This is a genomic window from Devosia sp. (assembly GCF_025809055.1).
GTDB lineage: Bacteria > Pseudomonadota > Alphaproteobacteria > Rhizobiales > Devosiaceae > Devosia.
The window spans coordinates 1,022,487-1,130,525 of the sequence record NZ_CP075529.1; the positions used below are offsets into that span (position 1 = coordinate 1,022,487).

The 108,039-nt window shown below is 61.8% G+C and carries 128 protein-coding genes and 1 tRNA gene (2 of these 129 running past the window's edge); 73 read left to right on the top strand and 56 right to left on the bottom strand.

The window, feature by feature from the left end; all coding sequences use genetic code 11:
- The 6 genes from KIT02_RS04965 to KIT02_RS04990 form a co-directional block, all read right to left on the bottom strand.
- Positions 1-20, bottom strand: partial view of a UDP-glucose/GDP-mannose dehydrogenase family protein gene (locus KIT02_RS04965; protein ID WP_297582982.1) — the 5' portion only. The gene continues 1,324 nt to the left of window position 1, outside the view; the window shows 20 of its 1,344 coding nt (coding positions 1-20); its start codon is at positions 18-20; the stop codon falls past the left edge of the window.
- 126 nt (positions 21-146) lie between these two features.
- Positions 147-578: an alternative ribosome rescue aminoacyl-tRNA hydrolase ArfB gene (gene arfB, locus KIT02_RS04970; protein ID WP_297582985.1), complete on the bottom strand. Its 432-nt coding sequence runs from the start codon at positions 576-578 to the stop codon at positions 147-149.
- A gap of 13 nt (positions 579-591) precedes the next feature.
- Complete coding sequence (locus tag KIT02_RS04975; RefSeq protein WP_297582988.1) at positions 592-816, bottom strand: hypothetical protein; 225 nt, start codon at positions 814-816, stop codon at positions 592-594.
- Complete coding sequence (gene thrS, locus KIT02_RS04980) at positions 816-2,810, bottom strand: threonine--tRNA ligase (protein ID WP_297582990.1); 1,995 nt, start codon at positions 2,808-2,810, stop codon at positions 816-818. The genes KIT02_RS04975 and thrS overlap by 1 nt, the downstream gene beginning before the upstream one ends.
- A 72-nt stretch (positions 2,811-2,882) precedes the next feature.
- A complete protein-coding gene (yidD, locus tag KIT02_RS04985) occupies positions 2,883-3,197 on the bottom strand; it encodes a membrane protein insertion efficiency factor YidD (protein WP_366520584.1) in 315 nt (104 codons plus the stop codon).
- Positions 3,194-3,646 carry an iron-sulfur cluster assembly scaffold protein gene (locus tag KIT02_RS04990; protein ID WP_297582992.1) on the bottom strand — a complete coding sequence of 151 codons (453 nt, stop codon included), beginning with the start codon at positions 3,644-3,646 and terminating at the stop codon, positions 3,194-3,196. Before KIT02_RS04990 ends, yidD begins: the two co-directional genes overlap by 4 nt.
- Positions 3,647-3,796: 150 nt before the next feature.
- Here KIT02_RS04990 and folE point away from each other — a divergent pair, with 150 nt between their 5' ends.
- The 3 genes from folE to hisI all read left to right on the top strand — a co-directional run bounded on the left by folE (position 3,797) and on the right by hisI (position 6,029).
- Positions 3,797-4,420, top strand: coding sequence for a GTP cyclohydrolase I FolE (gene folE, locus KIT02_RS04995; protein ID WP_297582994.1), 624 nt, complete (start codon positions 3,797-3,799; stop codon positions 4,418-4,420).
- Between the two features lie 157 nt (positions 4,421-4,577).
- Positions 4,578-5,564: a magnesium/cobalt transporter CorA gene (gene corA, locus KIT02_RS05000; RefSeq protein WP_297582997.1), complete on the top strand. Its 987-nt coding sequence runs from the start codon at positions 4,578-4,580 to the stop codon at positions 5,562-5,564.
- 18 nt (positions 5,565-5,582) lie between these two features.
- On the top strand, positions 5,583-6,029 hold the full coding sequence (hisI, locus tag KIT02_RS05005) for a phosphoribosyl-AMP cyclohydrolase (protein WP_297583000.1): 447 nt from the start codon (positions 5,583-5,585) through the stop codon (positions 6,027-6,029).
- On the opposite strand, the gene KIT02_RS05010 is transcribed toward hisI, so the two are convergent.
- Positions 6,026-6,760, bottom strand: coding sequence for a rhomboid family intramembrane serine protease (locus KIT02_RS05010; protein WP_297583003.1), 735 nt, complete (start codon positions 6,758-6,760; stop codon positions 6,026-6,028). The genes hisI and KIT02_RS05010 overlap by 4 nt on opposite strands.
- A 185-nt stretch (positions 6,761-6,945) precedes the next feature.
- On the opposite strand from KIT02_RS05010, the gene KIT02_RS05015 reads away from it, so the two are divergent.
- The 3 genes from KIT02_RS05015 to KIT02_RS05025 all read left to right on the top strand — a co-directional run bounded on the left by KIT02_RS05015 (position 6,946) and on the right by KIT02_RS05025 (position 9,121).
- Positions 6,946-7,602: a PAS domain-containing protein gene (locus KIT02_RS05015; protein ID WP_297583006.1), complete on the top strand. Its 657-nt coding sequence runs from the start codon at positions 6,946-6,948 to the stop codon at positions 7,600-7,602.
- A 103-nt stretch (positions 7,603-7,705) separates the two neighbouring features.
- The gene (locus tag KIT02_RS05020) at positions 7,706-8,338 is read left to right on the top strand and encodes a PilZ domain-containing protein (RefSeq protein WP_297583010.1); all 633 of its coding nucleotides are present in this window, start codon (positions 7,706-7,708) and stop codon (positions 8,336-8,338) included.
- 159 nt (positions 8,339-8,497) lie between these two features.
- A complete protein-coding gene (locus KIT02_RS05025; RefSeq protein WP_297583014.1) occupies positions 8,498-9,121 on the top strand; it encodes a transglutaminase-like cysteine peptidase in 624 nt (207 codons plus the stop codon).
- A 107-nt stretch (positions 9,122-9,228) separates the two neighbouring features.
- Here KIT02_RS05025 and KIT02_RS05030 read toward each other — a convergent pair whose 3' ends face one another.
- Positions 9,229-9,549: a hypothetical protein gene (locus KIT02_RS05030; protein WP_297583017.1), complete on the bottom strand. Its 321-nt coding sequence runs from the start codon at positions 9,547-9,549 to the stop codon at positions 9,229-9,231.
- 107 nt (positions 9,550-9,656) lie between these two features.
- Here KIT02_RS05030 and KIT02_RS05035 point away from each other — a divergent pair, with 107 nt between their 5' ends.
- Positions 9,657-10,334, top strand: a complete 678-nt coding sequence (locus tag KIT02_RS05035) for a hypothetical protein (protein ID WP_297583020.1) — start codon at positions 9,657-9,659, stop codon at positions 10,332-10,334.
- Positions 10,335-10,461: 127 nt separating this feature from the next.
- On the opposite strand, the gene KIT02_RS05040 is transcribed toward KIT02_RS05035, so the two are convergent.
- The 3 genes from KIT02_RS05040 to KIT02_RS05050 all read right to left on the bottom strand — a co-directional run bounded on the left by KIT02_RS05040 (position 10,462) and on the right by KIT02_RS05050 (position 12,468).
- The gene (locus tag KIT02_RS05040; protein ID WP_046104514.1) at positions 10,462-10,680 is read right to left on the bottom strand and encodes a DUF3126 family protein; all 219 of its coding nucleotides are present in this window, start codon (positions 10,678-10,680) and stop codon (positions 10,462-10,464) included.
- A 111-nt stretch (positions 10,681-10,791) separates the two neighbouring features.
- Positions 10,792-11,616, bottom strand: coding sequence for a serine O-acetyltransferase (gene cysE, locus KIT02_RS05045; protein ID WP_297583023.1), 825 nt, complete (start codon positions 11,614-11,616; stop codon positions 10,792-10,794).
- A gap of 81 nt (positions 11,617-11,697) precedes the next feature.
- Complete coding sequence (locus KIT02_RS05050; RefSeq protein ID WP_297583026.1) at positions 11,698-12,468, bottom strand: alpha/beta hydrolase; 771 nt, start codon at positions 12,466-12,468, stop codon at positions 11,698-11,700.
- Positions 12,469-12,610: 142 nt separating this feature from the next.
- Between KIT02_RS05050 and KIT02_RS05055 the strand changes: the two genes are divergently transcribed.
- The 4 genes from KIT02_RS05055 to KIT02_RS05070 all read left to right on the top strand — a co-directional run bounded on the left by KIT02_RS05055 (position 12,611) and on the right by KIT02_RS05070 (position 15,943).
- A complete protein-coding gene (locus KIT02_RS05055) occupies positions 12,611-12,856 on the top strand; it encodes a zinc-finger domain-containing protein (RefSeq protein ID WP_297583028.1) in 246 nt (81 codons plus the stop codon).
- A 2-nt stretch (positions 12,857-12,858) separates the two neighbouring features.
- Complete coding sequence (locus KIT02_RS05060; RefSeq protein ID WP_297583032.1) at positions 12,859-14,058, top strand: FAD-dependent monooxygenase; 1,200 nt, start codon at positions 12,859-12,861, stop codon at positions 14,056-14,058.
- Between the two features lie 90 nt (positions 14,059-14,148).
- Entirely contained in the window at positions 14,149-15,483 is a 1,335-nt protein-coding gene (locus tag KIT02_RS05065) for an MFS transporter (protein WP_297583034.1), read from the top strand.
- The gene (locus KIT02_RS05070; RefSeq protein ID WP_297583037.1) at positions 15,452-15,943 is read left to right on the top strand and encodes an N-acetyltransferase; all 492 of its coding nucleotides are present in this window, start codon (positions 15,452-15,454) and stop codon (positions 15,941-15,943) included. The genes KIT02_RS05065 and KIT02_RS05070 overlap by 32 nt, the downstream gene beginning before the upstream one ends.
- Before the next feature lie 45 nt (positions 15,944-15,988).
- On the opposite strand, the gene gndA is transcribed toward KIT02_RS05070, so the two are convergent.
- Positions 15,989-17,407, bottom strand: coding sequence for an NADP-dependent phosphogluconate dehydrogenase (gene gndA / locus KIT02_RS05075; RefSeq protein WP_297583039.1), 1,419 nt, complete (start codon positions 17,405-17,407; stop codon positions 15,989-15,991).
- A 143-nt stretch (positions 17,408-17,550) separates the two neighbouring features.
- Entirely contained in the window at positions 17,551-18,021 is a 471-nt protein-coding gene (locus KIT02_RS05080) for an SRPBCC family protein (protein ID WP_297583041.1), read from the bottom strand.
- A 77-nt stretch (positions 18,022-18,098) separates the two neighbouring features.
- Between KIT02_RS05080 and KIT02_RS05085 the strand changes: the two genes are divergently transcribed.
- Together KIT02_RS05085 and KIT02_RS05090 are read left to right on the top strand one after the other, a co-directional pair.
- Positions 18,099-18,866: an SDR family oxidoreductase gene (locus tag KIT02_RS05085; protein WP_297583043.1), complete on the top strand. Its 768-nt coding sequence runs from the start codon at positions 18,099-18,101 to the stop codon at positions 18,864-18,866.
- Complete coding sequence (locus KIT02_RS05090) at positions 18,835-19,398, top strand: gluconokinase (protein ID WP_297583046.1); 564 nt, start codon at positions 18,835-18,837, stop codon at positions 19,396-19,398. The genes KIT02_RS05085 and KIT02_RS05090 overlap by 32 nt, the downstream gene beginning before the upstream one ends.
- Positions 19,399-19,436: 38 nt before the next feature.
- Here KIT02_RS05090 and KIT02_RS05095 read toward each other — a convergent pair whose 3' ends face one another.
- The 5 genes from KIT02_RS05095 to KIT02_RS05115 all read right to left on the bottom strand — a co-directional run bounded on the left by KIT02_RS05095 (position 19,437) and on the right by KIT02_RS05115 (position 22,595).
- Positions 19,437-20,210: a MerR family transcriptional regulator gene (locus KIT02_RS05095; RefSeq protein ID WP_297583049.1), complete on the bottom strand. Its 774-nt coding sequence runs from the start codon at positions 20,208-20,210 to the stop codon at positions 19,437-19,439.
- 34 nt (positions 20,211-20,244) lie between these two features.
- Positions 20,245-20,730, bottom strand: a complete 486-nt coding sequence (locus KIT02_RS05100; RefSeq protein WP_297583052.1) for a CYTH domain-containing protein — start codon at positions 20,728-20,730, stop codon at positions 20,245-20,247.
- A 2-nt stretch (positions 20,731-20,732) separates the two neighbouring features.
- Complete coding sequence (locus tag KIT02_RS05105) at positions 20,733-21,269, bottom strand: methylated-DNA--[protein]-cysteine S-methyltransferase (RefSeq protein ID WP_297583056.1); 537 nt, start codon at positions 21,267-21,269, stop codon at positions 20,733-20,735.
- A 98-nt stretch (positions 21,270-21,367) separates the two neighbouring features.
- Entirely contained in the window at positions 21,368-21,550 is a 183-nt protein-coding gene (locus KIT02_RS05110) for a CsbD family protein (protein WP_297583059.1), read from the bottom strand.
- Positions 21,551-21,620: 70 nt separating this feature from the next.
- Positions 21,621-22,595, bottom strand: coding sequence for a hypothetical protein (locus tag KIT02_RS05115; protein ID WP_297583062.1), 975 nt, complete (start codon positions 22,593-22,595; stop codon positions 21,621-21,623).
- A gap of 29 nt (positions 22,596-22,624) precedes the next feature.
- Here KIT02_RS05115 and KIT02_RS05120 point away from each other — a divergent pair, with 29 nt between their 5' ends.
- Both KIT02_RS05120 and KIT02_RS05125 read left to right on the top strand, forming a co-directional pair.
- Entirely contained in the window at positions 22,625-23,323 is a 699-nt protein-coding gene (locus tag KIT02_RS05120; protein ID WP_297583065.1) for an RluA family pseudouridine synthase, read from the top strand.
- A 58-nt stretch (positions 23,324-23,381) separates the two neighbouring features.
- Positions 23,382-24,449 carry a hypothetical protein gene (locus KIT02_RS05125; RefSeq protein ID WP_297583068.1) on the top strand — a complete coding sequence of 356 codons (1,068 nt, stop codon included), beginning with the start codon at positions 23,382-23,384 and terminating at the stop codon, positions 24,447-24,449.
- Here KIT02_RS05125 and KIT02_RS05130 read toward each other — a convergent pair.
- Together KIT02_RS05130 and KIT02_RS05135 are read right to left on the bottom strand one after the other, a co-directional pair.
- Positions 24,446-24,733, bottom strand: coding sequence for a hypothetical protein (locus tag KIT02_RS05130; RefSeq protein WP_297583071.1), 288 nt, complete (start codon positions 24,731-24,733; stop codon positions 24,446-24,448). The two genes, KIT02_RS05125 and KIT02_RS05130, sit on opposite strands and share 4 nt — an antisense overlap.
- Positions 24,733-25,113, bottom strand: a complete 381-nt coding sequence (locus KIT02_RS05135; protein ID WP_297583074.1) for a RidA family protein — start codon at positions 25,111-25,113, stop codon at positions 24,733-24,735. The genes KIT02_RS05130 and KIT02_RS05135 overlap by 1 nt, the downstream gene beginning before the upstream one ends.
- A gap of 75 nt (positions 25,114-25,188) precedes the next feature.
- On the opposite strand from KIT02_RS05135, the gene KIT02_RS05140 reads away from it, so the two are divergent.
- A tRNA-Leu gene (locus KIT02_RS05140) sits at positions 25,189-25,273 on the top strand.
- Between the two features lie 109 nt (positions 25,274-25,382).
- Positions 25,383-25,955: a chemotaxis protein CheW gene (locus KIT02_RS05145; protein WP_297583076.1), complete on the top strand. Its 573-nt coding sequence runs from the start codon at positions 25,383-25,385 to the stop codon at positions 25,953-25,955.
- Between the two features lie 3 nt (positions 25,956-25,958).
- On the opposite strand, the gene gpt is transcribed toward KIT02_RS05145, so the two are convergent.
- Positions 25,959-26,456 (bottom strand): xanthine phosphoribosyltransferase, encoded by a 498-nt coding sequence (gene gpt, locus KIT02_RS05150; RefSeq protein ID WP_297583081.1) that lies wholly within the window; start codon positions 26,454-26,456, stop codon positions 25,959-25,961.
- A gap of 68 nt (positions 26,457-26,524) precedes the next feature.
- Positions 26,525-27,298: a molybdopterin-binding protein gene (locus KIT02_RS05155; RefSeq protein ID WP_297583085.1), complete on the bottom strand. Its 774-nt coding sequence runs from the start codon at positions 27,296-27,298 to the stop codon at positions 26,525-26,527.
- A gap of 108 nt (positions 27,299-27,406) precedes the next feature.
- Between KIT02_RS05155 and map the strand changes: the two genes are divergently transcribed.
- Both map and radC read left to right on the top strand, forming a co-directional pair.
- Positions 27,407-28,240, top strand: a complete 834-nt coding sequence (gene map / locus KIT02_RS05160; protein WP_297583087.1) for a type I methionyl aminopeptidase — start codon at positions 27,407-27,409, stop codon at positions 28,238-28,240.
- Positions 28,240-28,965 (top strand): DNA repair protein RadC, encoded by a 726-nt coding sequence (radC, locus tag KIT02_RS05165; RefSeq protein WP_297583088.1) that lies wholly within the window; start codon positions 28,240-28,242, stop codon positions 28,963-28,965. The genes map and radC overlap by 1 nt, the downstream gene beginning before the upstream one ends.
- Here the strand turns inward: radC and KIT02_RS05170 are convergent.
- Positions 28,951-30,192 (bottom strand): GNAT family N-acetyltransferase, encoded by a 1,242-nt coding sequence (locus tag KIT02_RS05170; protein WP_297583090.1) that lies wholly within the window; start codon positions 30,190-30,192, stop codon positions 28,951-28,953. The two genes, radC and KIT02_RS05170, sit on opposite strands and share 15 nt — an antisense overlap.
- A 116-nt stretch (positions 30,193-30,308) precedes the next feature.
- Positions 30,309-31,046 (bottom strand): cytochrome c biogenesis protein CcdA, encoded by a 738-nt coding sequence (locus KIT02_RS05175; protein WP_297583092.1) that lies wholly within the window; start codon positions 31,044-31,046, stop codon positions 30,309-30,311.
- Positions 31,047-31,214: 168 nt separating this feature from the next.
- Between KIT02_RS05175 and KIT02_RS05180 the strand changes: the two genes are divergently transcribed.
- The 8 genes from KIT02_RS05180 to KIT02_RS05215 all read left to right on the top strand — a co-directional run bounded on the left by KIT02_RS05180 (position 31,215) and on the right by KIT02_RS05215 (position 36,107).
- Positions 31,215-31,616, top strand: coding sequence for a DUF1801 domain-containing protein (locus KIT02_RS05180; protein ID WP_297583095.1), 402 nt, complete (start codon positions 31,215-31,217; stop codon positions 31,614-31,616).
- 70 nt (positions 31,617-31,686) lie between these two features.
- On the top strand, positions 31,687-32,028 hold the full coding sequence (locus tag KIT02_RS05185; protein ID WP_297583097.1) for a YciI family protein: 342 nt from the start codon (positions 31,687-31,689) through the stop codon (positions 32,026-32,028).
- 108 nt (positions 32,029-32,136) lie between these two features.
- Entirely contained in the window at positions 32,137-32,820 is a 684-nt protein-coding gene (gene rpe / locus KIT02_RS05190; protein ID WP_297583100.1) for a ribulose-phosphate 3-epimerase, read from the top strand.
- A complete protein-coding gene (gene fosX / locus KIT02_RS05195; RefSeq protein ID WP_297583103.1) occupies positions 32,813-33,274 on the top strand; it encodes a FosX/FosE/FosI family fosfomycin resistance hydrolase in 462 nt (153 codons plus the stop codon). Before rpe ends, fosX begins: the two co-directional genes overlap by 8 nt.
- Positions 33,271-34,602: an adenylosuccinate lyase gene (gene purB / locus KIT02_RS05200; RefSeq protein ID WP_297583114.1), complete on the top strand. Its 1,332-nt coding sequence runs from the start codon at positions 33,271-33,273 to the stop codon at positions 34,600-34,602. The genes fosX and purB overlap by 4 nt, the downstream gene beginning before the upstream one ends.
- On the top strand, positions 34,599-35,150 hold the full coding sequence (locus tag KIT02_RS05205) for an alpha/beta fold hydrolase (protein WP_297583116.1): 552 nt from the start codon (positions 34,599-34,601) through the stop codon (positions 35,148-35,150). The genes purB and KIT02_RS05205 overlap by 4 nt, the downstream gene beginning before the upstream one ends.
- Positions 35,150-35,566, top strand: coding sequence for a GNAT family N-acetyltransferase (locus KIT02_RS05210; protein ID WP_297583118.1), 417 nt, complete (start codon positions 35,150-35,152; stop codon positions 35,564-35,566). Before KIT02_RS05205 ends, KIT02_RS05210 begins: the two co-directional genes overlap by 1 nt.
- A gap of 244 nt (positions 35,567-35,810) precedes the next feature.
- Positions 35,811-36,107, top strand: a complete 297-nt coding sequence (locus KIT02_RS05215) for a hypothetical protein (protein WP_297583121.1) — start codon at positions 35,811-35,813, stop codon at positions 36,105-36,107.
- 66 nt (positions 36,108-36,173) lie between these two features.
- On the opposite strand, the gene KIT02_RS05220 is transcribed toward KIT02_RS05215, so the two are convergent.
- The gene (locus KIT02_RS05220; RefSeq protein WP_297583125.1) at positions 36,174-36,497 is read right to left on the bottom strand and encodes a DUF1476 domain-containing protein; all 324 of its coding nucleotides are present in this window, start codon (positions 36,495-36,497) and stop codon (positions 36,174-36,176) included.
- A gap of 207 nt (positions 36,498-36,704) precedes the next feature.
- Between KIT02_RS05220 and purC the strand changes: the two genes are divergently transcribed.
- The 14 genes from purC (at position 36,705) to KIT02_RS05290 (ending at position 48,385) form a co-directional block, all read left to right on the top strand.
- Entirely contained in the window at positions 36,705-37,469 is a 765-nt protein-coding gene (purC, locus tag KIT02_RS05225) for a phosphoribosylaminoimidazolesuccinocarboxamide synthase (protein WP_297583136.1), read from the top strand.
- An 18-nt stretch (positions 37,470-37,487) separates the two neighbouring features.
- Positions 37,488-37,730 carry a phosphoribosylformylglycinamidine synthase subunit PurS gene (gene purS / locus KIT02_RS05230; protein WP_297583138.1) on the top strand — a complete coding sequence of 81 codons (243 nt, stop codon included), beginning with the start codon at positions 37,488-37,490 and terminating at the stop codon, positions 37,728-37,730.
- Between the two features lie 255 nt (positions 37,731-37,985).
- The gene (locus KIT02_RS05235) at positions 37,986-39,056 is read left to right on the top strand and encodes an acyltransferase family protein (RefSeq protein ID WP_297583140.1); all 1,071 of its coding nucleotides are present in this window, start codon (positions 37,986-37,988) and stop codon (positions 39,054-39,056) included.
- A 271-nt stretch (positions 39,057-39,327) separates the two neighbouring features.
- A complete protein-coding gene (gene purQ / locus KIT02_RS05240; protein ID WP_297583142.1) occupies positions 39,328-39,996 on the top strand; it encodes a phosphoribosylformylglycinamidine synthase subunit PurQ in 669 nt (222 codons plus the stop codon).
- The gene (locus tag KIT02_RS05245) at positions 39,996-40,637 is read left to right on the top strand and encodes a Pr6Pr family membrane protein (protein WP_297583144.1); all 642 of its coding nucleotides are present in this window, start codon (positions 39,996-39,998) and stop codon (positions 40,635-40,637) included. Before purQ ends, KIT02_RS05245 begins: the two co-directional genes overlap by 1 nt.
- Entirely contained in the window at positions 40,634-42,859 is a 2,226-nt protein-coding gene (gene purL, locus KIT02_RS05250; protein ID WP_297583146.1) for a phosphoribosylformylglycinamidine synthase subunit PurL, read from the top strand. Before KIT02_RS05245 ends, purL begins: the two co-directional genes overlap by 4 nt.
- 90 nt (positions 42,860-42,949) lie before the next feature.
- Positions 42,950-43,543, top strand: a complete 594-nt coding sequence (locus KIT02_RS05255) for a hypothetical protein (RefSeq protein WP_297583149.1) — start codon at positions 42,950-42,952, stop codon at positions 43,541-43,543.
- Positions 43,544-43,636: 93 nt separating this feature from the next.
- Positions 43,637-43,870 (top strand): BolA family transcriptional regulator, encoded by a 234-nt coding sequence (locus tag KIT02_RS05260; RefSeq protein ID WP_297583151.1) that lies wholly within the window; start codon positions 43,637-43,639, stop codon positions 43,868-43,870.
- A gap of 6 nt (positions 43,871-43,876) precedes the next feature.
- Positions 43,877-44,197 (top strand): DUF6665 family protein, encoded by a 321-nt coding sequence (locus KIT02_RS05265; protein WP_366520586.1) that lies wholly within the window; start codon positions 43,877-43,879, stop codon positions 44,195-44,197.
- Positions 44,194-44,583 (top strand): HIT family protein, encoded by a 390-nt coding sequence (locus KIT02_RS05270; RefSeq protein WP_297583154.1) that lies wholly within the window; start codon positions 44,194-44,196, stop codon positions 44,581-44,583. Before KIT02_RS05265 ends, KIT02_RS05270 begins: the two co-directional genes overlap by 4 nt.
- The gene (locus KIT02_RS05275) at positions 44,580-45,206 is read left to right on the top strand and encodes an HAD-IA family hydrolase (protein WP_297583157.1); all 627 of its coding nucleotides are present in this window, start codon (positions 44,580-44,582) and stop codon (positions 45,204-45,206) included. Before KIT02_RS05270 ends, KIT02_RS05275 begins: the two co-directional genes overlap by 4 nt.
- A 95-nt stretch (positions 45,207-45,301) precedes the next feature.
- On the top strand, positions 45,302-45,637 hold the full coding sequence (gene grxD, locus KIT02_RS05280; RefSeq protein WP_297583160.1) for a Grx4 family monothiol glutaredoxin: 336 nt from the start codon (positions 45,302-45,304) through the stop codon (positions 45,635-45,637).
- A gap of 173 nt (positions 45,638-45,810) precedes the next feature.
- Entirely contained in the window at positions 45,811-47,028 is a 1,218-nt protein-coding gene (locus KIT02_RS05285) for an MFS transporter (protein WP_297583163.1), read from the top strand.
- 106 nt (positions 47,029-47,134) lie between these two features.
- Positions 47,135-48,385, top strand: coding sequence for a multidrug effflux MFS transporter (locus tag KIT02_RS05290; RefSeq protein WP_297583165.1), 1,251 nt, complete (start codon positions 47,135-47,137; stop codon positions 48,383-48,385).
- On the opposite strand, the gene KIT02_RS05295 is transcribed toward KIT02_RS05290, so the two are convergent.
- The 3 genes from KIT02_RS05295 to KIT02_RS05305 are packed head-to-tail and all read right to left on the bottom strand — an operon-like array spanning position 48,386 to position 49,670.
- Positions 48,386-49,012 carry an ATP-dependent Clp protease proteolytic subunit gene (locus tag KIT02_RS05295; RefSeq protein ID WP_297583167.1) on the bottom strand — a complete coding sequence of 209 codons (627 nt, stop codon included), beginning with the start codon at positions 49,010-49,012 and terminating at the stop codon, positions 48,386-48,388.
- A gap of 38 nt (positions 49,013-49,050) precedes the next feature.
- Entirely contained in the window at positions 49,051-49,359 is a 309-nt protein-coding gene (locus KIT02_RS05300; RefSeq protein WP_297583169.1) for an SRPBCC domain-containing protein, read from the bottom strand.
- The gene (locus KIT02_RS05305; protein ID WP_297583171.1) at positions 49,356-49,670 is read right to left on the bottom strand and encodes a metalloregulator ArsR/SmtB family transcription factor; all 315 of its coding nucleotides are present in this window, start codon (positions 49,668-49,670) and stop codon (positions 49,356-49,358) included. The genes KIT02_RS05300 and KIT02_RS05305 overlap by 4 nt, the downstream gene beginning before the upstream one ends.
- A 114-nt stretch (positions 49,671-49,784) precedes the next feature.
- Between KIT02_RS05305 and KIT02_RS05310 the strand changes: the two genes are divergently transcribed.
- Complete coding sequence (locus KIT02_RS05310; RefSeq protein ID WP_297583174.1) at positions 49,785-50,987, top strand: aminotransferase class V-fold PLP-dependent enzyme; 1,203 nt, start codon at positions 49,785-49,787, stop codon at positions 50,985-50,987.
- Between the two features lie 87 nt (positions 50,988-51,074).
- On the opposite strand, the gene KIT02_RS05315 is transcribed toward KIT02_RS05310, so the two are convergent.
- On the bottom strand, positions 51,075-51,887 hold the full coding sequence (locus tag KIT02_RS05315; protein WP_297583176.1) for an inositol monophosphatase: 813 nt from the start codon (positions 51,885-51,887) through the stop codon (positions 51,075-51,077).
- A 4-nt stretch (positions 51,888-51,891) separates the two neighbouring features.
- The gene (gene ttcA / locus KIT02_RS05320) at positions 51,892-52,758 is read right to left on the bottom strand and encodes a tRNA 2-thiocytidine(32) synthetase TtcA (protein ID WP_297583179.1); all 867 of its coding nucleotides are present in this window, start codon (positions 52,756-52,758) and stop codon (positions 51,892-51,894) included.
- Positions 52,759-52,924: 166 nt separating this feature from the next.
- Between ttcA and KIT02_RS05325 the strand changes: the two genes are divergently transcribed.
- Positions 52,925-54,316 (top strand): SbmA/BacA-like family transporter, encoded by a 1,392-nt coding sequence (locus KIT02_RS05325; protein WP_297583181.1) that lies wholly within the window; start codon positions 52,925-52,927, stop codon positions 54,314-54,316.
- A 191-nt stretch (positions 54,317-54,507) separates the two neighbouring features.
- Here KIT02_RS05325 and rpsD read toward each other — a convergent pair whose 3' ends face one another.
- From rpsD to KIT02_RS05350, 5 genes are all read right to left on the bottom strand, one after another.
- On the bottom strand, positions 54,508-55,125 hold the full coding sequence (gene rpsD / locus KIT02_RS05330) for a 30S ribosomal protein S4 (RefSeq protein ID WP_297583183.1): 618 nt from the start codon (positions 55,123-55,125) through the stop codon (positions 54,508-54,510).
- A 174-nt stretch (positions 55,126-55,299) separates the two neighbouring features.
- Positions 55,300-56,538, bottom strand: coding sequence for an MFS transporter (locus KIT02_RS05335; protein ID WP_297583186.1), 1,239 nt, complete (start codon positions 56,536-56,538; stop codon positions 55,300-55,302).
- Between the two features lie 62 nt (positions 56,539-56,600).
- Positions 56,601-57,416: an RNA methyltransferase gene (locus KIT02_RS05340; RefSeq protein WP_297583188.1), complete on the bottom strand. Its 816-nt coding sequence runs from the start codon at positions 57,414-57,416 to the stop codon at positions 56,601-56,603.
- A 125-nt stretch (positions 57,417-57,541) separates the two neighbouring features.
- Entirely contained in the window at positions 57,542-58,141 is a 600-nt protein-coding gene (locus KIT02_RS05345; RefSeq protein ID WP_297583190.1) for a GNAT family protein, read from the bottom strand.
- A gap of 110 nt (positions 58,142-58,251) precedes the next feature.
- Entirely contained in the window at positions 58,252-58,830 is a 579-nt protein-coding gene (locus KIT02_RS05350) for a GNAT family protein (RefSeq protein ID WP_297583192.1), read from the bottom strand.
- A 77-nt stretch (positions 58,831-58,907) separates the two neighbouring features.
- On the opposite strand from KIT02_RS05350, the gene KIT02_RS05355 reads away from it, so the two are divergent.
- From KIT02_RS05355 to KIT02_RS05365, 3 genes are all read left to right on the top strand, one after another.
- On the top strand, positions 58,908-59,345 hold the full coding sequence (locus tag KIT02_RS05355; protein WP_297583194.1) for a GFA family protein: 438 nt from the start codon (positions 58,908-58,910) through the stop codon (positions 59,343-59,345).
- Positions 59,342-59,677 carry a TfoX/Sxy family protein gene (locus tag KIT02_RS05360; RefSeq protein WP_297583199.1) on the top strand — a complete coding sequence of 112 codons (336 nt, stop codon included), beginning with the start codon at positions 59,342-59,344 and terminating at the stop codon, positions 59,675-59,677. The genes KIT02_RS05355 and KIT02_RS05360 overlap by 4 nt, the downstream gene beginning before the upstream one ends.
- A 121-nt stretch (positions 59,678-59,798) precedes the next feature.
- Positions 59,799-61,010 (top strand): NADP-dependent isocitrate dehydrogenase, encoded by a 1,212-nt coding sequence (locus KIT02_RS05365; protein WP_297583202.1) that lies wholly within the window; start codon positions 59,799-59,801, stop codon positions 61,008-61,010.
- Between the two features lie 74 nt (positions 61,011-61,084).
- Here the strand turns inward: KIT02_RS05365 and KIT02_RS05370 are convergent, their stop codons facing one another.
- Positions 61,085-62,764: a VWA domain-containing protein gene (locus KIT02_RS05370; RefSeq protein ID WP_297583204.1), complete on the bottom strand. Its 1,680-nt coding sequence runs from the start codon at positions 62,762-62,764 to the stop codon at positions 61,085-61,087.
- A 159-nt stretch (positions 62,765-62,923) separates the two neighbouring features.
- Between KIT02_RS05370 and KIT02_RS05375 the strand changes: the two genes are divergently transcribed.
- The 3 genes from KIT02_RS05375 (at position 62,924) to KIT02_RS05385 (ending at position 65,878) form a co-directional block, all read left to right on the top strand.
- Positions 62,924-63,901 carry a glycerophosphodiester phosphodiesterase family protein gene (locus KIT02_RS05375; protein ID WP_297583206.1) on the top strand — a complete coding sequence of 326 codons (978 nt, stop codon included), beginning with the start codon at positions 62,924-62,926 and terminating at the stop codon, positions 63,899-63,901.
- A gap of 74 nt (positions 63,902-63,975) precedes the next feature.
- On the top strand, positions 63,976-64,908 hold the full coding sequence (locus tag KIT02_RS05380; RefSeq protein ID WP_297583209.1) for a DMT family transporter: 933 nt from the start codon (positions 63,976-63,978) through the stop codon (positions 64,906-64,908).
- Between the two features lie 85 nt (positions 64,909-64,993).
- Positions 64,994-65,878 (top strand): DMT family transporter, encoded by an 885-nt coding sequence (locus KIT02_RS05385; protein ID WP_297583211.1) that lies wholly within the window; start codon positions 64,994-64,996, stop codon positions 65,876-65,878.
- Between the two features lie 8 nt (positions 65,879-65,886).
- Here KIT02_RS05385 and KIT02_RS05390 read toward each other — a convergent pair whose 3' ends face one another.
- The 3 genes from KIT02_RS05390 to recA form a co-directional block, all read right to left on the bottom strand.
- Complete coding sequence (locus tag KIT02_RS05390) at positions 65,887-66,222, bottom strand: hypothetical protein (RefSeq protein ID WP_297583214.1); 336 nt, start codon at positions 66,220-66,222, stop codon at positions 65,887-65,889.
- 369 nt (positions 66,223-66,591) lie between these two features.
- On the bottom strand, positions 66,592-69,231 hold the full coding sequence (alaS, locus tag KIT02_RS05395) for an alanine--tRNA ligase (RefSeq protein WP_297583216.1): 2,640 nt from the start codon (positions 69,229-69,231) through the stop codon (positions 66,592-66,594).
- A gap of 178 nt (positions 69,232-69,409) precedes the next feature.
- Entirely contained in the window at positions 69,410-70,486 is a 1,077-nt protein-coding gene (recA, locus tag KIT02_RS05400) for a recombinase RecA (RefSeq protein ID WP_297583219.1), read from the bottom strand.
- A 281-nt stretch (positions 70,487-70,767) separates the two neighbouring features.
- On the opposite strand from recA, the gene araD1 reads away from it, so the two are divergent.
- The 4 genes from araD1 to KIT02_RS05420 all read left to right on the top strand — a co-directional run bounded on the left by araD1 (position 70,768) and on the right by KIT02_RS05420 (position 73,782).
- Positions 70,768-71,760 carry an AraD1 family protein gene (gene araD1 / locus KIT02_RS05405; protein ID WP_297583222.1) on the top strand — a complete coding sequence of 331 codons (993 nt, stop codon included), beginning with the start codon at positions 70,768-70,770 and terminating at the stop codon, positions 71,758-71,760.
- 94 nt (positions 71,761-71,854) lie between these two features.
- Positions 71,855-72,874, top strand: coding sequence for an aldo/keto reductase (locus tag KIT02_RS05410; protein ID WP_297583225.1), 1,020 nt, complete (start codon positions 71,855-71,857; stop codon positions 72,872-72,874).
- Positions 72,875-72,934: 60 nt separating this feature from the next.
- Positions 72,935-73,285: a metalloregulator ArsR/SmtB family transcription factor gene (locus KIT02_RS05415; RefSeq protein WP_297583227.1), complete on the top strand. Its 351-nt coding sequence runs from the start codon at positions 72,935-72,937 to the stop codon at positions 73,283-73,285.
- A gap of 8 nt (positions 73,286-73,293) precedes the next feature.
- Positions 73,294-73,782, top strand: coding sequence for an SRPBCC domain-containing protein (locus tag KIT02_RS05420; protein WP_297583230.1), 489 nt, complete (start codon positions 73,294-73,296; stop codon positions 73,780-73,782).
- A gap of 39 nt (positions 73,783-73,821) precedes the next feature.
- Here KIT02_RS05420 and KIT02_RS05425 read toward each other — a convergent pair whose 3' ends face one another.
- The 8 genes from KIT02_RS05425 to flgB all read right to left on the bottom strand — a co-directional run bounded on the left by KIT02_RS05425 (position 73,822) and on the right by flgB (position 80,305).
- Entirely contained in the window at positions 73,822-74,217 is a 396-nt protein-coding gene (locus KIT02_RS05425; RefSeq protein ID WP_297583233.1) for a DUF2237 domain-containing protein, read from the bottom strand.
- Positions 74,218-74,229: 12 nt separating this feature from the next.
- A complete protein-coding gene (gene cckA, locus KIT02_RS05430) occupies positions 74,230-76,800 on the bottom strand; it encodes a cell cycle histidine kinase CckA (RefSeq protein ID WP_297583236.1) in 2,571 nt (856 codons plus the stop codon).
- Positions 76,801-76,914: 114 nt separating this feature from the next.
- Positions 76,915-78,006 carry a flagellar biosynthesis protein FlhB gene (gene flhB / locus KIT02_RS05435; protein WP_297583239.1) on the bottom strand — a complete coding sequence of 364 codons (1,092 nt, stop codon included), beginning with the start codon at positions 78,004-78,006 and terminating at the stop codon, positions 76,915-76,917.
- A 3-nt stretch (positions 78,007-78,009) separates the two neighbouring features.
- Entirely contained in the window at positions 78,010-78,777 is a 768-nt protein-coding gene (gene fliR, locus KIT02_RS05440; protein ID WP_297583241.1) for a flagellar biosynthetic protein FliR, read from the bottom strand.
- Between the two features lie 2 nt (positions 78,778-78,779).
- Positions 78,780-79,046, bottom strand: coding sequence for a flagellar biosynthesis protein FliQ (gene fliQ, locus KIT02_RS05445; protein WP_297583244.1), 267 nt, complete (start codon positions 79,044-79,046; stop codon positions 78,780-78,782).
- 75 nt (positions 79,047-79,121) lie between these two features.
- Positions 79,122-79,451, bottom strand: coding sequence for a flagellar hook-basal body complex protein FliE (locus KIT02_RS05450; RefSeq protein WP_297583247.1), 330 nt, complete (start codon positions 79,449-79,451; stop codon positions 79,122-79,124).
- Between the two features lie 20 nt (positions 79,452-79,471).
- Positions 79,472-79,882 (bottom strand): flagellar basal body rod protein FlgC, encoded by a 411-nt coding sequence (gene flgC / locus KIT02_RS05455; RefSeq protein ID WP_297583249.1) that lies wholly within the window; start codon positions 79,880-79,882, stop codon positions 79,472-79,474.
- A 15-nt stretch (positions 79,883-79,897) separates the two neighbouring features.
- Complete coding sequence (flgB, locus tag KIT02_RS05460) at positions 79,898-80,305, bottom strand: flagellar basal body rod protein FlgB (protein WP_297583253.1); 408 nt, start codon at positions 80,303-80,305, stop codon at positions 79,898-79,900.
- A 222-nt stretch (positions 80,306-80,527) separates the two neighbouring features.
- Between flgB and KIT02_RS05465 the strand changes: the two genes are divergently transcribed.
- Positions 80,528-81,208: a flagellar biosynthetic protein FliO gene (locus KIT02_RS05465; protein WP_297583256.1), complete on the top strand. Its 681-nt coding sequence runs from the start codon at positions 80,528-80,530 to the stop codon at positions 81,206-81,208.
- Between the two features lie 37 nt (positions 81,209-81,245).
- Entirely contained in the window at positions 81,246-81,965 is a 720-nt protein-coding gene (fliP, locus tag KIT02_RS05470; protein WP_297585119.1) for a flagellar type III secretion system pore protein FliP, read from the top strand.
- Here fliP and KIT02_RS05475 read toward each other — a convergent pair.
- The 5 genes from KIT02_RS05475 to KIT02_RS05495 all read right to left on the bottom strand — a co-directional run bounded on the left by KIT02_RS05475 (position 81,962) and on the right by KIT02_RS05495 (position 88,548).
- Positions 81,962-85,246, bottom strand: coding sequence for a hypothetical protein (locus KIT02_RS05475; protein ID WP_297583257.1), 3,285 nt, complete (start codon positions 85,244-85,246; stop codon positions 81,962-81,964). The genes fliP and KIT02_RS05475 overlap by 4 nt on opposite strands.
- 200 nt (positions 85,247-85,446) lie before the next feature.
- Complete coding sequence (locus KIT02_RS05480; RefSeq protein ID WP_297583259.1) at positions 85,447-86,433, bottom strand: hypothetical protein; 987 nt, start codon at positions 86,431-86,433, stop codon at positions 85,447-85,449.
- Complete coding sequence (locus tag KIT02_RS05485; protein WP_297583261.1) at positions 86,430-86,861, bottom strand: DUF6468 domain-containing protein; 432 nt, start codon at positions 86,859-86,861, stop codon at positions 86,430-86,432. Before KIT02_RS05485 ends, KIT02_RS05480 begins: the two co-directional genes overlap by 4 nt.
- Positions 86,858-88,048: a flagellar motor switch protein FliM gene (fliM, locus tag KIT02_RS05490; RefSeq protein WP_297583263.1), complete on the bottom strand. Its 1,191-nt coding sequence runs from the start codon at positions 88,046-88,048 to the stop codon at positions 86,858-86,860. Before fliM ends, KIT02_RS05485 begins: the two co-directional genes overlap by 4 nt.
- Positions 88,048-88,548 (bottom strand): flagellar basal body-associated FliL family protein, encoded by a 501-nt coding sequence (locus tag KIT02_RS05495; RefSeq protein ID WP_297583266.1) that lies wholly within the window; start codon positions 88,546-88,548, stop codon positions 88,048-88,050. Before KIT02_RS05495 ends, fliM begins: the two co-directional genes overlap by 1 nt.
- A gap of 275 nt (positions 88,549-88,823) precedes the next feature.
- On the opposite strand from KIT02_RS05495, the gene flgF reads away from it, so the two are divergent.
- The 10 genes from flgF (at position 88,824) to KIT02_RS05545 (ending at position 96,260) form a co-directional block, all read left to right on the top strand.
- Positions 88,824-89,561 carry a flagellar basal-body rod protein FlgF gene (gene flgF / locus KIT02_RS05500; RefSeq protein WP_297585121.1) on the top strand — a complete coding sequence of 246 codons (738 nt, stop codon included), beginning with the start codon at positions 88,824-88,826 and terminating at the stop codon, positions 89,559-89,561.
- A 14-nt stretch (positions 89,562-89,575) separates the two neighbouring features.
- Positions 89,576-90,361 carry a flagellar basal-body rod protein FlgG gene (gene flgG, locus KIT02_RS05505; protein WP_297583269.1) on the top strand — a complete coding sequence of 262 codons (786 nt, stop codon included), beginning with the start codon at positions 89,576-89,578 and terminating at the stop codon, positions 90,359-90,361.
- A gap of 13 nt (positions 90,362-90,374) precedes the next feature.
- A complete protein-coding gene (gene flgA / locus KIT02_RS05510; protein ID WP_297583272.1) occupies positions 90,375-91,322 on the top strand; it encodes a flagellar basal body P-ring formation chaperone FlgA in 948 nt (315 codons plus the stop codon).
- Between the two features lie 14 nt (positions 91,323-91,336).
- Positions 91,337-92,074 (top strand): flagellar basal body L-ring protein FlgH, encoded by a 738-nt coding sequence (gene flgH / locus KIT02_RS05515; RefSeq protein WP_297583274.1) that lies wholly within the window; start codon positions 91,337-91,339, stop codon positions 92,072-92,074.
- A gap of 198 nt (positions 92,075-92,272) precedes the next feature.
- On the top strand, positions 92,273-92,455 hold the full coding sequence (locus KIT02_RS05520) for a hypothetical protein (protein WP_297583277.1): 183 nt from the start codon (positions 92,273-92,275) through the stop codon (positions 92,453-92,455).
- Between the two features lie 50 nt (positions 92,456-92,505).
- Positions 92,506-94,005, top strand: a complete 1,500-nt coding sequence (locus KIT02_RS05525) for a carboxypeptidase M32 (RefSeq protein ID WP_297583279.1) — start codon at positions 92,506-92,508, stop codon at positions 94,003-94,005.
- Between the two features lie 193 nt (positions 94,006-94,198).
- On the top strand, positions 94,199-94,633 hold the full coding sequence (locus KIT02_RS05530) for a curlin (RefSeq protein ID WP_297583281.1): 435 nt from the start codon (positions 94,199-94,201) through the stop codon (positions 94,631-94,633).
- Between the two features lie 57 nt (positions 94,634-94,690).
- The gene (csgH, locus tag KIT02_RS05535; protein ID WP_297583283.1) at positions 94,691-95,074 is read left to right on the top strand and encodes a curli-like amyloid fiber formation chaperone CsgH; all 384 of its coding nucleotides are present in this window, start codon (positions 94,691-94,693) and stop codon (positions 95,072-95,074) included.
- A 194-nt stretch (positions 95,075-95,268) separates the two neighbouring features.
- Entirely contained in the window at positions 95,269-95,682 is a 414-nt protein-coding gene (locus KIT02_RS05540; protein WP_297583285.1) for a curlin, read from the top strand.
- A gap of 158 nt (positions 95,683-95,840) precedes the next feature.
- Positions 95,841-96,260 carry a YciI family protein gene (locus KIT02_RS05545; protein ID WP_297583287.1) on the top strand — a complete coding sequence of 140 codons (420 nt, stop codon included), beginning with the start codon at positions 95,841-95,843 and terminating at the stop codon, positions 96,258-96,260.
- A 55-nt stretch (positions 96,261-96,315) separates the two neighbouring features.
- On the opposite strand, the gene dksA is transcribed toward KIT02_RS05545, so the two are convergent.
- Together dksA and KIT02_RS05555 are read right to left on the bottom strand one after the other, a co-directional pair.
- A complete protein-coding gene (gene dksA, locus KIT02_RS05550) occupies positions 96,316-96,732 on the bottom strand; it encodes an RNA polymerase-binding protein DksA (RefSeq protein ID WP_297583289.1) in 417 nt (138 codons plus the stop codon).
- A gap of 173 nt (positions 96,733-96,905) precedes the next feature.
- Entirely contained in the window at positions 96,906-97,322 is a 417-nt protein-coding gene (locus tag KIT02_RS05555) for a flagellar assembly protein FliX (RefSeq protein ID WP_297583291.1), read from the bottom strand.
- Positions 97,323-97,568: 246 nt separating this feature from the next.
- Between KIT02_RS05555 and KIT02_RS05560 the strand changes: the two genes are divergently transcribed.
- The 8 genes from KIT02_RS05560 (at position 97,569) to flaF (ending at position 104,278) form a co-directional block, all read left to right on the top strand.
- Positions 97,569-98,693 (top strand): flagellar basal body P-ring protein FlgI, encoded by a 1,125-nt coding sequence (locus KIT02_RS05560; protein WP_297583294.1) that lies wholly within the window; start codon positions 97,569-97,571, stop codon positions 98,691-98,693.
- A complete protein-coding gene (locus KIT02_RS05565; protein ID WP_297583296.1) occupies positions 98,693-99,019 on the top strand; it encodes a rod-binding protein in 327 nt (108 codons plus the stop codon). Before KIT02_RS05560 ends, KIT02_RS05565 begins: the two co-directional genes overlap by 1 nt.
- Positions 99,016-99,483, top strand: a complete 468-nt coding sequence (locus KIT02_RS05570) for a hypothetical protein (RefSeq protein ID WP_297583298.1) — start codon at positions 99,016-99,018, stop codon at positions 99,481-99,483. The genes KIT02_RS05565 and KIT02_RS05570 overlap by 4 nt, the downstream gene beginning before the upstream one ends.
- A 98-nt stretch (positions 99,484-99,581) precedes the next feature.
- Positions 99,582-99,935 (top strand): hypothetical protein, encoded by a 354-nt coding sequence (locus tag KIT02_RS05575; protein ID WP_297583301.1) that lies wholly within the window; start codon positions 99,582-99,584, stop codon positions 99,933-99,935.
- Positions 99,936-100,147: 212 nt separating this feature from the next.
- The gene (locus KIT02_RS05580) at positions 100,148-101,620 is read left to right on the top strand and encodes a flagellin (protein ID WP_297583303.1); all 1,473 of its coding nucleotides are present in this window, start codon (positions 100,148-100,150) and stop codon (positions 101,618-101,620) included.
- A 185-nt stretch (positions 101,621-101,805) separates the two neighbouring features.
- Positions 101,806-103,413 (top strand): flagellin, encoded by a 1,608-nt coding sequence (locus KIT02_RS05585; RefSeq protein ID WP_297583305.1) that lies wholly within the window; start codon positions 101,806-101,808, stop codon positions 103,411-103,413.
- A 114-nt stretch (positions 103,414-103,527) separates the two neighbouring features.
- A complete protein-coding gene (gene flbT, locus KIT02_RS05590) occupies positions 103,528-103,953 on the top strand; it encodes a flagellar biosynthesis repressor FlbT (protein ID WP_297583307.1) in 426 nt (141 codons plus the stop codon).
- A complete protein-coding gene (gene flaF, locus KIT02_RS05595) occupies positions 103,904-104,278 on the top strand; it encodes a flagellar biosynthesis regulator FlaF (protein ID WP_297583309.1) in 375 nt (124 codons plus the stop codon). The genes flbT and flaF overlap by 50 nt, the downstream gene beginning before the upstream one ends.
- A 73-nt stretch (positions 104,279-104,351) precedes the next feature.
- On the opposite strand, the gene KIT02_RS05600 is transcribed toward flaF, so the two are convergent.
- Positions 104,352-106,310 carry a hypothetical protein gene (locus KIT02_RS05600; protein WP_297583311.1) on the bottom strand — a complete coding sequence of 653 codons (1,959 nt, stop codon included), beginning with the start codon at positions 106,308-106,310 and terminating at the stop codon, positions 104,352-104,354.
- Positions 106,311-106,324: 14 nt separating this feature from the next.
- Positions 106,325-108,039: the 3' portion of a flagellar hook-associated protein FlgK gene (flgK, locus tag KIT02_RS05605; protein ID WP_297583313.1), read on the bottom strand. The gene runs 124 nt beyond the window's last position; only the last 1,715 of its 1,839 coding nucleotides appear in the window; its start codon lies beyond the right edge, outside the window; the stop codon is at positions 106,325-106,327.

Below are 108,039 nucleotides of genomic sequence, written 5' to 3' on the forward strand. Positions count from 1 at the left end.
CCGACGACCGCAATTCTCACAACCGTTCTCCTGCAATCAGAGCCGATGGCCGTGCCATCTGACGCTGCCAATCGGGACTTAGCCTGCTTACCTCGTCACTGGCCATCGATATGACAGTGTTGCATGACGCTTGGTAAAGATTGGAATTATTCCTCCACGCCCGGCCGGCCACGAAGTTGTTTCGTGCTGCCGCGGCGTACCTTGCCCTCTACCCGTCTCTTCTTGGAGGCCAGGGTCGGCCGGGTCGCAATGCGCGGCTTTGGCGGATAGGCGCCCTCCCGCACCAAAGCCACCAGTCGTGCCAGGGCCTCGGCACGGTTGAGCGGCTGGTCGCGATGGGAATTCGACGTGATGACGATCACACCATCCTTGGTCAGCCGGCTGCCGGCCAGCGCCGCTACACGCCGCTTTACCGGCTCGCTGAGGCTTGACGAGTTCGTCAGGTCGAACCGCAACTGAACAGCGCTCGCGACCTTGTTGACGTTCTGACCGCCGGGGCCGGAGGCACGCACGAATGTTTCCTCGATCTCGCCTGGATCGATGGAAATGGTGCGGGTGATCATGATCGGATCGGCCATGTCACCCGCTCCCCTAGCGCTTCCAGCGGCCTGTGAAGAACACTTCCTCGTCGTGGATGATGCGACCCTTTTCGGTCGTGCGGAACTTGCCTGGCTCGACTTCCTCGACCCAGAGCTTCTTCAGCATGCCGGCAAAGGTCTTCTCGCCGATATCCTTGAAGTCATCCGGGCCCAGGACCTTGTCCTCGCCCAGATGGTAGAGCGCCTTCATCTCACGATTGGACGGCCGCTGCGGCATCAGGCGACCTTTGCCGCCGCAGCGTCCTTCAGGTCGGGTGGTGTTGCCTCGGCCATCAGCGACACAAGCGCATCCATGAACGGCTGAACCTGCTGGCCCTCGGTGCCGAGACGGCGGACCGACACGGTGCCTTCCTCAGCCTCGCGCTTGCCCACCACGAACATCAGCGGCACCCTCTGCACCGAGTGCTCGCGGACCTTGTAGTTGATTTTCTCGTTGCGTGCGTCGATCTCCGCTCGAATTCCGGCATCGCGCAGCTGGCGCACCAGCTTTTCGGCATAGCCGTCGGCTTCCGACACGATGGTGGCGACGACGACCTGAGTCGGTGCCAGCCACAGAGGCATCCTGCCGGCATAGTTCTCGATGAGAATCCCGATGAATCGCTCGAGCGAACCAAGGATCGCCCGGTGCAGCATGACCGCATATTGCCGCGAGCCATCCTCGGCGACATAGGTCGCGTCCAGCCGCTCCGGCAACACGTAGTCGAGTTGCAGCGTTCCCACCTGCCAGGACCGACCGATGGCATCTTTCAGGTGGAATTCGAGCTTTGGCGCATAAAACGCACCCTCGCCTTCAGCGATCTCGAAGTCATATCCCGTGGCGCGCAGCGCGTCGCCCAAGGCCTTCTCCGCCGCATCCCAACGCTCGATGGTGCCGCCGAACTTTTCGGGTCGCGTGGCAAGCTTGATCACCACGTTTTCGAAGCCCATATGGCCATAGACCGAGTAGAGCAGATGCACGAAGTGCTCCGTCTCGGACTGGATCTGGTCCTCACGGCAGAAGATGTGCGCGTCGTCCTGCGTCATCTGCCGCACACGCATGAGACCATGCAGGGCGCCATGCGCTTCATTTCGGTGACAACAGCCGAATTCTGCCATGCGCAGAGGCAGATCGCGATAGGACTTGATGCCCTGGTTGAAGATCTGCACATGGGCAGGGCAGTTCATGGGCTTGAGCGCCAGCAGGTCGCCGACCTCTTCAAAGACCGGCTTGTCATCCTCGGTATTGGGAACCTGATCCGGCACCACGAACATGTTCTCACGGTACTTGCCCCAGTGGCCGGACTGCTCCCAGAACTTGGCGTGCATCAACTGGGGAGTCTTGACCTCGACATAGCCGGATTTGCTGAGGCGCCTGCGGATATAGGCTTCCATCTGATTATAGATGACGAAGCCGCGCGGGTGCCAGAACACCGAGCCCTGCGCCTCTTCCTGCAGGTGGAACAGGTCAAGATCGCGACCGATCTTGCGATGATCGCGCTTTTCGGCCTCCTCCATCATGTGGAGATAGGCGTCCAGTTCTTCCCTGCTGGGAAAAGCCGTCCCGTAGATGCGCGACAGCACCTCGCGATTACTGTCGCCGCGCCAATAGGCACCTGCCACCTTCGTCAGCTTGAAGGCCTGGCCAATGTCCTTGACCGTCCGCATATGCGGGCCGCGGCACAGGTCCATCCACTGGCCCTGCTTGTACATCTTGATCGATTGGTCGGCGGCAATCGCGTCGACGAGTTCGACCTTGAACGCCTCGCCCTTGGCGGCAAACCAGTCCTTTGCCTGATCGCGCGACCAGACTTCCTTGGTAAAAGCAGCGCCTCGGTCGATGATTTCGCCCATCTTCTTTTCGATGACGCGCAGCTCCTCTTCCGTGAAAGGACCCTGCGGGCGATAGAAATCGTAATAGAATCCGTTCTCGATCACCGGACCGATTGTCACCTGGGTATCTGGCCAGAGCTCCTGCACGGCTTCGGCAAGCACGTGCGCAGCGTCGTGCCGGATCAGTTCGAGAACATCAGCCGATCCACTGTCACGCGTCACAAACTCGATCTTGCCGTCAGCTTCCAGCGCGTCTGACAGGTCCGACAAAACGCCATTCCAGCGCATTGCCACCGTTTTCTTGGCCAGGCTCTTGGAGATGCCTTCCACGATCTCGGTGCCGGTAGTGCCGCGCGAATAGTCGCGAGCAGCACCATCGGGGAAAGTCACCTTGATCGACATTTTGTATCTCCAGAAAATTCTGTTCCTTGCGCGACTATCGCGGCAAGGCGGCCTGAATAGCACGATTGTCCGCTATTTCCAGCGCCCATATCGCCATGGCTGATACCAACGGCCACCTGGCGGAAGAGTTTCCGGTACCGGATCATAGCCGTGCGTTCCGCCGGGGCGGCAGCGCCAGAACCGCGCCAGCCCCATCCATCCGCCGGGCCAGAAGCCGAACTGCCAGATCGCGTCGCGGGTAAACTCCGAACATGTCGGCAGGTGCCGGCAGCTTCGACCCGTAAAGGCCGAGAGCGTATATCGGTAAATGGTGATGAGCAGCACAGCCGAGATTTTGAAGGGCAAATCAATCACCCTCCAGAACTGCTGACTAAGTCGCTGCATCATCGCCCGGCCGCAACTGCCTGTTTCGACTCAACTTCTGCCAGCGCCGCAGCAACAGCGTCGAACACCAGCAGGGTCGAAACATGCCTGTTGGGATAGTCTCTCACGGGCTGGAGATATTTCAGGTCATCCCACTTCCCGGTTGGCGGCGGCCCGCCTGCCTTCAGCATGTCGTGCATGGCGGTGCGAACGGCGAGAAATTCGGTGACAGGCGTACCCACGATTTCTCGCGCGACGACTGCCGCTGATGTTTGCCCGAGCGCGCACGCCGAAATGTCATGTCCGTAACCGGAGATGACCCCGTCTCGCATGATGAGATCGACTTCGATGCTCGAGCCACAGACGCGGCTCACCTTTCGGGCGCTCGCATCCGGATGATCCAGCCGAGCCGGCGAAACGGCATTGCCGGCCAGATCCAGGATTCTCTCCGAATAAAGATCGCTGAGCTCCATGACGTGGACGATTCTGTTTCTTGTTCTGGTCTCGTTCGACTTCTATATAGGGGGTCCACGCGGAAGTGTCAGGGGCCGAGGCATCCTGACATGATCCGACGCGTCGCTTGCGGCGTATTGAGAGCGGTCGCAACGCAAGGAGCACGACCCATGGATGCCCAAGTCAAGCCGCTCAAGCAGGCGTCAGAATCTCTTGGCGCCACGTCACGTCCTACTCAGGCAGAGGCTGAGGCAGCCGTCCGGACGTTGATCGCCTGGGCGGGCGACGATCCTTCGCGTGAAGGCCTTCTCGAAACCCCTGCCCGCGTGGCCAAGGCCTATGGCGAGTTGTTTGCAGGTTACGACCAGAATGCGCGGGACGTGCTGTCCAAGACCTTCAAGGAGGTCGGAGGCTACGATGATCTCGTTCTGGTCCGCGACATCCCATTCTACGCCCATTGCGAGCACCACATGGTGCCCTTCTATGGCAAAGCGCATATAGCCTATCTGCCGCACGACGGGGTGGTTGGGTTGTCAAAGCTGGCCCGTCTGGTTGAGGTCTTTGCCCGCCGCCTGCAGACGCAGGAAACCATGACCGCCCAAATCATCGACGCGATCAACGAAAACCTCGGCCCGCGCGGCGCGGCCGTCATGCTGGAGGCCGAGCACATGTGCATGACGATGCGCGGCGTGAAGGCCCATGACGTCAAGACCGTGACCCATCGGTTCACGGGTGTCTTTGCCGAAGATCGGGTCGAGCAGGATCGGTTCTTTGCCATGGTCGGGCATCGCTGATTCCGCACGATGGCACGGTGCAAATAGTGCTGGCTCTCATCAGGCTTCGGCGCTAGAGCAACGGCGCAATGATGGATCATTTAAACCACTACCACAGCAGCGTAGCGCCCTAGAACCGGCTCGCCGGCCCTGAGGGGCGGCAATCATGGAGCCAGCCATGCTGAAGGCATTTACCTGCGATAGCGAACTGCTGACCGAGAAAGACTGGAACGGCAACTCAGAAGGCCTGGTCTGGATCGATCTGGAAAATCCGGCTCCCGAGGAGGATCACTCTGTCGAGCAGGCGCTGGGCGTCACCATCCCCTCTCAGGCGGACATGGCCGAAATCGAGCTGTCATCCCGCCTCTACCATGAGAACGGCGCTGAGTTTCTGACCCTTACGGCTCTGGCGAACCTCGACAGCGACGACCCCATCAAGATGCCGGTCACCTTCATTCTCAAGGGCACGACGCTGGTGACGGTGCGGTGGTGCAATCCGCGCCCGTTTGCGGCCTATCGCAGCCGCGCGGCCCGGCAGAAGGACACGCCGTCGCGGACCGGCGAGCACGTCATGCTGGGACTGCTGGAGGCGCTCGTCGATCGGCTTGCCGACGCGCTGGAGCGTGTAGGCACCGACGTCGACCACATCTCGCGGGAGATATTTCGCAACAAGGCCCGCAATATCAGCAAGAAGACGCGTGGTCTGCAGGCCCTCATCGAGAAAATCGGCGCCAAGGCTGAGCTCCTCAACCTGATACAGGAAAGCCTGGTCAGTATCGGCCGGCTGACGGCATACCATGCGGCAATGGACGAAACGCCCAAGAGCAAGAGTGCAATAACGCGCGAAAATCGCGTCCTGCTCAAGGTTATCCAGCGCGACGCCCTGTCCTTGTCGGATCACGCACGAGCATTGAACGGGCGGGCTAGCTTCCTTTTGGATGCGACGCTGGGCCTGATCAATCTCGAGCAGAACCAGATCATCAAGATCTTCTCGGTGGCCGCCGTCGTGTTTCTCCCGCCCACCCTGGTGGCCTCGATCTATGGCATGAACTTTGATTTCATGCCGGAATTGCACTGGCCCTTCGGCTATCCATTTGCGATCGGGCTGATGATTGTGTTTGCCATTCTGCCCTACCTCTTCTTCAAGCGAAAAGGGTGGCTATAAACCCTTGGGAGATGACCGTTGAAATTCTCAGACCCTGCATCGCTCGACCATGCAGAACGCGAAGAAGGCACCACCTTTGCGCCACGCTTTGACGCCCACGGGCTCATCACCGTGGTCACCACCGAAGCCGATAGCGGCACTATTCTCATGGTAGCCCACATGAATGCCGAAACCTTGGCGCTAACGCTGGAGTCGGGCATCGCCCACTACTGGTCGCGCTCGCGCAAGGCGATCTGGAAGAAAGGCGAAACCTCGGGGGAATTGCAGGAGGTCGTTGAGTTGCGCACTGACTGCGATCAGGATTGTATCGTCATGCTTGTGCGGCAGACCGGTCGCGGCGCAGCCTGCCACACGGGGCGAAAGAGTTGTTTCTATCGGCGGGTGGAAATGGCTGGTGACAAGGCCTCGCTGGCCGACATTGGCCTGCCGCGCCTGTTCGACCCCGCGACAGTGTACAAACGCTAGTTGCGTCTCTCGAAAAGGCCGACGAGAAGCAGCCCGGCGACGAAGCCACCGATATGGGCCTGCCAGGCTATGCCCAGCGACGTTCCCGTCAGCAGCGGCAACAGCGGCACAGCGGCGTTCAGGACCAGCCAGATCAGCGTAAAATAGCGCGAGCGGGGATTGGTGAAAACCTCTCCCAAGCTTGCCAGACGCCTGCCAAGCGCGATGGTTTCTCCGGTCTCAGGGTGCCGGCCCACCAGCACAGGCTGGAAGATAAAGCGCGTAGCAGCGCCCGTGAGTCCGGCCACACCGCCCGACGCGCCGATCAGATAGACACCCGAGTACAGCGTACTGACAGCAAAAAGAGCCGCGCCTGCGGCGGCCGAAATCAGGAACAGCAAAAGCATGGGAACAGCGCCGTAGCGCCGCGCGAGCGGCGTCGCGAAGATCACCAGCCAGGCGACGTTGATCAGAAGATGATCCCAGCCTCCATGCAGGAATGCGTGGGTGAATGGCGTCCATAGCAAGGGGACCAGAAAACTCGGGTCCTGCGCGCCGACCACGATTCGGATCGGCTGAAAGGCGAACCAGACGAGAAACTGCTCCTGCCCTTCCAGGTTAAGCACCATGGTTGACGCGGCATGAATCGCAATGAGAAGCCCAGCCAGCACCGTCACCGCGCCGGGCAGAAGGAAGATCGGCTCTGAACCCTGATTGCCCTCGCCTGGCTTGTCCGGCTGTTGTTCACTCATGCTGTTTTCCCAAAAGCCCAAGGGCGGCGCGGCGTGCCATTAACTTTTCCACATCAGTCCCGCCACGTTAACCTTAACCATTGTTTAAGCGGGCGTTTCACACCGCATTTTGCGATTGTCAGCGGACACGGGACGCGGACTCAGGGGGAGTTGGCGACCCTGGCCTGGAACAGCGGAAATCAGCCATGCAGATGCCGAGCACCAAGACGCTCTATAGCTATTGGAACACGATTCGCGGATCGCGAAGCGCACCAGATCGCCGCGACATCGACCCCACCCGCATTCGCGAGGCACTCGCCAACACTTTTATTCTCGAATTGGACGAAGCCGACCGCTTCTCCTTCCGGCTGGCGGGCTCCCACCTGTGCACCAGCTATTGCCGCGAACTCAAGAACCGCTCATTCACCGGCCTGTGGCACGAGCGCGACATGGATGCGGTGGATACCCTCATCCGCGCCGTCACGGAAGATCATGCCGTTGCCCTGGTGACTTTCCAGGGCAGCACTGCCCTGCAGACCAAGGTGTCGTTTGAAACCATCCTGATGCCGCTTCGGCACAACGGATCCACTCATACCCGCGTCCTTGGGGCCATGACCGCCCTCGAAACACCTTATTGGCTGGGCGTGCAGCCAATCATGGAACAAAGGATCATCGGCCTCCGGCTGATCTGGCCCGACGAGGCCCAGTCGGAAGAACCCCTGCGCCAGGCAGTGTCCAATATTGGCAGCGACCTCGACTTCACCTCGCACCTGGGCGCACCCACGGCAATGCCCGCAACGGTCTTCGGTCGTTCAGCACGCCGTTATGCGCATCTCGCGGTCATCGATGGCGGCCGGAACTAATCCAGGCGCTTTTATGCGTCTCAGCGGGTGACATCTCACTTTGCGTTAACCAAGACCGGATAGCGTGCAGGCATAACTTCGGGCAAACCGGGTAACCTTGCGCATGCTCAGCGACGACATTACCGCCCCGCATCCTGCATCGCTTCTGCGGCCCAAGGCCGCCGAGGCCAGATTCCAGCGCGTGAATGTCTCAATTCTCGGCCGCTACATGCTCGCCGACAGGCGCGAGTTTCCCTGTCAGGTCCTCTCCATGTCGCCGGGCGACGCCGTGGTAATTGCGCCGGCAATGGGCATCGTGGGCGAAAAGGTCATTGCCTATCTCGACCACCTTGGCCGGGTCGAAGGCACCATCCTCAATGCCGTCGATGGCGGTTTTGTCATGGATATCGCCGCGTCCACGCGCAAGCGCGACAAGATGGCGGCGCAGCTCACCTGGCTGGCCAACAAGGACATCCTGAACCTGCCGGAAGACCGCCGTCACGAACGCATGGTCCCCGACATTCGCCATTCCACCGTCGTGCTCGACGACGGCCGGCGCTATAACTGCAAGATCATCGACATTTCCCTGTCCGGTGCCGCCATTGAACTCGATGTCCGCCCGGCCATGGGCACCCCGGTGACACTGGGGCGCATGCGGGCGCGCGTCGTCCGGCACTTCCAGAATGGCGTCGCGGTCGAGTTCGCCGCCGCTCAGGAAATGCTGACTGTCGTTCAACAGAATTTGCGCATCAACTAAGCCGCAGGCGTTCCCGCTGTCTGGTCCCGTTGCCGCACACCCTTCATGGTGAACAAATCCTTCCAAACTCCTGTAAAACACGCATAAAAACTGCGTTGTAGTTTTCGGATCGGCGCAATTCGCCCCGCCTAACGTGGTCTCCATCAGGGAGATCACACTATGGCTTTCAACACAAAGAACTGGCTGGGCCCGCTACTCGCCGCTCTGACCATCATGGCCGTTGCGCCGGCGATGGCGCAGGACTTCACCAACGTTGCCTTTATTCAGGCCCGCGAGGGGACCACCTCGATCCCGGTTGGGCACATGGAATTCTGCCAGGCTCGCCCGTCCGAATGTCGCGCCTATGACAAGGTGGTGCCGGCGGTTTCGCTGAACGATGCAAACTGGCAGCAGCTCGTGGCCGTCAACACCCACTACAACACGAATGTAGTGCCGGTCACCGATCGCGACCTCTATCAGGTTGAAGAGTTCTGGACCTACCCGAACGGCTACGGCGATTGCGAAGACTTTGCCTTGGCCAAGCGCCGTGATCTCATCAACGCCGGCTGGCACCCGTCCACACTGATGATCGCGGTCGTGCGCCAGGCAAATGGCGACGGGCACGCCGTGCTCATGGTTCGCACCGACCGTGGCGATCTCGTTCTCGACAATCAGGACGGCATGATCCGCGTCTGGAACGAAACACCCTACAAATTCATCAAGCGCCAGTCCCAGGCTAATGCAGGCCAGTGGGTCGACATGATCGACGACCGCGTCACCGTGGTTGCCGCGCGCTCCAACTGACGAGTTTCCGGACCCCGCCCCAAGCCTATCCCTGATAGGGGTCTGAAGAGTAAGGCCGGCCTCGCGCAAGCGACGCCGGCCTTACTGATTCCGTTAGGGCGTTGTCGCTAGTGGATGACTGCCACATAGACACTCATGAACATGAGCCCGGTGATGAAGGCCCACCCGAAGGCGACCAGCGCAGACACCAGCATGGATGTCATCGACAGCGCCCCGCCCTCTTCATGCCGCCATCCAAACTGCAACATTATGTATGGGCCGCAGACAAAGCTCATCACCAGGTGACCCAGGGCACCCAAGGCGTTGCGCCCGTCAAGCCGAAGCATGGCCTGCTGACGGAACACCCATTGATACAGATGCGTCGCCATGCCCGACATGCACAGGCCGACGCCCATGATGAAAGCCGCCAGCACGAATTCCCTAATCATCCCGGCTGTCCCCGCTTCAAGCCCAGCAATATCTTTACGATTTGTTAATCATATTGAAGCTCCTAATATCTGTCATCCCCGCCAAACAGACTTGGTTAACGCTGGTCATGATTTCCACCGGCACCGAACAGGCTCAAACCCGATCCAGCGGCACCATCGCCTATAATCTGGCGGCCATCGCGGTGATGATTTCACTTATTGCCGTGGGTGGCGCCTATCTCATCGACAGGGCAGTGCGGGCAGACGGCATAGTCGGGCCCGAGCTTTCCGATGTCGATCCGATCAGCCAGACCATCGGCGGACGCGAATTGAGCATTCCGGCCAACTGGTATCGGCATGGGGAACAGTTGAAGCCCGGCTTTGCCGCGCAGGCAGATATCATCGTGCGCCTGGGCCTTTCAGAAGGCGCGGCGCCGGTTCCCGTAGAGGTCACCTTGCTCCCGCGCACCCGCGCACGCGCCAGCAGCGGACTGCTGGACGCAGTCTATTTGCATCAGTTCGAAGATGGCACAATCGGCGGTGTGCCAGGCCTTGTGGGCAAACGCCTCATCTCGCGCGATGGTTATGCGGGAGAGAGCGTGTGGTACGACGCCCTGTCCCCGGATCCCTTCGTCGCAAAATGCCTTGATCCGATCTCGGATACGACCGTGGCGCGATGCGTTCGCACGGTCCAATTACCCAGCGGGCTGGCGGCGATCTATACGTTCGACGCCACCGCCCTGCCCTTTTGGCGCCAATTCGACACTGCCATGGCCAATTGGTTGGAACGCGCCGGCGCCCTCTAGACCTGCGAGTGGCGCCAAAACGATAGACCGTGGCTCCATGCCCCGATGAGACTCAAGACATCAGGGGATCAAACCGGACGCTCCCGCTTTCGCGGGAATGTGCCGGTGACAATGCGATCCCACTCGGTCAGTCGATATCTTCCAGGTCGATGTCCAGGATCGACATCGAGAACATGTACGATTTATCGCCGTCTTCATCGTCGAGATGGATCAGACCAATCGACTCTTCGCCGATAAAGACTTCCACCGAGTCATTGAGCTTGGCGCGCGGACGCACATCGATATTGCGGTTGTTGAAGGTGCGCTGCAGGAATTTTTGCAGCTTGATGATCTCGGGATGGTTCACGTCGGATGTCCTGCTGTTTCTGTTGAGGCGCAATCTAGTGTCTGCCGACACGGTGGCAACCCCTGCAGTCAGCAATTTAGCGGGCACAAGAGCCGCGGTGGCCTTGCACTCTCAAACGGACTGATCAGCGTCCAGCAGGACATGGTCCATGACCAAAGCCGGCTGTTCACAGGCACCACCGATCACCTTGGCCGGAACACCAGCGACCGTCGTGCGGGGCGGAACAGCCTTCAAGACCACCGAGCCTGCGCCAATGCGCGAGCATTCGCCGATCAAAATGTTGCCCAGAACCTTGGCTCCGGCGCCGATAAGCACGCCGTTGGCAATCTTGGGATGCCGATCTTCCTCAGCCTTGCCGGTGCCGCCCAGCGTCACGTTCTGCAACATGGAGACATTGTCGCCCACGACAGCCGTCTCCCCGATCACAAGGCCCGTACCGTGGTCGAGCATGATGCCCTTGCCCATCGGGACGGCCGGATTGATGTCGGTCTGGAACACCTGGCTGGACCGGCTCTGGAGGTAAAGGGCAAAATCGCGGCGCCCGGCCTTGTGAAGGGCGTGGGCGAAACGATGCGTCTGGATGGCCTGGTAACCCTTGAAAAACAGCAGCGGCTCAATGGCCCGGTGGCAGGCAGGGTCGCGCTCGAGGGTTGCTGCCAGGTCGGCGCGCGCCGCATTGCCGATGGAGGGGTCGTCCCGGATGATCTCGGCAAACGACTGCCGGATCATATCGGCGGAAACTTCCTCGTGATCGAGGCGGGCGGCCAGCCGGTGTGACAGCGCGGCTTCGAAGGAATCATGATTGAGAACATTGGACAGAACCAGGTTGGCCAATGCCGGCTCGGCATCGAGAATCTGTCTGGCGCCCGCCCGTACGGCTTCCCAAACCGGGTCCACCGCCTGCAGGTGCACTGATTTCTTGGCACTGCCACTCATCGCTAGGCTCCTGGCTTCATCGACAAACACCGATATAAGGGAGATTGTTCCAAATCACAAAGCCTGTCCGCTTCGATTGGTTCACGATTCAGCGCTGATGGGAAAATGCTGTGCAAGAAATGCGAGAGCCGCTGCCTTGAATGCCTTGTCGCCGGTGGCGCGCATGTGATCGCGCCGCGGAATGACGAAGGCTTCCCCCTGCGGCAGCAATTCCGCCAGAGGCGCGGGCGGGCCGGCCATGGCGTCTTCCTCTCCCACCGCCACCAGGACCGGAACGGCGATGCGGCGAACATCAGCACGGGCCATGGGCTGACGAGACGTCTCCATGCAGGCGGCGAGCGCTTCACGATCGGAACCGGTATGATCTGCAAAAATGCGGAACTGGCGGGCTGTCGGATGCGTGAGCGACGCAAGGTCGGGCGCGCGCAGGCCGGCAATGATGTCGTTGCCATCCGTCAGTCCGTTGATCAGGTTCATCCCCATGCCACCAAAGATGGCCGCAGCGACTCGCTCGGGATGTGCAAATGCCATGAAAGCAGCGATGCGGGCGCCCATGGAATAGCCAAGCACGGCCGCCCGGGAAACGTTGAGATGGTCAAGCAGGGCAATGGCGTCATCGGCCATTTGAGCGGGATAGTATGCCTCGGGATCGTGAGGCTTGTCCGAGAGTCCGTGGCCGCGATTGTCTAGCGTCACGGCACGGTAGCCCGCCTCGACCAGGGTCTCCACCCAACCGGTATCGATCCAGTTCACCTTCCCGCTCGACGCAAAACCGTGAACACACAGGATGGTCGGACCTTCACCGGCGATCTCGTAGGAGAGGTTGATATAAGACGACTGAAACCGCGGCATGGGCCCTCCTTGAAATGGCTACCCCGGTTTTGCGGGACCGAAAAGGAAATGCAAGGGCAAACCGGCGCCGCCTTTCCCCTTTTCTTGAAAGGGGTGTTTGGCTATGGTCGCGCCAAATCAAACACCTTCCAGGTTTTCCACCATGGCCCACGGCGCAACCCCGCATTTCCACAATACCCAAGGTCTGCGCAGCATCGAGATCGGTTCGAAGGAATTCCAGTGTGTCGGCGCCCTGCCGCCGTTTGACCACCCGCATGTCTTTCTCGACATGGGCAAAGACAATGAGGTTGTCTGCCCCTATTGCTCGACGCTCTATGTCCATAAGGCCGATCTGGGCCCCGGACATGCAAACCCGTCTTCTGCGATTTTCAAGGCAGACGCCGCCTGATCATGCCCGGTACGGGCCAGACCTACGTCATTGCCGGGGCGGGAATCTCAGGCCTGGCGCTGGCTCTTGCGCTCGCCAAGTTCGGCGCGACCGTGGTTGTGCTCGAGCGGCAACCCGCGTTGCAGGAATTCGGAGCCGGTCTGCAGATCAGTCCGAACGCCCGGCATGTTCTCAATCAACTCGGCCTGGACGCAGCATTGTCAGGCGTCAGTTTTGAACCCGCGGCTCTCGATGTCTATCGGCAACGGGCCATGGCGCCCCTTGTAAGTCTCGATCTTGGGCGCGCGGTCACCGAGCGATTCGATGCCCCCTATGCGGTGATGCACCGGGCCGACCTCGCCAACATTCTATACAAGGCCTGCCGACGCTTCGCCAATGTCGACATCCTTTTCGGCATCCGCCAATGGGACGTTGTATCCCATGCGCGCGGTGTGACCGTATCCGTGGACGAGGCGAGCGGGCAGAGCAGAACCATTCGCGCCCGCGCCTTCATTGGTGCTGACGGCGTTCATTCCCAAACCCGCCAGGGGGTGCTGGATGGCGGCGCGCCACAGTTTGGCGACAGGCTGGCCTGGCGCACTCTGATCTCGATGGATAGCGCTGCCGGCCAGATTGCGACCGACCGTGTTTCGGTGTTTCTGGGCCGCGGCTTTCACCTGGTTTGTTACCCCTTGCCGCATCGGCGGCAGGTTAATCTGGCGCTGTTCCAGCCGAGTCGCCTGCCTGAATCGGCGGGCCAACCCCGGCTGGGCCGTGTCGGGCCGCGAGTCCGCACGCTTTTGGCTGCAGCCGGCTCGAGCTGGTCCGCGTGGCCGCTGTACACAGTCAGGCAACGAGCCTGGAGCAAGGGCAATATCGGGATCATCGGTGATGCCGCCCACGCCATGGTGCCGTTTCAGGCGCAGGGTGCTGCGATGGGCATCGAGGATGCTGCGGTCCTTGCGCCCTTGCTGGTCGGGACTGGTCACGCGGAACAGGCGCTTGCCGACTTCGCCAATATCCGCCAGAGTCGCGTTTCCAAGGTGGCTGCACTTTCGGTCAGCAATGGCCGCATCTTTCATCTGGGCTGGCCTGCCAGCATGGCGCGCGACCTGGTCATGCGCCTTCAGGGCAGGCAGGCGCACTTGCGTCGGCTGGGTTGGATATATGGACACCGTGCCAACCTCGAATGGCCAGCGAAGCGGGATCAGGCCGATCCCTGATCTGCCATTGACGCTTGCATCGCGACCGCCGCCCGTGTCAATTGCAGCGTCTGGAAACGGGGCAGATAAGAAGAAGGGTCACAAGACCGCATGCAAGCTGCGACGCGCTCCCGCCTGACACTCACCTGCATTCTCGTCACCATTCTCATCGATATGATCGGCGTCGGCATTATCGTGCCCGTCCTGCCGGAGTTGCTCGAAGAGTTGACGGGCGGCAGTGTTGCAGAGGCAGCCGTCATCGGCGGCTATCTGGTCTTTGCCTATGCTTTCATGCAGTTCGTGTTTTCGCCGGTCCTGGGAAATCTGTCGGACCGGTTTGGGCGAAGGCCGGTTCTGCTGCTGTCGCTGCTGGGGCTGACATTCGACTACCTGATGATGTCGATAGCGCCGTTCGTCTGGTACCTGTTCATCGGCCGGATCATTGCCGGTATCGCCGGAGCCGCCCTGGCAACCGCGACAGCCTACATGGCCGATATCACGCCCCCTCACAAGCGCACCCACCGCTTCGGGCTCATCGGCGCCGCCTTCGGGCTTGGATTTATTATTGGCCCGGTCATAGGCGGCGAACTGGGTGAGATCGGGCCGCGCGTCCCGTTCTTCGCCGCTGCGGGCCTGGCCTTTGCCAACTTCCTCTTCGGTCTCTTCGTCCTGCCGGAGAGCCTGCCCAAGAGCTCGCGTCGCAAGTTCAACATCAAGCGCGCCAATCCCCTGGGCGCGGTTCTGGCGCTAAAACAGTACCCTTCGGTCCTCTGGCTGCTGGCCGTGTTGTTTTTCCTGCAGCTCGCCACCCAGGCCCTGCCGACGATCTTCAGCTATTTCACCGTTGAAGTGTTTAACTTCAGCTCGTCCACGATCGGCCGAACGCTTGGGGCATTCGGCGTAGGCTTTGCTTTCAGCCAGGCAGTCCTGGCTGGCCCCTTCTCGCGCGGCATCGGCGAGCCGGCCGTGGGTATTATCGGGCTGTTGGCGGCCGCGGCGGCCTTTGCCGGCATTGCGATTTCCGTAGATGTCTATCAGCTCTACCTGTTCATCGCCGTCGGCACTGTGAGCGGGCTGGCACCCCCGGCCATCAACGGCGTGCTGTCGCGACAGGTGCCCGACAACAGTCAGGGCGAGTTGCAGGGTGCGGTCAACGCTGCAAGTTCGCTGGCGACCATTATCGGCCCGCTGGCAGCCACGCAGATCTTTTCCTATTACACGGCAGCTCCAGACACGGGGCACTACTTCCCCGGCGCCCCTTTCATTGCCTGCAGCATCGCGGTGGCGATAGCCCTGCTTCTGTTTGGCTTCGCGGCCTGGCGCTATGAACTGGGTAGTCGACCGAGCGTTGCCGACCACCCGCACGCCCCCGAAATGCCGCCGCCAGGACAGGTGCGTGTAGCGCCGATTGAAGATGACCCAGACGACGATACGCGCCGCGACTGACGCGGACTGGCCCGCCATTCACGCCATAATCGGTCCGATTCTTCGGGCCGGGGAAACCTATGCCATAAGGACCGATCTTGATGAGGCGGGGCTGTGGGCTTACTGGCTCATGCCGTCCCATGAAGTCTTCGTGGCGGAGGGAGATGGGCGCGTTCTTGGCACCTACTATCTGATGGCCAATCAGGCTGGAAACGGCGCCCACGTGGCCAATTGCGGATACATGACGGCCCCGGAGGCGCGTGGTCGAGGAATTGCCCGCTCAATGTGCCTGCATTCGCTGGAGCGGGCGCGCGAACGGGGATTCCGGGCCATGCAGTTCAATCACGTCGTCTCGACCAATATCGGCGCGGTAGCGCTTTGGCAGAAGCTGGGCTTCGATATCGTTGGCACCCTGCCCGAGGCCTTCCACCATCCTGCCCATGGTTACGTGGACGCCTATGTGATGTTCCAGACCCTCTAAAGAAAAGGCCCCGCCGAAGCGGGGCCCTTTCATTTGGGAGGCGGCTTACTTGCCCAGGGTCGAGGGCCAGGTGCCGTGCAGGTCGGTGCCACGGCCTTCGATCTCGAAACCATGAGCCCCGAAGAAGTCGCGCTGGCCCTGGGTCAGGTTTGCCGTGCCCTGAGCCTGGCGATAGCTGTCGAAATAACTGAGCGAGGCAGACAGACAGATCATCGGGAATTCGCCGATGGCCGCGGCCGCAATCACCTTGCGCAGGCTCGGATGGCTTTCCTTCATGATGGTCACGAAGTCGGGAACCACCAGCAGGTTCACCGCTTCGCCCTTGGCATAGGCACTCGACATCTGATCAAGGAAGCGCGAGCGGATAATGCAGCCGGCCCGCCAGATCTTGGCAATCGTTGCCAGCGGCAGCGACCAGCCGAACTCTTCCGAAGCCTTGTTGATGACGGCAAAGCCCTGCGCATAGGAAACGATCTTGCCTGCGAGCAGCGCCTTTTCGAGATCGGCCAGCGTCACGTCGGTCTTGGCACGGTTCGGCTTGCCATAGATGGCTTCGGCGGCAACGCGCTCGGACTTGCGCGAAGACAGCGAACGCGCGGCAACGGCGCCTTCAATGGCGGTCGCGGGCACGCCCATCTGCTGCGCGACGACCGCAGACCACATGCCGGTGCCCTTCTGGCCGGCCTTGTCGAGGATCAGGTCAACCAGTGGCTTGCCCGTCTCGGCGTCAACCGCGTCCAGCACATGGCCGGTGATTTCGATCAGGTAGGAATTGAGCGGCCCCTTGTTCCATTCCTTGAACACACCGGCACATTCCTTGGCCGACATGCCCAGGCCATCGCGCATCACACCATAGATTTCGGCGATCATCTGCATGTCGCCATATTCGATGCCATTATGGATCATCTTGACGAAGTGACCGGCGCCGCCTTCGCCGAGGTAGGCACAGCAGCTCTCGCCGTTGAACTGGGCAGCAATCGCGGTCAGCACTGCCTCGGCGTTGTGCCACTGTTCTTTGGAACCGCCGACCATGATGGACGGACCATGGCGAGCCCCCTCTTCGCCGCCGGACACACCGACGCCGAGATAACCGATATTCTTGGGCTTGAGATAATCAAAGCGGCGCTGCGTGTCGGTATAGAGCGAGTTGCCACATTCAATGATGGCGTCGCCCGCCTCCAGATGGGGCAACAGCTGCTCGATCATGTCATCGACCGGCTGGCCGGCCTTGACCATGATGATGATTGAGCGCGGAGCCTTCACGGTCTGCACGAAGTCGGCGAGATCGTATTTGGGAATGGTCTTGCCATCGAGCCCCTGCGCCTTGGCGTCTGCCATGTGCTCGTCAACACGGCCCGCCGAGCGATTGTGAACGGCAACAGTGTAGCCCTTCTCGGCAATGTTCAGGGCCAGATTTGAACCCATCACCGCAAGACCAATAAGGCCGATATCCGCTGTCGACATACCAAACGTCCTTCTCATGCTTTTCCGTGTTCATCCGATGCATACTGGGGCACGGCACGCGGCGCGAAATGACCACAAACCGCCGCCCGAAGGAAGGGCGGTTTGCACATTTTCCGGCCAGATCGCATAACTTGTATGGAAGATCAAGCGTCCGCGCCGGACCGGACATCTATGCCGCGCTCGGCAAAGGCCTTGAAGTCCTCGGCATATTTCTGGCTTTGCTTCTTGAACATGCCGGGCATGAGCCAACCCATCACCGACATCATGAAGCCCTTCATCTCGAAGATATTGCGGGTTTCCCAAAGGGTCTTGTTTGACCCGAGCTCGGAAAAGCGGTTCTCGACGACATTGTGGACACCCTCGACATCATAAGTGCCATCGAAGGCATCGGGCAGATCGCGGCGGGTGACTGTCTCGATCATCTCCATCCGTCGCTTGCCCATCTGGAACACCAGCCTGGATTTGGCGCCCGGCGTCCCGGGTTCTCCAGAAATATGGTCGAAACTCTGCAGGCCGCGCTGCCACTTGTAGAGGTTGTCGACATTGTCGAACAATTCGACCACCCGCTCACGCGGCAGGTCAATGGTAATCGAAGTCGTGTAATCCAGTTTCATGAAGCCCTCCGCCTTGCATAGACGCCCCTGCTCTTCTAACACCGAGACGGTGCCATAGGGAGAAGGTCGCGCCAAGGATGAACCTCGACACATCACCGTTCGACCTGACGGGCCGGCTTGCCCTGATCACCGGGTCCAGCCGGGGACTTGGCCTGGCCATGGCAAGGGCCCTCGCCAAGGCTGGTGCCGCAGTTGTGCTCAATGCGCGGGACACGCTTGGAGCGGCTGCAGCCGATCTGGCCCAATCGGGCGCCAAGGTCAGTGCCGTCGCATTCGACGTCACCAGTCGGGAAAGCGTGAACGACGCCATCAATCACATCGAGGGCGAGATTGGTCCCATCGACATTCTGGTCAACAATGCAGGAATGCAGTTCCGGAGCGCGCTGGAAGCCTTTCCCCCGGAGAAGTTCGACCAGGTCATCACCACCAATGTCACGTCGGTGTTCAATGTGGCCCAACCGGTTGCCCGGCACATGATCGCGCGCGGGCGCGGCAAGATCATCAATGTGTGCTCACTTCTGGCGGAACTGTCCCGCCCATCCATCGCCCCCTATGCAGCAAGCAAGGCGGCAGTGGCGAACCTGACGCGCGGTATGGCCGTGGACTGGGCCCGCCATGGTCTCAACGTCAACGGCATTGCGCCTGGCTACTTCGCCACAGAGATGAACGAAGCCCTTCTTTCCGACGACAAGTTCAATGCCTGGATCGAGACCCGGACCCCGATGGGCCGCTGGGGTCAGCCGGAAGAACTCGGCGGCGCGGCGGTCTTTCTGGCATCGAACGCCTCAAACTTCGTGAACGGACACATCCTCTATGTCGACGGCGCCTTCACAGCAACGGTTTGACCCGGCCCGCATCATCATCGTGATGGGCGTCAGTTCCTCGGGAAAGTCCACAATTGGCGCCGCTTTGGGCAGGGCCCTGCATGCGCCCTTTCTGGATGGCGACCAGTACCATCCAACAGCCAATGTCGAGAAGATGCGCGCGGGCACACCGCTGACCGACGAGGACCGCTGGCCATGGCTGGAAGCGCTCACGGTTGCCTTGAAACAGGCCGCAGAAAAGAAGGGGGTGGCGGTTGGCGCCTGCTCGGCCCTCCGAAAGTCATATCGGGATTTCATCACCAGGCAGGCCGGGGAGCCGGTGCTGTTCGTTTATCTCGGCGGCAGTCGCGAGGTCATTGGTGAACGCATGGCAAAGCGTAGCCATGAATACATGCCCACCAGCCTGCTCGACAGCCAGTTCGCCACGCTGGAAGTGCCAGATCCGGCAAGGGAAAATGTGCAGGTGGTTCCGGTAACCGATAGCGTCGACAAGATCGTCAAGTCCGTCACCTCTGCCCAGGCACACCTCAAGTCATTCCGGCGCTGGCAGTAGCGGTCGGCGAGAGGCATGTCCGCCTCCCGCCGTTGCTTCTACCCTTGTCGCCGGGCCCACGACTTCATCGCCGTAGCAAGGTATTCGGCAAAGCCCTTTTCGATGCTTTCGTAGCGCGCCACGAAATCGGGATGCGCGAGATAGGTATCGGCAAGTCCTGCATAGGCTTCGATCGGCGCCGGCTGGTTCCACATGGCCGACACCCAGTCGCGGTGACGGGCAATGGCCGGATCGAGGCTCGTCGACTGGGGCGGGATCCCCTTGCGCAACCCCTCGGCCAGATCGTTCTCGATCTGCTTGAGTTCATCCATGAGTTCCGACCGCTCGGCATCGCTCAGCGCATCGAGTTTTCGGCGGCTGACCGCGATATGATCGTCAATGCCCGGGCCGTACTTTTTTCTTAGCCAGGCCTCGTACTCGGCCTGCTTTTCAGGGGATACGATCCCCGAATAGAGGTCTGCATCCGACATTTTCTTCTCTCCTTTCAGGCGGGCGATCGTGCGGTCGATCGTCCGGACCATGCCGGCGTAACGCTTCGCCTGTTCCTCGAGCCGTTCTCTCTGCTGTTGCAGAGAGCTCAGCCGGTCGAAACCGGGAGCATCAAGGATGGCGCCGATTTCTGCGAGAGGAATATCCAGTTCGCGATGGATCAGAATCTGCTGCAGGCGCAGCAACTCGTCCTCGCCATAGTAGCGATAGCGGTTCTCGCCGGTGAATGCGGGCCGCAGAATACCGATCTCGTCATAATGGTGCAGGGTTCGCACCGAGACTCCGGCTAGCCGGGCCAGTTGATTGACGGTGTAGGTTTTCATGCTCGCATCCTCCGCGAGACGAGGAAATAGTCCCTCACGCGGCGTGAGGGTCAACACCCGGGATGCCGGACTGGCGAGACAGGCTGGCATTGGCGTATCGGTCATCGTGGCTGACCTCTGGCCCGACCCAGTCCGGCAACGCGACATGCTCGTCTGCACTGGCCAGTTCGACTTCCGCCAGTACAAGTCCCTCATGAGCGCCTTCGAAAACGTCGATCTCCCAGACATGACCGCCAAAGGGAACAATGTGCCGACGTTTCTCGACCACATGAGGGCGGGCCATGTCGAGGAGCGCCCTGCCCTCATCAAGGGGCACGTCGTATTCGAACTCGGAGCGAACGAGCCCCTCCGTGGGACCCTTGAGTGTAAGCACGGCCCTTGTGTCGTCCAGGAGACGGATACGCACCGTCGCCTTGGCGCTGGTGGACAAATAGCCCTGCCGCAGGCTCGCGCTGCCTGTAGTCAGGTCGCGCCAGGCATCACCGGTCACCAGGAACTTGCGCTCGATTTCGATACCCATGATCAGAAACCGAAGTTCAGCTGCCCTGCCGGGGCACCTACGTGAACCCCCTCCAATGCCAGCATGGTCAGTTTGGTGCGCGTGCCGCCCGGTGCCGAAAAGCCACCTGGTTTGCCATTGCCGGCAAGCACACGATGGCAAGGGATCACTAGGGGCATCGGGTTGGCACCCATCGCCTGCCCCACCGCCCGCGAAAGGTTCACATCGCCCAGTTCACGGGCCAATTCGCCGTAGGTCAACGTCTGCCCCCATTCAACCTGCAGCAGGCGCTCATAGGCCCGCCGATGAAAATCCGGCACGCTCGAAAGATCGAGCTGCGTAGCGCTGAAAGTAACTGGTCGCCCCTCAGCATAGTCTTCGATACGATCCATCAGTGCCGATATCATTCGGGTTGGTTCACCCGGCAAGGCCCCACCGCGCTCCAGCCGATCCAGCATGGCCTTTTGGGTGGTATCCGGCAGCAGCACGCGCGCCAGACCATGCTCGGTCCAGCCGATGCCGAAAAGACCCAGTGCGGTGTCGAATGTGGTGGTCTGCATTTGCGGACCTTAGCGCGATTGTAACGAGCGGGCATCCCTCCCGGTCATGCCAAATCTGACCAAGATACAAAAAGGGGGGCCTTGCCCCCCTCTAAACCTTAGTGCTTCAGCGCCTTGCCGACCTTGTCTTTCAACTCACCGGCCTTGGATTGAAGCTTGCCCTCGGCTTTGTCCAGCTTGCCTTCGGCTTGCAGCTTGGTGTTGCCAGTCAGGCCACCAACCGCATCCTTGATGGCGCCCTTGGCCTGCTTGCCGGCGCCTTTGACCTGATCCTTGTGCATGACGGTCTCCTTTCAAGAAACTCGGCCTGTACAACCCGAAGCTTCTGCTGCCAGTTCCTCGCATCGGCGATCACATCGTCGTGGCGCCACCAAAACGACGCGATGCCCAGTTCGCGGCGCGCTCCTTGAGTTGACCGAACTTGTTGGACGCCGATGTCAGGCGCTGATCCCAGACTGGATCGGGATTTTGACCCTCGATGGTCCGGAAAAAGACATCCATGAGACAGGCAATCGCGAAGGGCTCGATCAATGCGACCTTCACCGCCCAGGCAAAGAGGATGGCGAAAACGAACCCGCCTGCCGACCATGCGCCCGGTATGAAATAGACCAGCGCCGCTGCCGGCGCCAACATGACCAGGAAGACCACGAAGGCAAGCAGGTAGGTGATCACCGTCAGCCAGGCGGCGTTCTTGAGCATGACCCGGTAGTTCTGCCCATAAAGCACCAGAGCGGTCTTTGCTGATTCCCAGGGGTTGGTGGACCGAGTGCGAATGGCATAGGCCAGAATAACCTCGTCGAGTAGCCCGACCGCAATGCGCAGGAAGGCGCGCACAACACCGACGATCTGCTGCAGGCCGGGAATGGGCAGGATCGAGGCAACGCCCTCGACAATACCGGTCACGGCCCGCAGCACCCCCTTGACCAGTTGGTCGACGCCAAACAGGACGCTTGCCTCGGCAAAGCGCTCCTTGACCACCCGGCCGGCATGATCGATCTGCGATTTGCCATCCGGCACTGAGTTCCCGTCGAGCAATTCAACGAGCACGGCAATATGACCTGCCTTGACGATGTAGAGTATGTATTCGCGCAGGAAATAGATGACCCCGGCGGTGAGGCCGAACCCGGCTATTCCACCCCACACAGACGTGCTGGCCTGGAAATCGCCATCGCCGAACGCGCCAATGCCCCACCCGATCCCGGCACCAGCGCCTGTTACGACGACATAGGCAGCCGCTATTCCGAAATAGACGACCATCCTGAAAGCGACGAAGGGCCAGGTACGCGCCATCAGACCCAGCGCCCTTCCGATTGAAAAATCCCACATGCTTGTTTGTCCCCCAAGCAAATAGCCAAATGGACAAGTCTCTGGTACAGGGCCTCATGCCCGGTCCAATGCCCACGCTCACCGACTACTTTCCACCAACTGAACCCTACCTGAACGTCATTCACGTCGATGACGACATCTTGGTGGTGGACAAGCAATCTGGCCTGCTCAGCGTCCCAGGAAAAGACCCGAGTCTGTGGGACTGCGTTGAATACCGGGCCCGGCAAACCTGGCCGTCCGCCGGCATGTGTCACCGGCTCGACAAGGACACATCCGGCGTCCTGGTCATGGCACTCAACAAGAAAGCCCATGGTTTCATCGGCAGCCAGTTCGAGCACCGCAAGACCACCAAAAGCTATGTGGCGCGCGTGGCCGGTATACTGGCAGAAGATGGCGGCCTCATCGACCTGCCACTCGCGACCGATTGGCTGAACAAGCCGCGGCAGAGGGTTGACCATGATCATGGCCGACCCGCGCAAACGGAATGGCAGGTTATCGAGCGTGAGGCCAATGCCACGCGGGTTCGGCTGACGCCGCTGACCGGGCGCACCCACCAGCTCAGGGTTCACATGAAGGCCATAGGCCATGTGATTCTAGGTGATGCATTTTATGCCGACGGCGCGGACCGGATGGCCGCAGACCGGCTCCAGCTTCATGCTGCCGAACTGGGCTTTACACATCCGAGCACCGCACTTTTTACGACCTTTGCCGCACCCGTGCCTTTTTAGGCCTCGTACCATCGGTGGCTTCGCTGCATGATTGCAGCGGAACGACACGGAGGAGCACATGCGCAAGGCACTGGCAATCGCCCTATTACTCGCATCGCCACCAGGCGCCATGGCGGACGAAGACCTCGTCCGTTTTGCACCCTGGTTTGCCGCCGATCCGACCGGCCCGACGTTCCAGTACACTGCGCCACAGGGTGGACTGGCCGCCAATATTCCTGCGATCCAGATGATATCCGATCGCGGTCTGCAACGGGTGTTGATGAGTCAAAAGGGCATCGACCCGATCAGCGGAATTGACCTCGACGCCATCGATGGCGTTCTGACCATTGGCGATCCGCCCGACACATTGCTGGTGCTGCTTGGCGGCGCCGAGATGGCAGCGGGTGTCGAGCCGGCACTGGCCGCCCGCGACTACGAAAAACGGGAAATCAACGGCGTTTCCGTTCTCGGCAAGGGCGAGGACCACGCGATTGACCTGGCGGCCGCGCGCGCGCCTGACCCTCTTGGCGGCGGCATGGGCATGTCACAGCGTGTCGCTCTTGGTGACGGCTATGTGGCCGTTGCCAGAAGCTGGCCAGGTATCGAGGACGCGATGACATCCATCGGCAGTGAAGCCGGCGGCACAGTGATCTGGCAGTCTGTACTCGATGCCCTTGCTATCGAGCGAGGCGAAGGGCATCTCGATGCGGCCTGGGGCTGGGGCGGGGATACATTTGCGGGCATGTTGCTCGACCCCGCCGATTTGATCGGCAAGGATTTTGACGAGGCCAGGGAAGCCATAGAAGCAGCCGCCGATGGACCGCAGCTGCACTTTCCGCCCTTCGTGCTCGCCGCATTCGCCCTGGACAGTAGTGCCGACAGCTCTCACCTGCGGATCGCCCTGCCCTATGGAAATGCGGCCAACGCGCAGGCGGCCGCTGACTACGTTGCCAAGCATATCATCGAATGGCCGCGCGTCCCCGACCATCCCACGGTGGCCCTGGTTGAACAGGGATCAACTGTGGTCGCCGTGCTGACGATCGACTTTCCCCCAACCGAGACCGAGGCAGCAAATCGGCTGCTTCAGGATTGGGTTGGCGCGACCATGCGGCGGAAATTCACGCCCCTGCAGTACGGCGTTTTCTAGTCGGCTTCTCCGATAAAGCCGACCTCGATGCGCTGAAAGAGGTTGCCTTGCTTCATGGTGCCGAGCCAGTGGTGGAATTCACCGGCGTCCATGAACCCGGCGCGCCTGGCCTCGCCATCGGTTACGTCGTCAGGCGACATGTCCGTGATGGATCTGATGGCAAGCAGACCCACCTTGGTCTTGAGTGTGCCGCCCGGCTTAACGGTTGGCCGGTTCCATCGCCGGAAGATCAGGTCCACCTTGCCGGCTTTGATCAATTCAAGAAGGTCGCGTTTGAGCAGCATCAGTCCAGCACCGCCATTGCCGTGATTTCGATACGCAGCCCTTTTGCCAGTAGTTCCTTGACGACCACGGTCGCGCGAACCGGAAAAGGCTGCTCCGTAATGTAGTCCCGATAGACAGCGTTCATACCGGGCGCGTCGGCGCTGTCGACCAGAAATATCTGAACCATGACCAGGTTGCGCAACGTCCCGCCGGCAGCTTTGAGGGCCAATTCGAGATTGTCCAGACAACGGCGGGTCTGGGCGTCGATCCCGCCATCGACGATGGCGCCGGTCTGCGGGTCCTCGGCAATCGCTACCAGCCAAACATGCTTGCCGGCACGAACCGCATCGTTGATCGGCGCCGAGGATGGCGCAATTCCCGTCTCAATGCGTTCTATCATTCAGACCCCCAAAGAATCGTCTGGTCACAATTGTCATGTCCAAAGCCTTGTGACAAACACGGGCAGCCGAGCCAAGCGGGCGTGGTGGAATTGGTAGACACAAGGGACTTAAAATCCCTCGGCGATAGCCTTGCGGGTTCGATTCCCGCCGCCCGCACCACTCCCGAGGCGGATAACACCACCGAAACTTTTTTCGGGCACCATTCCAGTGCGGATATCCGCATCTGGGGCCGAAAGCGCCGCTTCGTGCGGCCAGCGGAGTGGGGGCAATGGCAAATCTGCAATTCGACATGGCCGGAGACGGCCTCGACCATGGCGCCGGGGCCGATGCCCGCCAGTACGTGACGTTTCGCTGTGCCGGGCAACTATTCGGCATCGACATCATGTCGATCCGAGAAATTCGCACCTCGGTCCAGGCCACCCCCCTACCGGCGCAGAAACGCGACATGCTCGGCGTGATCGACATTCGCGGGCAGGTCGTGCCCATTCATGACCTTGCGCTGCGCATCGGCTGTCAGGGCGTTTCCGCGACCTCCGGAACGGGCCAGGTCATTCTCGTGATGTCCCACGGCGGGCAGGACATGGGCCTGCTTGTCGACAGCGTCTCCGACATCGTGCCGGTGACCGACGACAATCTGCTCGGCGTTCCGGAGATCGAAGGCAATTCCGCGCGGTTCCTTTCGGCGGTGGCACGCGCCGGAGATCAGTTGATCTTCATTCTCGATGAGGCATCCGTGCGCAGCCACAGCATGGCGTCACCAGATGCGGCCGCGATGGACGAGTGGGCTGATGACCTTGTGCGCGATGTGCCTGAACACGACGAGGAGGCTGACGTCGCCTGACCGTCAGTCCGTGCCGCCAGAGATCGGCGCCACATAAGCGACATCCAGGTCCCAGGGGAAGAATATCCAGGTGTCCTGGCTGACTTCGGTGATGAAGGTATCAACCATCTCCCGGCCCTTGGGCTTGGCATAGACAGTGGCGAAATGCGCATTGGGCAGCATGTCGCGAACCGCACGGGCCGTGTTACCGGTATCAACCAGATCGTCGACGATCAGGATCTTCCCGCCCTGCCTGGCGATATCGAACACAGGCTGACTGATTTCCTTGAGAATCTGGATACCGGCCTGGTTCTGGTGGTCGTAGCTCTTGGCCGCGACCGTCTCAACAGTGCGGATATTGAGCTCACGGGCCACGATGGCGGCCGGGACAAGCCCGCCGCGCGCAATGGCGACAACCGCATCGAACGGACCAAGGCCAGTCAGCCGCCAGGCCAGGGCGCGACTGTCGCGATGAAACTGATCCCAGGTGACGGGAAAGGACTTCTGGTTGGGATTGCTCACGTAACTCTCCTGGGAGTCGAAAGGCTCATGTTGGAACCGTGCTTAGCAAAGCCGGACGGGAACGCCAATCATTCCGAGTCAGGTGGCATGATCCCCGCCTTGGCATGAGCGGCAGCGACCATGTCTCGAACCCTGGCCGCGGCCTCATTGAGACGAGGTTCATCCGCAGAGCGCAAGACCAGCTCAGTCATCACCCGATCCCGGCCCATTTGCGGATAGGATCCCATTTTCACGTCCGGAAATTCCTCCTGCAGACGGCCGAGGGGCCCGCCCACCGTGCCTTCTCCGACCGCGGCCCTGATCGTGACCGAAAGGACCTTGCGTCCACCCTTGAGCGTGGGCGCGAGCGCTTCCAGCATCGCCCGCATGATGACCGGCACGCCAGCCATCACATGGACATTGCCGATCCGGAACCCGGGCGCTGCGCTGACGGAATTGACGATGAGGTCGGCCCCCTCGGGAATGCGCGCCATACGCAGGCGCGCCTCATTCACCTCGGTGCCCGTTTGCTTCCAGCGCGATTCCAGCATTTCGCGAGCCTGGGCATTGATCGGCAAAGCGACCCCAAAGGCCCTGGCGATGGCATCGGCCGTAATGTCGTCGTGAGTTGGACCAATGCCGCCTGAGGTAAAGACGTAGGTGAACCGGCTCCTGAGGGCATTTACGGCCTCGACAATGGAATCCATGTCGTCGGAAACGATCCGGACCTCGGTGAGGTCGATACCGAGGTCCGTGCAGAAATCGGCGACGGCGCCTATGTTCACGTCCTTGGTACGACCGGAGAGGATTTCATCGCCGATCACTATCATGCCGGCGGTGATACGTTGGTTATCTTGGATCATGGCCTTGGTCCCAGTGGGGACAACTGGATGCCCATAGCCGCAGGATCGAGTCAAGCGCCCTTCCCAAGGCGATCCGGCCATCCTATTTTGCCCGCAGGAGAAACCACGATGATTACATATGTCGACGCTGCGTCTAAGGCGCGCCGAACCCCCGGAGTTATCCCGCTGCATGGGGAAGAAGGCTTTGCCGGAATGCGCAAGGCCGGGGCGCTGACAGCGCAAGCGCTCGACATTCTCACCGAATTTGTCGAACCGGGCGTGCCCACCGCGAAGCTTGACCAGATTGCCTATGAATTTGCGCGTGACAATGGGGCCGTCCCGGCGACCATTTTCTACAAGGGCTACCGCCACTCCCTTTGCACCTCGATCAATCACGTCGTCTGCCACGGCATTCCTGATGACCGACCCCTGCGCGACGGCGATATCGTCAATATCGATCTGACGCTGGTGGTGGATGGCTGGCATGGCGACTCGAGCCGCATGTTCGCGGTGGGCGAAGTGTCGCGCAAAGCCGAACGCCTGATTGAAGTCACCTATGCTAGCCTTGAGGCCGGCATCGCGGCGGCCCGATCCGGCAACACGACGGGCGATATCGGTGCCGCGATCCAGGAAGTCGCCGAGGCCGAGCGCATGAGCGTAGTTCGCGATTTTGTCGGGCACGGGCTCGGTCGCCTCTTCCATGACGAACCAAACATCCTGCATTTCGGGACGCGGGGAACCGGGGTGCCACTCAAGCCGGGCATGATCTTCACCATTGAGCCGATGATCAACCTGGGCCGCCCCCATGTGAAAATCCTTGGCGACGGCTGGACTGCGGTGACCCGCGACCGAACCCTCTCGGCCCAATGCGAACATTCCATCGGCATTACGGAGACGGGGTGCGAGATATTCACCCTGTCACCCGGTGGTCTGTTCAATCCGCTGGCCAATCGGGCCGCCTGATGAGCAACGGCCCGGACGAGTTCGCCGAGGCCAGCTTTCCGGCTCCCGAAGCCGACGATCACGCCGGCCACCGCCAGCGCGTACGGGAGCGCTTTCTCAAGGTCGGCGGCGATGCTTTGGAAGACTACGAGCTTCTGGAACTGGCTCTGCAACTGGTTATTCCGCGCCGCGACACCAAAGCCATGGCCAAGACGCTGCTCCGCGAATTCGGATCATTCTCCGCAGTTTTCAACGCCAGCGAAGCCCGGCTAAGCCAGGTAAAGGGTCTCGGCGAAACCTCGATCGCCCATCTCAAGGTGATCCAGGCCGTCGCAGCGCGGTTCGGCCGGGACAGGATCGACGCCGAAAAGCCGATCCTGTCCTCCTGGAGCCAGTTGATCGACTACTGCCGCAGCCAGATGGCCTATGAATCGGTCGAACAGTTCCGGATCCTGTTCCTCGACAAGAAGAACCGGCTGATCGCGGACGAAGTTCAGCAGACTGGTACGGTTGACCATACTCCCGTCTATCCGCGCGAGGTGATCCGGCGGTCTCTGGAACTGTCGGCGACGGCGCTGATCCTCGTTCACAATCACCCCTCGGGGGACCCTGCCCCCTCCTCTGCCGACGTGCGCATGACGAGGGAAATTGCCGACGTGGCCAAGCCGTTGGGTATCACCCTGCACGATCACATCATTATCGGAAAGAACGGGCACGCTTCTCTGCGTGGCCTAAAGCTCATCTGAAGCGGTCTTGCGGCCAAGGACCCGATTGGCGGCCTGCCGCAGGGTGCGGCTGGCGGACTTCACTGAGTCATTCGCCTTGGCCCAGGCCCGCAGGCGCTGCAGCGTGCGGTGGACCGCAACGATGGCGTCGCCTCTCCGATTGAGGCCGACATAGTGCTGTCGCAATGGAATTTGCCGGTTGCACCAATGACGTTTTTCGTCCGTGTAACCGAGGCCCATGTCGAAAACTTCGATGCCATCTTCGAAGACTGTTTGCATGACACGCAAGAGGCACTGCTTGCCGGGCGACCCGCCCTGGATGGACATGTCTTCACTCATCGAGGAAATGAGGCAGAACATGCGCTTGCCATGCACGACATTGTAGCGCACCGCGACAATGTCGCCGTTGAGCTTGAGAACGTGCACCCGCACGTCATTGCCCGATTCCGCCGCTGCAACCCCGTGATAGAACGCAATCAGCCCATCTTCGACGAAGATGTCCCGGATACCCTGTGCTCGGAACCGGGCCGAGCGTTGGCGGAACATCGTACTGATGATCGCCGGCATGCGCGTTGCATCGCGCACTTCTTCGAACTCGACTTCTCCCAAGGCGGCCAGCCGATCGCCCTGCTGGCGGTCGTGCTTGCGCCGGGACTTTGATCGCTGTTCGCGATCGCATTGTTCCCATGAGGTGAAACGGGCCCGATAAAGCGTTTCGATGTCGAGCGTCTTGCCCAGTTCCTCAAACAGGCCGATGTGCTCTCCCGTTTCGACGGGAACCGCTCGCAGATACACCAGATCTCCGCCGGTCAATTGGCCGGTCATGGACCGCCAGAGCGCCGCCCGACCCAGGACGCCTAAGGCGGCAAGGCGGGAATAATTGGCCACGGGTGCGTAACAGCCCACATGCGAGCCCGGAAACCAGGTGAAGACGGAAACACCCCGGACACGGCGGCGGTGCAGCGGCAGCAGGGCAACGGGTTGGCCATCGACGCGGCCAACTACGTAGCGTTGATTGCGTTCTGGAATGGCCTGGTGGCGCACCCACTGCCGGATAAAATCATAACTCTGGCCCGGGGATTCGATGTCGCCTGCCGACAGTTCGCGCCAGACGTTTTCTACATCCTCGATGCGGCTGGTGACGGTCACATCGATTTCGCAGCGCGTGGTTGTCCGGCTCGCCGAGGCGGCTTCGGCCTCGACTGCGGTCGGCAACATGGCTGGTGCGATCGACGTATCGGCAGTCACAATTACCCCCCGGCTGGTTCCCGATCACTCTTGTGTGACAGCGGTAAACCGAGCCTGAACATGCGCCGGGACCAGCGGATTTGGCATTGCAATTTGAGGGCAGGGTTAAGCCTGGCTTACCCGAAGGTGGCCAACACTGGGAACGTTTCCAGGAACCAGTAGGAAATGCGGGTAAAATTGCCGGTCAGGAACAGCAGGCCGGTGAGCACCAGCAGGCCGCCCATGATTTTTTCGATCAGCCCCAGATATTTCCGGAAACCCTGAAAAAAAGCGAGGAATGGCCCAACGGCTATTCCGGCCAGGAAGAAAGGAATCCCCAGGCCTAGCGAGTACAGCCCGAGCAGGGATGCCCCCTCCCAGGCCGTTTCGCGGCTTGCAGCCACAGACAGGATCGCCGCCAGAACCGGTCCGATGCACGGCGTCCAGCCAATGGCAAAGGCCAGGCCGAGCAGGAAGCCGCCAAGGGGGCCAGACGCAACACCCGGTCCATTGTGGCGCAACTGACGATCGAGAACTGCAATGCGATAGACGCCCAGAAAATGCAGACCCATGGCAATGATGATCACGCCGGCAATCGGGGTCAGAACCGGCAGCAATTGGCGGAAGACCTGCCCGAAGGCGGTTGCGGTCGCGCCCAGCGTGACGAAGACAACCGAAAAACCGAGAATGAAGAACAGCGACGTGACGGCGACACGCAACTGCAGCCGGCCACCCAAGGTCGCCGATTCCGCGCGCAACTGATCGAAACTCGCCCCGCTCATATAGGTGAGATAGGGCGGCACCAGCGGCAATACACAGGGGCTGAGAAAGCTCAGCACCCCGGCTCCGATCACCAGCGGCAAGGAAAATTCCACGTATCGACGCTCCGATTGCGGCTCCTGTTTAGCGCTCATCGCGCACAAGGCAAGCGGCCTCAGCGTCGCATCGCAGGGATGTGAGCCGCGGACTGCCAAAGGCATGACGCACATTGCAGTTCACAGATGCCACCGACAGGCGCAAACTGGCCGAACGGAGGATGGGCCATGCACCGCATCAAGGCCACGAGCATCGACGAGTATCAAAGCCAGCTTTCGGCGCCTGATCGCACCATCTGCGAAATGGTGCGGGATGTGATTGATGAACGCCTCTATGACGCCGACAGCAAGATCTGGCACGCCCACCCGGTATGGTTCATCGCCGGGAACCCGATCGTGGGCTATTCCAAGCTCAAGGATTGCATCCGCGTGCTGTTTTGGAGCGGACAATCATTCCCCAGTCCGGGCCTGATGCGCGAGGGCAGCTTCAAGGCCGCCGAGGTGCGCTACACATCGGTCGAGCAGATAGATCGAGAGGCGCTATCCGCCTGGCTGGACGAAGCCCGGACGATTCAGTGGGACTACAAGAATCTGATGCGAAACCGCGGACGTCTGGATCGTATCGGCTGAGACATGTCGAAATCGGAAGCCTTCGGTCGTCGTTGAAGTGCAGCACCTGCCACTCTTAGGGGAAGCTCAGATGACACACTATCTCGTCGCTATTCATCATCCAGACACCTACGACGCGGCAGCCGTGGAAGATGCCGCCATGCATCGGGAGATTGATGACCTCAACACCGAAATGGTGACAGCCGGCGTTCGTGTGTTTGTCGGCGGGCTTCGGCCGGTCAGGGATGCCCACACGCTGCTGCGCTATCCGGATGGATCCGTGCTGGTCACCGACGGCCCCTATATCGAAAGCAAGGAACACGTTGGCGGCTTTTGGGTGCTGGATTGTCCCGACCTCGATGCGGCGATCTCATGGGGACGAAAGGCGGCAATTGCCTGTCGTGCCGCTGTGGAAGTCCGCCCGTTCCACTAAGGTCTTAGGGGTTTACCGGGCCCGTTGCCGACAATCTTGGCCCTGCGCCCTTGCCCCTGCCCCAATCCCGCTATACAGCACCGGCAACTGACCAAGGTTGAGGTGTCCATGACCGCCGCCCGCCCGCTTCGTATCGCCCCATCTATACTGTCCGCTGACTTCTCCCGGCTGGGCGACGAGGTAGATGCCGTGATTGCGGCGGGTGCGGACTATGTCCACGTTGACGTCATGGACGGGCACTTCGTTCCCAACATTTCCTTCGGTGTTCCGGTCATGAAGTCCATTCGTGGCGTGACAGACCGCGTGTTTGACGTCCACCTGATGATTGCCCCGACTGACCCCTACCTGGCCGATTTCGCCCAGGCGGGAGCCGATATCATTACCGTCCATGCCGAGGCCGGCCCACACCTGCACCGGTCCTTGCAGGCGATCCGGGCTCTGGGCAAGAAGGCCGGCGTGGCACTCAATCCGGCAACGCCGGTTGCTGCCATCCAGCATGTCATAGGCGACGTTGATCTGGTGCTGGTGATGAGCGTCAATCCAGGATTCGGTGGCCAGAGCTTTATTCCCGAAAGTCTCAACAAGCTCCGCCAGGCCAAAGCCCTGATCGGCGGCCGCGACATTGATCTAGAGGTCGATGGCGGTGTGACCGCTGCCAATGCGCGGGACATTGTTGCAGCGGGAGCAAATGTGCTCGTCGCTGGATCATCCGTCTTCGGCGGAAATGATCCTTCCACTTATCCCGGTCGGATCAAGGCCATTCGGGATGCGGCAACCACGCTCAATGCCTGAACCGCAGATTCAGGGCCTCAGCCACATGACCTTCATCGTCGAAGACCTCGACGCCATGGAGGCCATTCTGGTCGGCGTCCTTGGCGGTCGAAAAGTCTATGACAGCGGCCCGTCGACATTTTCATTGTCCGAGGAGCGCTTCCTTGTTCTGGGACCGGATGACATCTGGATCGCGATCATGAAAGGTCCGGCACTGCCGTCGCGCACCTACAATCACATCGCGTTCAAGATAGATGATGCCGACTACGACACCTACAGGCAGCGGATCGCTGGTTTTGGGCTCGACCTGCGCGAGGGCCGGCCGAGGGTTGCGGGCGAAGGCCGTTCGCTCTATTTCCACGATCGCGACAACCATCTTTTCGAACTCCATACCGGCACCCTGCCCGAGCGCCTGGCGCGCTATGGCCGCCCGCCGGATGAATCAAACTCGCAAGCTGAGGGCCTAACCCCATGATTCCGCGCTACTCCCGTCCCGAAATGGTGGCCAACTGGTCGGCCGAAAGCCGCTTCGCCATCTGGTTCGAGATCGAGGCCCACGCCACGTCAAAGCTGGCAGAACTGGGCGTGGTGCCGAAGGAAAGCGCGGACAAGATTTGGGAGGTGATGAACGCCCGCAAGGCCGAACATGGCGACTACGGCTTCGACGTCGCGCGCATCGACGAAATCGAGCGCACCACCAAGCATGACGTCATTGCCTTTCTGACGCATCTCAGCGAAATCGTGGGGCCGGATGCGCGGTTCGTGCACCAGGGCATGACCTCCTCGGACATCCTGGACACCACGCTGTCGGTGCAGCTCAAGAATGCCGCAGATATCCTGCTGGCCGACATCGATGCGCTGCTGGCCGCATTGAAGCGGCGTGCCCTTGAGCACAAGGACACCATCACCATCGGGCGCAGCCATGGCATTCACGCAGAGCCGACCACGTTTGGGGTCAAGCTCGCCGAAGCCTACGCGGAATTTGCCCGCAACCGGGCCCGCCTTGTCGCCGCGCGCGACGAGATTGCAACGGCGGCCATTTCCGGCGCCATCGGCACCTTTGCCAATATCGATCCGTCAGTGGAAGACTATGTGGCTGAAAAGCTCGGCCTCAGCGTCGAACCGGTTTCGACCCAGGTGATCCCGCGTGACCGCCACGCCATGTTCTTTGCAACGCTGGGCGTGATTGCCAGCTCGATAGAGCGCGTCGCTGTGGAAATCCGCCATCTACAGCGCACCGAAGTCCTTGAAGCCGAGGAGTACTTCTCCCCCGGCCAGAAGGGCTCGTCGGCGATGCCGCACAAGCGCAATCCCGTGCTGACCGAAAATCTCACCGGCCTCGCACGCCTGGTGCGTGGCATGGTCACGCCGGCGCTCGAAAATGTTGCGCTCTGGCACGAGCGGGACATCTCGCATTCGTCAGTCGAACGCATGATCGGCCCGGACGCCACCATCACGCTGGACTTCGCTCTGGCACGGTTGACCGGCGTCATCGACAAGCTGGTGGTCTATCCAGAGAACATGCGCAAGAACCTCGACTTGCTCGGCGGCCTCCACAATTCCCAGCGCGTGCTGCTGGCATTGACCCAGGCCGGCTACAGTCGCGAAGACAGTTATGCTGCCGTCCAGCGAAACGCCATGAAGGTCTGGGAACATCGCGGCAACCGCACCGGCTTGTTCGCACAAAACCTTAAGAACGACCCGGAGGTAACTCTAAGCGATACACAAATCGACGCCATGTTCGATGATGGGTATCACCTCAAGCATGTCGGGACGATTTTTAGCCGAGTGTTTGGTGCATGAGAATTGCCGACGCCGATATCCTGATCCTGCCGGGCTTGGGCAATTCCTCCGAGGGCCACTGGCAGGTGCGCTGGGCGGAGAAAATGTCCACGGCAGCCATCGTCGAACAGGCCGACTGGGACGATCCGGACCCCGAGGACTGGACGGATACCATCGTCAAGGCAGCCGAGTTGGCTGGGCGCCCGGTTGTGCTCGTCGCCCATTCCCTGGCGTGCATTGCTGTCGTCCAGGCCGCCCCGCGTTTCCCCAAGGACAAGGTGCGCGGCGCACTTCTGGTGTCGCCGCCTGATATCGAAGGCAATCGCGACGTCCCTGAAGAGGCCCGCGCTTTTGGGCTGGTGCCACGCGACCCGCTCCCCTTCCCCTCGCTCCTCGTGATCTCCGACAATGATCCATTCTGCGGATTGGAATGCGCGGCCGGCTACGCCGCTGCCTGGGGTTCCGATTTCCACCAGGCCGGCAATTGTGGGCACATCAATACCCATTCCGGACATGGTCCGTGGCCCGAGGGGCTCCTGATGTTCACCCGCCTGATGCAGCGCCTTTGATGGACGGGTTCACGCTCGTCCCCACAACGCCCGACATATCGGACTATTTGCGCCTGCGTCGCGTGGCCGGCCTCAGCGCCAAGACCGAGGAGCAAGCCGCGCGCGGCCTCCCAAACACCTGGTTTGGTGTCACCCTGGTTCATCAGGACAGACCTGTCGGCATGGGCCGGATCATCGGCGACGGCGGCACCGCATTTCAAATCGTCGACATCGCGCTGGAGCCTGCTTTCCATGGCCGGGGCCTCGGAAAGCTCATCATGGGGGCACTCGTGCAGCACCTGGGCGAAAACGCGCCAGCGGGTGCTTATGTCAGCCTGATTGCGGACGGCGATGCACGTCACCTCTACGCGAAATTTGGCTTCGAGCCGGTTATGCCGGCGTCGATCGGCATGGCCATGAAAGTGAAACCCGCATAGAGCGCGGATCGCCGGACAAGCCGCCATTGGGCCGCCCGAAAGCCGCCGCAACCAGCTGAAATTGCGGCGCTGCTGCCGCAATCGGAATTAAATCTTGTTAACTTGAGAAGGCAGCGGCGCGGGCCTAAGCCTTCAACCGCTGGTTTGGAGACGCCGGCGGGACCGAAGGAGCCCGCGACCCGACGACCCCAGAAAACCGGCTATCAGGGCCCAACGGCCCGCGCAGCCTGATGGAGTCATCATCATGCGCAAATATATCGCTCCCGCATTTCTCGCCCTCATCACCATCATGCCGGTGACCGCTTTCGCTGCAGATGCGGCGCCCGTGGCCGCCGCGTCCTCGGCCGCGGAACAGACCGCCACCGGCGTTGTTAAGTTCTTCGACACGACGGCGCGCTCACTCGAACTGGAAGACGGAAGCTGGTTTTACCTGCCGGCCGGCTTCAAGGCGCCCGCCGACCTCAAGGTTGGCCAGAGCGTGACTGTTCACTGGAAGGCCAATGGCTCGGCGCACGATGTGGTGAGCATCGACATTAGCTGACCTTACGCAATGAAAAAGGGGAGCCCGCGCACTGCTGGCTCCCCCTTCTTGACGTTGTGTCGGCGATCAACCCTCGGCGGCGATCTGCTCGCTGGCAACCGTGATGAGGCTCAGCATCTTTTCGCGAATCGCCTCGTCGGTGACGTTGACGCCCTTGGCCTTCAAGTCCCCCGAAACCTTGCGGAACACGTCTTCGTCTCCGGCTTCCTGGAAATCGGACGCCACGACTTCGGCCGCGTAGGACTTGGCGGCCTCTGCCTCAAGGCCCATCAGTTCGGCGGCCCAGATACCCAGCAGCTTGTTGCGGCGCGCCTCTGCCCGAAACTTCTTTTCCGCGTCAAAGGCGAACTTGGCTTCCTGGCCCTTCTTGCGTTCGTCGAAACCGCTCATGGTGTCTCCCAAATGGCTGTTGGCGCCGCCCAAACGGCTCTCGCCATGGACATAGGCGGTTCGCTGGCGCAAATCAACGGCCAGCCCGCTACTGCGACCCCGTGCCCCGCGCGCGGCGCATGGGAGGAAAGCCCTTGCTTTTTTCTCCCATTCTGGCGCATGAAGCGGCCCAATCCACCACACCTTTCAACGGGCAGCGGATTCGAGATGAATCGTCGACGCAAAATCTATGAAGGCAAGGCCAAGATCCTGTTCGAGGGTCCGGAGCCGGGCACGCTTGTGCAATATTTCAAGGATGATGCCACCGCCGGGAACGGCGCCAAGCACGAAGTGATCGATGGCAAGGGCGTCCTCAACAACCGGATTTCCGAGTTCATCTTTACCAAGCTCAATGATCTGGGCATCCCGACGCACTTCCTGCGCCGCATCAACATGCGCGAGCAGTTGATCAAGGAGGTCGAGATCGTTCCACTCGAGATCATCGTCCGCAACTATGCGGCGGGATCACTGGCCAAGCGGCTGGGCCTTGAGCCCGGTACCCGCCTGCCCCGTTCGATCATCGAATTCTGCTACAAGGACGATGCTCTCGGCGACCCCATGGTTTCCGAAGAACACATCACGGCCTTCGGCTGGGCCAATCCGGCCGAGCTTGACGACATCATGAGCCTTGCGGTTCGCATCAACGATTTTCTGACCGGTCTGTTCATGGGGGTCGGCATCCAGCTCGTCGACTTCAAGATCGAAGTCGGCCGACTCTACGAGGGCGACCTCATGCGTATTGTCCTGGCGGACGAAATCAGCCCGGACAACTGCCGGCTATGGGATATCAAGACCCGCAACAAGATGGACAAGGACCGCTTCCGTGAGGGACTCGGCGGCCTCGTCGAGAATTATCGCGAAGTCGCGCAGCGCCTTGGCATCCTGGTGGAAACCGACAATGCGCTGACGACCGGTCCGCGCCTCGTCCAGTAGATTTGGGGAACCGAACCGATGAAAGCGCGCGTCATCGTCACGCTCAAGAACGGCGTTCTCGATCCGCAGGGCCAGGCTATCGAAGGCTCCCTGTCCAGCCTTGGCTTTTCCGGTGTTGCAGGTGTGCGACAGGGCAAGGTGTTCGATCTTGAGGTCGAGGGAACCGATGTCGAGGCAGCGCGTTCACAGATCAAAGCGATGTGTGACAAGCTCCTCGCCAACACCGTGATCGAAAACTACGCGATCGAAATTTCAAATTAACGCCTTCGGGCTAAGACTTCATTCGCGCCGTTTTCTGGCGCAGGACCGTGTGACTATGCGCAAGACCCAGATCGCCCTTTCCGTCATGTTTGTCGCTTCGCTTGGCTTGCTGTTTGCGGCCTATGCCTCCGTTCCGGTCTGAGCCGGAAAGATAAAGCCTTAAGCATTAAGCACTTTTCTTAAGCCTGCGGCCAAGCTTGGCTGGGGTTGGAAAGGTCTCGCCGGTATATTCCCGCCAGTTGCGGGAGTTCGGAAATGCACAAGGCTATCGATAGGCTGGATTGGGTGGACATGGCCAAGGGCCTGTCCATTTTTCTTGTCGTCATCATGTATTGCGCATCGAGCGTCGGCGAGGACACCGGACAGATCGGTTTCCTCCACTGGACGATCGCATTCGCCATGCCGTTCCGAATGCCCGAGTTCTTCCTGCTTTCCGGGCTTTTCCTGTCGCGTGTAATCAACCGCGACTGGCGCAGTTATGCCGATCGCCGCATCGTCCACTACTTCTATTTCTACGCCCTCTGGGCCCTGATCCACATCGTGTTCAAGGTTGCCCTTGTGGGCGGCGACCCCGCTGGGGCCGCGAGCTATCTCGCCTGGGCCGTGATCGAACCCTATGGGGTCCTGTGGTTCATCTATATGCTTGGCGTGTTCGGACTTGTCAGCAAACTGCTGCACGACATCCGGGCACCGCATTGGGCGGTCCTGGCCGTCGCGGCGATCCTGCAGATGGCATCGATCCATACGGGGAGTTACCTCGTCGACCAGTTCGCGGCCTTCTACGTCTATTTCTACGCCGGCTACGTCTTCGCGCCGCAGCTCTTCAACCTTGCCAATTGGGCGTCTCAGCACATCGCGGCTGCACTGGGCGTGCTCCTGGCCTGGGCGCTCGCAAATGCACTCATGGTGTTCTCGCCCGGCTTTGCCATGGACCCGGTCCACATCCAGATGGGTTGGGCCGCCCTGCCCGGCCTGCATCTGATCCTGGCCCTCGCCGGCTCGACAGCAATCGTGATCACGGCTGCGCTACTCACCCGCGTGCCAATGATGGATTGGCTGCGGTGGATGGGTTCGAAATCGCTGGTGGTCTATGTGGCCTTCGTATTGCCAATGGGCATCGTCCGCACGATCCTGTTGCGACTGGGCGTCGACGAACCGAACCTGGTCAGCCTCGTCACCATGGTGGTGGCCATCGCGGCGCCGCTGGCACTTTGGTGGATGGTACAGAAAACAGGTATCGGAAAGTTCCTGTTCGAGCGGCCCGCCTGGGCCCATGTCTCCCCCACCAGAACCACCACTCAGCCAGAGATTCGGCCGGCCGAATAGGCACTCCTGATGTCAGACTCCGACGGGAGTGCATGGGCCGGAGTCTGACTTTGGAGGTCGCAGGCAGCAATGGCCTGCATTAACTAATTCATAGCTGGCGCCGCGGGTTCCACGACAGGCCCGCAGGACAGATTATTTTTGTGCCGCCTCACGCACGCCCGCACCTCTTGAGTCCGCCATTTCCCCCGGTCAACGCAGGGAAACCCTTGCCTTTTCCCGCAAGACTCACCACAAGGGCCTCGCGCACCCCTCCGACACAAAGGATCGACCGATGAAGGCCGCCGTCATCGTCTTCCCCGGGCTCAATCGCGACCGCGACATGATCGCGGCGCTGACCAAGATTTCCGGCACGGCGCCAGCCAAAGTCTGGCATCAGGATGCGGATTTGCCGTACACCGACCTCATCGTCATTCCCGGCGGGTTCTCCTACGGCGACTACCTGCGTTGCGGCGCCATCGCGGCGCGTTCGCCGATCATGGACAAGGTGCGCGAACGTGCGGCGGCCGGCGTCAAGGTGCTGGGCGTGTGCAACGGCTTCCAGATCCTGATCGAAGCTGGCCTTCTGCCCGGCGCGCTGATGCGCAACACCTCGCTCAAGTTTGTCTGCCGGGAAGTGAAGCTCGAGGTGGTCAATTCCGACACCGACTTCACCCGGGGCTATTCGAAGGGCCAGGTATTCCGTTGCCCGGTGGCCCATCACGATGGTAATTATTTCGCGGACGCGGAGACCCTGGCGCGGATCGAAGGCGATGGCCAGGTGGCCTTCCGCTATGCGGAGGGGACCAATCCAAACGGCTCGATCAATGACATCGCGGGCGTGTTCAACGACCGCAAGAATGTCCTCGGCCTCATGCCACACCCCGAAAACCTCATCGAGGCCGCACATGGCGGTGACGATGGCCGGGCGCTGTTCGCCGCCGCGTTGAAGCAGGTGGCCTAATGGACCGGCGCCGCGCGCTGACCTGGTTGGGTCTGCTGCTCGGCGCGGCGGGCCTCGTCCTGCAGTTCACCATCTCGATGCAGGCCATGCTTGCCGATGGTCGCGATGTGCCCGGGGCTCTCGGGCACTTCTTTTCGTACTACACCATTCTCAACAACATCGCGGTGGTTCTGGTCTACCTTTCGGCACTGACCAGAGCCAACTGGCTATCATTGTTCAGGACACCTCTTGTGCGCGGACTCATGGCCGCCAATATCGCGCTTGTGGGGCTCTACGTGTTCTTCGTCTTGCGCTTTCTGCAGACGCTCGAAGGTGCCTTTCTTGTCGCCGATATCATCCTGCATTACCTCGCGCCCTTGGTTTACGTGGCCTGGTGGGTCACCACGCAGCGCCACGGCCTGTTGCGTTGGAGCGACCTCCCCTGGATGCTCGTGCCTACCCTGGCCTACTTCGTTTACGCCATGTCCCGTGGCGCCTGGGTCCAGGAATACCCCTATCCCATCCTGAATGCCGTCGAACTGGGCTATGCCCAGGTTGGCATCAACGCCGTCTATATGACCGTTTTTCTAGCCGTGCTGGCCGCACTCGTCATTGCTGCTGACACGCTCCTTGCCCGCACCTCCCGGACAGTTTCTCCATGACTCTTCGCAACGACATCGCCATTACGCCCGAACTGGTCGCCAATCACGGCCTCAAGCCCGACGAATACCAGAAGATCCTCGACCTGATCGGACGCGAACCGACCTACACCGAACTCGGCATTTTTTCGGCCATGTGGAACGAGCACTGTTCCTACAAGAGTTCCAAGAAATGGCTGCGCACCCTGCCGACCACGGGGCCACGCGTGATCCAGGGACCAGGCGAAAATGCCGGTGTCGTCGATATCGGCGATGGCCAGGCCGTGGTTTTCAAGATGGAGAGCCATAACCACCCCAGTTTCATCGAGCCCTATCAGGGCGCGGCGACCGGCGTGGGCGGCATTCTGCGCGACGTGTTCACCATGGGCGCGCGCCCGGTGGCGGCAATGAACGCGCTGCGCTTCGGCTCACCTGACCATGAAAAAACCCGGCACCTGGTCTCCGGGGTCGTTGCCGGTGTTGGTGGTTATGGCAATTCCTTCGGCGTGCCGACCGTGGGTGGCGAGGTCGAGTTCGACGCGCGCTACAACGGAAACATCCTGGTCAATGCCTTCGCCGCAGGCCTGGCTGACACCGACAAGATCTTCTATTCCAAAGCCGAAGGTGTCGGCCTGCCGGTCGTCTATCTCGGGGCCAAGACCGGCCGGGACGGCGTCGGCGGGGCGACCATGGCCTCGGCGGAATTCGGCGACGACATCGAAGAAAAGCGCCCCACGGTGCAGGTGGGCGACCCGTTCACCGAAAAGCGGCTGCTCGAAGCCTGTCTCGAACTGATGGCCACTGGTGCGGTTATCGCCATCCAGGACATGGGTGCGGCGGGCCTCACCTGTTCTGCCGTCGAAATGGGCGCCAAGGGCGACCTGGGCATCGAACTCGATCTCGACAAGGTGCCCGTGCGCGAAGACCGCATGACGGCCTATGAGATGATGCTGAGCGAAAGCCAGGAGCGCATGCTCATGGTTCTGCATCCCGACAAGGAAGCAGTCGCGCGCAAAGTGTTCGAGAAGTGGGAACTCGATTTCGCCACTGTCGGCAAGACCACCGACGATCTCCGCTTCCGCGTACTCTGGCAGGGCGAGGAAGTCGCCAATCTGCCGATCAAGGAACTGGGCGATGAAGCCCCCGAATATGATCGGCCTTGGACCGAACCCAAAATACCAGCCGCTCTCGCGGTGACCGACATTCCGCAGATGGACGTGGCCGATGCGCTCCTCAAGCTGGTCGGCGGGCATCACTGCTCGTCGCGCCGCTGGGTCTATGAGCAGTATGACACGCTGATCCAGGGCAATACCATGCAGCGTCCCGGCGGTGATGCCGGCGTGATCCGTGTGGACGGTGCCGAGACCAAGGGCCTTGCCTTCTCATCGGACGTTAATCCGCGCTATTGCGAAGCCAATCCGTTCGAGGGCGGCAAGCAGGCGGTGGCCGAATGCTGGCGCAATCTGACGGCGACCGGCGCGCTGCCGCTGGCTGCAACCGACAACCTCAACTTCGGCAATCCCGAGCGCCCGGAAATCATGGGGCAGTTCGTCAAGGCCGTCGAAGGGATCGGCGAGGCCTGCCGTGCGCTCGATTTCCCGATCGTGTCCGGCAATGTCAGTCTTTACAACGAAACCAATGGCCGCGGCATCCTGCCGACACCGACCATTGGGGGCGTCGGCCTGTTGCCCGAATGGGAGAAGAGCGTTCGCATCGGCTTCGTCGCAGCCAACCAGCCGATTCTGCTGATCGGCGGACCCGCCCAGCGCGGCACGCATTTGGGGCAATCGATCTATCTCCGCGATCTGTTCGGCCGGCGCGACGGCGACGCCCCCGATGTCGACCTTTCTGCCGAGCGCAAGACCGGCGATTTTGTCCGCAAGCTCATCCAATCGGGCGTTGTCACCGCCTGCCATGACCTGTCGGACGGCGGCCTGGCTGTCGCCCTGGCGGAAATGGCCATGGCCGGCGGGGTGGGTGCAACGGTGACCGACGTCGATGGCAACGACCCGGTGCTGACGTTCTTCGGCGAAGATCAGGGCCGATACCTGGTGACACTCAATCTCGACCCCCAGGGCGAAGAAATTTCGGGCCTTTGGGAGGAAGCCGCAAGCCATGGTATTCATGCGCCATGGATCGGATCCACGGGCGGCGATATGCTCGTTCTGGGTGGCGCGCGCCCCGTGGCGGTGGCCGACCTCAAGGCGGCACATGAGGGCTGGTTCCCCAGCTATATGAACGGCTAAGGGACCTATTGTGCGCGCCTGCCATATGTTCGCCTCTGTTTGAGCGGCAAAGCTGCCCGGGTAAGCGGCCGTGAAGTGTGGAGTGGATAGATGAAGACGCATTGGCCCCTGGCCGTCCTAGTGAGCCTGACGACGGCCCTGATGCCGGCGGCAGGTTTCGCGCAGAACGTGAACGTGACCCGCTCCATCCTGCCTGATCAGCCCTACACCCTTATCTATCCAGAACCCATGGTCGCCTCGGGCGGAGCCGGTGAGCCGGTAACCGTCAATCATCCCAATGCGCCTTTGCAGTGCACAATGGTCGTGGTTCCGGTCGAGGATACGGCCTGGTCGGCAGAAACAGCCCTGGCCGAACTGGGGGATAGCGAAGTCAATGCGGCCTGGGGTGAGACCCTCCCGGGCTTTGCCTTGGGGGCCAAGGCCACCACCGCCTATCAGGACGCGACTGCTCTGCTCTACGATGGCGCCAGCACCGACTCACCCATGGGCGTCCCGCTGACCCTGGTGCACACCGAAACGGTGACCAATGGGCGTGGATATGTGCTCGACTGCATGTTTGCCACCGAAGTGGCCGCCCAAGCGCGTCCGATTGTCGATTTCATCATCGCGAATTTTGCCACCCGATCCGACGCCAATTGCTGCGTTGGAGCCGAGGTGATGCCGGACGAACCTGTTTCCCAATAGGCGCTCGATATTGAAGCGGCTGGGCACGCATGCCATATCAGGGGCATGATCGTGCCTTGCGCGACCGCCTTTTGACCAACAGGGAGACCGGACATGCCAATGGACGCCAACGAGATCGAGCGCCGCATCAAGGCCGCCCTGCCCGATGCCGAAGTGGAAATCCGTGACCTCGCCGGCGATGGTGATCACTGGGCCGCCGCGGTGAAATCCGAGCAGTTTCGCGGCAAGACCCGCGTACAACAGCACAAGCTCGTTTACGACAGCCTCCAGGGTGACATGGGCGGCGCCCTGCACGCGCTTGCCCTCCAGACAAGCGTTCCGGACTAACATCTAGTGTCGGGCCTCCGCGACTCGCTTGACTTGATCCGTACGGTCCGACCTGAGGCCGGCACATCGGTACTCGAGCATGAAATACTGGCCGAGCGCGCCAGTTCGCTGAGTGCCGCCGAACGCCGCGTTATCAAGGCGTTGCAGGAGTTGAACGCCAGCCAGGACCGTTCATTCTGGTTGGGTGAGGCTCAGCAGGCGGTCTGGGCCTATTTCGTGCAGCGCGAACTGATCGGCTTCCGCAAGCATCACGACGTAATCCGAGACCTCGGCATTCCACCTGAGGTTTTGAACGGCCTTGGCGCCATCCCGGCACGTCCAAAGTGAGTGTGGAACCCTGCCGGTTCTGCCTGAACAACGGCTTGCTGGTCGATAGCCCAGTCTCCGAGACGGACCTGTTCTATGTCCTGAAAAGCCAGGACCCATTGCTTCCCCACGCGGCAATGGTCATTCCCAGGCGACACAGCCAATCCCCCATCGAGATGACAGGTGCCGAATGGGCCGAACTCCCGCTGGCCCTCGGCCTGGCCCAGGCAAGCCTGGCCGAGCCCGCGCCGGACGGCTTCACCATCGGCTGGAATGTCGGCGCGGCAGCAGGGCAGACCGTGAGCCATACCCATCTGCACGTCATTGCCCGTTTCGCCCATGAACCAACCGCCGGGCAAGGCATTCGTCACCCGCTCAAGCGCCGGGAAAGCGAGGAGGGACCATGACGCGCGCTGTTTTGTTCGACGTCGACGGGGTGTTAATCAACGGCTACCACTCGAACCCGGAACGTGTCGTTCCCTGGGACAAAAACCTGCTTGCCGATACCGGCGTCGATCCGGACCGGTTGCGCAAGGAGTTCGTCTTTGAGACATTCGTCAAAAAGGTAGTCGTCGGGGAAATGGCCTTTACCGACGCGCTTGAGAAGCATTTGCCGGCGCTTGGCTACAAGGGCAGCCCGATGGCTTTTGCCCGCTACTGGCTGGAAAAAGACTCCAACCTCAACCAGCCTGTGATCGATGTGGTGCGCAAGCTGCGCGCAGCTGGCGACTGCCGGCTCTTTATCGCCACCAATCAGGAACATATGCGGGCAAGCTGGCTCTGGTCAGTGCTGAAGCTGGGCGACTTGTTTGACGATATCTTCTATTCGGCCCGCATCGGTGCACGCAAACCTGACCCGCGCTTTTACAAGTTCGTCGATGAAAAAATTGGGCCAGATGATCGGCCACCGCTGTTCTTCGATGACACCGATGCGGTTGTTGTAGGCGCTCGCAAGGCGGGATGGGAGGCCACATTGTTCGACACCGTCGATGACCTGACCAATCACCCCTGGGTGAAACAGCGACTCTGATCGGTCGTCGCCACTCGACACTCAGGCTTGCCTATCCTATTTAAGGCCCAGCTCAAGCCGGCCCTTGAACCCGGACTTTTCGAAAGGCTCCTCCCATGACCGACATCAACGCCTTTATCGACGACAAGGTGAAGAACAACGACGTATTCCTGTTCATGAAGGGCACCCCGGACTTTCCGCAATGCGGTTTTTCCGGTCAGGTCGTCCAGATCCTGAACTATCTCGGCGTCGAATTCGACAGCGCGAACGTTCTGGAAAGCGAAGAACTGCGCGATGGCATCAAGGCCTATACCAACTGGCCGACCATTCCCCAGCTCTACGTGAAGGGCGAATTTGTCGGCGGCGCCGATATTACGCGCGAAATGTTCCAGTCGGGCGAGTTGCAGACGCATATGCAGCAGGCGGGCATTGCCGTGAAGCAAAGCGCCTGATTCAATTCTGACTCAGTCTGAAAAGGCCCTGCCCTAACCGGTTGGGCCTTTTGCGTTTTCTGCCTGCGCGCGCAGATTGCATATCACTGAAAATGATCATGCCCATAAGGTAATATCGCTTTGCGTGATGTCAGGCGGAGCGTAGGTTGTGCGGACTCCGAGAGGACCGCTCCATGACCACGACCGCCGCCCGCCCTGCCGTCCCCCTGCCGCTCGTTATCATTGCCGGTTGTATTATCGCGGCGATCGGCTTCGGGACCCGCGGTTCGTTCGGCCTGTTCACCCTTCCCGTGACCGAGGACCTTGGCCTGACGCGCGAGCAGTGGGGCATGGCCATGGCCGTGCAGAACCTCGTCTGGGGTATAGCTCAGCCCTTCGCGGGAGGCTTTGCCGACCGCTACGGGACCGGGCGTGTGCTCGCCGTTGGCGGCCTCGTTTACGCTGCTGGCGTCCTCGGGATGGCCTTTTCTCCCGACACGCTGACCATGACCCTGACCTCGGGTATCGTCACCGGGGTCGGCATCGCGATTGCCTCCTTCGGCGTGGTCATGGCCGCCTTCGGCCGCGTCGTTCCGGCAGAGAAGCGCAGTTTCGTATTTGGCATCGCCACTGCCGCTTCCTCGGCCGGGCAGTTCATTTTCGCGCCCCTTGGCCAGGGATTCATCACTGCATTCGGTTGGCAGATGGCTCTTGTCTGGATCGCCATGCTGTTGCTGCTGATCATTCCCCTGTCGGCCGCGCTGCGCGGCCGGGCGGAATCGGTGCCCGGCGAGGCCGATCTACCCTTCATGCAGGCCCTGTCCCGCGCCTGGGGCTATGGTTCCTACCGCCTGCTCGTCATCGGGTTCTTCGTCTGCGGCTTCCATCTGGCTTTCATCAATGTGCATATGCCGGCCTATCTCGTTCAATGCGGCCTTTCGCCGGAAGTCGGCTCATGGACCATTGCCGTGATCGGACTGTTCAACATCGCCGGATCGCTGTTGTCCGGATGGCTGGGCAGCCGCCTGCCCAAGCAGATGCTGCTGGCCGTCATTTACTTCCTGCGGGCACTTGCCATTGGCGCCTTCCTGCTCCTGCCGGTCAGCGAGGTCACGGCCTACGCCTTTGCAGCGGCCATGGGCTTGCTCTGGCTCTCGACCGTGCCCCTGACCGCCGGGTTGGTCAGCCTGTTCTTCGGTCCGCGCTATATGGGCATGCTCTACGGCATCGCCTTCCTCAGCCACCAGATTGGCTCTTTCGTCGGCGTGTGGCTGGGCGGCTACGTGTACGACACCACGGGGGCCTATGACCTTGTCTGGTACCTGGGAATCCTGCTGGGTCTTGGATCGGCCGCGATCCATATTCCGATCAACGAGCGCACCGATTCCAACTTCTCACTGCGCGCCGCCTGACCTTCCATCGGCTTTTGCCGATTGAAGGGTTGCCAAATGTGACCATGAGGTCCATGGTCCGGCCATACTTCCGGCCGGCCTCCCTCGGCGCTCAAGAGTTTCAACTATGTCAGACCACTTTACGCGGGTTCTCTCGCGCCCTGAATTCATTGCCCTCATGGCCGCGCTGATGGCGCTCAATGCCCTGGCAATCGACGTCATGCTCCCTGCTCTGCCCTATATGGGCGAGGCCCTGAACGTCAGCAACGAGAACGAACGTCAATTCGTCATCTCGGCTTACATGTTCGGCATGGGCGCCGCGCAGCTTGCCTTCGGCCCGCTCACCGACCGGTTTGGACGGCGCGCGCCTCTGCTCGTTGGCATGGGCATCTATGTGGTCGCGGCCATTGTTGCGGCCTTTGCGCCGAGCTTTGCCATGCTGCTCGCCCTCCGCTTCATTCAGGGTCTTGGCGCGGCCAGCGTCCGCGTGATTTCGACCGCCGTCATTCGCGACCGCTATTCCGGCCGGGACATGGCCGAGGTGATGTCGCTGGTTTTCATGGTGTTCATGGCTATCCCGGTGGTGGCCCCCAGTATTGGCCAGGTGCTGCTGCTGACCGGACCCTGGCAGGCCATTTTCCTGTTCATGGGCGCGCTTGCTCTCGCCTTCTGGCTCTGGACCTATTTCCGCCTGCCCGAAACGCTGCCCCTGGATCGCCGCCGCCCGCTGAGCCTGTCCGGCATCACGCAGGGATTCCGCCTGGTCTTCACCAATCGCGTGGCCATTTCCTACGGCATGGCCGGTACGTTCCTGTTCGGCGCCTTGTTCGGCTTCATCAGTTCTTCCCAGCAGATCTACGTCGACATCTATGGGCTGGGCGTCTATTTCCCCATCGCTTTCGCCGCCATGGCGGGCCTGATGGCGGTCTCGTCCTTCACCAATTCCCGCGTGGTGCGGCGCATCGGCATGCGCCGGCTCTCCCACGGAGCCATGCTGGCCTTCACCATTTTCTCCGGGATTTGGCTGGCCTTCGCGCTTTCCGGCTTCCTCCCGCTCTGGCTGTTCTTCACGCTGCTATGCGTGATCATGTTCTCGTTCGGCTGGTCGGCCTCCAACATGAATTCGCTGTCCATGGAGCCTCTTGGCGCCGTGGCGGGCACGGCGGCATCGGTCTTCGGATTCATCCAGACAGTTGGAGGGGTCGTGATCGGGTCCTATATCGGCCAGATGTTCGATGGCACCACTATCCCCGCCGCGGCCGGCTATTTCCTGATGGGTATCCTCTCGCTCGTCTGCCTGCTGATCGCCGAAAAGGGACGCTTGTTCGGCGTCGGCGAGCAATATGCCGCCACCGAACCGGATATCGCCGCCCACTAGTTACGCATTCGCCGGTCCCGGCAGTTCAAGCTGGAACCGGTCGGTATAGATGTGGTCCACCAGTCCCCAGGCCTTTGCGTCTTCGGGCGCCATGTAGCGATCCCGCTCGAGGGCCGTTTCGACTTCATCATAGGTGCGACCACAGTGCCGGGCATAGATTTCGTTGGTCCGCCGCTTGAGCCTCAAGCTTTCCTCGGCATGAATGAGGATATCCGTCACCTGCCCCTGATACCCGCCCGAGGGCTGGTGCAGCATGATGGACACGTTGGGCAGGCTGGCCCGCATCCCCGGCGCGCCGGCCGCGAGCAGCAGGGTCGCCGCCGAGGCTGCCATGCCCATGCAGAGGGTGCCGACCGGGGCACGGATGAACTGCATGGTGTCGTAAATGGCCAGCGCCGAGGTCACCACGCCGCCCGGTGAGTTGATATATAAGTATATGGGTTTGCTGGGATTTTCGGCTTCGAGAAACAGCAGTTGCGCACCGATCAGGCTGGCCATGCCGTCTTCGATCTGGCCATTGACGAAAATGATCCGCTCCCTGAGGAGACGGGAAAAGATATCGAAGGCACGCTCGCCGCGGCTCGAATTCTCGATGACCATCGGGACGAGATTCATCATGTCGCGCATAGGCGAACTCCTGCTATTGCGATGTTTTTGCTGAGGTTTTAGGCGGCCAGCATCAGCGCTGACGGCGCATGGTTGCTGTTTGCGGCCGGGGGCGCATGGGTGAGGCGGAACCAGGTGCCGCCCTGACCACCCGGCTGCAATTCAATCGTGACGAAGCTAACCTCGTTTCGCTCTTGCCAGCGTAATGTTAGCAGATTGCTATCGTTTGCCCCCACCACCTCGACCAAAACGTTATCGGGCTTGTCGAGCCAGCGATCGCGATATTCAGGAATGGACAGGGCACGCCAGACCTTCTCCAGTGACGCCTCGAGCTCGGTCTCGAAGACCAGGTTGGTGTCGTCGCTCATTGATCCATCTCCTTGAGCAGCGTCCTCAGATTGTCGATCCGGCTGGGCCAGAAATCGCGATAGCGCGCCAGCCAGTCATGCAGCGGTGCGAAGCCTTCCGGCTCGATTCTGTAGTGCGCATACCGCCCCTCGCGGCGCTCGCTGATGAGACCGGCGCCGCGCAGCACCGCCAGATGCTGGCTCATGGCGGGTTGGGTGATGGCAAAGCCCTGGCGCAAGTCGGTCGCGGTCAACTCGGCGCCGGAGAGGCGCTCCAGAATGGCGCGGCGCGTCGGATCGGACAGGACTTTGAACAATTCGGTTTCGCTCATGCCAGTCACATAAGCACAGACTTATGAGTCGATGCAATACAATCATGCAATCATTGTCCTTGCCGTCCGGCGGGCCGACGATAGGCTGGTCCGACCTGACCATCGGATTCTTCCATGCCCTCCATTTCCGGCCGCACCTATCTCGCCATTCCCGGCCCGTCGGTGATTCCCGACAGCGTCCTCAACGCCATGCACCGGGCCTCACCCAACATCTATGAGGGCGACATCATCGGCATGACCGGAGAAATCTTCGATCAACTGAAACAGCTCGCCGGCACCCGTCACCATGTCGCGATCTACATCGCCAATGGCCATGGCGGTTGGGAGGCGGCGCTCTCCAACATGTTCTCACGCGGAGACAAGGCTCTGGTGCTCGCCAGCGGCCTGTTCGGCACCGGCTGGGCAGCGGCGGCCACGCAGATGGGCGTCGATATCGAGATCATGGACTTCGGACGCAGTGCAGCCGACCCGGCGCGGCTGGAAGACCGCCTGCGGGCCGACACGGACCGCAGCATCAAATATGTGATGGTCACCCATGTCGACACCGCCTCAAGCGTGCGCAACGACCTCAAGGCCATCCGCCGTGCGATCGATGCAGCGGACCACCCGGCCCTGCTGGCCGTCGATGCCATCGCCTCGCTTGGCTGCGATGAATTGCGCATGGACGACTGGGGGATCGACCTGCTGATCGGCGCCAGCCAGAAGGGGCTGATGCTGCCGCCGGGCCTGGCCCTGCTCTGGCTTTCGAACAAGGCACTGGCGGCCGCGCAAGAGGCAGGGCTGGCAACACCCTACTGGGCCGCGGCACCGCGGGTGACGGCAACCGAGTTCTGGCGCTTCTTTGGCGGAACGCCACCCACGCAGCATCTCTACGGGCTCCACGAGGCCCTTCGCCTGGTTCTGGTGGAAGAAGGACTGGACGCGGTCTGGCGCCGCCACCGCGTGCTCGCCGCCGCCATCTGGGCGGCGTTCGACGCCTGGGGCGCCGGCGGAACCGGCATTGGGCTGAACGTGACAGACCCGGCCATGCGGGGCCATTCGGTCACCGCCGCCCGCATTGCGGATGGCAATGGCCTGCGCCTGCGGCGCTGGCTGGAGACTGAGGCCGGTGTGACGCTGGGCGTCGGCCTCGGCATGGCCGCGCCCGATGAACCCGCCTATGGCGACTATCTGCGCATTGGCCACATGGGTCATGTCAACGCCCATATGGTCATGGGCGTTCTGGGCACGATGGAAGCCGGGCTGAATGCCCTGGACGTTCCCCATGGCAGTGGGGCACTGGAAGCGGCGGCGCGCGTGCTGGGCGGCCGGCAGTAACCGGCAGCATCGGTGAAAACCGGGCACAACCAGAGGTTCCAACTTTCGCGGGAATGACCTGGTGTTTGGAACCCCGGTCGCTGGGGCTTAGTCGGTAAAGACTTCGCGGCGGAGCGTGTGCCAGCTGTCGCTGTCGGAGGCAACGAGTAGGCCACCGCCCAGATCCGAGGGACGATAGGGCGTGCCGTCGAACTTGGCGACATGGGCCCCGGCCTCGGCCATCATCAGGGCGCCGGCGACATGGTCCCAGGGCATCAGCTTGGCAAAGGCCAGGAAATGGGCATTGCCACCTGCGGCGTAGCGGTATTCATGCCCGGCACAGCGGTAGTTGGCGGTCATTTTGACCTTGGCCAGATTGGCCAGGATGGCGCGACGCTGCTCCAGCGGGAAAAAGGCGGTGGACGCGGTGCCGCCCATTTCGCTCAGGGGGACGGCATCGGCGAAGTGCATGCGGTTGCGCCGGCCGTCCGGGAAAACCTGCCACGTGCCGCAGCCCTTTTCGGCCATGAGAAAATCGTCGCCGAGCGGATCGTAGATGACGCCGGCAACGGCTTCATTGTTCTGGACGACCGCGGCCATGACTGCAAACAGGGGCAGCCCGCCGGCAAAATTCGATGTTCCATCAACGGGATCGACGTAGATGACGATTCGATCCTCGAAGTTGGTTTCGAGCAGTTTGGGATTGGCCGACACGGCCTCCTCGCCGATCACCACGGTGCGCGGCGCGTGATCGAGGATGGCAGCGGTGATGACGCGTTCGGCGCCGACATCAGCCTCGGTCACGAGGTCAAAGGCGCCGGTCTTGGTGCGGATGGCGCCATCGTCGAGTCGCCGGAACCGCGGCATGATCTCCTGCTCGGCGGCCTGTTTCAGAATGGCGGCCAGGCGATCGATGTTCATGCGTCTATTCCTTTGGCTTGAGTGTGAGACCCGCAAAGTGGAAGAGGCGCGGGTCGAGCATATGACTGGGATTGATATTGCCCAGCGCCCGGATCATGACGTCCTTGCGACCGGGCATGGCCTTTTCCATGTCCGAGAGCATGGCCTTGGTGACATTGCGCTGCAGCCCATCCTGCGAACCGCAAAGATCGCAGGGAATGATGGGAAAGGCCATGGCGTCGGAAAAGCGCTGCAGGTCTTCCTCGGCGCAATAGATCAGCGGACGGAGAACCTCGAGATCACCCTCGTCATTGACCAGTTTCGGCGGCATGGCCGCCAGTTTGCCGCCATGGAACAGGTTCATGAAGAAGGTTTCGAGACTGTCGTCGCGATGGTGGCCGAGAACGAGGGCGGTGCACCCCTCTTCGCGCGCGATGCGATAGAGATTGCCCCGGCGCAGCCGGGAACAGAGCGAACAATAGGTCGCCCCGGCCGGCAGCTTGTCGGTGACGATGGAATAGGTGTCCTGGTATTCGATGCGGTGATCGAGCCCGAGGCCCGTGAGAAATTCCGGCAGGATGTGCTTTGGAAAGTTCGGCTGTCCTTGATCGAGATTGCAGGCCAGCAGTTCGACCGGCAGCAGGCCGCGCCACTTGAGATCGAGCAGAAGGGCCAGCAGGCCGTAGGAATCCTTGCCACCCGAAAGAGCGATCAGCCACTTTTCCCCAGGCCGGACCATGGCGAACTTGTCCAGCGCCTCGCGCGTATTGCGGATCAGGCGCTTGCGCAGTTTGTTGAACTCCACCGAACGCGGCGCATTGGCGAAAATCGGGTGCGCACCGGTCTCGGCGTCGTCATCGGGCGTGGCGGGGGCTTCCATCACCGCAGTCATGGCGAAACTCGCTTTCTGTGTTCGGCGTAGCTGATAGCGCCATCAGGCGGACAATGAAAGTACGGGCTTGGGTGCACAACCTTACCAAACCTTAACTTTGCGTCCTTGTTTCGCGCCGAATGCCACAGTTAGATGACACATCTTCACGACACCCTGGAGTCTCCCGGTGTTCCGCTCATTCTTCCCCGTTCCAAAAGTCTTCTTCCTATCGGCCGCAGTCTGGATGCTGGCCTCGGTCCTGATCTGGTTCGCCGTGGGCGAGCCGATCCGCTCGGTCATCAGCATCGACCGCTTCACCCACCCGGTCATCGCCGCCTCCGTAGAGGATCAGGTCGCGGTCGACGCTCAGCAATCCACCGGCCAGCCGGTGGTCGGCGATGATCAGGCGGACCCCAACGCGCCGGCGACCACCGCCAGCGAAGCCCCAGCCGCCCCTAACCCCACGGCAGCGGCAGAGGCCGGATCGCAACTGAACTTCATGACCGCCGACCGGGTCTGGCTCTATCAGTATGTGCTGATAACTGCCCTGCTGTTCTGCGTCTTCTGGTACTTTTACAAGCGGAATGAATGGTATTGGTGGTCAGTGGTGTCTTCCACCGTCATCCTGCTGATCATCTATTTTCAGGTGCAGGTCTCGGCTTTCGTCAACGAATGGTCCGGATCGTTCTTCAACACGATCCAGCTTGCGTTGACGCAGCCGGGGTCAGTTTCACCTGATCAGCTCTACGGCCTGACCTGGACCATCGTGCTGGTGACCATTCCCAGCATTCTGGTTTCGGTGGGTCTTGCCTTCTACACCTCGCACTACGTCTTCCGCTGGCGCAAGGCGATGAACTTCTACTACATGGCCTATTGGCCCCAGATCCGGCACACCGAAGGCGCGGCACAGCGTGTTCAGGAGGACACGATGCGGTTCGCCCAGATCATGGAAGACCTGGGCACGGCCTTTTTCGATTCACTCATCACCCTTGTGGTGTTCCTGCCTCTACTCTGGAACCTGTCGTCCAATATCAGCGAACTGCCCATTTTCGGTGCAACGCCGGGCGGGCTGGTCTGGGTGGCGCTGGTGGGCGCGGCGGCGGGTACGGCCCTGCTCGCCGTGGTGGGCATCAAACTGCCCGGCCTCAACTTTGCCAATCAAAAGGTTGAAGCCGCCTATCGTAAGGAACTGGTGTTTGGCGAAGATCACGCTGACCGCGCCGATCCGCCAACCATCCGCGAATTGTTCGCCGGGGTGCAGCGGAACTATTTCCGCCTCTATTTCCACTACACCTACTTCAACCTCGCGCGGTACGGCTACACCAACATGGTGGGCTATGTGCCCCTTCTGGTCATGGCCCCGTCGATCCTGGCCGGCACCCTGACCATGGGTCTGTACCAGCAAATCCAGATCGCGTTCGGCCAGGTTTTCGGCTCGTTCCAGTTCTTCGCGCGGGCCTGGACGGTGATCGTCGAGCTTCAGTCGGTGATCATGCGTCTGCGGACTTTCGAAAGCCACATTCCGCACGATCAGGAGCCGATCAAGGAAAGTGTCAGCGACGCCGCCGCCGCTGGATGACATGCACGGCCGGGGGAAAATCCCGGCCGATCGCTCCAACGTGTTGGATTCAGGCTAGCGGGGTTTGCCGCCAAAGGCCCTCGGATCAAGTCCGAGGGCAGCATCGAACAGGTCGGCAAATTTGGCCGCCTCAAACAAAAGGGCCGCTCCGAGGAGCGGCCCTTTGCAATTTCGGTGAAGCGAACCCGCGATTAGCGCGAGTAGAATTCGACGACCAGGTTCGGTTCCATCTGGACCGGATAGGGCACATCTGACAGAGCCGGAACGCGCGTATAGGTGGCGGTCTGCTTGTTGTGGTCGACTTCGATATAGTCGGGCACATCACGCTCGGCCAGCTGGTTGGCTTCCAGCACGATGGCGAGCTGCTTGGAGCGCTCGCGCACTTCAACCTTGTCACCCAGCTTGACCTGGTAGGACGGGATATTGACGCGCTTGCCGTTCACCAGCACGTGGCCGTGGGACACGAACTGACGGGCAGCGAAGACGGTGGGGACGAACTTGGCGCGATAGACGATCGCGTCCAGACGGCCTTCGAGCAGGCCGATCAGGTTTTCACCGGTGTCGCCCTTGCGGCGGGCAGCTTCGTCATAGAGACGGCGGAAGGCCTTCTCGGTGATCGAGCCATAGTAGCCCTTGAGCTTCTGCTTGGCGCGCAGCTGCAGACCATAGTCGCTGAGCTTGCCCTTGCGGCGCTGGCCATGCTGGCCGGGGCCATAGGCACGGTTGTTCAGCGGGGACTTGGGACGGCCCCAGATGTTTTCGCCAAGGCGACGGTCAATCTTGTACTTTACGGAATGACGCTTCGACATCGCGTATCCTTTTCATAACAGTTGAATGGATCGCGCCCTCCTCTGCCCCGACTTGCATCGGGGCCGACAGACTCCCAACAGAGAATCCCGGGTGCGCCTATGGGCCCGAAGGCCGGAATAGGTGGGCGCGTCTTAGAGGGGGCGAGCCGGCAAGTCAAGCGCGGCGGCGCTTTTTCAGGCCATGCGCTTGTCGATATGCCGCTGTTCGCGCAATTGCGGGAAGATGCGGCTCCAGATGACGGCAACCGCCATGGCGCCGACCCCGCCGATCACCACGGCCGGCACCGGCCCGATAAAATGCGCCACCGTACCGGCGCGGAACTCGCCCAGCTCGTTGGAGGCGCCGATAAAAACCGAGTTGACCGCATTGACCCGGCCGCGCACATCCTCGGGCGTCCAGAGCTGCATGATGGTCTCGCGAATGGTGACGCTGACCATATCTGAGGCGCCGACCAGGGCCAGCGCGGGGATCGAAATCCAGACGGTTGTCGACAGCCCGAAGATCACCGTGAAGGCGCCGAAGAGGCCGACGAACAGGAACAGGATCTTGCCCGCATGGTCGCGCACTGGAAAGCGGGTCAGGAACAGCGCCATGGCAATGGCCCCGATGCCGGGCGCCGCACGCAACAGGCCAAGCTCGGTGGGCCCGGCGTGCAGAATGTCCTTGGTATAGACCGGCAGCAGTGCCACCGCGCCGCCCATCAGCACCGCGAACATGTCGAGCGAAATGGCACCCAGCACGACCTTGTTGGAAAAGATGTAGCGAAAGCCGCCGAACATGGTCTCGAGACTGGTCGCCTGGTGCGACGACCGCTGGGCCGGACGCGGGATGAGCAGGACGGTGACCACGGCGCAGAGCAGCAGGGCGGCGCCAGTGCCGAAGGCAAAGCTGGGGCCGACGCCGTAAAGCAGGCCTCCGGCCGCCGGGCCGGTAATGGCGGCGAACTGCCAGGCCGAGGCATTGACGGTAATGGCGTTGCTGAGCGCCTCGGGCGGCACGAGATTGGGCGCCAGCGATTGCGCCGCCGGCCCCCAGAATGCCCGCGCCGTGCCCAGGACCACCAGCACCACGAAAATCGGCCAGACCTCGTGGGCCTCGGCATTGACCAGGGTCAGGAAGCCAATGGCACAGCCGAGTTCGACAGTGAGGCAGATAGCCATGATACCGCGCCGGTTGAAGCGGTCGGCGGTGAGGCCAGTGACCAGAATCAGCAACAGGGCCGGCAGGAACAGGCAGAGACCCACGAGACCGAGCAGGAAGGCATTGCCGGTCACGTCATAGATCTGCCAGGCGATCGACACCGACATGATCTGCACCGCGAAGCTGACCAATAGGGTCGTCAGCCAGAAGAAGCGGAAGCCTTTATAGGTGAAGGCCAGCTTGGATTTGTCGGTCGGGGTGTGCGCGCTCATGGTCCTCGTTCATCGCACTCCGGCGATGAATGGTCAAAGGATAATGCCGCTCCGGCCAGCACCTAGTCCTCGGCGCTGCCCTGGCCCTTGATGGGCTTCTGCCGATTGGGATTCGGGCGCTCATGCCGCCGGTCGATGGAGGAGATAACCCCGCGCAGGGTTCGGATTTCCTGGGCGGTGAAACGGCCGCGGGTCAGGGCGGTGCGTAGGTTGTTGACCATGCTCGGACGCTTGTCCGGCGTCGTGAAAAAGCCGGACTGATCCAGTACCGCTTCGAGATGCTCGAACAGCCCGACCAGTTGCTCGCGCGGTGCCGCATCGTCCAGCCCGTCGGCAAATGGGAGGGCGCGCCCGGCTTCGCTGGTGCGACGCCATTCATAGGACATGAGCAATACGGCCTGGGCGATGTTGAGCGAGGCGAAGGCCGGCTCGACCGGCAGGGTGACGATGGCATCCGCCATGGCCACTTCATCATTGAGCAGGCCCCAGCGCTCCCGCCCGAACAGCAGCCCAACGCCCTGCCCGCCACCAATATAGGCCGCCATATTAGCTGCGGCCTGTTCAGGCCCGAGGACTTCCTTTTGCATGTCGCGGGAGCGCGCCGTGGTCGCATAGACGAGTTTGAGGTCGCTGATGGCCTCTTCGAGTGTCTCGAAGACCCGGACCCGGTCGAGCACGTGATCGGCTTTTGAGGCCGAGGCAATGGCTTTTTCGTTGGGCCAGCCGTCGCGGGGGCGCACCAGGCGCATGTCCCAGAGCCCGAAATTGGCCATGGCCCGCGCGGCGGCGCCAATATTCTCGCCCAGTTGCGGCTCGACCAGAATGATCGCCGGCCCCGGCTTGAAGCTGGCTTCCTGCGACCTGTCCGTTCCCGCCATTGTCCCTGCCTCGTCCCGTCTGCCGCGAGGTCTGAGGTGAACCAGGTTCCGCCCCGCACAAACAGGCCTCTTACATGGCTGGCCCGGCGAGCGAAAGGCCCTCGCGCATGGCGATGGACACAGGATCAGGCGACGACGCGCTCGCGTACCGGCATGTCGACGACTTTGGCATCATAGCGCCATTCGCGGTCCAGCATGGCAAAATGCAGCTCTTCATCCCACTCGCCCTGAAACAGGGCGTGCTCGCGATAGTGCGCCTCAAGCCGCATTCCCAACTTGCGCATCAGCTTGATCGAGTGATGGCTGCGGCCGTCGCAGCGGACGAACAGCCGGTGGACGCGGAAGTGGTTGAAGGCAATGTCAAACATGGCCGTCAGCGCCTCGGTGAGATAGCCCTTGCCGCTATGGGTGGGGTGAATGGCAAACCGTACCTCGCCCTGCCCCGCCGTGGCATCGGACCATTTGAGGCAAACCTGCCCAACCAGCGCGCGGTCGCCCTTCTGGATCATGGCAAGCGAGAGCGTGTCACCGGGCCGATGCAATTCGGTCTGCCGCCGCATGGTCCCGACCACGGCCGCCACGTCTTCGGCATAGCGGGTCGGGCGCTCGACGTAACGCTGAACCGAGGGCAGCGTATGGTATCGGGTCACCGCGTCACAATCGGCACGCTCGAACGGCCTGAGGATGAGATGGTCGGTTTCGATTGGCACGCGTAGCGACGACATGATCCGTTTCCCTTCGCAGATCTCATCCAGCCCTCCCAAGCTGAACGTGGAGCAGGAATCCGGGTTCCGGTGCGGTGATTAAAAAATCGTTTCGTCTCGTCCAGCCCAGGTCATTCGCCAGCTGAGGCCCGCATTGCCACCCAATCGCGGCGCAGGATGGCGTAGTAAAATTCCTCGTCCCAGCCGCCCTTGAACAGGCCATGTTCACGGAAATGAGCTTCGCGCCGCATACCGAGACGCTCCATCAGGCGCCACGATGGCTCATTGCGCGCATCGCAACGGGCAAAAACGCGGTGCAAATCGGCCGGCCCGAAGGCCGTAGCCAACATGCAGCGCGAGGCTTCGCTGGCATAGCCATTGCCCTGAAAATCGGGGTGAAAGATCCAACCCAGCTCGCCCTGCCGGGCCTCCTGCGAGCGCCAGATGAGCGACACTTCGCCAACCAGCGCCCTATCGTCCGCCCGTTCGACGGCCAGGATGATGCGATCCCCCTCTTCGACAAGGTCGGTCTGCGTGACGCGCTGCTGGACGGCAAGAGCGCACTCCTCCCGGCTCAGCGGCGGATCGAACAGATAGCGCGCCACATCCTCCCGCCCGCGATAGCCGAAAACCGCATCGACATCGCCACGCGTAAACGGGCGCAGGCGCAGCCTTTCGGTCATCACAGGATAGTTGAGGTGAACAGCCATGGGGGCGCACTGTCTTATCAACTGCGAGTGATGGCAATGGCTTGCCGGCCAGACCGGCACATGCGAGCCTCGCCCGGATGAAAAACACGATCCAACTCGACCAGACTGCCGCGTGCGATTGCGGCGCCGTGACCCTGAGCGCCAGGGGTCAGGTCGTCTCCATGTTTCAATGCGGCTGCAAGAACTGCCAGAAAGTTTCGGGCAGCGGACATTCATCCGTCGTGCTGATGCCGGCGGACGCAATTTCGGTGGTCGGTGCGACAAAAACATTTGTCCGTCCAGCCGATTCGGGTGCGACCTTCACGCGTCACTTCTGCCCAGAATGTGGGACGACGCTGTTCGCGCACTCCTCCAGGGCTCCGGCGTTCCGTATCCTGCTGGCGGGCCTGTTCGCGGGAGCGAACGATTGGTACAGGCCCAATCAGCTGATCTTTTCGCGGCACCACCCGGTATGGGACCTGATCGAAGCCGCCCTGCCCCGATACGAAACCTATCGGCCGGAGAAACCCGCATGAGCATGGCCTGTGACGAACTGGCGGACCGCATCCGGGCCCTGCTGCCCGGCCGGGCCAATATCGCCGAGAAGAAAATGTTCGGCGGCATCGCCTTCATGCAGGATGGCAACATGCTGGTCTGCCCGACCAAGGCGGGCGAACTGATCGTGCGCGTCGGCAAGGACGGCATGGCCGAGGCGCTGGAAAAGCCCGGCGCAGAACTGATGGACATGGGTGGCCGCACCATGAGCGGCTTCGTGGTGCTGGGCGGCGATGCCATCGAGGATGACGACGTTCTGGCCGGCTGGATCGAGACGGCCCGCGCCTTTGTCATGACCCTGCCGCCGAAATAGCCGTCCCAAAAAGGGCAAGGCCCCTTGCCGAGCGCGGCTTTGCGCTTTGGGCTGGCGGTGCTATACGGGCCACCGAACGGCAATTTTGGCCGAATAGCGCATTTCGCAAGGGAGTTTTTCGATGAGCAAAATCAAAGTCGCCAATCCGGTCGTGGACCTCGACGGCGATGAGATGACCCGCATCATCTGGCAGGCGATCAAGGACAAGCTCATTCACCCCTATCTCGACCTGCCGATCGAGTATTATGACCTGTCGGTCGAAAACCGCGATGCCACCGATGACCAGGTGACCATCGACTCCGCCAATGCCATCAAGAAGCACGGCGTCGGCATCAAGTGCGCGACCATCACCCCCGACGAGGCCCGCGTCGAGGAATTCAAGCTCAAGAAGATGTGGAAGTCGCCCAACGGCACCATCCGCAACATTCTGGGCGGCGTGATCTTCCGCGAGCCGATCATCTGCAAGAACGTGCCGCGCCTGGTTCCGGGCTGGACCCAGCCGATCATCGTCGGCCGCCATGCCTTTGGCGACCAGTATCGCGCCACCGACTTCAAGTTCCCCGGCAAGGGCAAGCTGACCATGAAGTTCGTGGGCGAAGATGGCACCACGATCGAGCATGACGTGTTCGACGCCCCCGGCGCCGGTATCGCCATGGGCATGTACAATCTCGATGACTCGATCACCGATTTTGCCCGCGCCTCGCTGAACTACGCGCTCAATCGCGGCGTGCCTTGCTATCTCTCGACCAAGAACACCATCCTCAAGACCTATGACGGCCGCTTCAAGGATATCTTCCAGGACATCTACGAAGCCGAGTTCAAGGAACAGTTCGAAGCCAAGAAGATCTGGTACGAACACCGCCTGATCGACGACATGGTGGCCGCGGCCCTCAAGTGGTCCGGCGGTTATGTCTGGGCCTGTAAGAACTATGATGGCGACGTGCAGTCCGACACCGTGGCGCAGGGCTTTGGCTCGCTGGGCCTGATGACCTCGGTGCTGATGACGCCCGATGGCAAGATCGTGGAAGCCGAAGCCGCCCATGGCACGGTGACCCGTCACTATCGCCAGCATCAGCAGGGCAAGGAAACCTCGACCAATTCCACAGCCTCGATCTTCGCCTGGACCCGCGGCCTGGCCCACCGCGCCAAGCTCGACAACAATGCCGAACTGGCCAAGTTTGCCGCGACCCTCGAAAAGGTCACGGTCGACACGATCGAAGAAGGCAAGATGACCAAGGACCTCTCGCTCCTGGTCGGTCCGGATCAGCCCTGGCTGTCGACCATCGGCTTCCTCGATGCCATCGACCAGAACCTGCAGAAGGCCATGGCGTAAGCCTGGCACCGCTCAAAATGTGAAGGGCCGGAGCATCGCTGCTCCGGCCCTTTTTGTTTGCGCCTGCGAACGGCCTACTTGGTCTTGGCCGGCGCGGCGCCCTTTTCGACGGTGACCTCGGTGCGTTCACCGCCCGTAACGCTGAAGGCGGTTTCCGTCTCGGTGTCGTCGTCGTAGCGGGTCACCACGACATAGTCGCCACTGGGCAGGGTCGTCTGGTGTTCCTCGCCATAGCCGAAGCCATGCTCGGACCGGTTGCCCTGGATATCCTTTTTGGCGCCAAAGATGTCGAAGGCCGTTGCCCCGGGCATGGACAGGGCCGCCACACCGGCATCGAGGACGACGACAACTTCTATGCGTTCGCCGGCACTGACGGTAAACGGCGCTTCAGCGGTCGCTTCGTCCATGCGTACCACCGCCACATAGTCGCCGGGCGGCAACTGGTAGTCGTCATTCGGGCCATAACCGTAGCTGACGTCTTCGCGCGAACCATCGATCGACTTCTCCGCCTTGAGGATGTTGACGGCCATGCCGCTGTCCTCGATGGCCATGCCCTCGACATAGGCGCCGTTGATCACCGCGACGCCAACACCGGCCACGAGGTCGATCTCAAGGATTTCGCCGGCAGCCAGGGTTGCGGTTTCGGTGGCACTGCCCTCGCCCACGGTGGCCGTCGCGGTGATTTCACCGGCCGGCACGATGAAGGTGGCTTCGCCATAACTGAACGCGTCGCCGCCGGGATAGACGAGACCGAGCGCGGCGGCGCTATCAACCGGCTCGCCCTCGGCGGCCATGGCGCGCAGGACCACAGTGCCGGCATTGAGGACGAAATAGGGTGTCGCTAGGGCATCTTCGGTAATGGTGACGGGTTGGGACACTTTCACCTCGCCCAGGCGCACCATGGCTTCATAATCGCCCGGCTCCATCTGCTCGAGCGGAATGCCGTAGCCGTAGTCGACGATTTCGCCGTTCCGGCTCAGTTCCCAATAGAGCGGGCTGGCATTGTCGCCGGTCAGCAATTCGCCACCCTCGGCCATGGCGACCTCAAGGGTGAAATTTTCCACCACGGCAACCGGCTCCGGCTCGGGCGCGGGTTCGGGCTCCGGGGCTGGTTCAGGTTCGGCCTGGGCGACTTCGGCAACCGTCGTCGTCAGCGCCTCGACCAGATCGTCGCCGTTCTGCGCCGACAGATACTTGCCGCCGGTATTTTCGGCCAGACAGGCGACCTGGCGGCCTTCTTCGTCGCTGAGGCCGAAGCCCAGCACGTGCGTGGTGAAGTCGATGCCCTGGGATTCGAGCTCATTGCCCAACTGGCATGGGTCGACTTCGCAGGTTTCGAGGCCGTCGGTGATCAGGATCACCGTGGCCTTTTCTTCGGTGAAGCGAAGGTCTTCGGCGGCAAGCCGCACGGCCTCGCTGAGGGGCGTCATGCCCTTGGGATTGATCTTGTCGGCGGCAGCAGCGATGGCGGCGCCCGTGCCAGCGCCCGGCTGCACCAGCATCTCGATATCGTCGCAATTGCCCTTTTCGCGATGACCATAGGTCATGAGGCCCAGTTCCAGATCGCCGGGCAGTTCCGAAAGCACCGCGCCGAGAGTTTCCCGCGCAATGGTGATGCGCGCCTTGCCGTCGATCTGCGCCCACATCGAGCCGGAGCCGTCGAGCACGATAACGGCCCGCTCGGCCGCCACGGCCGGAAAGGCCAGCCCCAGCGCGGCCACCGCGCCAAGAACGACCTTCTTGAAACTATTCATCTGAAGCCCTCCAAAATGAATCGGGCCAATAGTGGCCCCCATATGCAATTAAACAAAGACATGTCCGGCATGAAGCGAACATGAACAGGTCATTCAGGCAAGAACCAAAAAAAGCCGTAGTCTCAAACATCAGCTCGGCAAAGCCTTGCAGGAGATTCGATGAAACGGTTTGCACTGATCCTGGCCGGGGTTTTGGCCGCCATCGCCGTGTTCAACGCGAGTTGGCGGGTCTCGCCGCCGGACGACCCTACCATCCTGCTGATCGCGCATCGCGGCGTGCACCAGACGTTTGACCGGCAGGACCTTGAGAACGATACCTGCACTGCCGAACGCATCCACGCGCCCGAGCACGCCTTCCTTGAAAATACCATTGCCTCTATGGCGGCTGCCTTCGAGGCCGGTGCGGACATTGTCGAGCTCGACGTCCATCCCACCACCGACGGGCAACTGGCGGTCTTTCATGACTGGACGCTGGATTGCCGGACCGAGGGCCGCGGCGAGACCCGGGGGCACAGCATGGCGGAACTGCGCGCCCTGGATATCGGCTACGGATATACCAGCGACGGCAGCACCTTCCCGTTTCGTGGCCAGGGCGTTGGACAGATGCCGGAACTGACCGAGGTACTGACCCAGTTTCCGGACCAGAAATTCCTGATCAATTTCAAAAGCCGCGAGGCACGCGAAGGCGACATGCTGGCGGCGCTCGTCGCCGGGCAGCCGCAATGGCGCGACGCCGTCTGGGGCGCCTATGGCGGCGACGAGCCGACCTACGAGGCGGCAGCCTCGCTGGACGGACTCAATGTATGGTCGCGACGCGGCCTGATCGATTGCCTGACCCAATATGCGGCGCTCGGATGGACAGGGTATGTCCCCGCTGCCTGCACCAACACCAAGGTCATGGTGCCCATCAACCTGGCTGGTTGGCTCTGGGGCTGGCCGAACCTGTTCCTGGAGAGGATGCACAACGCGGGCAGCCAGGTGATCCTCCTGGGACCCTATGGCAGTGGCGACCCTGGCACGGCCGGCATTGATGACCTCGACACGTTAGCCCAGGTTCCCCCCACATTCTCGGGCTATGTGTGGACCAACCGCATTGAGGTCATCGGGCCCGCGCGGACGAAAGCCGCGACAGAATAGTCTCATGACTCGGGAATGGGCCTCGGATAGGGTCGCCCGATACGGAATCCTCCAAAGCCCCAGACGGTTGCCCCATGCCCATCGGCGTTATCTATGCGCTCGTCGCCTATTCGATCTATTCGTGCGGCGACGCCATCATCAAGGGGTTCGGGCAAAGCCTGTCGGTCTTCGAGATCGGGTTCTTCGTTGCCGTGTTCTCGCTGTTGCCCGCCCTGTTCGCCAAGCCCCGGGGTGAGCGATGGCGTGACAGCTTCGAGATGAAGCGACCGCTGCTGGTGCATCTGCGCAGCTTTTCCGGCGTGACATCGGCGATCCTGGTAACCTTTGCCTTCACCACCATTCCCTTCGCGGAAGCCTATTCACTGGTCTTCCTCATGCCGTTCTTCATCACCATCATGTCGGCCCTGGTGCTGGCGGAGAAAGTCAGCGTACCGCGCTGGCTGCTGCTGGTGCTTGGCTTTGCCGGTGTGCTTCTGGTGGTGCGCCCCGGCTTTCGGGAACTGGAGCCCGGACATCTGGCTGCGCTGGCAACGGCCTTTTTCGGCGCCACGACCAATACAGTTCTGCGGGTGATCGCCGGCAGCGAACGCCGCGTCAGCCTGATCCTCGTACCGGCGCTCTATGTGCTCGTGGTCAACGGCGTGCTGATGATCCCGACATTTACAATGCCGACCCCGACCCAGTTCGCCCTGCTGTTGGCATCAGGCGCGGCCATTGGCATCGGTCACATCCTGCTGATTCTGGCCACCCGCAATGCCGAGGCCAGCCAGATCGCGCCCTTCCAGTATATACAGATCGTCTGGGCCATTGTCCTGGGTGCCCTGTTCTTCGCCGAATTTCCCGATGCACTGGCCTATATCGGCCTCGCCATCGTCATTCTCTCGGGGCTGTTGTCGCTGTTCCGCAATGGCAGCGCGACGCGCATTGCCGGCCGGTTTGCGCTCTACCGCGCCCGGCGGCCCAACTCGCCCACTGACATCACCGAAGTGCAGGGGCCGGAAATCTGATCGGCGCATCGACGCCGGGCCTCGCCCCGGCTATGGTCAGACCGATTTCATCCGAATCCCTTTTCTCAAATCACTGGTCGTTGCGATGCCGGTCGGCGTCATTCTCGCTTTTCTCGCCTATGCGATTTTTTCTGTCGCCGATGCCCTGATCAAGGCCACCGGGCCGGCGCTGTCGGTCTTCGAGATCGCCTTTTTCACCACCAGTTTCTCGATCATCCCCGCCATGCTGACCAAGCGCGGCGAGCGTTGGCGCGACATGTACCGGCTCGAGCATCCCTGGCTGGTGCATCTGCGCTGCCTGACGGCAATCACCGGCACGGCCTGCGTGATGTTTGCCTTCACCCATATTCCCTTCGCCGAGGTTTATTCGATCGGCTTCACCACGCCGCTCTTTGTGACCCTGCTCTCCGTGCTGCTGCTGCGGGAGCATGTCGCGCTGCATCGCTGGGTGCTGCTGTTCATCAGCTTCATGGGCGTGGTGCTGGTCATCCGGCCCGGATTGCGGGCGCTGGAGCCCGGACATTTCGTGATGATGCTGGGCGCCGTTATGGGCGCCATCACCACCACGATCCTGCGCCATGTGGCGCCAAAGGAGCGCCGGGTGAGCCTTGTGGGCCTGCAGGTACTCTATTCGGCCATCGTCAATGCCATCCTGATGGCACCCACTTTCGTTGTCCCATCGCTGGCGCAGCTGGGCGTTTTGCTCGGGATTGGCCTCTTGGGCGGCATGGGTGGCCTGCTGCTGATACAGGCGTGCAAGCAGACACCGGCCAATCTCATTGCCCCGGTGCAATATAGCCAGCTGATCTGGGCCATCCTGTTCGGCGCACTGTTTTTTGGCGAGTATCCGGACTGGATCGCCATTATCGGAATGGTGGTGGTGGTCGGCGCAGGTCTTCTCAACGTGCTCACCGAAAAGACCCCCATCCGCTGGAAGCCGCGTATTTTCTTCTTCCGTATCGGGCAGTAGCGCCGGACCTATTGCAGGGTAGTGTCCCAGAAGTTCTGTTTCTGGACGATCATCGGTCCATCCGCCAGGGTACGGTGAATGGTGAGCCGCGTGTGCAGGTGCGCATTGGACACGCGCGCCGGATGACTGGCGTCCGGCACTTCCATGCGACGCCGGTCCGGCCCGAAATAGCTGTCGGTTTCCACATAGATGTAGTCGGTGTTGAACTGGGCAGCCAACCGATCGATCAACAGGTCGACATTGTCTGGCAGGCACAGAATGTCATCGAACCCCATTTCCACGTAGCCGAGAAAGGTGTCGAGGTCGCAATCCTGCGCCACCAGCACCACCGGGGCCAACCGCAAGCGGTTGGACGCATTGCGCCTCAATTGCCCAAGCAGCGCCGACTTGTCCGCATCCGGCAGGGCGAAATGGAAAAAGAAGAACAGATGCGAAGCGGATGGGCGCGCAGCGTGTCGAGATCATGATAGTGCGCGAAGAGCCCAAACCCGGTCGCCTCGGCCAGGTGTTCAAGGCTCCGCGCGGCGGAGCCCGGTGGACAACAGGCGATCGCCGCACAGTCGGACAGGATAGACGCATATTTCGACATGATCGAAACTTTCCCCATCTCGGGGACAGTCTATGTCCTTGCCACCCGCCCAAAAACAGAAACTGCCGTTCAGTGTGGGGGCACACTGAACGGCAGCGCATAAATTGTAACGATTGGCGAGCGGTCAGATCAGGGCGCGGATAGCGGCCACTGCGTCTTCTGCCCGGGTTCCGTCCGGGCCGCCGCCCTGGGCCATGTCCGGCCGGCCACCGCCGCCCTGCCCGCCCAGCGCCGCCGTCGCCGACTTGATCAGGGTGCCAGCGGCATATTTTCCGGTCAGATCCTCGGTGACCCCGATCGCCACCGTGCCTTTGCCATCTTCGCCCTTGAGCACGATGACCACCACACCTGAACCGATGCGCTTCTTTTCGGCATCGACCACGGTCTTGATGTCCTTGGCCGCCACGCCTTCGACCACCCGGCCGACAAAGGTGACGCCATTGACGGTTTCGGTGGCGCTGCCGCCTTCGCCGCCGCCGCCAAGGGCCAGCTTCTGACGGGCGTCGCTGAGGGCGCGCTCGGCACTCTTGAGCTGACCCTGGAGCGCTTCGATCCGCTCCAGCACTTCATGGCTGCCGGACCGCAGAATGCCGGCGGCCGAGGCCACGATATTGGCATTGGCATTGCCGCGATGGCGCGCCGACCGGCCCGTCAGCGCCTCGATACGGCGCACGCCGGCCGCCACGGCACCCTCGGACACGACCGAAACCAGGCCAATGTCACCGGTGCGGCGCACATGGGTGCCCCCGCACAGTTCCACCGACCAGCCCAGCCCGTTGCCGGTGGGCACACCCATGGACACGACGCGCACTTCATCGCCGTATTTTTCGCCGAAAAGGGCACGGGCGCCCGATTCCTTGGCTTCGTCGACACCCATCAGGCGGGTTTCGACGGCGGTATTCTGAAGGATGATATCATTGGCGATGTCTTCCACCTCGGCCAGTTCCTGCGGCGTCATCGGCTTGGTGTGCACGAAGTCGAAACGCAGGCGGTCGGCCGAAACCATCGACCCCTTCTGGGCCACATGGTCGCCCAGCACGAGACGCAGGGCTTCGTGCAGAAGGTGGGTCGCGGAGTGATTGGCCTGAATGGACGAGCGCCGCGCGTGATCGACGATCAGTTCCACCGCCTGGCCGACCTTGAGGACGCCCTGCCCGACTTTGACACGATGGCTGAAGACGCCGTGATGCTTGCCGGTGTCGAGAACCTGGGCCGAGAAACCCTCGCCCCTGATCTCGCCGGTGTCGCCGACCTGACCACCACTCTCGCCGTAGAACGGGGTCTGGTTGACCACGACAAGACCTTCGCCACCGGCCTCGATGGCGTCGACTTCCTTGCCATCGACCAGAAGCGCGCGGATTTCGCCCTCGGCGGTCTCGGTTTCATAGCCGAGGAACTCGGTGGGACCCAGCCTGTCGGCAAGACCGTACCAGACGGTGTCGGTGGCTGCCTCGCCCGATCCGGCCCAGTTCTTTCGGGCCTCGGCCTTCTGCTGGGCCATGGCGGCATCGAAACCGGCCTGGTCGACGCTGATATTGCGGGACCGCAAGGCGTCCTGCGTCAGATCGAGCGGAAAACCGTAGGTATCATAGAGCTTGAACGCGGTCGTGCCATCGAGCACGGCGCCTTCACCCAAACCGGCCGTTTCAGCTTCGAGAATCTGCAGGCCCCGGCCGAGGGTCTTGAGGAAACGCCCCTCTTCGAGGCGCACGGTCTCGGCAATCATCGCCTCGCCGCGGCTGAGTTCGGGATAGGCCTGGCCCATTTCGCGCACGAGAGTCGGAACGAGCTTGTGAATCACCGGCTCATTGGCGCCAAGCAGGGTCGCGTGGCGCATGGCGCGGCGCATGATACGGCGCAGCACATAGCCGCGGCCTTCATTGGAGGGCAGCACGCCCTCGGCAATCAGGAAGCTCATCGAGCGCAGATGATCGGCAATGACCCGCAGGCTGCGATTGCCCGGCCCGTTCACATCGGCATTGGTGACATGGGCGGCAGCGCCGATCAGCGCCTTGAACAGGTCGATGTCGTAATTGTCGTGCACGCCCTGCATGACGGCAGCGATGCGTTCGAGACCCATGCCGGTGTCGATGGAAGGCCGCGGCAGGCCGGTCCGCGACCCGTCGGGATGCTGTTCGAACTGCATGAACACCAGATTCCAGATCTCGATCCAGCGGTCGCCGTCTTCATCGGGCGAGCCCGGGGGGCCACCCCAGACCTTTTCGCCGTGGTCATAGAAAATTTCCGAACACGGCCCGCAGGGACCGGTGTCGCCCATCTGCCAAAAATTCGACTTGGCGCCGAGCCGCACGATACGGTCCTCGGACAGGCCGGCGATCTTCTTCCAGAGTTCCAGCGCTTCGTCATCGTCCTCATAGACGGTGACCATCAGCTTTTCGCGCGGCAGGGCCCAGTCCTTGGTGAGCAGGGTCCAGGCCAGTTCGATGGCCTGATCCTTGAAATAGTCACCGAAGGAAAAATTGCCCAGCATCTCGAAGAAGGTGTGGTGACGGGCGGTGAAGCCGACATTGTCGAGATCGTTGTGCTTGCCGCCGGCGCGCACGCATTTCTGCGCCGTGGTGGCCGTAGAATAGGGCCGCTTTTCCACGCCGGTAAAAACGTTCTTGAACTGCACCATGCCCGCATTGGTGAACATCAGCGTCGGGTCATTGCGCGGGACGAGCGGGCTCGAGGGGACGGCCTCATGTCCGTTGCGGGCAAAGTAATCGACAAAGCTCGAACGGAGGTCGTTTACGCTGGTCATGCAGAAGCTTTCATGGCGAGCAGGCGCCAGGGCGCCCGACAAAGGATTTTGACCGGCTTTCTAGCCCGCAGGCCTTGGGCCTGTCCAGCATTGCAACACCGCTCGAAGCGCCCCGCCGACAAGAAAAAAGGCACCGGAGAACCGGTGCCTCAAATCATTGCATGGGATTTGCTGGAGATCAGTCGTCGCTGCCGCCGTCGTCGTCCTCGCCACCGGCCACCAGGAGCACTTCGCCAAGCAGACCCGAACTTTCGCGTACACCCTGCTCGATGGTCGCGGCGATTTCCGGATTGTCCTTGAGGAACTGCCGGGAATTCTCACGCCCCTGCCCGAGGCGCTGGCTATCCCAGGAGAACCAGGCGCCGGATTTGTCGACGATGCCGGACTTGACGCCCAGATCGAGCAATTCGCCCGTCTTGGAAATGCCCTCGCCATACATGATGTCGAACTCGACCTGGCGGAACGGCGGTGCCAGCTTGTTCTTGACCACCTTGACGCGGGTCTGGTTGCCCACGATCTCCTCGCGGTCCTTGATGGCGCCGATACGGCGGATGTCGAGGCGCACGGAAGAATAGAATTTCAGCGCATTGCCACCCGTCGTGGTCTCCGGCGAGCCATACATGACCCCGATCTTCATGCGAATCTGATTGATGAAGATGACGAGGCACTTGGACTTGGAAATCGACGAGGTCAGCTTGCGCATGGCCTGGCTCATCAGGCGGGCCTGCTGGCCCGGCAGGCTGTCGCCCATTTCCCCTTCGAGTTCGGCGCGCGGCGTCAGGGCCGCCACGGAATCGACCACAAGCACATCGATGGCACCCGACCGCACCAGCGTATCGGTGATTTCGAGAGCCTGTTCGCCCGCATCGGGCTGCGAAATCAGCAGGTCATCGACATTGACGCCGAGCTTGCGGGCATAGACCGGGTCGAGGGCATGTTCCGCATCGACAAAGGCGCAGATGCCGCCCTTGCGCTGGGCCTCGGCCACCACATGCAGGGCCAGGGTGGTCTTGCCCGAGCTTTCCGGCCCGAAAATCTCGACGATACGGCCCTTTGGCAGGCCGCCAATACCCAGGGCGATGTCGAGCCCCAGCGAGCCGGTGGAGATGGCTTCCACCTCGATGGCGGAGTTCTCGCCCAGGCGCATGATCGAGCCCTTGCCGAAATTCCGCTCGATCTGGCTCAGCGCCGCCGCAAGAGCCTTGTCCTTGTCCATCGATCCACCCTCAACAACGCGAAGTGGCGAAGCTGCCATAGTGCTGTCTCCTTATTTCACGCTCCCGAGGGCTGTGCAACGAGAGGCCGGTTTGGTTTCTGTGTCCTATTTGTTCTCATTTTGTTTCAGTTCCGTCAAGGGACAAAATGAGAACATCTGTGGTTTCGTCCAGCGCAAGATGCCAGCGCCCATTGCCTGATTCTGTCAGTAGCGTCCGGCATGGCTCAAAAGTATGATTTTTGACTGGACAGGTCCGGCCGCAATGCGTTTTATGCCCCGCACCAGCCCTGCCCCCGCGGCGCGACATCAGGACGAACCACATGCATCTCATCCAGTTCATCGACGACAAGGGCCATCGCGCCGTCGGCGTGACACAGAATGGCCAGACCCACACGGTCAACGCGGTCACCAGCGTTTATGAGCTGGTTCAGGCCAGCCTTGCCGGCAGTGGCAGCCTCGCCGCGACGATTGCCGACAAGGGGCTGGGCGCAGCGATCGACAAGCAGGCTCTGCTGACTGAAAACCGCTTGCTGGCCCCAATCGATCATCCCGATCCGGCCCACCTGCATGTGACCGGCACCGGTCTCACTCATCTGGGCTCGGCCGCGACGCGCGATGCCATGCACAAGAATACCGACAAGCCCGCCAATGAGCTGACCGACAGCATGAAGATGTTCCGGATGGGCCTGGAGAACGGCAAGCCGGCGGCCGGCCAAAAGGGCGTGCAGCCGGAGTGGTTCTACAAGGGCAACGGCCATGTCGTGATCAATCCGGGCGCCGCCATCCCCTCCCCGTCTTTTGCACTCGATGCTGGTGAGGAGCCGGAGATTGCCGGTATCTATGTGATCGACGCCAAGGGGCAACCGCGACGGCTGGGCTTTGCGCTGGGCAATGAGTTTTCAGACCATGTCACGGAGCGGATCAACTACCTCTACCTCGCCCATTCGAAACTGCGCGCCTGTTCCTTCGGACCCGAACTGCGGGTCGGCGACCTGCCCCGGCATATCGAAGGCACCTCGAAAATCCGGCGCGATGGCGACGTGCTGTGGCAAAAACCCTTCCTCTCGGGCGAGGACAATATGAGCCACACCATCGCCAATCTCGAATATCACCACTTCAAATATGATCTGTTCTGCCAGCCCGGCGACGTGCATGTGCACATGTTCGGCACGGCAACCCTGAGCTTTGCCGATGGCATCTCGACCCGCCCGGATGACGTCTTCGAAATCGAGGAAGCCCAGTTCGGCCTGCCGCTGCGCAATCCCGTGCGCGTCGAACAGGAAAAGCCTGTCGTCATCGCCGGGCTCTATTGAGCGGAAAACCGTACGAAAGGGCGGGGCGCGAGCGCTCCGCCTTTACTCTTTGCAACTAACATGTCAGTTATCCGCCGCCTGACGGAGACCCGACATGACCGTGCGCCCATTCGAAAAACGCCGCATTGCCCAGACCGAACTCGGGGTCACAACGCTTGGCCTGGGCGGGGCGAGCCTTGCCGGGATATTTTCGGCCGTGCCGGCCGATCAGGCGCGTGCCACCGTGTCTCACGCGCTGGATGCCGGCATCACTTATGTCGACACCGCACCACAATATGGCCTGGGCCGCTCGGAACATCTCGTGGGCGAGGTGGTGCGGTCCGCCAAACCCCGCCCGGTGATTTCCACCAAGGTCGGCCGCCTTCTCAAGCCAGTCGACCCGGCCAGCCAGGACAAGGGCAACTGGGTCGATCCCCTGCCCTTCGACCAGGCTTATGACTATTCCTATGAAGGGATCATGCGGTCCTACGAGGACAGCCTGCAAAGGCTCGGCCTCGACCGCGTCGACATGCTCTACGTGCATGATATCGGCACCGCAACGCATGGCGAGGCGGGCAATATGCCGTTGTGGTCACAACTGGCCAATGGCGGCTACCGTGCCCTGCGCGAGCTGCGCGACACCGGCAGGGTCAAGGCGATCGGCCTCGGGGTCAACGAGTGGGAAGTGTGCATGGATGCCTTCGCGCTCGGCGACTGGGACGTGTTCCTGTTGGCCGGTCGTTATACGCTGCTCGAGCAGACGGCGCTGTCACCATTCATGGCCACATGCGTCGAGCGCCATGCCTCGGTCGTCGTGGGCGGGCCGTTCAACTCGGGTATCCTCGTGGGTGGCGACACGTTCAATTATGCCAAGGCCCCGGACCATGTGGTGCGGCGCGTGAGGGCGATCGAAGCTGTGTGCAAGGATTTCGACGTGCCCCTGCCGGCCGCGGCCCTGCAATTTCCGCTGACCCATCCGGCCGTGTGCAACGTGCTGCCCGGCCCCCGCAGTCCGGCCGAACTCGACGGCATTCTCGATTGGTGGAACGTGGCCATTCCCGCAGACCTCTGGCAGGAACTGGCGCGGCGCGACCTCCTGGCTCCCGGAACACCGGTGCCCGGCATCTCGTCTTGACCGGACCGAGGGATCAATCTATAAATAACTGATTGGTTCTGTAACTGGATCGTTCTGCTGATGGACAGCGCCCAACTCGACGCGACATTCCACGCCTTGTCCGACCCCACGCGGCGCGCCATTCTCGCGCGCCTGGCCGACGACGGCGACGTCACGGTCATGGACCTGGCCAAGCCGTTCGACATGAGCCAGCCAGCTATTTCCAAGCATCTCAAGGTGCTCGAGAAAGCCGGCCTGGTGTCGCGCGGCCGTGACGCCCAGAGGCGGCCAGTGCATCTCGAAGCGCAGCCGCTGGCCGAGGCCACGAGTTGGCTGATTGCCTACCGTGAATACTGGTCGGCACAATTTGGACGGCTGGACGGCCTGCTCGAAGAGTTGCAGGCACTCGAGGCTCGTACTGGCAAGACCTGAGGCAACCCATGCATCCCGGCGACCCGCTTTCCGTTTCCACGCCCACCGACCAATCCGTGGTCATCGAGCGCAGTTTTGCCGCGCCGCCGCATCTGGTCTATGCCTGCTACACCCAGCCGGGGCTGATCCGTCGCTGGCTGACCGGCCCCGATGGCTGGACCATGCCCGTATGCAGTTATGACGCACGGCCCGGCGGCGACTACAGGTTCGAATGGCGCGGACCCGAAGAGGGTTTCCTGGCGCTGACCGGCAAGATCGACAGCATCGATGCCATTCGCTACATCGATTCAACCGAACAGTTCGACGCCGGCGCAATGGGCCCATCCTATCGCAGCGAACTGGCCTTCACGCTCAAGGACATGGGGACGCTGGTCGTCAATACGCTCACCTATGCGTCCCTGGCCCATCGTGACATGGTGGTGGCGACCGGGATGGCCGAAGGCATGGAGCAGAGTTTCCAAAGCCTGGACCGCCTTCTCGCCTCGCAACAGGCCTGAAGCGAGACGGAACGGCCCGGGACCGGATGACGGAACCCGTCAGTTCATGTCCAGTGCGTAGGGTTTGAGCGTTTCCATGGCAATCAGCTCCAAGACGGCCCGATTCGTCGCCCGGAGATAGACCCGCGGCGCCATGCCGGCCTCATGCGCCTCCAGCCAGCGCATCGCGACGAGGCACCAGCGGTCGCCGGCCACCAGCCCCGGAAAGGCGAATTCCGGCCGCGGCGTCGACAGGTCGTTTCCGACACTGGCGGAAAAGGCCAGAAACGCATCGGTCACTTCGATGCAGACCAGGTGAACCGCCACGCCATCCGGCCCGGCGGCGCAGTACCCAGTGCGGTAGAAGCCGGTCAGCGGATCGAGTGAGCAGCTCTCTAGGGGCTCGCCCAGGACATTGTATTCGGAGGGCCCCTCGCCGGGATTGAGATAGTTCATCGACCGCTCCGGCTATTCGTCTCGCTTGTCCTGACGCTGGAGCACTTCCTTGACCTTGGCGTTGATCTGGTCGAGCGCATAGGGCTTGGGCAGGAAATCGACGCTTTGATCGTCCTCGATATCGCGGCGCACGCTTTCCTCGGCATAGCCGGACACGAAGATGATCTTCAGATTAGGCGCCCGCTCACGAATGACCTTGAGCATGGTGGGGCCGTCCATTTCCGGCATAACCACGTCCGAAATGATCAGGTCGACCTCGTAGTCGAGATCTTCGAGCACTTCGAGTGCCTCTTCGCCACCTTCGGCTTCATGCACTTCGTAGCCGGTGGCCTTGAGGGCACGGGCGGAGAAAGCGCGCACGCTTTCCTCGTCCTCGACCAGAAGGATGCGCTCGTGACCGGTGAGATCCTTGACCGGGGCAGCCGCAGCCGCGGCCTTCGCGGCAGCCTCTTCGACCGTGGGCACATAACGCGGCAGGAAAATCTTGAAGGTGGTGCCGACGCCAACCGTCGACACCGGATAGATATAGCCCTCGGTCTGCTTGACGATGCCATAGACCGTGGAGAGGCCCAGCCCCGTTCCCTTGCCCAGTTCCTTGGTGGTGAAGAAGGGCTCGAAAATCTTCTCGAGCACTTCGGCGCTCATGCCAGTGCCGGTATCCTGCACTTCGATCAGGACGTAGTCCGCCGCGACCATGCCGTCGAACCTGAGCTGGGTCGCATCAGCCTGGGTGACATTGCCGGTTCGCAGGGTGATGGCGCCGCCATTGGGCATGGCGTCGCGGGCATTGACCACCAGATTGATGATCACCTGTTCGAGTTGCACCACGTCGGCACGAACCGGCCAGATGTTGCGGCCATGCTCGACGGTGAGATTGTTCTTCTCGCCGATCATGCGCTTGAGCAGCACGGTCAGGTCATCGACGATCAGCGGCAGCTCGAGCACCTGCGGGCGCAGGGTCTGCCGGCGCGAGAAGGCCAGCAGCTGCCGGGTGAGACCGGCGGCGCGATTGGCGTTCTGCTTGATCTGCATCAGTTCGTTGAAGCTCGGGTCGCCCGGCTTGTGCTTGAGCAGCAACAGATCGGAAAAGCCGATAATGGCGGTGAGCAGATTGTTGAAATCGTGCGCGACGCCGCCCGCCAGCTGGCCAACGGCCTGCATCTTCTGGCTCTGGGCAAACTGCGCCTCGAGCTTGCGCTGATCGGTCATATCCAGGGCATAGACATTGACCTGTTCGGGTGAGCCGGCACTGGTCTCGGAGGCGGAAATATAGAGCCGCACGGCGTGATCGCCCTCGACGCTCAATACCGCATCGACCGGCTCGACTTCGGAGCGGCGGGCGGCAGCGGCCGCCAGCGCGCGGCCAAGGCGGTCGCGACTGGCCTCTCCAATCAGGTCTGACAGAGGCTGGAGTTCAAGGCTCTTTTCCTCGCCCGACCACCGGAAAATCCGGCTGAACGGCGCATTGGTGCGCACGATGCGGCCATCGGCGTCGAGCGTGGCAATGGCGAAGGGCGTGTCATTGAAGAAGCGCGAAAACCGCACTTCGGCGGCGCGCAATTCTTCCTCGGTATCGGGGGCGTTGGTCTTGTCGAGCACGAGCGTCCGTGTCTCGCCCAGTTCGCCATCGGCAAGGCGGGCCGCGCGGTGCAGCAGCCGCACCGGCAGGGAGGTGCCGTTGCGGCGCACCAGGTCGATATCGATGATCTCGGTGCGGATCTCGCCATCACCCCTGCCCCGCATCAGCAGCGAGGCGCCATCGCCGCGGACAATGTCGGAAAGCGAGAGCTGGCCGGCATTGAACTCGGCCAGGTCATAGCCCAGCCAATCGGCCAGGGTGGAATTGAGATACTGGACCCGCCCATTGGCATCGGCCGAGAAGAAACCGGATGGGGAATGATCGAGATAATCGATGGCGCGCTGCAGGTCGCGAAAGGCCGTCTCGTTATTCTCGCGGTCGCGCGTGATGTCTTCGACGGACCAGGCCACCAATGGCTGCGGCGCATCGTCAGTCTCGGGCAAGGGGCGCACGCCCACGCGGTACCAATAGACCCGGCCGATATCGCCCTGGGCCCCGCCCAGCCCGCCGGGCAGGCGAATATCCTCGATGGCGTTACGCCCATCCTTGGCGGCGCGCGATAGCCGGTAAATGGCCTCGCCGGTATCGGCAAAGCCCGAAAACAGCCGCGGCACGCCCACTGGCACGCCATTGTTCAGCGAGCCCGGAAAGCCGCCATAGTGTTGATTGACATAGACAATCTTGCCGTCGCGATCGGCAATGACGGCGCCATGGGGGAGACTGTCCACCAGGGCGTGGCTGATCGTGCGGCGCTCCTCGGTGGCGGCAAACCGGAACAGGCCTGCGGCCAGGCCGAACAGGAAGAAGACGCCAGCCACGGCCAGGATGCCGACAAAGGTCATCACGAATTCAGGCGGCAGGTCATTGCCGAACCAGGTGAAGCCGACCGCAACCAGGATCAGCATGGCCCCAAGGAGCACGACGCGCCAGACACCGCCGCCACCACGTCCGCGATCCAGAAGCGGTTCCGGGTAATTGTCCTCGCCGAGCGGCGTTGTTGCCATTTCTGCTTGCTCCAGCGCGCCTGGGGTGGTCCCGAATCGGGACACTCTCATCGGTGTAGCAAATGCGCCGCCCGCTTGGGAGGGCGAAGCGGCTTTTCAACATCGGATCGGGGATCAGGCGCTGGGCCGCCAGCCCCCGCCCCGCCCCTGCTTGAGGCGCATGACGAAGCCGATGACTTCGGCCACGGCCTTGAAGTGATCGGCCGGGATGGTCTCATCGACCTCGACGGACGCAAACAGGGCGCGGGCCAGCGGCGGGTTCTCGACAATGGGCACGTCGTTTTCCGTCGCCACGGCACGGATGCGCAGCGCCACGGCGTCGGCACCCTTGGCCAGGCAGCGCGGCGCGGCCATGGCCTTGTCGTATTTGAGCGCCACGGCGAAATGGGTCGGGTTGGTGATAACCACGGTCGCATCGGGGACGGCTGCCATCATGCGCTTGCGGGCGCGCTCTTGCCGCAGCTGACGGATACGGCCCTTGACGTGCGGATCGCCTTCCATCTGCTTGTATTCTTCGCGCGTCTCCTGGACTGTCATCATCTGCCGCTTCCACCATTTCTGACGCATGTAGAAGAAGTCGGCCCCTGCGATGATCGTCACCACGATCAGCGTCGCCGCGAATATCTTGGTCCCCAGCTCCTGGAAATCGAGCAGGATCATGATCGGATCGGCGGTCATCATGGTGTCGAGACGGTCCCGCTCGGGCCAGCACACAAGGACCACCACCACGCCGACAACCATGATCTTGAACAGACCCTTGCCGAAATTGACCAGTGCCTCGCCCGAGAACAGCCGCTTGGCGCCGGCGATCGGTGACAGTTTCGAGAGCTTGGGCTTGATGGGATCGAGCGACCAAACCGGGCGGTGCTGCACCAGATTGGCCAGCACGCCGCAGACATAGAGGACGGCAAGGGGCGCAAAGACGACGGCCAGGAGACCCACGGCCATGCCGTTGAAGAAATTGGCGAACCCGGAGCCGGTCAGATCGAACTGATCGGCATTCATCATCACAAGGCTCAGCGACCCCGACAGGTTCGACGCCGTCCACGGCGCCATGAGCGAAAAGATGATGGCCGAACCCAGGAGCATGAACCAGGTCGTGACCTCCTGGCTCTTGGCGACGTCACCCTTCTTGTGGGCGTCCTCAAGCTTTTTCTGGGAGGGGTCTTCTGTTTTGGAGTCCTGATCGGGGGCCTCGTCCGACATCGGCTAGCCCCTCCACATGGCGAGGTGGTCCTCGAACGCGGTGAGATACCAGCCCATCATCATGATGAGCAGCACCGCAAACAGGAACAGGCCGATGATGATATTGGCCGGCATCAGCACGAAATAGACCTGCAACTGCGGCATGAGCCGCGCCAGGATGCCGGCACCAAGGTTGAAGACGAGACCGAAGACGATAAAGGGGGCCGCCATCTGCACGCCGATAGCAAAGGCCTTGGCGACTGTGCTCAGCGCCAATTGGCTGAAATCGTCGAACATGATGGGATCGGTGGGCGAAAATACCATGTAGCTGTCGTAAATCGCCGCGAGCGCCATATGGTGCAAGTCCGTGGCAAAGATCAGCGCGATGGCCAGAAAGGACAGAAAACTGGCAAAGATCGCGCCCTGAATGCCCGCCTGGGTCGGATCGGCGGCCAAGGCGCCGCTGAGGCCCGTCTGAAAGGCGATGATCGATCCGGCAACCTGAGTTGCCATCATGGTGAGGCGGACGATGGCCCCGATCATCAGGCCAATGGCCAGTTCGTGAAACAACAGGCCCGCCATGCCACCCAGATCGGCCGGCATTGCCGGCATGTCGGGGCTGAGCAGCGGATAGAGCACAAAGGTAAAGGCCAGCGCAAAGCTCAGGCGCATGCGCACCGGAATGGTCTGCTCACCAAGGGCCGGCATGAGCATGAGCATGGCGGCGATACGGGCGAACAGCAGCAGGTAGATGAATGCGGCGCCGGGGAGCCAGTCGAGGCTGATCGTCACCGTCAGAAGCCCACGATGATCATGTCGACCACCCGGTTCATGTAGCCGGCCATGGTCGCGCCCAGAAACGGCAATGCAATGAGCATAGTGACGAAGATGGCGACGATCTTGGGAACGAAGACCAGGGTCATTTCCTGAATCTGCGTCAGCGCCTGAAACAGGGCGATCACGACACCGACGATCAGGCCGACAAGCATCATCGGCATGGACACGATCAGTAGCGTCCAGATGCCGTCAGAGGCGATATCAAGCACTTCTGCGCCGGTCATGGTCCAATCCCGGATGGAATCACGCCATTAGCGTACACCCATTTGCCCCCGGTTCCACCGCGAGGAAATGCGGGACTAGATCGGCATCCGCATGATCTCTTCATAGGCGGAAATCACGCGATCGCGGATGGTGACCATGCTTTCGATGGCCATTTCGGTTTCCGACAGCGCGGTGACCATATCGACGACATTGGCCTTGCCATTGACCATGTCGACGGCCATCTGGTCGGCGACCTTGCCCTGGTCGACCACGCCCTGAACCTGCTGGGCCAGCATGTCGGCAAAGTTGCCTCCGGCCGGATTGGCGCTGGCGGTCAGATCGGTCGAGGGCCGTGCGGCCTGCGAGATCAGGCGGCTGGCATTGCCATAAGCGCTTGTAGCGGCGGCGAAGGGGGTGGTTGCCATGTTTCAGATACCTCGAAAAATCAGCCGCGCAGGATGTCGAGCGTGCGCCCGAGCATCTGCCGGGTCACGGTGACCACGTTGAGATTGGCCTCGTAGCTGCGCTGGGCCTCGCGCATGTCCACGGTTTCGATGAGCGTGTTCACATTGGGATATTGCACATAGCCATTGGCGTCGGCCGCCGGATGGCCTGGCTCATAGCGCGAGGAAAAATCGCTCATGTCGTAGGCCAGCCGGCCGATCTCAACTACGCGGCCACCAACATCGGAATCAAAGCTGGTCTCGAAGGTCGGAATGCGGCGGCGATAGGGCTCGTCGCCGGGCGCCTTGCCGGCCGAGTCGACATTGGCGATGTTCTCGGCAATGACGCGCATCCGCGCCGTCTGGGCGTGAAGGCCGGTGGCGGCAATGCGTAGGGACGTATTGAAGTCCATGACCTAGTGTCTCCCTCAGGCGCTCTTGCCCAGCGCCAAGCGCAGGATGCGGATCGACTTCTGATAGACCGAGGTGGCGGCCTGGTAGTCCATCATATTGGTGGTGACCTTCATCATCTCGTCTTCGAGCGAGACCCCGTTGCCTTCCGGCGTGATCTCGAAATTGGCCATGCGCTGCGCATCGAACCCGCCCGCTTCCCCCGATGAGACAGAGAAGTGCATCGGGCGGGTGGCCGCTGTCGTCAGCGACGCCGAACTGCCCATGCCCATGCGCGTATCGAAGTCATACTGCCTGAGGTCGCGTCCGCGATAACCGGGGGTCTCCGCATTGGCGACATTTTCGGCCAGGAGCCCCTGACGCGTCTGGTGCCAGCGCATCTTGTCGGTCAGCGCCGAGAACACCGGCATATCCATCAGGCCCATGGCCGACTCCCAAACAGGGTCGCAATAGGCAAATCTTGCCGGGGCATGGTTAACCGGTGGTTAATTTCTGCACGCCGCAGGGGTGCGGGGCTCGCAAATTGCACGGAATAACCGGGCCTACCGGCATATTCTGCCGCCCCGGCAATGTGCCACGGCGCGGCCCCATTTGGTCGCTTTATGCTATAACGCGATTCCCGAAGTTCTGCGCACAGAGGCCAACCCGTGCAATTTCTTACCAGTCTGTTCGGCGGCAGCGGCAATGCCCTGCTCACCATGCTCTTTGCGCTTGGCGCCGTCATTGTCCTGATTGTTCTGGGTGTCTGGCTGCTGAAGGTTGTTTTCAACGCCTCCGGATCGGTCGCACGCGGGCGCAACCGGCGACTGGCGGTGGTGGATACGCTGGCCGTCGACCAGAAGCGGCAATTGGTTATCATCCGGCGCGACGATGTCGAGCATGTGATCCTGGTGGGCGGCCCGCAGGATGTGGTGGTCGAAACCGGTATTCCGGTGGCCCCGGAGCCCGCTGCCGAGCCGGTGCGCCGGCCCTTCCCCACATCGTTCCGCAGACCCGCCGCGCAAGCCAAGGCCGCACAGCCGGCGGCACGGTCGCAGCCCGATGTGGACCGGAGCGAAGAACCCCAGCCAGTCGTGGCGCCGAAGCCAGCCAATGCCGTGCAGCAATTGCGTGAGATGACTCAGGGCGCGGGCCAGCGCCCGGCGCGCTCGCTCCGTCACACGGGCCTGTTGCGCCCGGTCAGCGTGCAGGAAGACACCTTGGCGGGGCAAAACCCCGACATTTCGGCTGCCCAGCCATCCGACTCAGCTAAACAGAGCGGGTCGGAACAAGGCATGGAAAGCGCGGCTGCCGTTGATCAGGATACCAACAGCGCCAATCGGGGCTGATCCCGGCTCGCGACGCCGGCGCGCACTCCGCTGCGCGCTGCCCCTGCTTGCCCTGGCCGCGTTCATTGGTCTGGCCGGCCATGCCGGGGCGCAGGACCTCTCCATCGACTTCGGAGACGACACCACGCTGACCGAGCGGGCCATCCAGCTCATCGGCCTGATCACGCTGCTGTCGCTGGCCCCTTCCATCCTGGTGATGGTCACCAGTTTCACCCGCATCGTGGTGGTGCTGTCGCTGTTGCGCACAGCCATTGGCCTGCAGACCGCGCCGCCAAACTCAGTCATGGTGTCGCTAGCGCTGTTTCTCACGCTGTTCATCATGCAGCCCGTGCTGCAGCAAAGCTACGACCAGGGCATTGCCCCACTCCTGGCGGGCGAGGTCGAATTCGCAGAGGCTTTCGAGGCCGGATCGGCCCCGTTGCACGAATTCATGCGGGCCAATGTGCGCGACAAGGATCTCGAGCTTTTTTACGACCTGACCGAGGCCGAACTCCCCGACAGCCCCGAAGCCATCCCGCTGCAATTGCTGATCCCGTCCTTCATGATCTCGGAACTGCGCCGGGCCTTTGAAATCGGGTTCCTGCTGTTTCTGCCCTTTGTCGTGATCGACATGGTGGTGGCGTCGGTGCTGATGAGCATGGGCATGATGATGCTGCCCCCCGTGGTCATCTCGCTGCCGTTCAAGCTGATCTTCTTCGTGCTCGTCGACGGTTGGTACCTGGTCGCCGGTTCGCTCGTCCGAAGTTTTACCGGCTAGAGGCTGGCGAGGCCCGCGCTGGGCGTCGTGGCCTGGAGGGGCGTCAGGGCGCCCTCGCCTTCATAGGTTTCGCGATAGGACGCGAGAAACGCGGTGAGGCTGTCGAGCGCTGCGACTTCCGCTGCCACTTTCTTGAATTCGAGGCTCGTCGCCTGGATCGGCCCGGTCACGAAATCGAACATCGGCCATTCGGGGGAATTGACCATCGTGTCACCGAACTTGGCGCGCAGGCGTGACAGCCCCATGCTGTCATTGGCAAGGACATAGCCAACAGCGGCCTTGATGAGATTCATGCGCGTGGGCCGCGCCAGGGGCTGGCCCTGCGGCTCAGCCGAATAGAGGGCCTCGATCATTTCGCCGGCCTGGCTGTAGCGCTTGCCGCGCCAGAGCGCATCGATGCGCAGCAGGGTCGCGTCCCTGCCATCCATGGTGCTCAGCATATCCATGGCCAGTTGATCTCGGCCGCCATCGATCATGGCGCGGGCCTCAAGGATCCGGCGCTGGCGGTTCAGCGAGTCCGGGATATCCGGCAGGCGGGTGTCGTTGAGCACGCGCAACGCGTCCTGCGGCTTGCGGTCAGCCAGGTAGATCACGGCCAGGTCGGCGGCAATCTGGGTGCGCGACACGCCGCGCAGGCGGTTATCGAGCTGATATTGCAGCAGCTCGGCGGCCTGCGGCAGCAGGTCGACGCGCACGAGCCTGCGGGCCAGATTGCGGATCATCTCGTCGCCGCGCGTTCCCGGCGGGGTCAGGTGGCGGAAATCATAGTAGATGCTCAGCGCCTCAACGGGGCCGATGGAGTCGGCCATGCCATTGAGGAAGAGATCGCCAAACATGGCCTGCGACTGGTCGCGCAAGGTGTTGACCGACGGGCTCTCGGGATAGGTCGCAACCGCGGTTTTGACCGTCTCGAACCCCTGCCGGTAATCGCCATTGCGGAAGTAGAGCTGCGCGAGCAGAGTCTGCATATCGGCCTCGAGCGCATTGCCGCGCCAAAGCAGGGTCTCGGCCGCCAGGGTCTGCGTGGCCTTGGGGAGATCGAGGCGGCCCTGCTCGTCGAGGAGTTGCAGGGTCCGGTACACGGCCTCGGCCCGGGTCGGGCGAACTTCGGAGGCGATGACCTGCCCGTAAGTGTCGATGGCTTCCTGATCGCGGCCAGCCAGTTCGTCGGCCCGGCCTTGCAGCAGGTAGTAGAGCGAGGCATCGGCGGCGTCGAGGCTCGCCAGTTCAAGCGAGTCGAGCGCCTGCTCCGCCATGGCCAGATCGTTGGTCTCGACGGCCGCGCGGGCGGCGGCAAGGTGAAAGCTGTTGCGCGCCCAGACGGGATAATTTTCCGCCACCGATCGCGCTTCAATGGCGTCCAGCCGGGCGCCTTTGTAGTCATAGTCAGCGGCCCGGGCCACCGTGCGCCAGAACAGCGCATCGGTATCCTGATCCATCGAGGCCGCATTGAGGAACGCCAGCGCGTCCTTTGGACGCCCGCCCTGGATATTGGCGAGTGCCTCACTCATGCGAATGCGACGTGTGAGGTCTTCGGCGCGCAGGTCGCCCTGCAGCACGCGCAACACACCCAGCGCCTCGAAGCCGTAGCGATTGGCGATGTAGTACTGCGCCAGATCAAGCCGGGCCAGGTCGCGATCCCGCCCTTCCTTGAGCGCAGCATTGTGTTCCAGTGCATCACGATGCTCGAGGAAGGCCTGAGGGTCGCGCTCCTCAAGCCCGTCCCAATCGAGAATATCGGAGGGGCGCGAGGCCTGGGCGCTCGCCCCGCCATTGCGCAGGCTGTCGATGGCGGAGACGGTCAGGCCGCCGCTTGTGGAAATGATCGCCTGATTGGCATCGACGGCCACGTCGAGACTTGGGGATTTTGGCTTGATCACCAGGCCATGAACACTGCGAAGCGCGGCAAAATCGACATAGTCAAGCGAACGCGTCAGGCCGCGCGCCGGCGGATAGGCCGTCACCACCTGCAGCATGTCGCCGATCAGCGGGTCCCTGAATTCGTGGATGCGCCCCGGACGGGCAATGTCGGCCACCATTTCGAACGAGCCTTCGAAATCGCGGCGCCGGCTGAGGGTAACCGGTTCGGTGGGGCTAAGCATGACATCGCCCAGCGACAGCACCCAGGCCATGCCTTCCGACCCGATGGTGGCCAGACGCTCCTGCGACAGGTCGATGCGCACGATCTGCGTGTCGCCGGACGAAATGACCTCAAAGCCGTTCGCGATCGGATCGAGAGCACTCTGGTCGCGCGGCGCGGCAATGCCGCTGACCGTGTCGAATATCATCCAGACCGAGTTGCCGCGCCGGAACACCGCCGAAGGTGTGTCCTGCTCGAAGGGGAAGATGACACGGACCGTATTGCCTATGACGTTGACGAAGGGCGTGATGGTCTCGGCGGCTCCGGCCGCCAGGATCGACACTTCAGGGGCCGCCGTCTCCGGCTCTGCGTCAGCCACCAGCGCATCGGCCTCTGCCTCAAGGTCCGCAGGCAACAATTCCGGCAGCCCAGCGCCGGCCAGGTCGATGTCGAGAATATAGGCGTTCGGGGTCACTTCGTAGAAGCGCGGCGTGACGTTGTCGGCAAACAGGAAGCTGGCGACGGCGCCATCCGGGGACGTGCCGGTTTCCACCGAAACAACCTCGGCCGGCAGGTTGGCAACCAGGTCGGCCAGGTCGAGGCCGGTCGGCCACTCGAATTTGGCAACACCGAGATTGCCGGTCTGCAAGAACTCCGCCTCGGTGGGAACCGACCAGTCGAACTGCAACCTGAGAAAGGTCGCGTTGCGGCCTACGCGGACCGTCACCTTGGGATCGAGTTCGGCCGCAAGCCGCGCCTTCGCCTCACGCTCTGCCCGCAAAGCCTCCTGGCGGGCCCGCTCGGCGAGGAAATCGACAACGTCCTGCGGCAGTGACGGCGGCATCCCCTGCCAGCCCTCGGGGAGCAGATCGATGAAGAGCTTTTCGCCGGCATCCGTGCGGTTGAAAGTGTAACTGGACCGCAGCCCAAAGCGCAGCCCGCGACCATCGGCATCGACGCGCGCCACAGACAGATAGTCCGGCATGACCGTGGCAACATCCGGAAGCGTCACATTAACCGGCTCAGCGAACTGAATGGAAAGAATGCCGTTTTCGATCCGAAAGGTGTAGGGAGGCAGGTTCTGCAGGGATGGGAAACTGAGGATGAGGCGGCCAAACCCCTCCTCCTGCGTGGCAAAAAGCTGACCCTGCTCGACTGCGAAGGCAGGCGAGACAATGGCCGGCACGGAGGCCAGCGCCATGGCAACGAGAACACTTCTTGCGTTCCGGTTGCTCCATTTGAATGCGGTCTTCACCGGCTTTCTGCCCGCCCGACGCCTTCACCAGCACGTATGCGGACAACCGGACTTCTGTACCGGGCCTCAAATACGCGAGGAATACACCAAAGATGGCGGCAAGCCTAAAGGGCCGGTACTTAACACGCCCCTAAGGTAATCGGTGGCTACTGACCGACAATTTGAGGCAAAGCCGCCAGATCATCGGGCGTCATGCTTTCAAGCGGGTCCTGCGAGGCCGAGGCCAGCCGGACGGTCAGCTCCTGGGCGCGCATGGTGTCCATTTCCGCGAGAATGGGCGCCATTTTGCGCGGGCTCATCATCTTGGCCACACGGACCAGAATTTCGATGTCGAGGGCGTTGAAGATCTTGGCCGCGTCCTTGGGCTTCATCGTCTCGTACATCGCGACGATGCCGGCAAACTGACCTTCTTCCATCTGCTTGCGCTCTTCCACCAGAGTGCCGATCTGCGTTTCGATTGCCTCGAGAGTCCCCTGCCGGTCCTCGATGCGCTTCTCGGCGGCCTCGACCAGCGCGGCGCGCATGGCCAGTTCCTGCTCGTAGGTCTCCAGTTCCGCCCGGCGGGCCGCGAGGCGTTCGAGCAATGCCTGCTCGGTGAGCGATGCAGCGCCACCAGACATCGGCACCGGACCGTCCGCCGTCAGCGACTGCGGCACCGCATCCACGGGCGTGGGGCAATCTGCCGGAATACGCAGCAGGCTAAGTTCATCAGGCTTGGTCGCCGCTTCCGGATCGACCGGTACAGGCGCGCAGGCATTTTCGTCGGCAACGACGTTTGTCGGGTCATCCGCCGGGGCTCCGGCTTCCTCCTCGGCCACCGCTTCGGCGCCGCCCGCGGCCGCGCCGTGATCAGCCGCCGGGGCGCCGTGGCCACCATCCTCGGTCGCCTCCCCAAGGGTCGGCGCGCCATCGGTGGCTGTCGGGGTGAGGTCTTCCAGGGTCGGTTCGGTCGGCAGCGTGATGGCTTCGCCAGGCGCGGCGGCGCCTCCGCCACCTCCACCGCCGCCCGCAGCTTGAGCCGTGGCAACGCCGGTCAGGACATAGCCGCCATTGAAGACCATGCCGGTGACCTTGAGCACCAGCAAAGCCGCAACGGCGAGTATGACGACGGGCAGAAGCCTTACATTGCTCACGCGGCAGCTCCGCGATTGCGCACGCGATCCGTCAACTGCTGGAGCGCTGACTGGACCTTTGTCGTCTCTTCAACCGGCTGAATGGTCTGGCTGTGACGGGCCGCGCTGGTGATCCTGGCGATCCGCTCCATGAGCACGGTACCGGCATTGACGTGATTGGCCAGTTCAATGCCGAAGCGCTCGGCCTCTTCGAGCCGGGAATTGAGGGCCAGATCCGCCTCGACGGCGGTCGACTTGAGTTCCTTGATCGCCTGGTTGGCCAGATTGGTGGCGCTCACCAGATCGGCGACCATCTTGCGCATCGCATCCTTGTCCTGGTGCAGGCGCTTGAGGCGATGATTGAGCAGGACGCAATAGCCAATGGTCAGCGCCAGCAGCACGGCGACGGCACCTTCGACCAACAATCCAAGTGGCAAGCCGAACATCATCTACCTTCCATCGTCTCGTCGATTGCCTCGAAGGCCGCCATGGTGACCTTGGGCGGATTGAGCGGGCGCGAGACCCGCACGGAAACATTCTTGCCGATATGGCCCATTATGGCCTCGGTGAGCTCAACATCGCCGCACCGCAGGCGGATGGGATCCAGGGGCCCGCGATCGAACATGACCGTCTGGCCCGGCTTCATGTTGAGAAGCTGCGACAGCGGCAGCGCCTGCTCGTGCAGGACCGCTTCGATCTCGACGTCGGCCTGGTAAATTTCGGTCGCCAGGTGCCCTTCCCAGATGGGATCACGGCCGAATTTCTCGCCCATGAACATCTGGAGCAGCTGTTCGCGGATCGGCTCGATCGTGGCATAGGGCAGCAGAATCTCGATCTTGCCGCCGCGATCGTCCATCTCGATGCGCAACTCGATCAGAATGGCAGCATTGCCGGGCCGGGAGATGGCTGCAAAGCGCGGATTGGTCTCCATGCGCTCGAGCTTGAAATTGATCGGCGTGACCGGCTCGAACGCCCGATGCGTGTCGTCGAGGATGATCTCGATCATCTTGCGCGCCAGCGCCATTTCGATGGTCGTGTAGGGCCTGCCTTCGACGCGGATATTGCCGCCGATCCGGCGGCCGCCGAGCAGCACGTCGATCATCGAATAGATGAGGTTGGAATCGACCGTGAGAAGCCCGTAATTCTCCCATTCCTCGGCCTTGATGACCGATAGAATGGCGGGCAGCGGGATGGAATTGAGATAGTCGCCGAAACGGACGGACGAGATCGAGTCCATGGTGACTTCGACATTGTCCGAGGTAAAATTGCGCAGTGAGGTCGTCGCCAGCCGGACCAGCCGGTCAAAGACGATTTCGAGCATCGGCAGACGCTCGTAGCTCACCAGCGCCGAATTGATCAGCGCCTGGACGCCGGTCAGCTCGACATTGTTGCCGGCATTGGAGTCAAAGCCGAGCAGGCTGTCGATTTCATCCTGGTTGAGAACACGATCGGCGCCGTTTTCGCCGTCGCCGTCACCGCCCTCGAGCATGGCGGCCCACTCAGCTGCAGCAGCGGCGGCGCGCTCCTCTTCGGACATCTCGCTTTCGTCGACAGGCGCGATATCGCCGACATCACTGGTGATGTCGTCCAGGCCCCAATCGTCGCTCAGTTTGTCCTGATCGCTCGGTCCGGCCATTACTGCACCAGGATTTCCTTGAACAGAACGCTTTCGACCTGCGCCGGGTAGATGGCCAGGTTGACGCGCCGCAGCAGCTCGTCCTTGAGCCGGTAGATGCCGGCCGAGCCCTCAAGGTCGCTCTTGCGCAATTCGCGCATATAGACCTGAAAAGCGTCGATGACCTTGGCGAGCCTGGGCTGGATTTCGGTCATCATGTGCTCGTCGGCGACTTCAAGCGCGACGGACAGCTTCATGAAGGACTGGGCACCATTGTCGTCGCTCGACAGGTTCACCATCATTGGCGGCAGATTGAAAATGAATGTGTCGTGGCTTGCCGTGGCGGCGGAGGCGCCGTGCCCGCCCTCCCCGGCTGCCTCGCCGCTCGACGACGACATGAAGAAGAACAGGCCGCCACCAGCCAGCAGCACCACCAGAACGGCCGCACCGATAATGATGAAGAGCTTGGGTATGCCCTTCTTGCCCTGCGGTTCTGTTCCGGCTTCCGCTTCTGCAGCCATGGATGGCCTCACCAAACCTTAGCAAATCCGGACGATTCCGGCGCTCCGACCAGCTAAGGCCCAGTTGGTTAATGAATGGTTACAAACTCGGCCAGCCCGGCAGTTTTTGCCGGGCACTTCTTGCCGAGCAAGCCAGCAATATCTGCCGCTGGCCACCATCCCGTTCACGCTAAGTATATGATTTTAATAAAAATCCAGACTTGGCATGGTTTCTGCAAAGTAAATGGCGAGGCCGCTTGGGGAAGTTGGCCTCGGGGAATACGGGGATCGCTATGATCGAAAATGCGCAACTCATCGGACTGTCGCGGCAGATCGCCCTTCAGCGTCAGCTCGACGTGGTGGCAAACAATGTCGCCAACATCAACACCACCGGCTTCAAGGCCGAGCAGATCCTCTTCGAAGAATATGTGATGCCGGTCGCCCGCGACCGTGACTTTCCCACCATGGATCAGCCGCTCTCCTATGTGCAGGACTGGGCGACTGTCCACGATCTGAGCGGCGGCGCCCTTGTCCAGACCGGCAACGAGTTGGACGTGGCCCTGAGCGGCGAGGGCTTTTTCGCCGTACAGGCTGCCGGGGGCGAACGCTACACCCGCGCTGGATCATTCCAGCTCAGCAATACCGGCACTCTCGTGGACCTTAACGGCAACCCGGTGCTCGGCCTTGGTGGCCCGATCCAGTTCGGCCCCGAGGAAACCGACATCGCCATCGCCGCCGACGGTGGCGTGTCGTCCAGCGCCGGCGCCAAGGGGCAGCTTCGTATCGTGGAATTTGCCAATGCGCAGGAATTGCAGCGGGAGGGCGCGAACCTGTTCTCCGGTGGCACGCCGATTGCAGCAACCGGCACACGCGCCATGCAAGGCTTCGTTGAACGCTCGAACGTTTCGGGCGTCGCCGAGATGGCCGAACTGATCCGCGTCACACGCGCCTATGAATCCGTCGCCAGCCTGACCCAGCGTCAGGACGAGATGCGCCGCAGCGCTATCCAGCGCCTCGGCGACGCCAACGCCTGATCCGGGAGCCCGCCATGAAAGCCCTTTATATCGCATCGACCGGCATGAGCGCCCAGGAACGCAATGTCGAAGTCATCTCCAACAATATCGCGAACATGCGCACCACCGGCTTCAAGCGCCAGCGGGCCGAGTTCGAGGACCTGCTCTATCACCAGATCACCCGCGCCGGTGCGCAGACATCGGCACAGGGCACCATGGTCCCGGCCGGCCTCGAGATCGGTTCGGGCGTGCGCACCGTCTCTACCCCGCGCATCATGAGCCAGGGCAATGTGAACATGACCGAGCGCGAGCTCGACGTCGCCATTCGTGGCGAAGGCTTCTTCATGATCACCCTGCCCGATGGTCGCACCGCCTATACGCGCGACGGCTCCTTCGAGCGCGACGCGGAAGGCACTTTGGTCAACTCGTCCGGCTATCCGCTTGATCCGGGCATCACCATTCCCGGTACGGCGCGCGGCGTGTCGATCTCGCCCGATGGCACGGTAGAAGCCTTTCTCGGCACCGACAGCACGCCGACCCAGCTCGGTCAGCTGCAATTGGCCCGCTTCGTCAACAAGTCCGGCCTCGAGTCGATGGGCGACAACCTGTTCCTCGAAACGGCCGCCAGCGGCCCGGCGCAGGTTGGCGTGCCCAATTCGGAAGGCACCGGCGACCTGCTGCAGAACTACCTCGAAATGGCCAATGTCAATTCGGTGACGGAAATCGCCGACCTGATCGCGGCCCAGCGCGCCTACGAAATGAATGCCCGCGTCATCTCTGGTGCCGACCAGATGATGCAGGCCACCAGCCAGCTTCGCTGATTAGGAGACCGCCATGAACGCCCTCCGCACAATCACCGCCAGCCTCGCCATCGCCCTCGGCGCGACCACCGCCTTCGCCAATCCCGTCCTGCGGGCCGAGATTACCGTCGTGGGCACGATCGTCACCGTCGGCGATATGTTCGACGATGCCGGTCTTGATGCCGAGCGTCCGCTGTTCCGCTCCCCCCTGCCCGGCACGACCGGTAATGTGGCGCTGTCCGATATCCGGCAGGCCATGACCCGCGCCGGTATTTCCGGTTTCGACGCCAACGGCCTCGACCAGGTCCGGGTCTCCCGCGCCTCGGCCCTGGTTGACGAGGTCCTGCTGACCGGACTGATCGCCGACGACCTGCGTCGCCGGGGCATCCTGACCGGGGGCGTCAACGCCAACACCCAGTTCACAGCGGTGATCGGCGCCATCCAGGCTGCGGCCACCGACGAACCGGCCCGGCTCGAAAGCCTGCGCTACCTGCCCGGCAACGGCACCTTCTCCGCCCGCTTCGTCATTGCCGGCGTCGCCCAGCCGCTGGATGTCACCGGCAGTGTCGAGATGACTGTCGATGCGCCCTACCTGGCTGCGGCGCTCCCGGCAGGCGCCATCCTCAAGCCCGAACATATAGCCATGCGTCCCATTCCGGCCTGGCAGGCCGATGCCCAGGGTATTCCGGCCATGGACCAACTGGTCGGCAAGGCCCTCAACCGCCCCAGCCGCGACGGCATGCTGTTGCGCGCAACCGACGTGGCTACCCCGTTGACCATCGCCAAGAACGACCTCGTCACCATCTACTTCCGCCAGGGTCCGATGACGCTGACTGTCAAGGGCCAGGCCGTGACCGGCGCCGCCAGCGGCTCGCCGCTCCAGGTCCTCAACCTCGCTTCCCGGCGCGTCATCAGCGCCACAGCCATTGGCCCCGGCCTGGTCGAAATTTCGACCGACCCGGTTGCCCTGGCCGGCCTCTAATAGGGATCAGACCAATGAACAAAGCCAAGATTGCCGCCATCCTGACCCTCACCGCCATCCTCGCCGGATGCACCACCACGGATCGCCTGGCCAATATCGGGCAGGCACCGGCCCTGACCGCCATCGCCGACCCGACCACGACTGCGGGCTACCAGCCCGTGCGGATGCCGATGCCGGAGCCGATCGCGGATACCTACCAGCCCAATTCGCTCTACCGCACCTCGGCAAAGGGCTTCTTCAAGGACGAGCGTGCCCACCGCATCGGCGACATTCTCACCGTGATGGTCACGATCGATGATAGCGCGCAGATCAACAACCAGACCCAGCGCAGCCGCAATTCGACCAATTCGGCCGGCATGGGCGGCATTTTCGGCGCCGCCGTGTCGGGCGTGTCCGCCGGCAGTATCGACCCTTCCGCAGCCATCGACCTGAGCTCGGGTGTTCGCGACACCGGCAATGGCTCGGTGAACCGTGCGGAAAGCCTCGAAACGTCCGTCGCCGCCGTGGTGACCCAGGTCCTGCCGAACGGCAATCTGGTGATCGAGGGCCGCCAGGAGGTTCGCGTGAACTTCGAAGTCCGCGATCTGATCGTGGCGGGTATCGTGCGGCCCTCGGATATCCAGGCCAACAATACCATCGCGTCGACTAAGATTGCCGAAGCCCGCATTTCCTACGGCGGCCGCGGCCAGATCACCGATGTCCAGCAGCCGCGTTACGGGCAGCAGGTGCTCGACGCCATCCTGCCCTTCTGATTTCCCTTCCGGCGGGACCGATCCCCCCATCGTCCCGCCGTCTTCCCCGGCCAGAACAGAAGGTCTGGCATGACCCGAGCAACAGAAGTTGCCGGGTCGATCCCAAGGCGCAGCTCCCCCCGGGCTGCGCCTTTCCCCATTGTGGCACCCGGAACCACGTCCCCGGTGGGCTGTTAGAACTCCAAAGGAGAAAGTCGCATGTCGTCTGCATCTGGAATTGCCATCGGCGTCGCCATCGGAGTGGGGATCGGGGTGGCACTGGACAATATTGCCATCGGAATCGCGATCGGCATCGCCATCGGCGTTTCGCTGAGCCTGGGCAGCCGGCGGCGCCGGTCGGGCCAGCCCGGCGACCACGAGGATGACAGCAGCAAGTCTTGATCGAGCCGCGGGGCTATGGAAGAGATCGGGCAGACGATCAGGAGCCCGCAATGTCTTTCGCCAAACTCGACGCCGCCAGCCGCAAGCTCGAAGCCCTCGAACATGCCCTGTCCATACTCGGCGCTGACGAGGCCACTCATATGGCTGTCGGCGGTGGCGAAAAGCGCGCTGAAGCCATGGCCGAGCTTGCCGGCATGCATCACCAGCAGGCGACCGCCCCCGTGATCGCGGACTGGATCGACGCGGCAAAGTCCGAAGACCTTGAACCCGACCAGCGCCTGGCCGTCGGCGAGTTCGAGCGCGACTACGTCAATGCCACCTGCCTGCCGACCGAATTCGTGCAGCGGCGGACCACCGCCACCATGCGATCGGAGCAGCTCTGGCGCGACCTGCGGGCCAAGGGCGATTGGGACAGTTTTCTGCCCGCGCTCGAAGGGGTGATTGCCCTTGTGCGCGAGGAAGCCGGCCTGCGGGCCGAGGCAACGGGGCTCGCACCTTATGATGCCCTGATGGATCAATACGATCCGGGAAACCGGACCGCCGACATCGACGGCGTCTTTGCCGATCTCAAGGCTTTCCTGACCGATTTTGTCCCGGTCGCGCTGGACGTGCAGGACCAGCGCCTGGCGCGACGTCCCCGCAAAACCCTCAATGCGCCCTACCCCATCGAGAAGCAGCGGGAATTGGGTCTGGCCGCAATGCGCGCCGTTGGCTTCGACTTCACCCACGGGTCGCTGGCCGTGTCGCATCATCCATTCTGTGGCGGCGTGCCCAGTGATGTGCGGATGACCACGCGCTATCGCACCGACGAATTTCTGTCATCGCTCATGGGCGTACTGCACGAGACCGGACACGCGCTCTACGAACAGGGGTTGCCGAAATCCTGGTCGCACTGGCCCCTTGGCAAGGCGCGCGGCATGGGCATGCACGAAAGCCAGAGCCTGTTCGTGGAAATGCAGATCGCCCGTAGCGGTGCTTTCTGGGAGTTCATGCTGCCCCTCGTGCATCAGCATCTGGGCGAGGATGCCATTCCCGGTTGGGACATTGCCGATATTCTCAATGAAGTGAACTTCGTCGAGCGCGGCTATATCCGCGTGGACGCCGACGAGGTGACGTATCCGCTGCATGTGATTCTGCGCTACGAGCTCGAGCAGGAACTGGTGTCCGGAAAGCTTGAAGCCAGCCAGATTCCCGAAGCCTGGGATGCGAAGATGACGGAATATCTGGGTATCTCGACCATCAACGACCCCAAGGATGGACCCATGCAGGACGTGCACTGGCCCGGTGGCGCGTTCGGATATTTTCCCAGCTACACATTGGGCGCCATGATCGCGGCGCAACTCGGCACGGCCATGCGCAAGGACCTGCCGGACATGGACGAGCAAATGCGGGCGGGCGATTTCTCGGCCATCAATCAATGGCGCGGCGACAAGGTGTGGTCGCAGGCCTCACGCTTTTCGACGCCGGAGCTCATCACCCGCGCCACCGGCGAGCCGCTGAATGCCGATCATTTCAAGGCTCACCTGAGGAAGCGCTACGGCCAGGCCTGACGGGCTAGCCCGCACTGCGGATCTCCGGAACATCGATGGGTTTGGCGGCTCAGGCAGCGGAGATTTTTCCGCTGCCTTTTTGATGAACCGTTCCTGAACTTCCACTTCAGCCGCCGTTCCAAATCACACGCCTAGAACAGTCTCCATCAACAACGCGGTCGGAGGGACCGCAGCCCCAACAAGGAGACTTCAAATGATCCGCAAGTTCATCATCACCGCCCTGGCCGCAACCGCAATCGCCGCTTCCGCCGCGCCTGCCATGGCCAACAACTTCTATGTCGAGCAGTACGGCTTCGGCAACGCACTGGGTGGCGGCCAGACCGGCTGGAACAACACCTTCGGCGGCTACCAGAACGGCAACTGGAACACCGGCGTGTCCAACCAGTTCGGTGGCAACAACGTCTCGGCCATCGGCCAGCAGGGCGACGACAACTACGGCGACGTCTGGCAGGACGGCTGGAACAACGAGGCCGGCGTCGGCCAGTTCGGCGACAACCACACCGCCATCCTGACCCAGGACGGCAACGGCAATACCGCCGCCGGCGTGCAGGTTGGCAATGGCTGCAACGCCAATGTCAAACAGCAGGGCTCGGGCAACGTCACCGCCTTCGTGCAGGTCTGCCCGTAACTCTTCCCGCAATCGGGACCGGCTCGCCGGTCCCGACCTGAAAGACAGGAGGATACGATGATCCTGACTTCCCTTCGCCTCGGCCTTGCCGGACTTGCCGTTGTCGGCGCCGCCGGAATGGCCATCGGCGCCAGCTCGGCTCCGGTTTCCGACCTCGCCTGCGGCGTCAGCACCGTAACCAAGAATGGCATGATGGCCATCGAAGGCGTGGTGCAGAGCCCCGAACCGCTTGCCGGCGAATACCGTTTCTCGCTGAAAAGCTCCAGCGCCGGCGGCAATACCAATATTCGCCAGGGCGGTGCATTCACCCTGCCGGCGAATGACGTGGTGACCCTGGGTCGCGTGATGGTCAATGCCGGGTCCAATCTCGACATCGACTTCACGGTCACAACGGATGGCCAGACCATCGACTGCTCACAGCAGCTCGTGACCCACACCTGAAGCGTCGCACACAGCTCCTTCCCACTGGCCCCGGTTTCCGGGGCCTTTTTCTTGCCGTCATCACGCGGCCGCGTGGCTGAACGCTGGCTGAATATGGCGATCCAGATCGGTTCAGAACGGTGTCGCTAATCTCCACCCATGCGCTGGAAAACCAGCATCAAGGGAACGCCAAACACTTCTTCGGAGAGAGACAAATGATCACCAAATTCACCAAGACCATCGCCGTCGCCGCAACCGCCGTACTGATCGGCCTCGCAGCCTCCCCCGCCCAGGCCGGCGGCCAGATTTCCATCGGCTTCACCGCCACCGACCCGGAACAGGCCCAGGCACTGGGCATGGGTCTGCAGATGTTTTCCATGTTCCAGGGCCTGTCCGGCACCGGCGCCAACGCCTACCAGAACGGCAATGGCAATGCCGCCGGCTTCAACCAGAATGGTTGGGGCAACAACGGCCTCATCTGGCAGGAAGGCGACAACCACAACGGCTCGATCACCCAGAACGGCAACAACAACAATTGCGGCCTGTTCCAGTTCGGCGAAGCCACCAACGCGCAGTGCCTGCAGAACGGCGACAACCAGACCGGCATCACCACGGTCATCGGCTTCTAGCAAAACCTACGGTCCACTGGTGCAAAGGCGGGGCAATCGGCCCCGCCTTTTCTGTTTTCATTTTCCGCGCAAATATCGGCAGGAAAAATGTCGAAGCCCGACCGGCCAACTCGTCGGCTGGTCAGAAGGGCAATACCGCCCGACCCTGGAGAATGAACATGCGTGTCGTCGTATTCGTCAAAGCCACCGCCGACAGTGAAAACGGCATCCTGCCCTCAAGCGACCTGCTCGAGGCGATGGGCAAGTACAATGAGGAACTCATCAAGGCCGGCATCATGCTGGGCGGGGACGGGCTCAAGGCCTCAAGCCATGCCAAGCGCGTGGTTTTCAGCGGCTCGGACCGTTCGGTGATCGATGGTCCGTTTGCCGAAACCAAGGAACTGGTTTCCGGTTACTGGATCTGGGAAGTCCGCGACATGGACGAGGCCGTCGCATGGGTAAAGCGCTGCCCGAACCCCATGAACGAGGAAAGCGAGATCGAAATTCGTCCGGCCTTCGAAATGGAAGATTTTGCCAGCGAGATGACGCCGGAGATCGAAGCCATCCATGAAGGCAATCGCCAGAAGCTGTCGAACTGACCAACAAAAAAGGCCCGCATCGCTGCGGGCCTTCTTTTCTGTGCCGTTTGGCACATTATTCGTCGCGATAGACCTTTTCGCGCCGCTCGTGCAGTTCCTGCGCTTCGAGGCTGAGCGTCGCCGTGGGCCGGGCATCGAGCCGAGCCACCCCGATCGGATCGCCGGTTTCCTCACAGAAGCCATAAGAACCATCTTCGATACGCTTCATGGCCGAATCAATCTTGGCAATCAGCTTGCGCTGACGGTCACGCGTCCGCAGCTCCAGAGCACGATCGCTTTCGGAACTGGCACGATCTGCCATGTCCGGATGGTTCTGGCTTTCTTCCTGCAGATTCTCGAGAGTCATGCGGCTTTCACGCAGAATCTCGTCCTTCCAGTCCAGAAGTTTGTTCCGGAAGTATTCCCGCATCCGCGGGTTCATGAACGTCTCGTCCTCGCTGGGCCGATAGTCCGTAACGTCAACCGAAGACATGAGCAGACTCAACTCCAATACGCCCCTTGGCGGCCTATATATGCGGCTCACCATCCACCCGCAAGCACACTTCTTAACGCTGATTAACACTGGCGCGATGTGAGACGGCGCCCCCATAGCGCGGAGGCGGCCACACTTTGATGACAGGGCCGAAAAAGCGGGGGATTGCGCCCCTAGACAGGCGGGAACCGGCCGCGCTTGGCCAGTTCGACCCGGACGCGCAATTCTATGTCATCCATGAGGGCGTCGAGCCCGGGCTCGACCCGATCCCGCAATTGCCCGAGCTGGGCGGCTATCGCGTCCAATCGGTCTGTTCCCACGTCACCGACAAGCAAGTCGGCTTTCAGGCTCTCCAGGTCATCGAGAAGCTGCCGGCCGCGGCGCACCGACTTGCGGCGCCGCTCACGGATATCTCCTACGGATTGAAGGGCCAGAATGGCATCGAGTTCGGCCGCGGGCGCAACCGGGGCGGCGGCACCGGGACGCGCAACATCCTGGCCGTCGGCAGGCACGAAAGCGGGCCCGCCGCTGCGCCCCGCCGCGTTGCGGCCGGAGACGCCGTTACTTCTATGGGTCGCGTCAATGCGCAAAACAGTGACTCACCTGCCAATCCGGTATGTCGGCAAATTCTGCCGCATCGGGTTAACAAGTCTTTAATTTGCCCGGCAAGTTTTGCACACCACGCTGCCCTGCCCAGCTAATATCAGGTTCGTCACAGCCTTAAAGCGTTGTGAATCAATAGCTTAATCCCGGATAACGCGATCTGGCACGCTTCTCGCATTGCTATACCCGAAAGCCGCGCCATGGGGATGGTTCGGCATCAGCCGGGGAAATGAATGCCACACCGCCTGTTCCGATCCTGCCTAGCTGCCGCCATCGGCGCCGTCCTGACCCTGTCCTCGTTGCCGCCCCTGCAGGCAGCGCCGGCCCGTATCAAGGACATTGTCGATGTAGAAGGCATTCGCGAGAACCAGCTGGTCGGCTATGGCCTGGTGGTGGGCCTCAATGGTACCGGTGACAGTCTCAACAATTCGCCGTTCACCAAGCAGTCGCTCCAGGCGATGCTGGAACGCCTTGGCGTCAACACCCAGGGCGAAAACGTGCGGACGGCCAATGTCGCCGCCGTCATGGTCACGGCCAACCTGCCACCCTTCGGCACCCAGGGCTCGCGCATGGATGTCTCGGTCGCTGCGCTGGGCGACGCAGACAGCCTGCAAGGTGGCACGCTGCTGGTTACGCCCCTTCTCGGCGCCGATGGCGAAGTCTATGCGCTGGCGCAGGGACCGGTCTCGATCAATGGCTTCAAGGCCGAGGGCAATGCTGCCTCGGTCATTTCCGGGGTTCCGACCACCGGGCGCATCTCGTCCGGAGCGCTGATCGAGCGGGAAATAGAGTTTCATCTCGGCTCGCAGACCTCCCTGCGCCTTGCGCTGCGCAACCCGGACCTGACCACGTCGCGCCGCATCGCCCTGGCCATCAATGACTTTATCGGTGTGCCAACGGCCGTGCCGGAAGACCCGGCCACCGTCCGGCTCAACCTGCCGCGCCATTTCAACGGCAATATTGTCGACCTGCTCACCGATATCGAGCAGTTGATCGTCCAGACGGACCAGGCCGCCAAGATCGTGATCGACGAGAATTCGGGGATCATCGTCATGGGCAAGGACGTCCGGGTCTCCAGCGTCGCGGTGGCCCAGTCCAACCTGACGGTCACCATCGCCGAGAACCCGGAAGTGGTGCAGCCCAACCCCTTGAGCTTCGGCCAGACCGCCGTTGAGCCGAACACCAATCTCAACGTCAACCAGTCCGACACCGCCCTGCAGGTGGTCCAGGAGTCGGTGACGCTGCAGCAGCTTGTGGACGGGCTCAATGCGCTGGGTATTTCGCCGCGCGATCTCATCGCCATCCTGCAGGCGATCAAGGCGACCGGTGCGCTTCAGGCCGAAATCGAGGTGATGTGATGGCCCAGATCGCTCCTTCAGGCGCCGCCTCCACACACCAGGTTCAGCGCCTGCGCCAGCAGGCCGAGGAACTCGAGGGCGTGTTCCTCAACATGCTGACCAAGGAAATGTTCTCGTCCATCAAGACCGATCAGGCCAGTTTCGGCGGCGGCTTTGGCGAGGAGACCTGGCGCGGCATGCAGGCCGAACACCTTGCAACCGCCATGGCCGGCAATGGCGGCCTGGGCATCGCCGACCAGATCATGGGAGACCTTCTGACGCTTCAGGAGGCTGCCAACACCACCCAATCTCTCAATGCCGCCCCCTACGGAGCTTATAGAAAATGACCGCCGCCAGCCGCATTGCCGCTATCGACTCCCTTCCGGCAGAGGATCTCTGCGCACGCGCCGAGGCCGCTCTGGCCGCACTCGTCGACGCCATGAACCAGGAAACTACGCTGCTGCGGGCCGGCCACCTGCGCCAGGCCGCCCAGCTGACGCCGGAGAAAACCCGTCTGGCCCAGGATTATGTCACGCTCGCCCGCGCCATCCAACGGCAGCACGATCGGCTGTCTGCCGAGGCGCCGAAGGCCATGGCCAGATTGCGGGCAGGCCATGAAAGCCTCGCCACGCAAATGGCGGAAAATCTGCGCGTGCTGGCCACGGCGAAATCGGTCTCCGAGGATGTGTTGACGGATGTCGCGCGCATGGTCGGCCAACAGGACCGCGCCAAGACCTATGGCACCGCAGGCAAAGTCGCGGCCGCGCCGGGCGAAAGTGCCAAGGGAATTGCCATCAACCGGGCCCTCTAATCCGAACGGATTTGAATAAAATCGTTCGGTTGCCGTCAGCCTTGAGATAACCGGGCCGGAATAGCATTCCCCTGTATTGGTGCATCCAGGGGATTCACATGGTCACCGCTATCGCATTGGAGCCCGTTTCGCCGGGCAGTACATTTCTGGCTGAACAGCGTTATCGTCCGGCCGCGTCCGAGCGCCCGATAATGCATGACAGCACGCAACATGCGGCCGGCTCGTCCCGGCCCGACAATCGCCAGAAGCAGTCATCGCCTGAGGATGACGCGCGCAATGACGACGAGGCCCTGCCCGATCCCCTGCGGAGCGGCGCATCGAAATTCGCTGCGGCGGTCATCGCCGGGGCCCTGCCCCCTACTCCGCAGAGCATGGAAGAACTGATCCGCAGGATTGGCTCGAGTGAAATCCCGCCGGAGTCGCAGGCGCGCCTCAAGGACATCATCGCATAGGTTAACGTGCGGTAAGCCGGCTCAGATTGACCCTTTAGAAAGAACCCCGGAAATCCGGGGTTTTTCTTTTTGTGTTCGCGAAAACTTGCCGCCAAGTTTGCCCAAAATTTCATCACCCACTTAAGACTTCTTTAGAGCCTGGCGGATGAGGATCGCCGTGCCTCAGGAAGAGGCGTCGTTGTATGCGTAATCCTAGAAAAGGAAATGCCATTATGGCCGATATCTCTCTCTCCAAAGCCGTCCGCTCGAACCTGCTGTCCCTCAAGGGCACGGCCGACATGATGGCCTCCACCCAGAACCGCCTCGCCACCGGCAACAAGGTGAACTCGGCTCTGGACAATCCCTCCAGCTGGTTCACTGCCAAGGGCCTCACCAACCGCGCAAGCGACCTCGGTGCCCTGCTCGACTCCATGGCCAACGGCGTCAAGACTCTTGAAGCCGCCGACAATGGCCTCTCGGCCATGACCAAGACCCTGGAATCCATGCAGTCGACCCTGCGTCAGGCTCGTCAGGACAAGTCCTTCCAGACCGCGTCCTACACGCTTCCTGCTTCTGGCCTCGACAATACCTCGACCCTCGCCTTCAGCGGCGGTGCCGTTGGTGCCACGCCGGTCAGCATCAACCTGACCTCTCAGACCAACACCGCAGCTGCCGCGACGACTGCAACCACCGCTACCGGCCTTGCCCTCACCGACACGCTCGATGGCCTGGGCTTTGCCGACGGCGAAACCGTCATCATCGGCGACGGTGCCGACACCGTGACCTACACTGCAACCACTGCAGCCACGGCCACTGTTGGCGACCTGATCACCGCGATCAACGCCGATACCGACGTGGGCGTCACCGCCAGCCTGAACGCTGACGGCCAGCTCGTGTTCACCGCCGACGACAACGAAACGGCTATCTCTGTTTCGGGTACCGGTGCTGGCAATCTCGCCGGCGTTGCTGCCCAGGCCGTTCCGGACGCCGTATATGTCGCCAAGACCGTTGACCAGCTCGTGTCCGAGATCAATGCCAATGCCGACCTCAAGGGCCTCATCCGCGCCTCGAACGACAATGGCAAGCTCCGCATCGAGAACCAGTCCACTCAGGAACTGAACGTCGACGGCGTGCCTTCGACCGGTATCATCGACGGCTCGACTTCCGGCGTCTCCACCATTGACGGCAACTCGGTTCGTGCCGGCCTGGCCAGCCAGTTCAACGAACTGCGCGATCAGCTCGACAAGCTTGCAGACGATGCCTCCTTCAACGGTATCAACCTGCTGCGCGGCGACAAGCTGGCCATCACCTTCAACGAAACTGGTACGTCCTCGATCGACATCCAGACCAAGGACGGTGAGACCATCAACTCGGCGAACCTGGGCGTTTCGACCACTCTGGAAGAATCGGACCTGGACAGCGACGACAACATCGACGCCGAACTGTCCAAGCTGAAGTCGGCCCTGAACGAAGTTCGTTCGCAGGCTTCGACCTTCGGTTCGAACCTCTCGATCGTTCAGAACCGTCAGACCTTCACCGACTCCATGATCAACACCCTGGAAGACGGTGCCGGCAACCTGACCCTGGCCGACATGAACACGGAAGCTGCGAACCTGCTGGCTCTGCAGACCCGTCAGTCGCTGTCGCAGAACTCGCTGTCCCTGGCCAGCCAGGCCGACCAGTCGATCCTGCAGCTCATCCGCTAATTCGGAACAGCATCAGCACGCATCAGAAGGGCGGGTCTTCGGACCCGCCCTTTTCCGTTTGGCGCCCGTATAGCCCGGAAAACATGGTTTACAGCCCGTCAATCAGCATGGTTAACGGCCCTTTAAGAAAAGCCGGTTAACACTTTGTCCAAGGGGCCCGATCGGCCTGAGGCAAGGATGCATAAATGTCGGAAATTTCACTCTCAAAGGCCGTCCGGTCCAACCTTCTTTCTCTGAAAAGCACTGCCGACATGATGGCGACGACCCAGAATCGGCTCGCCACCGGCAACAAGGTCAATTCCGCCCTCGACAATCCTTCAAACTGGTTCACCGCCAAGGGACTCACCAATCGCGCCGGTGACCTGAATGCGCTGATCGATTCGATGGCCAACGGTATCCAGACCCTGGAAGCCGCTGACAACGGCCTGACGGCAATGACCAAGACGCTGGAATCGATGCAGTCGACCCTGCGCCAGGCCCGCCAGGACAAATCTTTCCAGACCGCCTCTTACACGTTGAATTCCGCTGACGTCCTCACCGGCCTCACCGATCACGCAAGCGCCGATGCCAAGGTTCTGAGCCTGACCGGTGGTGCGTTCGGTACGGACACCGCAGACGTCGGCCTGATCAAGGGCGCCACCGCAACCACCACCCTGGGGGCCACGGCTGCAACCTTCGACATGGACGAGGCCGCCGACGGCATCGACTTCGACATCGAGGTCAATGGCGGCGCGGCTGTTGCCGTAGAAATCCGCGGCTCTGCCGGCGCCGACCAGATCACCGTCGATGTCGGCGGCACTGCTGTGACGCTGGATGTTGCCAATGGCGCTGCTGTCACCCGGGCCGAACTGGTCCAGGCGATGAATGATGCCTTTGCCGCCGCCGACATGGACGTCACGGTCGGTCTCAGCGCCTCCAACGCCTTGACCTTCACCGGCCCGTCCGTCGAGCCCTATGGCGATGCAGGCGTCGTCATCTCGGACGGCTCGATGTCCAACGGCGCCGGTGGTACGGCGCTGGCCTTTGCCGATTTCGGCTTCAGCGGTGTCACGCCGACCCAGACAACGACCAACGCCTATACGGCCAAGACCGTCGACGAGCTCGTTTCGGAAATCAACCTGAAGACCGGCGACTTTTACGGCAAGGTTCGTGCCTCCAACGACAATGGCAAGCTGCGCATCGAAAACCAGTCCACCCAGGATCTGACGGTCGATGGCATCACCGCAGGCGGCGCCGTCGACGGCACTGCAACCGGCAACAGTTCCGTGCTGGGCAATTCGGTTCGCGCCGGCCTCGCCAGCCAGTTCAACGAGCTCCGCGATCAGCTCGACAAGCTCGCCGATGACGCCTCCTTCAACGGCATCAACCTGCTGCGCGGCGACAAGCTGACGATCACCTTCAACGAGACCGGTACCTCCGCGATCGACATCCAGACCGAAGACGGCGAAACCATCAACGCGGTCAACCTGGGCGTGCCGACCTATCTCGAGGAATCCCAGCTCGATAGCGACGTCAGCATCGACTCACTTCTCGCCGACCTGAAGTCCGGTCTCGACGAAGTGCGCTCGCAGGCATCGACCTTCGGTTCGAACCTCTCCATCGTCCAGAACCGCAAGGCCTTTACCGAGGCCATGATCAACACCCTGGAAACCGGCGCCGGTAACCTGACCCTGGCCGACATGAACACCGAGGCCGCAAACCTGCTGGCCCTGCAGACCCGGCAGCAGCTGTCGCAGAACTCGCTGTCGCTGGCCAGCCAGGCCGATCAGTCGATCCTGCAGCTTCTGCGGTAATTCGGTTACCACATACCGATCACGAGGCGGGCCAAGGGCCCGCCTTAATTGTTTTCGGCGCTGCGGCGCGATAGACAATGTGTTGCGTATGGACGAGTCCGGAGAACCGCAGGAATGGCCCTCAAGGTCGAATTGAAGCCCGGCGAGAAACTGCTGGTGGGCAATTGCATCATCACCAATTCGGACCAGCGCACGCGGCTTTTCATTGATGGCAAGGCGCCAATTCTACGGGAAAAGGACATCCTGACCTCGGAAACGGCCAATAGCCCGGCCAAACGCATCTATCTGGCAATTCAGTTGATGTATATCGAGGAAGATTCGTCTAAGGCCGAGCGGGCCTATACGGACATGTCCAGAGAATTTGTGGCAGCCGTGCCCAGTTCTCTACCAATTGTCGACCAAATCAATAACGAGATATTAACCGGGTCCCTATACAAAGCACTGAAGGCTGCCCAGAGGCTAGTCGAGTACGAACAGGACCTGCTCAATCATGCATCAGCACGGCGCTCAGGCGTATCATCAGACGACCAAGGTCGTTGAAACTCCCCGCGAACGTGAATCGGCATTGTTGATGAAGGCGGCCGCCGGGCTGCAGCGTGTCAAGGACGAGTGGGATACCTCCACCATGGAGGAGCTCCGCTCGGCGCTCACCTTCAACCGGAAGCTCTGGACTATTTTCATGTCCGCGGTCACCCAGGACGATAGCCCCCTGCCCCGCGAAATCCGCCAGAACATTGCCAATCTGGGCATGTTCGTGATGAACCAGACCCGCGACATTCTCTACACGCCCGCCCCCCGGCCCGAGCAGATCGGTGTGCTGGTGCAGTTGAATCGGCAGATCGCGGCCGGCCTCCGCGGCATGTGAGCCAAAAGCATCGACGCATATGAAAAGCCCCGCTTCGCGCGGGGCTTTTTCTTTTGGCTATGGTGCCGCCCGTCTATCGCAGGAAGTTCACCAGGCTGAGCTGGCTGACCATCGAGGTCACCTGGTAGCTGGCGGTCAGGCGTGTCTGCAGGGCCAGGATTTCCATGGCCACATCTTCCTTGCTCACCGTTTCCACGTCGCTGAGCAAATTGTCGAGCTGGGCCTTGTAGCTGGTGTGGCGGTCCGTTGCGGCTTCCAGAGCGGCACGGGCGACACCGAGTTCCATGGTGACGACCTCAATGGAGCCACGCTCGACATTGTGGGTCTCCGACAGCTGAAGCTGCTGGCGGCGCGCCATGGCGTCGAAGCGCTGCTTGGCGGGGTTCAGGTCCACCGAATTGGGGTCACTGGCGCTGGTGACCTCCGGGTAGGACTCTACGGTCATCGCGGCAAAGGTGCGGATCATCCGCAGGTAGCCGCTCTCATTGGCCTGCATGCCATAGTTGATGCGGCCGGAGTCTTCGACGGCGGAGGTGACGCTCTGGCGGGGATTGCCCTCGGCCGCGGTAGAAGCCTCGGTCATGGACCGCTCCAGCGCCTTGCTGAAATTGGCAGCGGTGGCGTCGGCATCGGCGCCGATGGTAAACTGGCCCGGACCAGCCTTGCCCGTCACCGCCGTCAGGGTGACTTCGCGCACCCGGCCGCCCGGCTCGGTCAATGTCAGGGTGATGCTGTCGCCGGCTGCCTCCGTGCCATCGAACTGCACGGACATATTGGCCGGATCGCCACCGGTATAGGTGGCCTGTGCGCTGGTACCGGAACCCGATACCGTCGTCGCTGCTCCCGAAATCTGAAAGCCGTGACTGGCCGAGACAGGGACATTTTCGGACAGCGTCACAACGTCGCCCGTGCCGCCGATGGTGGTGCGACCCAGGCCCGTGGCGGAGACGGAAGCCGTCTGACCGGAATACCACATGACAGTGTCGGTGGCCGTGGCAATGCGCAGGGAGGTGGCAGTGGCGGGATCCCCGCTCACACGCAGCACAGGCTCACCGGCAGCATTGAAGAAGTTCTGCGAGGCCGCAAAGGTCGACGCAGCAGCCAGTTCGCTCTTGCCCACCTCGACGAGCCGGCCATTGAGCGCCGTCTGGAAGTTGGTGGCCGTTTCGTCTGCGTCTGCTCCAACCACGAACTGGCCGCTGCTGGCCGGCGCATCCGCCGCGTCGATGGCGGTCAGCACGATCTGGGTTTCGGTCCCGTCCGGCAGGGTGAAGCCAAGGGTTACCGTCTGGCCGGCGGCAATCTGGTTGGGGGCAGCGGCAAAGGAAACACTCGCCTCATCGCCAAGCGGCGCGGTTCCGGCACTCGGCTGGGTGACGGTGACGGCGCCACTGGTTGACGCCAGGGTCGACAGCTTGAACCCAAAGGGATGCACGCCGTCTTCGGCAATGCTCACAGTCTCGGGCGCGAGGGGATCGATGCTGGTCTGGATACGCCCCTGCCCGCTGGTGCCGGCATCGGCCGCCTTGCGCTCGGTCACGACGGTCTGATAGCCGGCGCGCCCGCCTGCCCCGTTTAGCAATTCGGTGCTGGTCGGCAACGGCGCCTTGTCTGTCACCGACCCACCAAAGAGATAGCGGCCCGCAATATCGCCATTGAGCATGGTGACCATTTCGTCGAACCGAGCCTTCGAGAGGCCGGGAATGGTCGCCATGTTGATATTGCCCGAGCCGTACTGGCCCTGAACCGCGGAATTGCGCGCCTCGCCCTCGACCTTGTCCATCCGGGTGAGAAAATTGTCGTAGAAGCTGAGGCGCAGCGACACCTGATCGATATTGGACGTGTAGCCAGCGATGGTGTTGAGGCGCGACCGCACCGAAAGCGATACCGGCAGGTCCCGGCCCAGCTCCGACAGGGTCTGGGCCTTCATGCCGGTACCCAACTGCATCTGCAGCTGGGCAAATTTGTCCTGCATGTTGGAGATGACCGAAAATCCGGTCTGCAGGGGGAACATCGACTTGTTGACGATCATGGCGAACGGCTCCCTCAGGTCGATGCGAACAGTGTATCGAGCAGTTCCTTGACGACGGAAACCACTCGGGCATTGGCGGCATAGGCACTCTGCAATTCGGTCAGCCGGGCCATTTCCTCGTCCAGGTTGACCCCATATTCGGACTCCATCTGGGTGGTGATGGTGTCCAGCGTCAGCTTGCGATTGTCGAAGGCCGTCAGCGCGGCATTGATGGACGTGCCCTGGAAGTTCAGCACCTGGCCGATAAGTTGCTCGACCGTGCCATTGAGCTGGTGACGGCCGGTATTGCTGGCCGGAGAACCGCCGGAGACGAAGTTCATCGCGCTCAACTGGCTGAGAATGTAGTCGGGCCGGGCTGCATTGCCCAGCGACTCGCCGATGTCGAACTGCACCAGGAGGCGGTTGTCGGCCACCACCGCCGGATTGATGGAAATGCGGGACGCAAATCCTACGATCTGCGGCGGATCGGTGTCGAGATTGTCGGTAAAGGCCGAATTGCCCTGATCAACGAACAGGGCCATCGCCAGTTCGCCGTTCTGCGTGCCTGCCGTGGTGCTGCGCGTCGTGAGGCCGGTTACGTCGCGCGTGCCGCCGGTGCCATCATCGAGGACCTGCAACTGACCGGCCGACGGGCTGGTAATCTGCAACCCAGGCAGCTTGGCCTGCAGAACTGCGGCCGCCGCCGTGGTGTCGGACATATCGACCGAGATCACCCGCTGACCACTGGCATCGACATAATCTTCGCCATTGGTGCTGTTGACGATCCGCACGCGCTGCTCGGCGCCATTCTGGGTATAGGTGAGCAACATGTCGTTGCCGGGCTTGAGCTGGCTCACATCGGCCAGGAGGCCGGTTGCCCCGCCAGCGCCCGAAGCCTCGGTGCCCGGTGTCGTCACCGTCGAGAATATCGCCGCAAGCCCCGCCGCGATCTCATCAAGCTGGTTCTGCGTTTCAACCAGGACCTTGTCGCGCAGATTGACCAGGCCAGCCAGTTCGCCGCCCTGCAGTACACCCTGCTGCACCAGGTCGATGGTGAGGCCGGACGGCGTCGTCAGGGTCAGGGTGCCGACCCGGCTTTCCGAGCTGTTGACGCTGGTCTGCGATGTTGCCGAGAGCGAACCTGCGGTCGTGAACTTGAACGTGCTGTATCCATTGTCCAGGAGGCCCACGCCTGAGCGGGTCATCAGGGCCACAGTGCCATCCGGACGATAATTGGCCTGTACGTCGATGATTTCTGCGATTGAAGCCACCAGCCGATCGCGCTGATCATGCAGGGAGGCCCGCGACGTCTCGGTCATGCCCAGGTCAAGCATGCGGTTGTTGACCTCGTTGAGCGAGATCAGCATGGCATTGACTTCCGTCACATTGTTGCCGATGCGGGTTTCAGTTTCCTGCCGCAAATCTTGGACGACTCCGGACAATTCGTTGAGACGCTGCGCCATGGCCTGCGCTTCGGCTACGACATTGGCGCGCGTGGGATAGTCGTCCGGGCTTGTGGAGAGAGCCTGCAGCGAGTTCTTGAAAGTGCCGAACATGGTGTCCAGCGAACCCGCCTCGCCCGGCTTGCCAAGAAAACCCTGCAACTTGTTGAGATAGTTCGCCGTGACATTGGACGCCGAAGCGTCTGACACCTGGCGGTTATAGTAGGTCTGAAGGCTCTGGTTGAAGGCCCGATTGACGCCCGCCGACCGCGCATAAGTGCTGTTGAGCGAATTGTGGTCGACAATGT

Excerpts from the sequence above, each read along its gene's own strand:
- KIT02_RS05015 (WP_297583006.1), top strand. The coding sequence starts at position 6,946 with ATGCAGATGCCGAGCACCAAGACGCTCTATAGCTATTGGAACACGATT.
- KIT02_RS05575 (WP_297583301.1), top strand. The coding sequence starts at position 99,582 with ATGGTCACCGCTATCGCATTGGAGCCCGTTTCGCCGGGCAGTACATTT.
- KIT02_RS05355 (WP_297583194.1), top strand. The coding sequence starts at position 58,908 with ATGAAAAACACGATCCAACTCGACCAGACTGCCGCGTGCGATTGCGGC.
- KIT02_RS05295 (WP_297583167.1), bottom strand. The coding sequence starts at position 49,012 with ATGCGCGACATGATGAATCTCGTCCCGATGGTCATCGAGAATTCGAGC.
- KIT02_RS05360 (WP_297583199.1), top strand. The coding sequence starts at position 59,342 with ATGAGCATGGCCTGTGACGAACTGGCGGACCGCATCCGGGCCCTGCTG.
- yidD (WP_366520584.1), bottom strand. The coding sequence starts at position 3,197 with ATGATGCAGCGACTTAGTCAGCAGTTCTGGAGGGTGATTGATTTGCCC.
- KIT02_RS05425 (WP_297583233.1), bottom strand. The coding sequence starts at position 74,217 with ATGAACTATCTCAATCCCGGCGAGGGGCCCTCCGAATACAATGTCCTG.
- KIT02_RS05115 (WP_297583062.1), bottom strand. The coding sequence starts at position 22,595 with ATGTGGGATTTTTCAATCGGAAGGGCGCTGGGTCTGATGGCGCGTACC.
- KIT02_RS05145 (WP_297583076.1), top strand. The coding sequence starts at position 25,383 with ATGGCAAATCTGCAATTCGACATGGCCGGAGACGGCCTCGACCATGGC.
- KIT02_RS05100 (WP_297583052.1), bottom strand. The coding sequence starts at position 20,730 with ATGGGTATCGAAATCGAGCGCAAGTTCCTGGTGACCGGTGATGCCTGG.
- purL (WP_297583146.1), top strand. The coding sequence starts at position 40,634 with ATGACTCTTCGCAACGACATCGCCATTACGCCCGAACTGGTCGCCAAT.
- KIT02_RS05070 (WP_297583037.1), top strand. The coding sequence starts at position 15,452 with ATGACCCAGACGACGATACGCGCCGCGACTGACGCGGACTGGCCCGCC.
- KIT02_RS05210 (WP_297583118.1), top strand. The coding sequence starts at position 35,150 with ATGGACGGGTTCACGCTCGTCCCCACAACGCCCGACATATCGGACTAT.
- KIT02_RS05310 (WP_297583174.1), top strand. The coding sequence starts at position 49,785 with ATGCCCTCCATTTCCGGCCGCACCTATCTCGCCATTCCCGGCCCGTCG.
- araD1 (WP_297583222.1), top strand. The coding sequence starts at position 70,768 with ATGCATCTCATCCAGTTCATCGACGACAAGGGCCATCGCGCCGTCGGC.
- csgH (WP_297583283.1), top strand. The coding sequence starts at position 94,691 with ATGATCCTGACTTCCCTTCGCCTCGGCCTTGCCGGACTTGCCGTTGTC.
- KIT02_RS05385 (WP_297583211.1), top strand. The coding sequence starts at position 64,994 with ATGCCGGTCGGCGTCATTCTCGCTTTTCTCGCCTATGCGATTTTTTCT.
- KIT02_RS05155 (WP_297583085.1), bottom strand. The coding sequence starts at position 27,298 with ATGATCCAAGATAACCAACGTATCACCGCCGGCATGATAGTGATCGGC.
- KIT02_RS05060 (WP_297583032.1), top strand. The coding sequence starts at position 12,859 with ATGCCCGGTACGGGCCAGACCTACGTCATTGCCGGGGCGGGAATCTCA.
- KIT02_RS05135 (WP_297583074.1), bottom strand. The coding sequence starts at position 25,113 with ATGATAGAACGCATTGAGACGGGAATTGCGCCATCCTCGGCGCCGATC.
- KIT02_RS05275 (WP_297583157.1), top strand. The coding sequence starts at position 44,580 with ATGACGCGCGCTGTTTTGTTCGACGTCGACGGGGTGTTAATCAACGGC.
- dksA (WP_297583289.1), bottom strand. The coding sequence starts at position 96,732 with ATGTCTTCGGTTGACGTTACGGACTATCGGCCCAGCGAGGACGAGACG.
- KIT02_RS05370 (WP_297583204.1), bottom strand. The coding sequence starts at position 62,764 with ATGAATAGTTTCAAGAAGGTCGTTCTTGGCGCGGTGGCCGCGCTGGGG.
- KIT02_RS05450 (WP_297583247.1), bottom strand. The coding sequence starts at position 79,451 with ATGGCAACCACCCCCTTCGCCGCCGCTACAAGCGCTTATGGCAATGCC.
- KIT02_RS05410 (WP_297583225.1), top strand. The coding sequence starts at position 71,855 with ATGACCGTGCGCCCATTCGAAAAACGCCGCATTGCCCAGACCGAACTC.
- KIT02_RS04975 (WP_297582988.1), bottom strand. The coding sequence starts at position 816 with ATGCCGCAGCGGCCGTCCAATCGTGAGATGAAGGCGCTCTACCATCTG.
- KIT02_RS05540 (WP_297583285.1), top strand. The coding sequence starts at position 95,269 with ATGATCACCAAATTCACCAAGACCATCGCCGTCGCCGCAACCGCCGTA.
- KIT02_RS05185 (WP_297583097.1), top strand. The coding sequence starts at position 31,687 with ATGACACACTATCTCGTCGCTATTCATCATCCAGACACCTACGACGCG.
- KIT02_RS05050 (WP_297583026.1), bottom strand. The coding sequence starts at position 12,468 with ATGCCGCGGTTTCAGTCGTCTTATATCAACCTCTCCTACGAGATCGCC.
- KIT02_RS05110 (WP_297583059.1), bottom strand. The coding sequence starts at position 21,550 with ATGCACAAGGATCAGGTCAAAGGCGCCGGCAAGCAGGCCAAGGGCGCC.
- KIT02_RS05065 (WP_297583034.1), top strand. The coding sequence starts at position 14,149 with ATGCAAGCTGCGACGCGCTCCCGCCTGACACTCACCTGCATTCTCGTC.
- flhB (WP_297583239.1), bottom strand. The coding sequence starts at position 78,006 with ATGTCGGACGAGGCCCCCGATCAGGACTCCAAAACAGAAGACCCCTCC.
- gndA (WP_297583039.1), bottom strand. The coding sequence starts at position 17,407 with ATGTCGACAGCGGATATCGGCCTTATTGGTCTTGCGGTGATGGGTTCA.
- KIT02_RS05415 (WP_297583227.1), top strand. The coding sequence starts at position 72,935 with ATGGACAGCGCCCAACTCGACGCGACATTCCACGCCTTGTCCGACCCC.
- flgC (WP_297583249.1), bottom strand. The coding sequence starts at position 79,882 with ATGGACTTCAATACGTCCCTACGCATTGCCGCCACCGGCCTTCACGCC.
- KIT02_RS05305 (WP_297583171.1), bottom strand. The coding sequence starts at position 49,670 with ATGAGCGAAACCGAATTGTTCAAAGTCCTGTCCGATCCGACGCGCCGC.
- cckA (WP_297583236.1), bottom strand. The coding sequence starts at position 76,800 with ATGGCAACAACGCCGCTCGGCGAGGACAATTACCCGGAACCGCTTCTG.
- grxD (WP_297583160.1), top strand. The coding sequence starts at position 45,302 with ATGACCGACATCAACGCCTTTATCGACGACAAGGTGAAGAACAACGAC.
- flaF (WP_297583309.1), top strand. The coding sequence starts at position 103,904 with ATGCATCAGCACGGCGCTCAGGCGTATCATCAGACGACCAAGGTCGTT.
- KIT02_RS05245 (WP_297583144.1), top strand. The coding sequence starts at position 39,996 with ATGGACCGGCGCCGCGCGCTGACCTGGTTGGGTCTGCTGCTCGGCGCG.
- KIT02_RS05600 (WP_297583311.1), bottom strand. The coding sequence starts at position 106,310 with ATGATCGTCAACAAGTCGATGTTCCCCCTGCAGACCGGATTTTCGGTC.
- KIT02_RS05560 (WP_297583294.1), top strand. The coding sequence starts at position 97,569 with ATGCCACACCGCCTGTTCCGATCCTGCCTAGCTGCCGCCATCGGCGCC.
- map (WP_297583087.1), top strand. The coding sequence starts at position 27,407 with ATGATTACATATGTCGACGCTGCGTCTAAGGCGCGCCGAACCCCCGGA.
- folE (WP_297582994.1), top strand. The coding sequence starts at position 3,797 with ATGGATGCCCAAGTCAAGCCGCTCAAGCAGGCGTCAGAATCTCTTGGC.
- purQ (WP_297583142.1), top strand. The coding sequence starts at position 39,328 with ATGAAGGCCGCCGTCATCGTCTTCCCCGGGCTCAATCGCGACCGCGAC.
- KIT02_RS05125 (WP_297583068.1), top strand. The coding sequence starts at position 23,382 with ATGCGCAAGGCACTGGCAATCGCCCTATTACTCGCATCGCCACCAGGC.
- cysE (WP_297583023.1), bottom strand. The coding sequence starts at position 11,616 with ATGAGTGGCAGTGCCAAGAAATCAGTGCACCTGCAGGCGGTGGACCCG.
- KIT02_RS05290 (WP_297583165.1), top strand. The coding sequence starts at position 47,135 with ATGTCAGACCACTTTACGCGGGTTCTCTCGCGCCCTGAATTCATTGCC.
- KIT02_RS05215 (WP_297583121.1), top strand. The coding sequence starts at position 35,811 with ATGCGCAAATATATCGCTCCCGCATTTCTCGCCCTCATCACCATCATG.
- KIT02_RS05300 (WP_297583169.1), bottom strand. The coding sequence starts at position 49,359 with ATGAGCGACGACACCAACCTGGTCTTCGAGACCGAGCTCGAGGCGTCA.
- KIT02_RS05055 (WP_297583028.1), top strand. The coding sequence starts at position 12,611 with ATGGCCCACGGCGCAACCCCGCATTTCCACAATACCCAAGGTCTGCGC.
- KIT02_RS05485 (WP_297583261.1), bottom strand. The coding sequence starts at position 86,861 with ATGATGTTCGGCTTGCCACTTGGATTGTTGGTCGAAGGTGCCGTCGCC.
- purC (WP_297583136.1), top strand. The coding sequence starts at position 36,705 with ATGAATCGTCGACGCAAAATCTATGAAGGCAAGGCCAAGATCCTGTTC.
- KIT02_RS05420 (WP_297583230.1), top strand. The coding sequence starts at position 73,294 with ATGCATCCCGGCGACCCGCTTTCCGTTTCCACGCCCACCGACCAATCC.
- KIT02_RS05570 (WP_297583298.1), top strand. The coding sequence starts at position 99,016 with ATGACCGCCGCCAGCCGCATTGCCGCTATCGACTCCCTTCCGGCAGAG.
- rpe (WP_297583100.1), top strand. The coding sequence starts at position 32,137 with ATGACCGCCGCCCGCCCGCTTCGTATCGCCCCATCTATACTGTCCGCT.
- KIT02_RS05350 (WP_297583192.1), bottom strand. The coding sequence starts at position 58,830 with ATGGCTGTTCACCTCAACTATCCTGTGATGACCGAAAGGCTGCGCCTG.
- KIT02_RS05090 (WP_297583046.1), top strand. The coding sequence starts at position 18,835 with ATGTCGACGGCGCCTTCACAGCAACGGTTTGACCCGGCCCGCATCATC.
- purB (WP_297583114.1), top strand. The coding sequence starts at position 33,271 with ATGATTCCGCGCTACTCCCGTCCCGAAATGGTGGCCAACTGGTCGGCC.
- KIT02_RS05235 (WP_297583140.1), top strand. The coding sequence starts at position 37,986 with ATGCACAAGGCTATCGATAGGCTGGATTGGGTGGACATGGCCAAGGGC.
- KIT02_RS05105 (WP_297583056.1), bottom strand. The coding sequence starts at position 21,269 with ATGCAGACCACCACATTCGACACCGCACTGGGTCTTTTCGGCATCGGC.
- KIT02_RS05375 (WP_297583206.1), top strand. The coding sequence starts at position 62,924 with ATGAAACGGTTTGCACTGATCCTGGCCGGGGTTTTGGCCGCCATCGCC.
- recA (WP_297583219.1), bottom strand. The coding sequence starts at position 70,486 with ATGGCAGCTTCGCCACTTCGCGTTGTTGAGGGTGGATCGATGGACAAG.
- KIT02_RS05380 (WP_297583209.1), top strand. The coding sequence starts at position 63,976 with ATGCCCATCGGCGTTATCTATGCGCTCGTCGCCTATTCGATCTATTCG.
- KIT02_RS04990 (WP_297582992.1), bottom strand. The coding sequence starts at position 3,646 with ATGGAGCTCAGCGATCTTTATTCGGAGAGAATCCTGGATCTGGCCGGC.
- KIT02_RS05010 (WP_297583003.1), bottom strand. The coding sequence starts at position 6,760 with ATGAGTGAACAACAGCCGGACAAGCCAGGCGAGGGCAATCAGGGTTCA.
- KIT02_RS05260 (WP_297583151.1), top strand. The coding sequence starts at position 43,637 with ATGCCAATGGACGCCAACGAGATCGAGCGCCGCATCAAGGCCGCCCTG.
- KIT02_RS05475 (WP_297583257.1), bottom strand. The coding sequence starts at position 85,246 with ATGGCGCTGGCCTCCGTGCCGGCCATTGTCTCGCCTGCCTTCGCAGTC.
- KIT02_RS05530 (WP_297583281.1), top strand. The coding sequence starts at position 94,199 with ATGATCCGCAAGTTCATCATCACCGCCCTGGCCGCAACCGCAATCGCC.
- KIT02_RS05520 (WP_297583277.1), top strand. The coding sequence starts at position 92,273 with ATGTCGTCTGCATCTGGAATTGCCATCGGCGTCGCCATCGGAGTGGGG.
- flgB (WP_297583253.1), bottom strand. The coding sequence starts at position 80,305 with ATGGGCCTGATGGATATGCCGGTGTTCTCGGCGCTGACCGACAAGATG.
- KIT02_RS05095 (WP_297583049.1), bottom strand. The coding sequence starts at position 20,210 with ATGAAAACCTACACCGTCAATCAACTGGCCCGGCTAGCCGGAGTCTCG.
- KIT02_RS05545 (WP_297583287.1), top strand. The coding sequence starts at position 95,841 with ATGCGTGTCGTCGTATTCGTCAAAGCCACCGCCGACAGTGAAAACGGC.
- KIT02_RS05205 (WP_297583116.1), top strand. The coding sequence starts at position 34,599 with ATGAGAATTGCCGACGCCGATATCCTGATCCTGCCGGGCTTGGGCAAT.
- KIT02_RS05340 (WP_297583188.1), bottom strand. The coding sequence starts at position 57,416 with ATGGCGGGAACGGACAGGTCGCAGGAAGCCAGCTTCAAGCCGGGGCCG.
- KIT02_RS05220 (WP_297583125.1), bottom strand. The coding sequence starts at position 36,497 with ATGAGCGGTTTCGACGAACGCAAGAAGGGCCAGGAAGCCAAGTTCGCC.
- radC (WP_297583088.1), top strand. The coding sequence starts at position 28,240 with ATGAGCAACGGCCCGGACGAGTTCGCCGAGGCCAGCTTTCCGGCTCCC.
- fliQ (WP_297583244.1), bottom strand. The coding sequence starts at position 79,046 with ATGACCGGCGCAGAAGTGCTTGATATCGCCTCTGACGGCATCTGGACG.
- KIT02_RS05255 (WP_297583149.1), top strand. The coding sequence starts at position 42,950 with ATGAAGACGCATTGGCCCCTGGCCGTCCTAGTGAGCCTGACGACGGCC.
- KIT02_RS05525 (WP_297583279.1), top strand. The coding sequence starts at position 92,506 with ATGTCTTTCGCCAAACTCGACGCCGCCAGCCGCAAGCTCGAAGCCCTC.
- KIT02_RS05565 (WP_297583296.1), top strand. The coding sequence starts at position 98,693 with ATGGCCCAGATCGCTCCTTCAGGCGCCGCCTCCACACACCAGGTTCAG.
- KIT02_RS05120 (WP_297583065.1), top strand. The coding sequence starts at position 22,625 with ATGGACAAGTCTCTGGTACAGGGCCTCATGCCCGGTCCAATGCCCACG.
- KIT02_RS05020 (WP_297583010.1), top strand. The coding sequence starts at position 7,706 with ATGCTCAGCGACGACATTACCGCCCCGCATCCTGCATCGCTTCTGCGG.
- fosX (WP_297583103.1), top strand. The coding sequence starts at position 32,813 with ATGCCTGAACCGCAGATTCAGGGCCTCAGCCACATGACCTTCATCGTC.
- KIT02_RS05085 (WP_297583043.1), top strand. The coding sequence starts at position 18,099 with ATGAACCTCGACACATCACCGTTCGACCTGACGGGCCGGCTTGCCCTG.
- arfB (WP_297582985.1), bottom strand. The coding sequence starts at position 578 with ATGGCCGATCCGATCATGATCACCCGCACCATTTCCATCGATCCAGGC.
- rpsD (WP_297583183.1), bottom strand. The coding sequence starts at position 55,125 with ATGTCGAAGCGTCATTCCGTAAAGTACAAGATTGACCGTCGCCTTGGC.
- KIT02_RS05035 (WP_297583020.1), top strand. The coding sequence starts at position 9,657 with ATGATTTCCACCGGCACCGAACAGGCTCAAACCCGATCCAGCGGCACC.
- fliM (WP_297583263.1), bottom strand. The coding sequence starts at position 88,048 with ATGGCCGGACCGAGCGATCAGGACAAACTGAGCGACGATTGGGGCCTG.
- KIT02_RS05285 (WP_297583163.1), top strand. The coding sequence starts at position 45,811 with ATGACCACGACCGCCGCCCGCCCTGCCGTCCCCCTGCCGCTCGTTATC.
- KIT02_RS05025 (WP_297583014.1), top strand. The coding sequence starts at position 8,498 with ATGGCTTTCAACACAAAGAACTGGCTGGGCCCGCTACTCGCCGCTCTG.
- KIT02_RS05580 (WP_297583303.1), top strand. The coding sequence starts at position 100,148 with ATGGCCGATATCTCTCTCTCCAAAGCCGTCCGCTCGAACCTGCTGTCC.
- KIT02_RS05315 (WP_297583176.1), bottom strand. The coding sequence starts at position 51,887 with ATGAACATCGATCGCCTGGCCGCCATTCTGAAACAGGCCGCCGAGCAG.
- KIT02_RS05130 (WP_297583071.1), bottom strand. The coding sequence starts at position 24,733 with ATGCTGCTCAAACGCGACCTTCTTGAATTGATCAAAGCCGGCAAGGTG.
- flgG (WP_297583269.1), top strand. The coding sequence starts at position 89,576 with ATGAAAGCCCTTTATATCGCATCGACCGGCATGAGCGCCCAGGAACGC.
- purS (WP_297583138.1), top strand. The coding sequence starts at position 37,488 with ATGAAAGCGCGCGTCATCGTCACGCTCAAGAACGGCGTTCTCGATCCG.
- ttcA (WP_297583179.1), bottom strand. The coding sequence starts at position 52,758 with ATGACTGCGGTGATGGAAGCCCCCGCCACGCCCGATGACGACGCCGAG.
- flbT (WP_297583307.1), top strand. The coding sequence starts at position 103,528 with ATGGCCCTCAAGGTCGAATTGAAGCCCGGCGAGAAACTGCTGGTGGGC.
- KIT02_RS05345 (WP_297583190.1), bottom strand. The coding sequence starts at position 58,141 with ATGTCGTCGCTACGCGTGCCAATCGAAACCGACCATCTCATCCTCAGG.
- thrS (WP_297582990.1), bottom strand. The coding sequence starts at position 2,810 with ATGTCGATCAAGGTGACTTTCCCCGATGGTGCTGCTCGCGACTATTCG.
- KIT02_RS05585 (WP_297583305.1), top strand. The coding sequence starts at position 101,806 with ATGTCGGAAATTTCACTCTCAAAGGCCGTCCGGTCCAACCTTCTTTCT.
- KIT02_RS05495 (WP_297583266.1), bottom strand. The coding sequence starts at position 88,548 with ATGGCTGCAGAAGCGGAAGCCGGAACAGAACCGCAGGGCAAGAAGGGC.
- KIT02_RS05365 (WP_297583202.1), top strand. The coding sequence starts at position 59,799 with ATGAGCAAAATCAAAGTCGCCAATCCGGTCGTGGACCTCGACGGCGAT.
- alaS (WP_297583216.1), bottom strand. The coding sequence starts at position 69,231 with ATGACCAGCGTAAACGACCTCCGTTCGAGCTTTGTCGATTACTTTGCC.
- KIT02_RS05335 (WP_297583186.1), bottom strand. The coding sequence starts at position 56,538 with ATGAGCGCGCACACCCCGACCGACAAATCCAAGCTGGCCTTCACCTAT.
- flgA (WP_297583272.1), top strand. The coding sequence starts at position 90,375 with ATGAACGCCCTCCGCACAATCACCGCCAGCCTCGCCATCGCCCTCGGC.
- KIT02_RS05080 (WP_297583041.1), bottom strand. The coding sequence starts at position 18,021 with ATGAAACTGGATTACACGACTTCGATTACCATTGACCTGCCGCGTGAG.
- KIT02_RS05030 (WP_297583017.1), bottom strand. The coding sequence starts at position 9,549 with ATGATTAGGGAATTCGTGCTGGCGGCTTTCATCATGGGCGTCGGCCTG.
- flgH (WP_297583274.1), top strand. The coding sequence starts at position 91,337 with ATGAACAAAGCCAAGATTGCCGCCATCCTGACCCTCACCGCCATCCTC.
- KIT02_RS05180 (WP_297583095.1), top strand. The coding sequence starts at position 31,215 with ATGCACCGCATCAAGGCCACGAGCATCGACGAGTATCAAAGCCAGCTT.
- corA (WP_297582997.1), top strand. The coding sequence starts at position 4,578 with ATGCTGAAGGCATTTACCTGCGATAGCGAACTGCTGACCGAGAAAGAC.